Origin of the sequence: Mesorhizobium sp. M0001, assembly GCF_040324255.1 — a bacterium.
In the GTDB taxonomy this organism is placed as follows: domain Bacteria; phylum Pseudomonadota; class Alphaproteobacteria; order Rhizobiales; family Rhizobiaceae; genus Mesorhizobium.
In genome coordinates this window covers 57,672-172,573 of sequence record NZ_JAMYVS010000003.1, presented here as the reverse complement: position 1 = coordinate 172,573, position 114,902 = coordinate 57,672, and the positions used below count along the sequence as shown (strand labels likewise).

The 114,902-nt window shown below is 61.3% G+C and carries 103 protein-coding genes, 1 tRNA gene, 6 pseudogenes and 1 riboswitch (1 of these 111 only partly in view); of the genes and pseudogenes, 49 read left to right on the top strand and 61 right to left on the bottom strand.

Translation table 11 applies throughout. From position 1 onward, the window contains the following. Positions 1-182: 182 nt before the first annotated feature. From NKK50_RS10670 to NKK50_RS10645, 7 genes and pseudogenes are all read left to right on the top strand, one after another. Positions 183-1,991, top strand: a complete 1,809-nt coding sequence (locus NKK50_RS10670) for an acyl-CoA dehydrogenase (protein WP_352543359.1) — start codon at positions 183-185, stop codon at positions 1,989-1,991. 232 nt (positions 1,992-2,223) lie between these two features. Further along, positions 2,224-3,393 carry an acyl-CoA dehydrogenase family protein gene (locus NKK50_RS10665; RefSeq protein ID WP_023681961.1) on the top strand — a complete coding sequence of 390 codons (1,170 nt, stop codon included), beginning with the start codon at positions 2,224-2,226 and terminating at the stop codon, positions 3,391-3,393. Positions 3,394-3,424: 31 nt separating this feature from the next. Then, positions 3,425-4,633 carry an acetyl-CoA C-acetyltransferase gene (locus NKK50_RS10660; protein WP_023669613.1) on the top strand — a complete coding sequence of 403 codons (1,209 nt, stop codon included), beginning with the start codon at positions 3,425-3,427 and terminating at the stop codon, positions 4,631-4,633. Between the two features lie 23 nt (positions 4,634-4,656). Further along, positions 4,657-6,876, top strand: coding sequence for a 3-hydroxyacyl-CoA dehydrogenase NAD-binding domain-containing protein (locus tag NKK50_RS10655; RefSeq protein ID WP_352543358.1), 2,220 nt, complete (start codon positions 4,657-4,659; stop codon positions 6,874-6,876). An 11-nt stretch (positions 6,877-6,887) separates the two neighbouring features. Continuing rightward, positions 6,888-7,042 (top strand): annotated as a pseudogene (locus NKK50_RS31320) (thioesterase family protein); the annotation flags it as partial. Positions 7,043-7,350: 308 nt separating this feature from the next. After that, positions 7,351-8,001, top strand: coding sequence for a S24 family peptidase (locus NKK50_RS10650; protein ID WP_352543357.1), 651 nt, complete (start codon positions 7,351-7,353; stop codon positions 7,999-8,001). A gap of 8 nt (positions 8,002-8,009) precedes the next feature. Beyond that, complete coding sequence (locus NKK50_RS10645) at positions 8,010-8,882, top strand: thermonuclease family protein (protein ID WP_023669617.1); 873 nt, start codon at positions 8,010-8,012, stop codon at positions 8,880-8,882. On the opposite strand, the gene NKK50_RS10640 is transcribed toward NKK50_RS10645, so the two are convergent. After that, positions 8,845-10,494, bottom strand: a complete 1,650-nt coding sequence (locus tag NKK50_RS10640) for a lysine--tRNA ligase (protein WP_352543356.1) — start codon at positions 10,492-10,494, stop codon at positions 8,845-8,847. The two genes, NKK50_RS10645 and NKK50_RS10640, sit on opposite strands and share 38 nt — an antisense overlap. Positions 10,495-10,650: 156 nt before the next feature. On the opposite strand from NKK50_RS10640, the gene NKK50_RS10635 reads away from it, so the two are divergent. Beyond that, positions 10,651-11,064, top strand: coding sequence for a tellurite resistance TerB family protein (locus tag NKK50_RS10635; protein ID WP_023818790.1), 414 nt, complete (start codon positions 10,651-10,653; stop codon positions 11,062-11,064). Between the two features lie 60 nt (positions 11,065-11,124). Here the strand turns inward: NKK50_RS10635 and NKK50_RS10630 are convergent, their stop codons facing one another. Beyond that, entirely contained in the window at positions 11,125-11,940 is an 816-nt protein-coding gene (locus NKK50_RS10630; protein ID WP_050586840.1) for an ABC transporter substrate-binding protein, read from the bottom strand. A 296-nt stretch (positions 11,941-12,236) separates the two neighbouring features. Between NKK50_RS10630 and NKK50_RS10625 the strand changes: the two genes are divergently transcribed. Next, on the top strand, positions 12,237-12,968 hold the full coding sequence (locus NKK50_RS10625) for a helix-turn-helix transcriptional regulator (protein WP_023669621.1): 732 nt from the start codon (positions 12,237-12,239) through the stop codon (positions 12,966-12,968). Positions 12,969-13,243: 275 nt separating this feature from the next. Beyond that, entirely contained in the window at positions 13,244-13,882 is a 639-nt protein-coding gene (locus NKK50_RS10620; protein WP_023681954.1) for an acyl-homoserine-lactone synthase, read from the top strand. A 201-nt stretch (positions 13,883-14,083) separates the two neighbouring features. Here NKK50_RS10620 and ppk2 read toward each other — a convergent pair whose 3' ends face one another. Then, positions 14,084-14,989, bottom strand: a complete 906-nt coding sequence (gene ppk2, locus NKK50_RS10615) for a polyphosphate kinase 2 (protein ID WP_023669623.1) — start codon at positions 14,987-14,989, stop codon at positions 14,084-14,086. 102 nt (positions 14,990-15,091) lie between these two features. Here ppk2 and NKK50_RS10610 point away from each other — a divergent pair, with 102 nt between their 5' ends. The 3 genes from NKK50_RS10610 (at position 15,092) to NKK50_RS10600 (ending at position 18,298) form a co-directional block, all read left to right on the top strand. Beyond that, complete coding sequence (locus NKK50_RS10610) at positions 15,092-16,357, top strand: ATP-binding protein (RefSeq protein ID WP_023688695.1); 1,266 nt, start codon at positions 15,092-15,094, stop codon at positions 16,355-16,357. Between the two features lie 115 nt (positions 16,358-16,472). Beyond that, positions 16,473-17,195 carry a phosphate signaling complex protein PhoU gene (phoU, locus tag NKK50_RS10605; RefSeq protein WP_023669625.1) on the top strand — a complete coding sequence of 241 codons (723 nt, stop codon included), beginning with the start codon at positions 16,473-16,475 and terminating at the stop codon, positions 17,193-17,195. Between the two features lie 95 nt (positions 17,196-17,290). Continuing rightward, a complete protein-coding gene (locus NKK50_RS10600) occupies positions 17,291-18,298 on the top strand; it encodes a magnesium and cobalt transport protein CorA (protein WP_023669626.1) in 1,008 nt (335 codons plus the stop codon). A gap of 118 nt (positions 18,299-18,416) precedes the next feature. Here the strand turns inward: NKK50_RS10600 and NKK50_RS10595 are convergent, their stop codons facing one another. Further along, positions 18,417-18,935: a GcrA family cell cycle regulator gene (locus tag NKK50_RS10595; protein WP_023669627.1), complete on the bottom strand. Its 519-nt coding sequence runs from the start codon at positions 18,933-18,935 to the stop codon at positions 18,417-18,419. Between the two features lie 358 nt (positions 18,936-19,293). Between NKK50_RS10595 and NKK50_RS10590 the strand changes: the two genes are divergently transcribed. The 3 genes from NKK50_RS10590 (at position 19,294) to NKK50_RS10580 (ending at position 22,563) form a co-directional block, all read left to right on the top strand. Next, complete coding sequence (locus NKK50_RS10590; protein WP_023745297.1) at positions 19,294-20,493, top strand: aspartate aminotransferase family protein; 1,200 nt, start codon at positions 19,294-19,296, stop codon at positions 20,491-20,493. 18 nt (positions 20,494-20,511) lie between these two features. Then, positions 20,512-21,423, top strand: a complete 912-nt coding sequence (argF, locus tag NKK50_RS10585) for an ornithine carbamoyltransferase (protein WP_023681949.1) — start codon at positions 20,512-20,514, stop codon at positions 21,421-21,423. A gap of 108 nt (positions 21,424-21,531) precedes the next feature. After that, complete coding sequence (locus NKK50_RS10580) at positions 21,532-22,563, top strand: Hsp33 family molecular chaperone (protein WP_352543355.1); 1,032 nt, start codon at positions 21,532-21,534, stop codon at positions 22,561-22,563. A 186-nt stretch (positions 22,564-22,749) separates the two neighbouring features. Here NKK50_RS10580 and apaG read toward each other — a convergent pair whose 3' ends face one another. Continuing rightward, entirely contained in the window at positions 22,750-23,142 is a 393-nt protein-coding gene (apaG, locus tag NKK50_RS10575; RefSeq protein WP_023681948.1) for a Co2+/Mg2+ efflux facilitator ApaG/CorD, read from the bottom strand. A 221-nt stretch (positions 23,143-23,363) separates the two neighbouring features. Here apaG and NKK50_RS10570 point away from each other — a divergent pair, with 221 nt between their 5' ends. Further along, positions 23,364-24,515 carry a ceramide glucosyltransferase gene (locus tag NKK50_RS10570; RefSeq protein WP_352543354.1) on the top strand — a complete coding sequence of 384 codons (1,152 nt, stop codon included), beginning with the start codon at positions 23,364-23,366 and terminating at the stop codon, positions 24,513-24,515. 11 nt (positions 24,516-24,526) lie between these two features. Here NKK50_RS10570 and NKK50_RS10565 read toward each other — a convergent pair whose 3' ends face one another. Then, a complete protein-coding gene (locus tag NKK50_RS10565; protein ID WP_352543353.1) occupies positions 24,527-25,717 on the bottom strand; it encodes an O-succinylhomoserine sulfhydrylase in 1,191 nt (396 codons plus the stop codon). Positions 25,718-25,774: 57 nt separating this feature from the next. After that, positions 25,775-25,852, bottom strand: a riboswitch (SAM riboswitch). 140 nt (positions 25,853-25,992) lie between these two features. Between NKK50_RS10565 and NKK50_RS10560 the strand changes: the two genes are divergently transcribed. Both NKK50_RS10560 and NKK50_RS10555 read left to right on the top strand, forming a co-directional pair. Then, entirely contained in the window at positions 25,993-27,087 is a 1,095-nt protein-coding gene (locus tag NKK50_RS10560) for a 2'-deoxycytidine 5'-triphosphate deaminase (protein WP_023738218.1), read from the top strand. A gap of 101 nt (positions 27,088-27,188) precedes the next feature. Next, entirely contained in the window at positions 27,189-27,959 is a 771-nt protein-coding gene (locus NKK50_RS10555; RefSeq protein ID WP_023688688.1) for an ABC transporter substrate-binding protein, read from the top strand. 16 nt (positions 27,960-27,975) lie between these two features. Here the strand turns inward: NKK50_RS10555 and NKK50_RS10550 are convergent, their stop codons facing one another. From NKK50_RS10550 to chvE, 5 genes are all read right to left on the bottom strand, one after another. Beyond that, positions 27,976-28,425: a hypothetical protein gene (locus tag NKK50_RS10550; RefSeq protein ID WP_352543352.1), complete on the bottom strand. Its 450-nt coding sequence runs from the start codon at positions 28,423-28,425 to the stop codon at positions 27,976-27,978. Positions 28,426-28,452: 27 nt separating this feature from the next. After that, a complete protein-coding gene (gene araD1, locus NKK50_RS10545; protein WP_023730974.1) occupies positions 28,453-29,448 on the bottom strand; it encodes an AraD1 family protein in 996 nt (331 codons plus the stop codon). Between the two features lie 202 nt (positions 29,449-29,650). After that, positions 29,651-30,937: a multiple monosaccharide ABC transporter permease gene (gene mmsB, locus NKK50_RS10540; protein WP_023669637.1), complete on the bottom strand. Its 1,287-nt coding sequence runs from the start codon at positions 30,935-30,937 to the stop codon at positions 29,651-29,653. After that, on the bottom strand, positions 30,934-32,466 hold the full coding sequence (gene mmsA, locus NKK50_RS10535) for a multiple monosaccharide ABC transporter ATP-binding protein (RefSeq protein WP_027049369.1): 1,533 nt from the start codon (positions 32,464-32,466) through the stop codon (positions 30,934-30,936). Before mmsA ends, mmsB begins: the two co-directional genes overlap by 4 nt. Before the next feature lie 152 nt (positions 32,467-32,618). Next, entirely contained in the window at positions 32,619-33,689 is a 1,071-nt protein-coding gene (chvE, locus tag NKK50_RS10530) for a multiple monosaccharide ABC transporter substrate-binding protein (protein WP_023681943.1), read from the bottom strand. A gap of 289 nt (positions 33,690-33,978) precedes the next feature. Here chvE and NKK50_RS10525 point away from each other — a divergent pair, with 289 nt between their 5' ends. Beyond that, a complete protein-coding gene (locus NKK50_RS10525) occupies positions 33,979-34,986 on the top strand; it encodes a LysR family transcriptional regulator (protein ID WP_023681942.1) in 1,008 nt (335 codons plus the stop codon). Positions 34,987-34,990: 4 nt separating this feature from the next. Here NKK50_RS10525 and NKK50_RS10520 read toward each other — a convergent pair. After that, positions 34,991-35,064, bottom strand: a tRNA-Gly gene (locus NKK50_RS10520). A 180-nt stretch (positions 35,065-35,244) separates the two neighbouring features. On the opposite strand from NKK50_RS10520, the gene NKK50_RS10515 reads away from it, so the two are divergent. Continuing rightward, positions 35,245-35,508 carry a DUF6460 domain-containing protein gene (locus NKK50_RS10515; RefSeq protein ID WP_023696688.1) on the top strand — a complete coding sequence of 88 codons (264 nt, stop codon included), beginning with the start codon at positions 35,245-35,247 and terminating at the stop codon, positions 35,506-35,508. Between the two features lie 67 nt (positions 35,509-35,575). Here the strand turns inward: NKK50_RS10515 and NKK50_RS10510 are convergent, their stop codons facing one another. Next, on the bottom strand, positions 35,576-36,478 hold the full coding sequence (locus NKK50_RS10510; protein WP_352543351.1) for a histone deacetylase family protein: 903 nt from the start codon (positions 36,476-36,478) through the stop codon (positions 35,576-35,578). Between the two features lie 217 nt (positions 36,479-36,695). On the opposite strand from NKK50_RS10510, the gene NKK50_RS10505 reads away from it, so the two are divergent. Then, complete coding sequence (locus NKK50_RS10505) at positions 36,696-38,033, top strand: MATE family efflux transporter (protein WP_352543516.1); 1,338 nt, start codon at positions 36,696-36,698, stop codon at positions 38,031-38,033. Here the strand turns inward: NKK50_RS10505 and NKK50_RS10500 are convergent. Further along, positions 38,030-39,106: a quinone-dependent dihydroorotate dehydrogenase gene (locus NKK50_RS10500; protein WP_352543350.1), complete on the bottom strand. Its 1,077-nt coding sequence runs from the start codon at positions 39,104-39,106 to the stop codon at positions 38,030-38,032. The genes NKK50_RS10505 and NKK50_RS10500 overlap by 4 nt on opposite strands. Next, entirely contained in the window at positions 39,103-39,453 is a 351-nt protein-coding gene (locus NKK50_RS10495; RefSeq protein ID WP_352543349.1) for a DUF952 domain-containing protein, read from the bottom strand. The genes NKK50_RS10500 and NKK50_RS10495 overlap by 4 nt, the downstream gene beginning before the upstream one ends. Positions 39,454-39,654: 201 nt before the next feature. Between NKK50_RS10495 and NKK50_RS10490 the strand changes: the two genes are divergently transcribed. Then, positions 39,655-40,089, top strand: a complete 435-nt coding sequence (locus NKK50_RS10490; RefSeq protein WP_352543348.1) for a hypothetical protein — start codon at positions 39,655-39,657, stop codon at positions 40,087-40,089. Positions 40,090-40,222: 133 nt separating this feature from the next. Beyond that, the gene (locus tag NKK50_RS10485) at positions 40,223-40,882 is read left to right on the top strand and encodes a response regulator transcription factor (protein WP_023715341.1); all 660 of its coding nucleotides are present in this window, start codon (positions 40,223-40,225) and stop codon (positions 40,880-40,882) included. A 66-nt stretch (positions 40,883-40,948) separates the two neighbouring features. Here NKK50_RS10485 and NKK50_RS10480 read toward each other — a convergent pair whose 3' ends face one another. After that, positions 40,949-44,452 (bottom strand): PAS domain-containing hybrid sensor histidine kinase/response regulator, encoded by a 3,504-nt coding sequence (locus tag NKK50_RS10480; protein WP_352543347.1) that lies wholly within the window; start codon positions 44,450-44,452, stop codon positions 40,949-40,951. A gap of 252 nt (positions 44,453-44,704) precedes the next feature. Between NKK50_RS10480 and mscL the strand changes: the two genes are divergently transcribed. After that, positions 44,705-45,124: a large conductance mechanosensitive channel protein MscL gene (gene mscL, locus NKK50_RS10475; RefSeq protein ID WP_023681933.1), complete on the top strand. Its 420-nt coding sequence runs from the start codon at positions 44,705-44,707 to the stop codon at positions 45,122-45,124. A gap of 157 nt (positions 45,125-45,281) precedes the next feature. After that, positions 45,282-46,448 (top strand): pyridoxal phosphate-dependent aminotransferase, encoded by a 1,167-nt coding sequence (locus NKK50_RS10470; protein WP_023715343.1) that lies wholly within the window; start codon positions 45,282-45,284, stop codon positions 46,446-46,448. Between the two features lie 18 nt (positions 46,449-46,466). Here NKK50_RS10470 and hemA read toward each other — a convergent pair whose 3' ends face one another. Further along, positions 46,467-47,744 carry a 5-aminolevulinate synthase gene (hemA, locus tag NKK50_RS10465; RefSeq protein ID WP_023736122.1) on the bottom strand — a complete coding sequence of 426 codons (1,278 nt, stop codon included), beginning with the start codon at positions 47,742-47,744 and terminating at the stop codon, positions 46,467-46,469. Positions 47,745-48,023: 279 nt separating this feature from the next. Between hemA and galE the strand changes: the two genes are divergently transcribed. Then, positions 48,024-49,019 (top strand): UDP-glucose 4-epimerase GalE, encoded by a 996-nt coding sequence (galE, locus tag NKK50_RS10460; RefSeq protein ID WP_352543346.1) that lies wholly within the window; start codon positions 48,024-48,026, stop codon positions 49,017-49,019. Positions 49,020-49,117: 98 nt separating this feature from the next. Then, entirely contained in the window at positions 49,118-50,368 is a 1,251-nt protein-coding gene (locus tag NKK50_RS10455) for a D-amino acid dehydrogenase (protein WP_023688671.1), read from the top strand. 7 nt (positions 50,369-50,375) lie between these two features. Here the strand turns inward: NKK50_RS10455 and NKK50_RS10450 are convergent, their stop codons facing one another. Beyond that, complete coding sequence (locus NKK50_RS10450; RefSeq protein ID WP_023688670.1) at positions 50,376-50,585, bottom strand: hypothetical protein; 210 nt, start codon at positions 50,583-50,585, stop codon at positions 50,376-50,378. 146 nt (positions 50,586-50,731) lie between these two features. Between NKK50_RS10450 and NKK50_RS10445 the strand changes: the two genes are divergently transcribed. Then, complete coding sequence (locus tag NKK50_RS10445; protein WP_023711396.1) at positions 50,732-52,558, top strand: alanine racemase; 1,827 nt, start codon at positions 50,732-50,734, stop codon at positions 52,556-52,558. Here the strand turns inward: NKK50_RS10445 and NKK50_RS10440 are convergent, their stop codons facing one another. The 7 genes from NKK50_RS10440 to NKK50_RS10410 form a co-directional block, all read right to left on the bottom strand. Continuing rightward, the gene (locus tag NKK50_RS10440; protein WP_023834300.1) at positions 52,559-53,935 is read right to left on the bottom strand and encodes an FGGY-family carbohydrate kinase; all 1,377 of its coding nucleotides are present in this window, start codon (positions 53,933-53,935) and stop codon (positions 52,559-52,561) included. Further along, positions 53,932-54,249, bottom strand: coding sequence for an L-rhamnose mutarotase (gene rhaM / locus NKK50_RS10435; protein ID WP_023681927.1), 318 nt, complete (start codon positions 54,247-54,249; stop codon positions 53,932-53,934). Before rhaM ends, NKK50_RS10440 begins: the two co-directional genes overlap by 4 nt. Beyond that, entirely contained in the window at positions 54,249-55,244 is a 996-nt protein-coding gene (locus NKK50_RS10430) for an ABC transporter permease (protein ID WP_023834299.1), read from the bottom strand. Before NKK50_RS10430 ends, rhaM begins: the two co-directional genes overlap by 1 nt. After that, positions 55,241-56,218 (bottom strand): ABC transporter permease, encoded by a 978-nt coding sequence (locus tag NKK50_RS10425; RefSeq protein WP_023834298.1) that lies wholly within the window; start codon positions 56,216-56,218, stop codon positions 55,241-55,243. The genes NKK50_RS10430 and NKK50_RS10425 overlap by 4 nt, the downstream gene beginning before the upstream one ends. After that, positions 56,215-57,756: a sugar ABC transporter ATP-binding protein gene (locus NKK50_RS10420; RefSeq protein ID WP_023834297.1), complete on the bottom strand. Its 1,542-nt coding sequence runs from the start codon at positions 57,754-57,756 to the stop codon at positions 56,215-56,217. The genes NKK50_RS10425 and NKK50_RS10420 overlap by 4 nt, the downstream gene beginning before the upstream one ends. Before the next feature lie 84 nt (positions 57,757-57,840). Beyond that, on the bottom strand, positions 57,841-58,836 hold the full coding sequence (gene rhaS, locus NKK50_RS10415) for a rhamnose ABC transporter substrate-binding protein (protein ID WP_023669661.1): 996 nt from the start codon (positions 58,834-58,836) through the stop codon (positions 57,841-57,843). 48 nt (positions 58,837-58,884) lie between these two features. Continuing rightward, positions 58,885-59,688 (bottom strand): DeoR/GlpR family DNA-binding transcription regulator, encoded by an 804-nt coding sequence (locus NKK50_RS10410; protein ID WP_023669662.1) that lies wholly within the window; start codon positions 59,686-59,688, stop codon positions 58,885-58,887. Positions 59,689-59,871: 183 nt separating this feature from the next. Between NKK50_RS10410 and NKK50_RS10405 the strand changes: the two genes are divergently transcribed. The 3 genes from NKK50_RS10405 to ggt all read left to right on the top strand — a co-directional run bounded on the left by NKK50_RS10405 (position 59,872) and on the right by ggt (position 65,254). Then, on the top strand, positions 59,872-61,974 hold the full coding sequence (locus tag NKK50_RS10405; protein ID WP_023736114.1) for a bifunctional rhamnulose-1-phosphate aldolase/short-chain dehydrogenase: 2,103 nt from the start codon (positions 59,872-59,874) through the stop codon (positions 61,972-61,974). Between the two features lie 107 nt (positions 61,975-62,081). Further along, positions 62,082-63,374, top strand: a complete 1,293-nt coding sequence (rhaI, locus tag NKK50_RS10400; RefSeq protein WP_352543345.1) for an L-rhamnose catabolism isomerase — start codon at positions 62,082-62,084, stop codon at positions 63,372-63,374. Between the two features lie 140 nt (positions 63,375-63,514). Beyond that, positions 63,515-65,254 (top strand): gamma-glutamyltransferase, encoded by a 1,740-nt coding sequence (gene ggt / locus NKK50_RS10395; protein ID WP_352543344.1) that lies wholly within the window; start codon positions 63,515-63,517, stop codon positions 65,252-65,254. 17 nt (positions 65,255-65,271) lie between these two features. Here ggt and NKK50_RS10390 read toward each other — a convergent pair whose 3' ends face one another. The 3 genes from NKK50_RS10390 to NKK50_RS10380 form a co-directional block, all read right to left on the bottom strand. After that, a complete protein-coding gene (locus tag NKK50_RS10390) occupies positions 65,272-65,619 on the bottom strand; it encodes a hypothetical protein (protein ID WP_032885862.1) in 348 nt (115 codons plus the stop codon). A gap of 185 nt (positions 65,620-65,804) precedes the next feature. Further along, positions 65,805-67,154: a sigma-54-dependent transcriptional regulator gene (locus NKK50_RS10385; protein ID WP_023829794.1), complete on the bottom strand. Its 1,350-nt coding sequence runs from the start codon at positions 67,152-67,154 to the stop codon at positions 65,805-65,807. Continuing rightward, the gene (locus tag NKK50_RS10380) at positions 67,151-69,010 is read right to left on the bottom strand and encodes a sensor histidine kinase (protein WP_352543343.1); all 1,860 of its coding nucleotides are present in this window, start codon (positions 69,008-69,010) and stop codon (positions 67,151-67,153) included. Before NKK50_RS10380 ends, NKK50_RS10385 begins: the two co-directional genes overlap by 4 nt. A 232-nt stretch (positions 69,011-69,242) precedes the next feature. On the opposite strand from NKK50_RS10380, the gene NKK50_RS10375 reads away from it, so the two are divergent. Both NKK50_RS10375 and NKK50_RS10370 read left to right on the top strand, forming a co-directional pair. Then, the gene (locus tag NKK50_RS10375; protein WP_023669669.1) at positions 69,243-70,577 is read left to right on the top strand and encodes a dicarboxylate/amino acid:cation symporter; all 1,335 of its coding nucleotides are present in this window, start codon (positions 69,243-69,245) and stop codon (positions 70,575-70,577) included. Between the two features lie 135 nt (positions 70,578-70,712). After that, positions 70,713-71,294 carry a histidine phosphatase family protein gene (locus tag NKK50_RS10370; protein WP_023669670.1) on the top strand — a complete coding sequence of 194 codons (582 nt, stop codon included), beginning with the start codon at positions 70,713-70,715 and terminating at the stop codon, positions 71,292-71,294. Positions 71,295-71,316: 22 nt separating this feature from the next. Here the strand turns inward: NKK50_RS10370 and NKK50_RS10365 are convergent, their stop codons facing one another. Beyond that, positions 71,317-72,069 (bottom strand): pseudouridine synthase, encoded by a 753-nt coding sequence (locus tag NKK50_RS10365; RefSeq protein WP_023669671.1) that lies wholly within the window; start codon positions 72,067-72,069, stop codon positions 71,317-71,319. A gap of 148 nt (positions 72,070-72,217) precedes the next feature. Here NKK50_RS10365 and NKK50_RS10360 point away from each other — a divergent pair, with 148 nt between their 5' ends. Both NKK50_RS10360 and NKK50_RS10355 read left to right on the top strand, forming a co-directional pair. Then, a complete protein-coding gene (locus NKK50_RS10360) occupies positions 72,218-72,379 on the top strand; it encodes a hypothetical protein (protein WP_023669672.1) in 162 nt (53 codons plus the stop codon). A gap of 28 nt (positions 72,380-72,407) precedes the next feature. After that, positions 72,408-72,617, top strand: a complete 210-nt coding sequence (locus NKK50_RS10355; protein ID WP_023669673.1) for a DUF768 domain-containing protein — start codon at positions 72,408-72,410, stop codon at positions 72,615-72,617. Between the two features lie 89 nt (positions 72,618-72,706). Here NKK50_RS10355 and NKK50_RS10350 read toward each other — a convergent pair whose 3' ends face one another. Further along, positions 72,707-73,165: a hypothetical protein gene (locus NKK50_RS10350; RefSeq protein ID WP_023669674.1), complete on the bottom strand. Its 459-nt coding sequence runs from the start codon at positions 73,163-73,165 to the stop codon at positions 72,707-72,709. 190 nt (positions 73,166-73,355) lie between these two features. On the opposite strand from NKK50_RS10350, the gene NKK50_RS10345 reads away from it, so the two are divergent. Together NKK50_RS10345 and NKK50_RS10340 are read left to right on the top strand one after the other, a co-directional pair. Then, entirely contained in the window at positions 73,356-73,619 is a 264-nt protein-coding gene (locus NKK50_RS10345) for a DUF982 domain-containing protein (protein WP_023834292.1), read from the top strand. A gap of 60 nt (positions 73,620-73,679) precedes the next feature. Further along, on the top strand, positions 73,680-74,279 hold the full coding sequence (locus NKK50_RS10340) for an SOS response-associated peptidase (RefSeq protein ID WP_023834291.1): 600 nt from the start codon (positions 73,680-73,682) through the stop codon (positions 74,277-74,279). A 509-nt stretch (positions 74,280-74,788) separates the two neighbouring features. On the opposite strand, the gene NKK50_RS10335 is transcribed toward NKK50_RS10340, so the two are convergent. Beyond that, positions 74,789-75,118: a patatin-like phospholipase domain-containing protein gene (locus tag NKK50_RS10335; RefSeq protein WP_023687386.1), complete on the bottom strand. Its 330-nt coding sequence runs from the start codon at positions 75,116-75,118 to the stop codon at positions 74,789-74,791. Positions 75,119-75,597: 479 nt separating this feature from the next. Between NKK50_RS10335 and NKK50_RS10330 the strand changes: the two genes are divergently transcribed. Continuing rightward, the gene (locus NKK50_RS10330) at positions 75,598-76,344 is read left to right on the top strand and encodes a Crp/Fnr family transcriptional regulator (RefSeq protein ID WP_023687384.1); all 747 of its coding nucleotides are present in this window, start codon (positions 75,598-75,600) and stop codon (positions 76,342-76,344) included. Positions 76,345-76,741: 397 nt separating this feature from the next. Here NKK50_RS10330 and NKK50_RS10325 read toward each other — a convergent pair whose 3' ends face one another. From NKK50_RS10325 to NKK50_RS10310, 4 genes and pseudogenes are all read right to left on the bottom strand, one after another. Continuing rightward, entirely contained in the window at positions 76,742-77,026 is a 285-nt protein-coding gene (locus NKK50_RS10325; RefSeq protein WP_084566741.1) for a PilZ domain-containing protein, read from the bottom strand. A gap of 154 nt (positions 77,027-77,180) precedes the next feature. Beyond that, complete coding sequence (locus tag NKK50_RS10320; RefSeq protein WP_023687383.1) at positions 77,181-77,423, bottom strand: DUF982 domain-containing protein; 243 nt, start codon at positions 77,421-77,423, stop codon at positions 77,181-77,183. Further along, a complete protein-coding gene (locus NKK50_RS10315; RefSeq protein WP_023687382.1) occupies positions 77,423-77,653 on the bottom strand; it encodes a hypothetical protein in 231 nt (76 codons plus the stop codon). Before NKK50_RS10315 ends, NKK50_RS10320 begins: the two co-directional genes overlap by 1 nt. 200 nt (positions 77,654-77,853) lie before the next feature. Then, positions 77,854-78,564 (bottom strand): annotated as a pseudogene (locus tag NKK50_RS10310) (NADP-dependent oxidoreductase); the annotation flags it as partial. On the opposite strand from NKK50_RS10310, the gene NKK50_RS10305 reads away from it, so the two are divergent. Further along, positions 78,487-78,717 (top strand): DUF3072 domain-containing protein, encoded by a 231-nt coding sequence (locus tag NKK50_RS10305; protein ID WP_156935977.1) that lies wholly within the window; start codon positions 78,487-78,489, stop codon positions 78,715-78,717. The pseudogene NKK50_RS10310 and the gene NKK50_RS10305 overlap by 78 nt on opposite strands. A 377-nt stretch (positions 78,718-79,094) precedes the next feature. Here the strand turns inward: NKK50_RS10305 and NKK50_RS10300 are convergent, their stop codons facing one another. Continuing rightward, a complete protein-coding gene (locus NKK50_RS10300; protein ID WP_352496840.1) occupies positions 79,095-79,247 on the bottom strand; it encodes a GNAT family N-acetyltransferase in 153 nt (50 codons plus the stop codon). A 529-nt stretch (positions 79,248-79,776) separates the two neighbouring features. Continuing rightward, positions 79,777-79,962, bottom strand: coding sequence for a Y4oE-related protein (locus tag NKK50_RS10295; protein ID WP_023687381.1), 186 nt, complete (start codon positions 79,960-79,962; stop codon positions 79,777-79,779). Between the two features lie 58 nt (positions 79,963-80,020). Here NKK50_RS10295 and NKK50_RS10290 point away from each other — a divergent pair, with 58 nt between their 5' ends. From NKK50_RS10290 to NKK50_RS10280, 3 genes are all read left to right on the top strand, one after another. After that, complete coding sequence (locus NKK50_RS10290; RefSeq protein WP_023672260.1) at positions 80,021-80,230, top strand: hypothetical protein; 210 nt, start codon at positions 80,021-80,023, stop codon at positions 80,228-80,230. A 135-nt stretch (positions 80,231-80,365) separates the two neighbouring features. Further along, positions 80,366-80,557, top strand: a complete 192-nt coding sequence (locus tag NKK50_RS10285; RefSeq protein ID WP_031202512.1) for a hypothetical protein — start codon at positions 80,366-80,368, stop codon at positions 80,555-80,557. Between the two features lie 1,373 nt (positions 80,558-81,930). After that, positions 81,931-82,167, top strand: coding sequence for a hypothetical protein (locus tag NKK50_RS10280; protein WP_031202511.1), 237 nt, complete (start codon positions 81,931-81,933; stop codon positions 82,165-82,167). Between the two features lie 661 nt (positions 82,168-82,828). On the opposite strand, the gene NKK50_RS10275 is transcribed toward NKK50_RS10280, so the two are convergent. The 4 genes from NKK50_RS10275 to hxsD all read right to left on the bottom strand — a co-directional run bounded on the left by NKK50_RS10275 (position 82,829) and on the right by hxsD (position 86,446). Then, a complete protein-coding gene (locus tag NKK50_RS10275) occupies positions 82,829-83,383 on the bottom strand; it encodes a PH domain-containing protein (RefSeq protein ID WP_023672256.1) in 555 nt (184 codons plus the stop codon). A gap of 112 nt (positions 83,384-83,495) precedes the next feature. Next, positions 83,496-84,662 (bottom strand): His-Xaa-Ser system radical SAM maturase HxsC, encoded by a 1,167-nt coding sequence (hxsC, locus tag NKK50_RS10270; protein WP_352543342.1) that lies wholly within the window; start codon positions 84,660-84,662, stop codon positions 83,496-83,498. Position 84,663: 1 nt separating this feature from the next. After that, positions 84,664-86,082 carry a His-Xaa-Ser system radical SAM maturase HxsB gene (hxsB, locus tag NKK50_RS10265; RefSeq protein ID WP_198025817.1) on the bottom strand — a complete coding sequence of 473 codons (1,419 nt, stop codon included), beginning with the start codon at positions 86,080-86,082 and terminating at the stop codon, positions 84,664-84,666. Between the two features lie 31 nt (positions 86,083-86,113). Continuing rightward, complete coding sequence (gene hxsD, locus NKK50_RS10260; protein WP_023672253.1) at positions 86,114-86,446, bottom strand: His-Xaa-Ser system protein HxsD; 333 nt, start codon at positions 86,444-86,446, stop codon at positions 86,114-86,116. Positions 86,447-87,225: 779 nt separating this feature from the next. Here hxsD and NKK50_RS10255 point away from each other — a divergent pair. Beyond that, positions 87,226-87,594 (top strand): sunset domain-containing protein, encoded by a 369-nt coding sequence (locus NKK50_RS10255; RefSeq protein WP_084566736.1) that lies wholly within the window; start codon positions 87,226-87,228, stop codon positions 87,592-87,594. Between the two features lie 14 nt (positions 87,595-87,608). Here NKK50_RS10255 and NKK50_RS10250 read toward each other — a convergent pair whose 3' ends face one another. From NKK50_RS10250 to NKK50_RS10240, 3 genes and pseudogenes are all read right to left on the bottom strand, one after another. Next, positions 87,609-88,085 carry a PIN-like domain-containing protein gene (locus tag NKK50_RS10250; RefSeq protein ID WP_023687372.1) on the bottom strand — a complete coding sequence of 159 codons (477 nt, stop codon included), beginning with the start codon at positions 88,083-88,085 and terminating at the stop codon, positions 87,609-87,611. Positions 88,086-88,095: 10 nt separating this feature from the next. Beyond that, positions 88,096-88,332 (bottom strand): hypothetical protein, encoded by a 237-nt coding sequence (locus NKK50_RS10245; protein ID WP_023687371.1) that lies wholly within the window; start codon positions 88,330-88,332, stop codon positions 88,096-88,098. A gap of 75 nt (positions 88,333-88,407) precedes the next feature. Next, positions 88,408-88,635, bottom strand: a pseudogene (locus NKK50_RS10240) (helix-turn-helix domain-containing protein); the annotation flags it as partial. Between the two features lie 534 nt (positions 88,636-89,169). Here NKK50_RS10240 and NKK50_RS10235 point away from each other — a divergent pair. Continuing rightward, entirely contained in the window at positions 89,170-89,400 is a 231-nt protein-coding gene (locus tag NKK50_RS10235) for a hypothetical protein (RefSeq protein ID WP_031202508.1), read from the top strand. A gap of 277 nt (positions 89,401-89,677) precedes the next feature. Here NKK50_RS10235 and NKK50_RS10230 read toward each other — a convergent pair whose 3' ends face one another. The 13 genes and pseudogenes from NKK50_RS10230 to NKK50_RS10170 form a co-directional block, all read right to left on the bottom strand. Beyond that, entirely contained in the window at positions 89,678-90,991 is a 1,314-nt protein-coding gene (locus NKK50_RS10230) for an HlyD family type I secretion periplasmic adaptor subunit (protein ID WP_352543341.1), read from the bottom strand. Beyond that, complete coding sequence (locus tag NKK50_RS10225) at positions 90,978-92,513, bottom strand: type I secretion system permease/ATPase (RefSeq protein WP_502902399.1); 1,536 nt, start codon at positions 92,511-92,513, stop codon at positions 90,978-90,980. The genes NKK50_RS10230 and NKK50_RS10225 overlap by 14 nt, the downstream gene beginning before the upstream one ends. 446 nt (positions 92,514-92,959) lie before the next feature. Further along, positions 92,960-93,751, bottom strand: a complete 792-nt coding sequence (locus NKK50_RS10220) for a calcium-binding protein (protein WP_023690711.1) — start codon at positions 93,749-93,751, stop codon at positions 92,960-92,962. Between the two features lie 390 nt (positions 93,752-94,141). After that, positions 94,142-94,389 (bottom strand): annotated as a pseudogene (locus NKK50_RS10215) (HlyD family type I secretion periplasmic adaptor subunit); the annotation flags it as partial. Continuing rightward, the gene (locus NKK50_RS10210) at positions 94,364-96,079 is read right to left on the bottom strand and encodes a type I secretion system permease/ATPase (RefSeq protein ID WP_352543340.1); all 1,716 of its coding nucleotides are present in this window, start codon (positions 96,077-96,079) and stop codon (positions 94,364-94,366) included. The pseudogene NKK50_RS10215 and the gene NKK50_RS10210, both read right to left, overlap by 26 nt. 398 nt (positions 96,080-96,477) lie before the next feature. Next, positions 96,478-97,452 (bottom strand): LysR family transcriptional regulator, encoded by a 975-nt coding sequence (locus NKK50_RS10205; protein ID WP_023687365.1) that lies wholly within the window; start codon positions 97,450-97,452, stop codon positions 96,478-96,480. Positions 97,453-97,516: 64 nt separating this feature from the next. Then, a complete protein-coding gene (locus tag NKK50_RS10200) occupies positions 97,517-98,305 on the bottom strand; it encodes an ABC transporter permease (RefSeq protein ID WP_023687364.1) in 789 nt (262 codons plus the stop codon). 3 nt (positions 98,306-98,308) lie between these two features. Further along, positions 98,309-99,220 (bottom strand): nodulation factor ABC transporter ATP-binding protein NodI, encoded by a 912-nt coding sequence (gene nodI, locus NKK50_RS10195; RefSeq protein ID WP_023685034.1) that lies wholly within the window; start codon positions 99,218-99,220, stop codon positions 98,309-98,311. Between the two features lie 54 nt (positions 99,221-99,274). After that, positions 99,275-99,508: pseudogene (locus NKK50_RS10190) on the bottom strand (carbamoyltransferase N-terminal domain-containing protein); the annotation flags it as partial. A 37-nt stretch (positions 99,509-99,545) separates the two neighbouring features. After that, positions 99,546-100,175 (bottom strand): nodulation methyltransferase NodS, encoded by a 630-nt coding sequence (nodS, locus tag NKK50_RS10185; protein ID WP_023685032.1) that lies wholly within the window; start codon positions 100,173-100,175, stop codon positions 99,546-99,548. A 13-nt stretch (positions 100,176-100,188) separates the two neighbouring features. Next, positions 100,189-101,547, bottom strand: coding sequence for a chitooligosaccharide synthase NodC (gene nodC / locus NKK50_RS10180; protein WP_023687361.1), 1,359 nt, complete (start codon positions 101,545-101,547; stop codon positions 100,189-100,191). 13 nt (positions 101,548-101,560) lie between these two features. Then, the gene (nodB, locus tag NKK50_RS10175; protein WP_023685030.1) at positions 101,561-102,220 is read right to left on the bottom strand and encodes a chitooligosaccharide deacetylase NodB; all 660 of its coding nucleotides are present in this window, start codon (positions 102,218-102,220) and stop codon (positions 101,561-101,563) included. Continuing rightward, on the bottom strand, positions 102,217-102,810 hold the full coding sequence (locus NKK50_RS10170) for a NodA family N-acyltransferase (RefSeq protein ID WP_023685029.1): 594 nt from the start codon (positions 102,808-102,810) through the stop codon (positions 102,217-102,219). The genes nodB and NKK50_RS10170 overlap by 4 nt, the downstream gene beginning before the upstream one ends. A gap of 237 nt (positions 102,811-103,047) precedes the next feature. On the opposite strand from NKK50_RS10170, the gene NKK50_RS10165 reads away from it, so the two are divergent. Next, complete coding sequence (locus NKK50_RS10165) at positions 103,048-104,073, top strand: LysR family transcriptional regulator (protein WP_352543339.1); 1,026 nt, start codon at positions 103,048-103,050, stop codon at positions 104,071-104,073. Positions 104,074-104,153: 80 nt separating this feature from the next. Here NKK50_RS10165 and NKK50_RS31315 read toward each other — a convergent pair. From NKK50_RS31315 to NKK50_RS10155, 3 genes and pseudogenes are all read right to left on the bottom strand, one after another. Next, positions 104,154-104,380 (bottom strand): annotated as a pseudogene (locus tag NKK50_RS31315) (IS1634 family transposase); the annotation flags it as partial. A 291-nt stretch (positions 104,381-104,671) separates the two neighbouring features. Next, a complete protein-coding gene (locus tag NKK50_RS10160) occupies positions 104,672-105,703 on the bottom strand; it encodes a LacI family DNA-binding transcriptional regulator (protein WP_023672231.1) in 1,032 nt (343 codons plus the stop codon). Between the two features lie 304 nt (positions 105,704-106,007). Beyond that, positions 106,008-107,336, bottom strand: a complete 1,329-nt coding sequence (locus NKK50_RS10155; RefSeq protein ID WP_031244916.1) for a dicarboxylate/amino acid:cation symporter — start codon at positions 107,334-107,336, stop codon at positions 106,008-106,010. A gap of 1,158 nt (positions 107,337-108,494) precedes the next feature. On the opposite strand from NKK50_RS10155, the gene nifA reads away from it, so the two are divergent. The 3 genes from nifA (at position 108,495) to NKK50_RS10140 (ending at position 112,762) form a co-directional block, all read left to right on the top strand. After that, the gene (nifA, locus tag NKK50_RS10150; protein WP_352543338.1) at positions 108,495-110,261 is read left to right on the top strand and encodes a nif-specific transcriptional activator NifA; all 1,767 of its coding nucleotides are present in this window, start codon (positions 108,495-108,497) and stop codon (positions 110,259-110,261) included. 232 nt (positions 110,262-110,493) lie between these two features. After that, the gene (gene hisC, locus NKK50_RS10145) at positions 110,494-111,633 is read left to right on the top strand and encodes a histidinol-phosphate transaminase (RefSeq protein WP_352543337.1); all 1,140 of its coding nucleotides are present in this window, start codon (positions 110,494-110,496) and stop codon (positions 111,631-111,633) included. Between the two features lie 88 nt (positions 111,634-111,721). Beyond that, on the top strand, positions 111,722-112,762 hold the full coding sequence (locus tag NKK50_RS10140; RefSeq protein ID WP_352543336.1) for an LLM class flavin-dependent oxidoreductase: 1,041 nt from the start codon (positions 111,722-111,724) through the stop codon (positions 112,760-112,762). A gap of 603 nt (positions 112,763-113,365) precedes the next feature. Here NKK50_RS10140 and NKK50_RS10135 read toward each other — a convergent pair. Next, a protein-coding gene (locus tag NKK50_RS10135) for an ABC transporter ATP-binding protein (RefSeq protein ID WP_352543335.1) crosses the window boundary here: on the bottom strand, positions 113,366-114,902 show its 3' portion. 356 nt of this gene lie beyond the right edge of the window; only the last 1,537 of its 1,893 coding nucleotides appear in the window; its start codon lies beyond the right edge, outside the window; its stop codon occupies positions 113,366-113,368.

Below are 114,902 nucleotides of genomic sequence, written 5' to 3'. Positions count from 1 at the left end.
CAAAGCCCTGCACCGCTCGTGCCGACAGGCTGGCATAAGTAAATTGTCGCGGCGACCAAATTGACGTTTACGCAAACGTCAATTTTTGCTATCCCGCTTTCAACATTGGCCCGCATGCCGCCCCCAACCTCATGTTTCGGGGCCCAATCTCGCGGCCAAGACCCGCATGGTGGAGGAAACACATGCCGATCTACAGGGCGCCGGTCCAGGACACGCTGTTCGTGCTCAACGAGGTGCTGGGTTATCAGCGCTACTCCAACCTTCCCGGATTTACCGACGCGACGCCCGACGTTGTCGAGGCGATCCTCGCCGAAGGCGCCAAGCTCGCCGAAAACGTTATGCATCCTCTGAACCGCGTCGGCGACATGGAAGGCTGCGTGCGCCATGAGGACGGCTCGGTGAGGACGCCGAAGGGCTTCAAGGAAGCCTACGACCAGTATCGCGAAGGCGGCTGGATGGGACTGGCGGCGCCCGTCGAGTTCGGCGGCCAGGGGCTGCCCTATGCCGTGCACACCGCGGTTGCCGAATACATGGTTTCGGCCAACATGGCGCTGATGATGTATCCCGGCCTGACGCAAGGCGCGATCGCGGCGATCATCACACACGGCACCGACGAGCAGAAGGCGACATGGCTTCCGAAGCTGGTCGAGGGGTCCTGGACCGGTACCATGAACCTGACCGAGCCGCATTGCGGCACCGATCTCGGTCTGCTGCGCACCAAGGCGGTGCCGAACGGCAACGGCACCTACAAGATATCCGGCCAGAAGATCTTCATCTCGGCCGGCGAGCACGACATGTCGGAAAACATCGTTCATCTCGTGTTGGCCCGCATCGAAGGCGCGCCGGCAGGCGTGAAGGGCATCTCGCTGTTCATCGTGCCAAAGCTGAAGCTCGATGCCTCGGGCAATCCGGGCGAGAAGAACACGCTCTCCTGCGGGTCGATCGAGGAGAAGATGGGCATCCACGGCAATTCGACTTGCGTCATGAATTATGACGAGGCCGAAGGCACGCTGCTCGGCGAGGCCAATGGCGGCCTGAAGGCGATGTTCACGATGATGAATGAAGCCCGCCTCGGCGTCGGCCTGCAGGGCCTGTCGCTGTCCGAGATCGCTTACCAGAACGCGGTCTCCTACGCCAAGGACCGGCTGCAGGGCCGCTCGCTGTCGGGCGCCAAGGCGCCGGACAGACAAGCCGATCCGATCATCGTCCATCCCGACATCCGCCGCTCGCTGATGACCATGAAGGCCTTCAACGAGGCCGGCCGCGCGCTGGCGCTGTGGACGGCGATCAAGTCCGACATCGCCCACCGCTCCGCCGACGACAAGGATCGCCAGGCGGCCGACGACTATACAGGCCTGCTGACGCCGGTGATCAAGGGCGTGCTCACCGACAAGGGCTTCGACCATGCCGTCATGGCGCAGCAGGTGTTCGGCGGCCACGGCTATATCGAAGAACACGGCATGAGCCAATTCGTGCGCGATGCCCGCATCGCCATGATCTATGAAGGCGCCAACGGCATCCAGGCGCTCGACCTTGTCGGCCGCAAGCTTGGCCTGAATGGCGGCCGCGCAGTGCAGGCTTTCTTCAAGGACGTCGGCGAGTTCTGCGAGGAGAACCGTGCCGACGAGAAGCTGGCGCCGTTCACCAAGGCGTTGAAGAAGGGCCTCAACGATCTGCAGGCGGCGACGATGTGGCTGGTGCAGAACGGCATGGCCAAGCCCGACAATGCCGGCGCCGCATCCACCGACTACATGCATCTCTTTGGCCTTGTGGCGCTCGGCTACATGTGGGCGCAGATGGCCAAGGCCGCGCTCGGCAAGACCGGCGCCAATGGCTCCCAATCTGTCCACGAAAATGGGGCTTTCTACGACAACAAGGTGGTGACGGCGCGCTTCTTCATGGAGCGGATCATGCCCGAGACATCGGCACATCTCGCCCGCATTTCCAGTGGTGCGGACACGCTAATGGCGCTGCCTGCGGAAGCGTTCTAGAAATGGCTGGCGTCCCCCTCCCCCTTGAGGGGAGGGTGGCCCGAAGGGCCGGGAGGGGTCCTTGCGTGCAGTGCGCCGGCTGGTTGGCGCTTTGGTAGGAGATGATCGCAATGCCCCAAACCCGCGTCAATTCCGAAGATAAGGTCGAGCACGTCATCGGCGACCCCACCCGACCGCTTCGCGGCCACCCTCCCCTCGAGGGGGAGGGGGACGTTGGCGCGGGAGAAACGGCATGACAAATCCAGCCGAAGTGCTCTCCTTGCCGAAGCCCGCCTGGGCGGCGGACGAAGTCGGCATGCTCTACGACATGGCGCATCGCTTCATGTCGGAAGAGATCGCGCCGCGCTACGACGAGTTCGAGAAGAACGAGATGGTCGACCGCGAGAGCTGGCGCAAGGCAGGTTCCGCCGGCCTGCTCTGCGCCTCGATGCCGGAGGAATATGGCGGCTCCGGCGGCACCTTCGCCCATGAGAGCGCCATCATCGAGGCGATCGGCCATGTCGGCGTCGACGGTTTCGGCATCGGCCTGCACAATGCGATCGTTGCCCCTTACATCCTTCATTACGGCTCCGAGGAGCAGAAGAAGAAATGGCTGCCGAAGCTGGCAACCGGCGAACTGATCGGCGCCATCGCCATGACCGAGCCGGGCGCCGGCTCCGACCTGCAAGGCGTCAAGACGCGCGCCGAGAAGGACGGCAACCAGTACAAGATCAACGGCTCGAAAACCTTCATCACCAATGGCCAACTGGCCAATTTCATCATCGTCGTCACCAAGACCGATCCGGCCAAAGGCGCCAAGGGCACCTCGCTGATCGTCGTCGAGGCCGACGAGGCCGAAGGCTTCGAACGCGGCCGCAACCTCGACAAGATCGGCCTGAAGGCCAACGACACGTCGGAGCTGTTCTTCAATGATCTGCGCGTGCCGACCTCGAACCTGCTTGGCCACGAAGAGGGACAGGGCTTCATCCAGCTGATGCAGCAATTGCCGCAGGAGCGCCTGCAGATCGGCACCGGCGCGATCGCCATGATCGAGCGCGCGCTTGCTCTGACCATCGACTACGTCAAGGACCGCAAGGCCTTCGGCAAAGCGATCATCGAGTTCCAGAACACCCAGTTCAAGCTCGCCGAACTGAAGACCGAGGCCACCATCGGCCGCGTCTTCTACAATGATTGCGTCACCCGCCACATCAATGGCGGGCTGGATCCGGTGACGGCGTCGATGGCGAAATACTGGCTCTCGGACCTGCAGGGAAAAGTCGTCGACGAATGCCTTCAATTGCATGGCGGCTATGGCTACATGAATGAATATCCGATCGCCCGCATGTTCCGCGACGCCCGCGTCCAGCGCATCTACGGCGGCACCAACGAGATCATGAAATTGCTGATCGGCCGCTCTCTCTGAGAGCGACGTCGGCAAAGCAAGGAGCAAGCAAATGGCTGAAGCTTATGTCTATGACGCCGTGCGCACACCGCGCGGCAAGGGCAAGAAGGATGGCTCGCTGCACGAGGTGCCGGCGGTGCGGCTTGCGGCCAGGACGCTTGAAGCGTTGCGCGACCGCAACGGCCTCGACACTGCAAACGTCGACGACATCATCTTCGGCTGCGTCGATCCGGTCGGCGAAGCCGGCTCCGTCATTCCGCGTGCCGCCGCCTTCGAGGCCGGCTACGATAACAAGGCGCCGGGCATGCAGATCTCGCGCTTCTGCGCCTCAGGCCTCGACGCCATCAATTTCGGCGCCGCCAAGATCGCTCAAGGCGCCGACGAGATCGTCATTGCAGGCGGCGTGGAATCGATGTCGCGCGTCGGCATGGGCGCCTCGGGCGGCGCGTGGTTCATGGACCCGTCCGTCGGCCTGCCCGGCTGGTTCGTGCCGCAAGGCATTTCGGCCGACCTGATCGCCACCAAATACGGTTTTTCGCGCGACGACGTCGATGCCTATGCGGTCGAGAGCCAGAAGCGTGCGGGCAAGGCCTGGGCCGATGGCCGTTTCAAGAACTCCGTCATACCGATCAAGGACCAGAACGGCCTCACCATCCTCGATCATGACGAGCATATGCGGCCGTCGACCGACATGCAGTCGCTGGCCTCGCTCAACCCGTCCTTCGTCATGCCTGGCGAAATGGGCGGCTTCGACGCGGTCGCCGTGCAGAAGCATCCGGAAGTCGAAGAGGTCAACCACGTCCACCATGCCGGCAACTCGTCCGGCATCGTCGATGGTGCGGCCGCCGTACTGCTCGGCTCGAAGAAGGCCGGCAAGACGATGGGCCTGAAGCCACGCGCCCGCATCCGCGCCTTTGCCAACATCGGCTCCGAGCCGGTGCTGATGCTTACCGGTCCGGTCGACGTCACCGAGAAGCTTCTGAAGCGCGCCAAGATGAAGCTGTCGGATATCGACCTGTTCGAGCTCAACGAGGCCTTCGCCTCAGTGGTGCTGCGCTACATGCAGGCATTCGAAATCCCGCACGACAAGATCAACGTCAATGGCGGCGCCATCGCCATGGGCCATCCGCTCGGCGCCACCGGCGCGATGATCCTGGGCACGGTGCTGGACGAGCTCGAGCGCCGCGATTTGAACACCGCTCTGGTGACGCTCTGCATCGGCGCCGGCATGGGCACCGCAACGATTATCGAACGCGTCTGATTTTCGGCCGGAAGGAGAGAGACATGACTTATACAAACTTCACGGTCGACACCGACGCAGACGGCATCGCGCTGGTCACCTGGAACATGCCGGACCGCTCGATGAACGTCTTCACCGAAGAGGTGATGAACGAGCTCGAGAAGATCATCGACCATGTGGTGGCCGACGCCGCCATCAAGGGCGCGGTGATCACCTCGGGAAAGGACAGCTTCTCCGGCGGCGCCGACCTGACCATGCTGCAGAAGATGCTGGCCGTATTTGCCAAGGAGAAGACCAAGGACCCGGAGAAGGCGGCACAGCTTTTGTTCGACAATGCCGGCCGCATGGGTGGCTTGTGGCGCAAGCTCGAAACGTCGGGCAAGCCTTGGGTCTCGGCGATCAACGGCACCTGCATGGGTGGCGCGTTCGAGCTGTCGCTGGCCTGTCATGGCCGCGTTGCCGCTGACTCCGAAAAGGTCAAGATGGCCTTGCCGGAAGTCAAGGTCGGCATCTTCCCCGGCGCCGGTGGCACCCAACGCGTGCCGCGCCTGACCGACCAGCAGCAGGCGTTGCAGATGCTGACCACCGGCCAGACGCTGTCGCCGCAGAAAGCCAAGGCGATGGGGCTGATCCACGAGATCGCCGAACCCGGCAAGCTGATCGAGACCGCCAAGGCGATGATCAGGAACGGCCTGAAAGCCGTCCAGCCCTGGGACGAGAAGGGCTTCAAGCTGCCTGGCGGCCAAATCTATACGCCGGCCGGCTTCAATCTGTGGCCGCCGGCCATCGCCATCCTGCGCCGCGAGACCTACGGCAATTATCCGGCCGCCGCGGCGATCCTGAAATGCGTCTATGAAGGCCTGCTGGTGCCGTTCGACACCGGTCTGCGGATCGAACAGCGCTATTTCACCGAAATCATGCAGTCGAAGGAAGCAGCAGCGATGATCCGCTCGCTGTTCGTCTCGCTGCAGGAGCTCAACAAGGGCGCCCGCCGCCCGGCCGGCGTGCCGGAGACCAAGTTCAAGAAGATCGGTATTCTCGGCGCCGGCTTCATGGGCGCCGGCATCGCCTTTGTCACCGCCAAGGCTGGCATCCCGGTCGTCCTGCTCGACCGCGACATGGCGTCGGCCGAAAAGGGCAAGACGCATTCCGACAGCCTGATCTCCGATCAGGTCAAGAAGGGCCGCGTCAAGCCCGAGGAGAAGGACAGACTTCTGTCGCTGATCACGCCGTCGGCCGACTATGCCGATCTCGCCGGCTGCGATCTGGTGGTCGAGGCGGTGTTCGAGGATTCGGCCGTCAAGAAGGCTGCCACCGAGCAGGCCGAAGCCGTGCTGAAATCGTCGGCGATCTTCGCCTCCAACACCTCGACCATCCCGATCACCGCACTGGCCAAGAATTCGGCGCGGCCGAAGAATTTCGTCGGCATCCACTTCTTCTCGCCGGTCGACAAGATGATGCTGGTCGAGATCATTTTGGGCAAGAAGACCGGCGACAAGGCGCTGGCCACCGCGATCGATTTCGTGCGCGCCATCAAGAAGACGCCGATCGTCGTCAACGACACGCGCGGCTTCTACGTCAACCGCTGCGTGCTGCGCTACATGTCGGAAGCCTACAAGATGCTGATCGAAGGCGTTCCGGCGCCGATGATCGAGAACGCCGCCAAGGCCGCCGGCATGCCGGTCGGCCCCCTGGCGCTGACCGACGAGACGGCGATCGACCTTGCCCAGAAGATCATGAAGCAGACCATCAGGGACCTCGGAGACAAGTCTGTCGACCCCAGGCAGATGGCGTTGATCAACACGCTGGTCGACACCCATCGCCGCTTCGGCCGCAAGAACGGCAAGGGTTTTTACGACTATCCCGCCAAGCCTGCCAAGAAGAAGCTGTGGCCGGGCCTGAAGGATCTCTATCCGCAGCTGGAGGCCGAGAAGGTCGACTATGAGGAACTGCAGCAGCGCCTGCTGGTAACCATTGCGCTGGAAGCGGCCCGGGTGATGGAGGAAGGCATCGTCACCGATCCGCGCGAGGCCGATCTCGGGTCGATACTCGCCTTTGGTTTCGCGCCATTCACCGGCGGCGCGCTGTCCTATATCGACGGCATCGGCGCCGGGGAGTTCGTCAGAATAGCCAAGGGCCTGCAGAAGAAATACGGCGCCGAGTTCAAGGCGCCCAAGCTGCTGCTCGACCTGGCGGAGAAGGGCGAGACCTTCTACCAGCGCTTCGATCCCTATGCGAAAGGCGAAGTGCAGAAGGCCGCTTGAGCTAGCGCCCCATGTACGTCTGGGGGCGCCTTGCGCGCATGGCCACGGCAAGGCGCCGTGGCCCTTACGCGGTCGGCAGCGAAAGTCGGCTGGCTTTTCGCTGCCTGCCGACATCGACTTCAACCTCCATCTCAACAACGCCCGCTACATGATGCTCGCCGACCTCGCGCATGACCCCGAAAATCGGAATCGATTTTCGGAAAGGATCATGCGCCAAATCAAAATGCTACAGCGTCCTTGGCGCGTCCAATAGGACGCTTGCCCGCTCCGTTCAACCGCGACCGCCGACCGAGGCCGAGCGGGTTTGCATGACCTCCCACCAGGGATTGCGCAGCCTGCCCAAGGCAGTTTGAGGCATCCATGACGACTTCGCCGCACGCAGCTTTTTGAGAGATCGGGCCGCGCGCCGGTGGACAATCGGATAACCGCGCGTTAGAAGGAAAAGGTATTTTTTCCTGTTTTGAGGAGAGCAAATTGCTCTCGCATGACCGAGTTTGGGCAGCCATCGACGCTCTCGCCGAGCGCTATTCGTTGTCGGCCTCCGGCCTGGCCCGGCGAGCCGGTCTGGACTCCACCGCTTTCAACAAGTCGAAGCGGCTGTCCTCGGATGGGCGGCCGCGCTGGCCGTCGACCGAATCGCTGGCCAAGATCATCGAGGCGACCGGCGCCTCGCTCGACGAATTCACCGGACTGGTCGAAGGCCGCGCCAAGACAGCTTCGGGCTCGTTAGCCCCGCAGCGTTCGGCGGTGCCGCTGCTCGGCTTCGCCCAGGCCGGCGCCGGCGGCTTCTTCGATGATGCCGGCTATCCCTCCGGCCAGGGTTGGGACCTTGTCGAGCTTCCGGCGCGGGCAACCGAAACCTCCTATGCGTTGAAGGTGCAGGGTGATTCCATGCTGCCGCTGTACCGCAATGGCGATGTGCTGATCGTCGAGCCGGGCGCCGCTACCCGCAAGGGCGACCGCGTCGTCGTCAAGACCAATGCCGGCGAAGTCATGGCCAAGGTGCTGGAGCGCCAGACGACGAAATCGATCGTGCTGATCTCGCTCAACCCCGACCATCCGGACCGCGACATCGCGATGCGCGATGTCGAATGGGTGGCGCGGATCGTCTGGGCAAGCCAGTAGGTCTCGCGGTGCGTCTGCTTCAAATCCTCATAGCCCTCCTGGCGATCCCGGTGATGGTCGCCATTGTCGTCGCCGGCGGTCGCGCGCTGCATCACGAAAGCACCGCCATCACCGTCGACCAGATCGACCCGGACACCGAGGCCGTGCCCGAGGAGCCGGCGACGTCGGCGATCCCCGAGGTCCAGCCCGTCAAGCCTCCGATGCACTCGCCTCCGGTGCATTCGAGGGCGATCGATCCCGAGGCCATCGCTCCGCCGCCGCTGCCGGCAGAAGAACTTGAACGGGTCGAGCCACGCGCGCCGCTGAGCGACCTGGCGCTGGCCGGACCGCCCAAGCCGCGTGGGCGCAGAGCGGTCGACGACTGGGGAGGAACAAAACTGTTCCAGCCGGTCGCGGCCGCCGCCGGCCTGATCGAAGCCAATGGTTATTCCGTGACGGTCTCCGGCATCGACATCGTCAGGCAAGACGAGACCTGCACCGAGGGCGGCAAGTCCTGGGCTTGCGGTATCAGGGCGCGCACCGCGTTCCGGTCTTTCCTGCGCGGTCGGGCCGTTGCCTGCAAGGTGCCGCCGGAGGCCGACCGTGCGTTGATCGCCGCCGAATGCCGCATCGGCAAGCTGGATGTCGGCCAGTGGCTGGTCGAAAACGGCTGGGCGCGCGCCACGGCAGGCGGCCCCTATGTCGAAGCGGGCGACAAGGCGCGCGCCGCCAAGAAGGGCGTCTTCGGCGCTGCGCCCGATCTTGGCGGCCTGCCACCGGCGCCAACGCCTGTTGCGGCACCGACGGCGTCGCAACCGATCCTCGATGCCCCGGCGATAGACACGCCGCCGGCCGGGACGGAAATTACGCCGCCAGCTGACCAGCCAGCGCCCGCTCAATGAGGGCGCGGGTTTCGGCGATGCCGTAGAGGGCTGCGAACGAACCGAAGCGCGGTCCGCGTTCCTGGCCGATCAGCACCTGGTAGATCATCTGGAAGAAAGCGCCCGAGACACCAGGGCCGCCGTCCGGGCTCTTCTTCGAATGGTCCTGATAGCGTTCGATCTTGCGCGCGACGTTGAGCGAAGCGTTCTGGATCTCTTCGCCGTCGGCGCTGGCCGGCAGGCCAGCAAGCGCGTTGCCAAGCGCTTCCAGCGCCACGCGTTCGACATCGTCGGCCGGCCGGAAGGTCTTCGTCGGCTTCACGAAATCGTCGAAGTAGCGGATGGCGAAACCGACCAGCTGGTCGAGTTCGGGATGCGTTGCCGGGGTCACGCCAGACGTATGGCGGGAGATGAAGCCCCACAGCACATCCTTGTTTTGCGCGTTGGAGGCGCTGACCAGGTTGAGCAGCAGCGAGAACGGCACCGGCATGTCGATGGCAGGCGGCTTGCCGTCATGCATGTGCCAGACCGGATTGCCCAGCCGCTCCTTCCAGTCCTGGCGCGGATAGGCGTTGAGGAAGGTGTAGTACTCGTCGACGGCGCGTGGGATGACGTCGAAATAGAGCTTTTTCGCCTGCCTTGGCCGCTGATACATATAGAGGCCGAGGCTTTCGGTCGGCGCGTAGCGCAGCCATTCGTCGATGGTCAGCCCGTTGCCCTTCGACTTCGAGATCTTCTGGCCGTTCTCGTCCAGGAACAGTTCGTAGACGAAATGCTCGGGCGCGCGCCCGCCGAGAATGTTGCAGATGCGGTCGTAGATCACCGCGTTCGTCTGGTGGTCCTTGCCGAACATTTCGAAATCGACGTCGAGCGCTGCCCAGCGCATGCCGAAATCCGGCTTCCACTGCAGCTTGACCTTCCCGCCGGTCACCGAAAGTATGGTCTCGGTGCCCTCATCGTCGAAGGTGATGGTGCCGGCCTTGGCGTCGACATGCTTCATCGGCACGTAGAGCACGCGCCCGCTCTTCGGCGAGATCGGCAGGAACGGGCTGTAGGTTGCCTGCCGCTCCGGCCCCAGCGTCGGCAGCATCACCGCCATGATCTGCTCGTAGCGCTCGGCGGCGCACACCAGCATCGCATCGAAGCGGCCGGCCTTGTAGTACTGCGTGGCGCTGGCGAATTCGTAGTCGAAGCCGAACGTGTCGAGGAAGCGGCACAGCATCGCGTTGTTGTGGTCGGCAAAGCTCGCATAGTCGCCGCCGAACGGATTGGGCACCGACGAAAGCGGCATATGAAGATAAGGCTCGAGGGCTGCGCGATCCGGCACATTGTCGGGGATCTTGCGCATGCCGTCCATGTCGTCGGAGAAGCAGAGCAGCTTGGTCTTGACCTTGTTCCCGGTCAGCACGTGAAAGGCATGGCGCACCATCGAGGTGCGCGCGACCTCGCCGAACGTGCCGATATGCGGCAGACCCGACGGACCGTAGCCGGTCTCGAACAGGACGGTCTCGGGAAAGTCGGCGCCTTTGTAGCGCTCGATGATCTTTTTGGCTTCCTCGAACGGCCAGGCCTTGCTTTCGGCGGCTGCCGCAAGCATTTCGGGGTTGAGATCGGCGATGTTTGATCCCGTCATGTCAAAGTTCCAGTCATGGCCGGCTTTCGCGGCTGGTAAGATTTTTCAACCGGGTCTCTAGGCGCGACAGGGCGGAGCGTCAACGATATCAGGCGTTTTCGTTGCGACGGCGCCGTAGCGTCCCTACCTTCGACCATCACTATCAAGGAGTTTTGAATGCCGTTGCCGTCCACCCATGAAGCCCTGATCTACCTGATGGTCATCACCTCGGCTTCCGATCGCGACATGACCGATATCGAACTGGCGCGCATCGGCGACGTCGTCCGCAGCTGGCCGGTGTTCGAGGATTTCAAGCAGGACAGGCTGATCGCCATTGCGCAGGACTGCCAGAAGATGCTGCATGAAAAGGATGGATTGGAAGGCGTGCTCGAGCGTGTCGCCGAGACTTTGCCCGAACGGCTGCACGACACCGCTTATGCCGTCGCCTTCGAAGTTGCCGCCGTCGATCTCGAAATGCGCATGGAGGAATTGCGGGTGCTGCAGTTGATCCGGCGTGAGCTCGATCTCGACACGCTGACCGCCGCGGCCATCGCGCGCGGGGCGAAGGCCCGCCTGCGCACGCTGACCTGATCCAGCCCGTAGAGGAAGCTGACCGGGGCCGGATCAGAAAAAGCTGGACCGAGAACCGGATCAGAAGAAACTGACCGGGAAATAGCGCAGGTAGAATTCGGCGAAGGTGCCTTTCACCGATATCTCCTGCAGCGCGTAGTCCATGGCTGCGGCCAGCGCTGGGTCGCTGGCCCGGGTGGCAATGGTCATGCCGGACCCCAGATATTCCGGCGCCAGGTAGGGTCCACCGGCGAAGCGGCAGCAACCGGCGGCGTCCGTGCCGCCCAGCCAGAAGGAAAAGCGCATGCCGTCGCCGAAGGCGGCATCGATCTTGGCGCTCTTCAAGTCGCTGTAGAGGTCTTCCGGCCGTTGAAAGCGGATGATCTGCACGGTGCCGAAATAATCGCGCAGCATCTTTTCATGCGCCGAGCCGGCCAGCACGCCGACCCGCTTCGAGCGCAATTTGTCGAGGATCGGCTCGGCGAAGGCCTTGGTCTTCGGCATGATGAAGCGCGCCGGAAACTGTAGATAGGAGCGCGAAAAGCTGTACTTCGCCCGCGTCTCCGGCGTTGCGGCGATGCCGGCGATGATCGCCTCGCCTTCGCCCTTCTGCAACGCGTCGTCGAGTTCGGCCCAGGGCAGCGCCTGGATCTGGCATTTGTCGGCGATGTCGAGTTCGGCGCAAATCGCCCGCGCCAGGTCGATGTGGAAGCCGGACAGTCGGCCCGTGCCGTCGAGAAAATTGAAGGGCGGGAAATCGGTTGTGGTGAGGAACCTGAGCCTCGGCAGCGCCGCAAGGTCCGGCTTCGGCAGCCGCTCCTTGGCATCCCAAAGCACCGGCACCTGCGGTTCCGCTGCCCGCACAGCGCCGGCAAACGGCTGCACTCCGATCAGCATCGACAGCAAGGCGATGGTTATCCAGCGTGATGTCACAAAAAACTCCGCCCGTCTTGGCCGTTGGCTTGTGATACGAAAACGGCGCAGGCACAATTGTTTTTGATTTCAAAGGGCAAATTTCGGGTTATGCTTTGGCGAGGTTGCAAATAGCCGCACAGAGTCGGCCCGGGGTTGGCGGTCGCTGGCGTTAGAAAAGCTAAGGATGTGGCTTTGCAATCCGGGGTTGATGGCTAAGTGCGGGGCAGGCACGTAGCATCGGTCTCAAGAGCGGTAGGCAACATGGGGTAGATGTTGCGATGGGTTATTTTGACCGGACACTTGAATATATTGACCGGGTGCAGCGTGCCGACACGTCGGCTGCGGTGTGCGAGCAGCTACTTAGTGTCACCTCGAATTTCGGATTGACGGCCCTGATAGCCGCAACGGTGCCGCAGCCCGGTACACCAAGCAGCCAGACGAAGGACCATGTGCTGCTCTGCGATTGGCCTAGCGAATGGCTGGAGCGTTACTTATCGCGCAACTACGTCGACCACGATCCGGTCGTCAGCCATTTGAAGCAGTTTCGGGCGCCATTCCAATGGCGCGATGCCGTTCAAAGCATGCCCGCCGACAAGAGCAGCGCCGAGGTAATGCGCGACGCCCGCCAGTTCAAGCTGCGTGACGGCCTCGCCTTCCCGCTGATCACGCTCGAAGGCCAGATCGCGCTGGTCTCGCTGGGCGGTGAGGCGGTCGAACTGTCCGAAGCCGAATTCGCAATGGTCTCGCTGGCCTCCACCTATGCCATCGGCCGCGCCATGCAGCTTCAAACGACGGCCGGCAAATCTATCGATCACATTGAATTGACGCCGCGCGAGCGCGAATGCCTGCAATGGGCGGCGGTCGGAAAATCCGAGTGGGAGATTTCGCAGATCCTCGGCATCTCGGAGCATACCTCTGAGAAACACCTTCTCAACGCCAAGAGCAAACTAGGCGCCGCCAACCGTGTGCAGGCAGTCGCCGAAGCAGTCAGGCACGGCTATATCAGCTAGGCCGGTTCTGGCGGCCCGAAATTTATGGCCGCATTGTCGGCGTCATATCTTCAGAAAAGACCGGCCCCTGTCGTCCTCTTGAGACGGCTAATGCTTTCTTAACGCCAAAAGCAGACTCGGCGTCGCCAACAGGGTGCACGCCATCGCGGAGGCGTTTAGGCGCAGCTATATTAGCCATGTCGGCTGTGGCAGCCTGGAAATCCTTGCCAACACCTTCGCGCAATTTTTTCGGGAAAGCCCGGCCGTATCTTCCTCTTAAGCCCAGGAGACGGCTAATGCTATTTTCCCTTACCACTCAACAACTGATGGAACGTCCCGACCTATGGGAGGCCGTCCATCGCCTGCGTTACAAGGTCTTCGTCGATGAGATGCGGTGGACCGATCTCGATCGCCCGGACGGCCTCGAAATCGATCAATTCGACCATGATGAGGCCGAACACCACCTTGTCATACGCAATGGCGAGCTTGCAGGCTATCATCGGATGCTGCCGACCACACGGCCGCATCTCCTTAGCGATGTGATGCCGGAACTCTGCGAGGGAAAGCGCCCTTCGGGACCGAATGTCTGGGAGCTAACCCGTTACGCGGTGGCGCCAGGCTTTCGCGATGGCAAGCGCGGCGTGTCTACGGTCGGCACCGAACTGATCGCCGGCTTCGTCGAATGGGGCCTTGCTCGCAATGTCGATCAGGTCATTATCGAGGTCGAGCCGGTGTGGGTGCTGCGGACGCTGCAGTTGCACTTCCTGGCGACGCCGCTCGGTTACCAGCGCACCTATGGCAACCAGCAGGTCGTCGCCACACTGCTGACCTTCAACGAGCATACGCTGGATGTCGTGCGTTCGCGCCGCAACCATCACGCCCCGGTGTTGGCCAGGGGCACCCCCCACATGCTCGGCATGCGGCAGGCGTCGTGAGACTGTCTTCACCCGACGCGCTTTAATGCATGTCGCTCAAAGTGGCCCCGGTTTTGAGAGAACGACATGCATGAAACAAAGACCTAAAGCGCGTCGCGTGAATCCGTTCAAATGCGATGCGCTTTAGACAATGGCCACAGAGCCCACCTCCGTGTGGGGGTGGGCTCTGTAATTTCAGCCTCTGCCCATCGAGGCCAGTCTCTACTTCTCGAGAAACGACGGCCCTTCGCCGACGATCTTTTTGTCTTCCTTGCCGATGGCGTCGAGATCGCGCCCATCATAGGGCAGTGACAACAGGATGCGCCGCATGACGGCCAGCCGCGAGCGTCGCTTGTCATTGGCCCGCACGATGATCCAGGGCGCGAACTGTTTGTGCGTGCGCTCGACCATCTGGTCGCGCGCCTTGGTGTAGTCGTCCCATTTGGTGATGCCGGCAATATCGATCGGCGAGAACTTCCAGTTCTTCAGCGGCGACCAGCGGCGGTCGTGAAACCGTTCGAGCTGGGTCTCGCGGCCGATGTTGAGCCAGAATTTGAAGAAATAGATGCCCTCATTGGAGATCATCCGCTCGAAATGCGGCGTCTCGTCGAGGAATTTTGCATGCTGTTCCGGTGTGCAGAAGCCCATCACCGGCTCGACGCCGCCGCGGTTGTACCAGGAACGGTCGAAGGTGACGAATTCGCCCGATGTCGGGAAATGGGCGACGTAGCGCTGGTAGTACCATTGCCCGACTTCGGTTGGGGTCGGCTTGGTCAGCGCCACGTTGCGCGCGGTTCGAGGATTGAGATACTGGCGCAGCACCGAGATGGTGCCGCCCTTGCCGGCGGCATCGCGCCCCTCGAACAGCGACATCACTCTGCTGCCGGTCGCCTGCAGCCAGGCCTGCGCCTTGACCAGTTCGATCTGCAGCCGCTCCAGCGTCTCGTCATACTCCTCGCTCTTCATTTTCTTGTCGTAGGGGTAGTCGCCTGCGGTCAGTTTGTGGTCCTCGATCCAGCTGGGAAGCTCGGGGTTTTCGATGTCGAACTCCCGCTCCTTGCCGTCCACCTTGATCTTCAGCGGCCCCTTTGCCGGCTCTGCGGCGGGACTTTCCTTGGCTTTTTTCATCGAGACGAACCTTTCCAGCTTGCGGACTCATGCTATGGGGGGCCTCAAACCCGGTCCAGCGGAAGTTTCGGCGAGACCGGCACAGAAGCACGGAAAGCACGAATGGCTGACACCGGCGCAGAGCGGACAACCACGGGGCAAGCCGTCGCCGGCCGGCTGTGGAACAGCCGATGGCTGCTTGCCGCCGGTGCGATCGCCATCATGGCCGTTTATGGGTTTGCCGGTATCTCCGCCTATGTGGTCATGGCTGCGTTGACGGTGCTGCTGGCCGCCGCGCTTCTGCCAACCGGTGGCGCCAGCCGGTCCGCTGAGACCATTGCCACGATCGAGGCGAGTGGGCTGCAGCGGCTTTCCGGCGAATATCTTGCGGCTGCCGTTGCCGATCCGCTGATCATCTTCGACCGCACCGCCACCATCGTCCACGCCAATGCCGCCGCCTTTGCCGCCTTTGTCGGTATCGCGCCCGGCCTGTCGCTGTCGCTAAAATTCCGCGCGCCGGAAATGCAGGCCTTGCTGGACGGCGTGCTGTCGGGAACCGTCGCCTCCGATGCCGTCGACTACACCGAGAAGCTGCCGGTGGAACGGGCCTACCGGGTCAGCGCGTCCTCGGTCGGCCACGCCACCGATCTCTATGTGCTGGTATTCAAGGACCAGAGTGAGACGCGCCGCATCGACCGCATGCGCGCTGACTTCATAGCCAATGCCAGCCACGAGTTGCGCACCCCGCTTGCTTCAATCTCGGGCTTCGTCGAGACGTTGCGCGGCCCGGCCCGCAACGATCCGGCGGCGCGCGAGCAGTTCCTGCAGATCATGCAGAACCAGACCGGCCGCATGGCGCGCCTCATCGACGATCTCCTGTCGCTGTCGAGGCTTGAAATGAAGCCTTACCTGAGGCCGGGAACCGAGGTCGATCTGCGCCAGACCATCGACAGCGTCATCGATTCACTAGGCCCGCTCGCCAGCGAGAACGGCGTCGTCATCGAACGCGACTACGCCGAGGGGCCGCTCGACGTGCCCGGAGACCGCGACGAGCTGTTCCAGGTGTTCGAGAATCTCTTGGAAAACGCCTGCAAATACGGCCAGCCTGGCGGACGCGTCACGGTGTCGATCGCGCGGGGCGAGGCCGGCCCGGAACCGGGCATCGATGTAACCATCAGGGACTACGGCCCGGGCATCCCGGAAGAGCACATACCGCGCATTACCGAGCGCTTCTATCGCGTCGACGTGGAGAGCAGCCGCACGCAGAAAGGCACCGGTCTTGGCCTGTCCATCGTCAAGCATATTCTGACGCGCCACAACGCCCGGCTTTCGATCAAGTCGGAGGTTGGCAAGGGCGCGGCGTTCACGGTCCATTTGCCGGCAGGCTGAGGCGGTACTATCTGCTAACTGCCTGTTTCTTCTTTCTGTCATCCGGCTAGCGTATCAGCACAGGGGTCGAGGAAACGACTCAAAAGGCCAAAGATTTAAGGAAGGCATTTCGCCCATGCAGTCCGTACACATTGTCAGCGCCTATGACGAAGAGCTGAAATACCTGGCGAAGCGCATCGCTGCGATGGGCGGCCATGCCGAGCGCATGGTCGAGCAGGCGATCCAGGCGCTGGTCAATGCCGATCCCGGCCTCGCCCAGAAGGTCATCCGCGACGACATCGTGCTTGACGAGGGCCAGCGCGAAATCGACGACAAAGCCATCGTCATCATCGCCAAGCGCCAGCCCATGGCGACCGATCTGCGCGAGATCGTCGGCGCCATCCGCATTTCGGCCGACCTCGAACGGGTCGGTGACCTCGCCAAGAACGTCGCCAAGCGTGTGGTCAGCGTCATTGATGGCCGCCAGCCGACCAGCCTGTTTCGCGGCCTCGAGGCGCTGGCCGAACTCGCTTTGACCCAGCTCAAGGAAGTGCTCGACGTCTATGCCTCGCGCTCGGTCGAGAAAATAGGCTTCGTTCGCGACCGCGACGACCAGATCGATGCCATGTACACCTCGCTGTTTCGCGAGCTTTTGACCTACATGATGGAAGATCCGCGCAACATCACGCCGTGCACGCATCTGCTGTTTTGCGCCAAGAACATCGAGCGCATCGGCGACCACGCCACCAACATTGCCGAGACGATCTACTACATCGTCACCGGCGAGCAGTTGCCGGCCGAGCGTCCAAAGGGCGACAAGACCGACAAGATTGCCCTTCCGGCGCTGCCGGTGAAGTGATCGCGCGCCCCTCGAACGCTTAATCATATTGCGCTAAACTGCCCGGATGTTAGCGTCTCGGTTCCTGGCCAAGGCCAGGCGCTCAGGAGGCTGCGATGGAATATGTCCGAGAGTTCAAGCCGGCGCCGGCATCGTCCGGCATCATCGCGTCGAGCGTCTACACCGCCGGCAAGCGCATCGCCGACATTCCGATCGAGGAAGCCGGTGAATGGGCCAAGAAGTCGGGCCATGTCGTCTGGATCGGGCTGCTCGAACCCGACCGCGAGCTTCTGCTGCGCGTCAAGGCGCAATTCCATTTGCATGAGCTGGCGATTGAAGACGCCGAACATCCGCACCAGCGGCCGAAGATCGAGCAATATGGCGATGCGCTGTTCATCGTTGCCCGCACTGCACAGCTGATCGACGGACGCGTCACCTTCGGCGAGACGCATCTGTTCGTCGGCTCAGGCTATATCGTCAGCGTCAGGCATGGTCCCTCGACCTCATACGCCGCCGTGCGCCAGCACTGGGAAAGCTGTCCGCACTCACTGGCCAAGGGCGAGGATTTCGTCCTCTACGCCATTCTCGACTTCATCGTCGACAACTACATGCCGGTGCTCGAGCAGATCGAGGACGAGGTCGAGGCGATCGAGGACAGGGTGCTGCTGAAGCCGATGACCGGTCCCGACATCGAGCGGCTCTATATGCTGCGCCGCGATCTGTTGCGCCTGCGCAATGCGGCGCTGCCGCTGGTCGAGGTCTGCCGCCGGCTGACCAGCGCCGACCTGCCGCAGATCCATACCGCCATGCATCCGCTGTTTCGCGATGTCACCGATCATATCCGCACCGTGCAGGAAAAGATCGACAGCCTGCGCGAGGTTCTGGCCTTCGCTTTCGAAGCCAGCCTGCTGGTCGGCCAGAGCCAGGAAACCGCGAACACCAAGAAGCTGGCCTCATGGGCCGCGATCCTGGCGGTGCCGACGGCGCTCGCCGGCATTTACGGCATGAATTTCGACGACATGCCGGAGCTGAAGATGCAATACGGCTATCCCGTCGTATTGGTCTCGATCGCGCTGATCTGCTCGTTTTTGTATTGGCGATTTCGGAAGAGTGGGTGGCTGTGATGGTAGGCAGTAGGCAGTAGGCAGTAGGCAGTAGGCAGTAGGCAGTAGGCAGAATAAGGTAGCGCCTCACGAGCGCTACCCCATTCCCTACTGCCCAGTCCCCAATCCCTATTCCTAACTACCGGCTTCTGCGCCGCTCTGAAGCCGGCTGGAACGCCACCCTTGCGTGGTACTTGCAGTAAGGTCCGGTTTCGGCCGCCTCGTTGCCGCAGAAGTTGAAGTCTTCCGACAGCGGGTCGCCATTCGGCCATTTGCAGGTGCGCTCGGTGAGATCGGTGAGCTGCAGATGCCGCGAGATCGGCACGACGACGTTTTCGACCGGGCGGATGTAGTGGCGCGCCACTGGCTCGGCGTCGAACTGCGCCTGCAGCGCGTTCGCCCCGATCGACGTCGTGACATGGCGCTGCGTGGTTGCGGCGCGCGGCACCGATTTCTGGATCGAAGATCCCTGCGTTGTCTTCTTCTGACGCGCCGGCGTCGCGGTCGAGCGTCCGCGGCCCGACAGCTTCAGCCGGTGCACCTTGCCGATGACCGCGTTGCGGCTGACCCCGCCGAGTTGTGCGGCGATCTGGCTTGCGCTCAAGCCCTCCGACCACAGTTTCCTGAGAAGTTCGACCCGCTCGTCAGTCCAGTTCATGAGACCGCGCTCCTGCTAAGTGTGCGGCAGCCGGAATCCGTTCCCGACCCGGCAATCTTTGCCGGGGCAGACACCACATATATTAGGTGATTAGGTCCGCCGCACGAAATCTAGTTATTTCCCGACTACAATTACCTCATGTGTTGACTCGGTGACAAGAGTCCCAGGTGCAACACGAATCGGTTTTTTAGGTTTTCCCCAACTTGCCCGGTCGCTTATGAGCCGGCGTCTCGTCGGGAGCTGGCCACGCGCCTCTGCACGACGTTTTCGTTGACTTCATGGCCGAAAAACACGATAAGCCGCAAAGGCCGCCGCTTTGGCGGCTTTTTTGATTTTTCCGGTACCGGAGACGCATATAATGAGCGGTTCGGCGCTTTACGAGACCTTTGCCCGCGCCCCTTTGGCCTTCGATCATGGCGAAGGCACCTGGCTGGTTACCGACAAGGGCGAGCGATATCTCGATTTCGCTGGCGGCATCGCGGTCAATTCGTTGGGCCACAGCCATCCGCATCTGGTCTCGGCGCTGACCGAACAGGCGGCCAAGCTCTGGCACGTCTCCAATCTCTACGAGATCCCGGGGCAGGCCCGGCTCGGCGAGCGGCTGGCTGACGCCACCTTCGCCGACAAGGTGTTCTTCACCAATTCCGGCGCCGAGGCGCTCGAATGCGCGATCAAGACGGCGCGGCGCTACCAGTTCGTCAAGGGCCATCCCGAGCGCTTCCGGGTCATTACCTTCGAAGGCGCCTTCCACGGCCGCACGCTGGCGACCATCGCCGCCGGCGGCCAGTACAAATATCTCGAAGGCTTCGGCCCCAAGGTCGAAGGCTTCGACCAGGTCGGCTTCGACGACATCGACGCCGCCGAGAAGGCGATCACACCAGAGACCGCCGCGATCCTGATCGAACCGGTACAGGGCGAGGGCGGCATCCGCCCGGTGCCGACGCAATCCTTGAAGCGGCTGCGGCAGCTCTGCGACCAGCATGGCCTGCTGCTGATCTTCGATGAGGTCCAGTGCGGTATCGGTCGCACCGGAAAGCTGTTCGCGCATGAATGGACCGGCGTGACGCCCGACATCATGGCGATTGCCAAGGGCATTGGCGGCGGCTTCCCGATGGGCGCGTGCCTCGCCACCGACGACGCTGTCGTCGGCATGACGGCAGGCGTGCATGGCACCACTTTCGGCGGCAATCCGCTGGCCATGGCGGTCGGCAACGCTGTGCTCGACGTCGTGCTGGAAGACGGCTTCCTCGAAGACGTCCAGCGCAAGGCATTGCTGATGAAGCAGGGCCTGGCGGCGGTCGCCGACGAATTTCCTGATGTCATCGAAGGCATCAGGGGCAGCGGCCTGATGCTTGGCCTGAAATGCGCCATGCCCAACACCAAGGTCAACATGGCGCTGCGCGACCAGCATCTGCTGGCGGTGCCGGCAGGCGACAACGTCATTCGTCTGCTGCCGCCGCTGACCGTCACCGACGCCGAGATCGGCGAAGCGCTCGATCGCATCCGCGCCGGCGCCAAGGGCCTGACCGACGCCATCGCCGCGGCCGCCTCGAAGTAATCCCGAGAGCCATTCCCGATGAGCCTTCGCCATTTCACCGATCTTTCCGCCGTTTCCGAAGGCGATCTGCGCCTGATGCTGGACGATGCGGTGGTGCGCAAGGCGCGCCTCAAGGCCGGCGAACGGACCAAACCGCTCGAAGGCAAGGTGCTGGCCATGATCTTCGACAAGCCGTCGACGCGCACGCGCGTGTCCTTCGACGTCGGCATGCGACAGCTCGGCGGCGAGACCATCATGCTGACCGGGACCGAAATGCAGCTCGGCCGCTCCGAGACCATTGCCGACACCGCCAAGGTGCTGTCGCGCTATGTCGACGCCATCATGATCCGCACCACGTCGCATGAGCGGCTGCTCGAGCTGACCGAGAATGCCACGATTCCGGTCATCAACGGGCTGACCGACGACACCCATCCCTGTCAGCTGATGGCCGACATCATGACCTTCGAGGAGCATCGCGGTCCGGTTGCCGGCAAGACCATCGCCTGGACCGGCGACGGCAACAACGTGCTGCATTCGCTGCTCGAGGCCTCGGCGCGGTTCCGCTTCAACCTGAACGTCGCAGTGCCGGAAGGCAGCGAGCCGGCGCAGAAGCACATCGACTGGTCGAAGACCAATGGCGGCAAGCTGCACTTCACCCGCTCGCCCGAAGAGGCCGTCGACCAGGCCGACTGCATCGTCACCGACTGCTGGGTGTCGATGGGCCAGGAACACCGCGCCCGCGGCCATAATGTCTTCTCGCCCTATCAGGTCAATGCGGCGCTGATGGCCAGGGCCAAGCCCGACGCCCTGTTCATGCACTGCCTGCCGGCGCATCGTGGCGAGGAAGTGACCGACGAGGTCATCGACGGTCCGCATTCGGTGGTCTTCGACGAAGCCGAGAACCGGCTCCACGCCCAGAAGGCGGTTTTGGCCTGGTGTCTGGGCGCTTGATCTCCAGGCGCTTGATCTCCAAGCGCTTGATCCGGGGCGGCGCGATGCCTATTTGCGCCCCATCACGCAAATCAAGCGCGTTTGGACGCATGCACCCCTCCGGGCCGCATGGCCGCGCCCTGGAGCTTTGTCATGTTGGAAACGCATCAAGTGACTGAACATCACCCCAAACTCGGCGAGTTCGGCTATGCCGGCGACGATCATGTCGTACCCTTCGAGGTCGGCCCGCTCGACGTGCGCGGCCGCACCGTGCAACTCGGGCCGATGCTCGACGCCATCCTCAACCGTCACGACTATCCCGAGCCGGTCGCCCGCCTGCTCGCGGAAGCCTGTGTGCTGACGGTGCTGCTCGGCACCTCGCTCAAATTCGAAGGCAAGTTCATCTTGCAGACCCGCACCGACGGCCCGGTCGACATGCTGGTCGCGGATTTCTCCACGCCTTCGGCATTGCGCGCCTATGCGCGTTTCGACGCCGACCGGCTGGAGGCCCTGGTGGCCGCAGGCCAGACCTCGCAGCAGACGCTGCTGGGCAGCGGCGTTTTGGCGCTGACCATCGACCAGGGCGCGCACACGCAGCGCTATCAGGGCATCGTCCAGCTCGACGGCGAGACGCTGGAGGACGCCGCGCGCACCTATTTCCGCCAGTCGGAGCAGATCCCGACCGACCTCAGGCTGTCGGTGGCCAAGCTTCTGACGCCAGGTCCCGGCGGCGCTCGTGAGCAGTGGCGCGCCGGCGGTATCCTGGCGCAGTTCCTGCCGCAGTCACCCGAGCGCATGCGCGTGCCGGACATTTCGGGCGGCGACGGCGATCCGCGTGACGTGACGCAGGAGCCGGCCGACAATTCGTGGCGCGAGCTGGTGGCGCTGCTCGGCACCATCGAGCCGACCGAGCTGATCGACCCGACCATCGGCGCCGAGCGGCTGCTCTACAGGCTGTTCCACGAACATGGCGTGCGCGTCTTCGGCGGCGTGCCGGTCGCCGACCAATGTTCATGCTCAAGGGACAAGATACGCGGCATCCTCGAGGGGTTTTCCGCGCAGGAGATCAAGGACAGCACCGAAGATGGCGGCATCCACGTCGCCTGCGAGTTCTGCTCGAAGCGGTACGACTTCGACCCGGCGGAGTTTGCAGCTCAGTAGCATCTCTTCCTTCTCCCCGTTCACGGGGAGAAGGTGCCCGAAGGGCGGATGAGGGGCAGCGCGAACTTTGGTGAATGGCCGCGCATAGCCTACGTCATGTGCGTGGAAGATAACCTCATGAGTCCGGCGGCGCCCCTCATTGCACTGCCGGGCATTCCTCCCCGTATAGAGATGGGGAGAAAACCCCTAATTCACCGTCCGCCGCGTCCCCGGCAGATCCAGCGAAAACGCGGGAATAGCGACGTCGAACGTCTCGCCCTTTTTGTTGCGCATGGTGTAGTGGCCGACCATGAAGCCGGAGGGCGTCGAGAGCGGGCAGCCTGACGTGTATTGATAGCTGTCGCCCGGATTGAGCTCAGGCTGGTCGCCGACCACGCCGGCGCCGCGCACTTCCTCGATCCGGCCGCTGCCGTCGGTGATGTGCCAGTAACGCGACATAAGCTGCACGAAATCGTCCGACTGGTTGTCGATCGTCACCTGGTAGCCCCAGACATAACGGTTCTCCGCCGGGTCCGAGCGGTCCTCCAGGTAGAACGGTCTGACCTGCACTTCGATGTTGCGCGTGACGGCGCGATACATGGGCTGCTCCGGTTGCGCGGCAAGGAACATTTGTCGCGCTATGCGGTTTGATACGCGCACAACGGCATGTCCTGCCAGCCTCAAAGCGGAGGTGCCGACAAACAATGTCATTTAAGTGACACATGACAGTGTTGGTGTGCGCAAACCTTGCCGGCGACTCAAGGCCCATCTGTCGACTGACAAAGCAGCCGCGAGCGGCCTTTCCGGAGTGACCAGATCTCATGGAACCAGCTCTCACAGCCGCCTTCGCTTCCTCCGCTTTGCTTCTTTCCAATCTCGCCAGCATCCTGCTTGCTTCGTCGAAACTGCAAGCGCGTCGCCTTATCCCTCCGCCGTCCGACGAGCAGCCACCGGTCTCGATCGTCGTGCCGTCGCGCGGCGTGGAGCCGTTCACACAAGAGACGCTGCAGCGAGCCTTCTCGCTCGACTGGCCGCGCTACGAACTGATCTTCTGCGTCGCTCACGCCGACGATCCCGTCGTCAAACTGATAAACAGGGCGATCGTCCTGTTTCCCAACGTGCCGGCCCGGCTGCTGATCGGCGACGACCGCGTCAGCAGCAACCCGAAGCTCAACAACTGCGTCAAGGGCTGGGAAGCGGCGCGCAATCATTGGGTCATTCTGGCGGATTCCAACGTGCTGATGCCTAGGGATTACGTCCAGCACCTGATGGCGGCCTGGGGGACCAATACCGGGCTTATCTGCTCGACGCCGATCGGCTCGCGGCCGGATGGCTTCTGGGCCGAGGTCGAATGCGCGTTCCTCAACACGCTGCAGGCGCGCTGGCAATATGCCGGCGAGGCGCTTGGCCTCGGCTTTGCCCAGGGCAAGAGCATGCTGTGGAACAAGCCGATGCTCGATACCAATGGCGGTATCCGCGCGCTGGCCGCCGAGATCGCCGAGGATGCTGCTGCAACCAAGCTGGTCAACGGACTGGGCCTGCGCGTCAATCTCGTTGCCTCGCCTTTCGAGCAACCACTGGGGCAGCGCCGACTTGCCGACATCTGGTCGCGTCAGGCGCGCTGGGCGCGGTTGCGCCGCGTCACTTTCCCGCTGTTTTTCGCACCCGAGATCCTGACCGGCGTCGCCGTGCCGTTGGCGTTGGCGCTGGTGGCGGCAGCAAGTGCCGGCGTCAGCCTGCCGGCCACGGTGTTGGCCGTGCTGGCGGCGGCCTACATTCCCGAATGCGCGCTGGCCGCGGCCAAGGGCTGGCACCTGTCGCTGCGCATGGTCCCGGCGATGATGGTGCGCGACATGATGCTTCCCGCCATCTGGGCGCGCGGCTGGCTGAGCGGCGCCGTCGACTGGCGCGGCAACATCATGACCATCGGCACCAAGACGGCCGAACTGGAAGAGGTTTCGTCGGGAGCGTGACGCCTCGCGGCCTATCCGGCTGCCTTCAGCGCCTGCGCAACGTCCTCCAGCAGATCGTCCGTATCCTCAAGACCGACCGACAGCCTGAGCGTTCCCGGCCCGATGCCAAGCTCGGCGCGAGCTTCGTCGCTGAGGTTCTTGTGGGTGGTGGTCGCCGGATGGGTGATCAGGCTCTTGGCGTCGCCGAGATTGTTGGAGATCAGCACGATGTCGAGCGCGTTCTGCAAGGCGAAGGCCGCCTGCTTGCCGCCCTTCACGTCGAGGCAGATCAGCGTCGATCCGCCCGTCATCTGCTTCTTGACGATGTCGGCCTGCGGGTGGTCGGCGCGGCCGGGATAGATGACGCGGGCGATTTCCGGCCGTCCTGCCATGAAATCCGCGATCTTGGCCGCGCTTTCCGTCTGCTGGCGCACCCGAACCGGCAGCGTCTCCAGGCCCTTGAGCAGCGTCCAGGCGTTGAACGGCGACAGGCTCGGGCCGGTGTGGCGGAAATAGTCGTGCAAATTCTCGTCGATCCATTTCTTGTCCGACAGGATGATGCCGCCGAGACAGCGTCCCTGGCCGTCAATGTGCTTGGTCGCGGAGTAGACGACGATATGGGCGCCGAGCTGCAAGGGCTTCTGCTGCAAGGGCGTGGCAAAGACATTGTCGACGATCAGCCTGGCGCCGATCGAGGTGGCGAGCGCCGCCACCGCTGCGATGTCGACCACTTCCAGCGTCGGATTGGTCGGGCTTTCCAGGAAGAACAGTTTCGTGTTCGGCCGCACCGCCTTTTCCCAGTTGGCGATGTCGGTCCCGTCGACCAGCGTTGCCTCGATGCCGTATTTCGGCGCCAGCGTCTCCACCACCCAGCGGCAGGAGCCGAACAGCGCGCGCGCCGCAACGATATGGTCGCCGGCCTTGGCGCTGCACAGGAGCGCTGCCGTCACCGCAGCCATGCCGGACGCCGTGGCGCGCGCATCTTCGGCACCCTCCAGCGCGCACATGCGCTTTTCGAACATGTCGACGGTAGGGTTGGCATAGCGCGAATAGATGAAGCCCGGCTCCTCGCCCTTGAAACGGGCCTCGGCAGCCTGCGCCGTCTCGTAGACATAGCCTTGGGTGAGGTACATCGCTTCGGACGTCTCGCCGAACTGGGAACGCAGCGTTCCCCCGTGCACGAGTGCGGTCTGAGGTTTCCAGTTACGCTTCTTGGTGCTCATCGCTTTTGTTCCAGACACAAAAAAACCGGCCGCGAAAGTCGCAACCGGTCCATATGGCCTTGCGGCCCGACGGTCCTTTAGCGACTTGTTTAACGTGGCTGCAAGCCGACCGGCCAAATCACCACGGGATAACGACCCTTTAGACCTCACCTGCGCTTGCGTCAATTGCCGGCTTCATTAAGAGGTTTGTACCAGGCAGGTTCCGCAATAATATCCAGCGGTTTTGCGGCAAGAACCTGCCACAAAGAGACCGACCTTGGAGCGGAGCCAGCCTTTTGCGGCAGACAGGCATTCTTCCCGATCAGGACATTTCCGCGCTGTTTCAGTCCGGCGCGCTGGAGTCGCCGCGCGCGCTCGATGTCGACCAGGTGCAGCCGGCGAGCCTCGATCTGAGGCTCGGCGACAAGGCTTTTCGCGTGCGCGCCTCCTTCCTGCCGGGTCCCGATCATCTGGTGGCCGACAAGCTTCACCGGCTGAAATTGCATGAGTTCAGTCTCGCCGAGGGCGCGGTGCTGGAAACCGGCTGCGTCTACATCGTGCCGCTGCTCGAAAGCCTGGCGCTGCCCGCAAACGTGTCCGCCTCGGCCAACCCGAAGAGCTCGACAGGCCGGCTCGACATCTTCACCCGGGTGATGACCGATCGCGGCCATGAGTTCGACAAGATCGCCGCCGGCTATCACGGGCCGCTTTATCTTGAAGTCAGTCCGCGCACCTTCCCGATCGTCGTGCGCGCCGGATCGCGACTGTCGCAGATCCGCTTTCGCACCGGAAACGCGCTGTTGTCGGAGGCAGAGCTGAACGAATTGCACCGCGCCGAGATGCTGGTGGCGACCGAGCCGCCCAACATTTCCGGCGGCGGCATTGCGCTGTCGATCGATCTTGACGGCGACCAGAACGGCCTGGTCGGCTATCGCGGCAAGCATCACACCGGCTTGGTCGATGTCGACAAGCGCGCCGCCCAGGATGCCGTCGATTTCTGGGAGCCGCTCTACAAGAGCGGCGCCGGCGAACTGGTGCTCGACCCGGACGAGTTCTACATCCTGGTCAGCCGCGAAGCCGTGCACGTGCCGCCGCTCTACGCCGCCGAGATGACGCCCTTCGATCCGCTGGTTGGCGAATTCCGTGTTCACTATGCCGGCTTCTTCGATCCGGGCTTCGGCCATTCGGCCTCAGGCGGCACCGGCAGCCGGGCGGTGCTCGAAGTGCGCAGCCACGAAGTGCCGTTCATCCTCGACCACGGCCAGATCGTCGGCCGGCTGGTCTACGAACACATGCTGAAGCGGCCGCAGGCGCTTTACGGCACCGATCTCGGCTCGAATTACCAGGCGCAAGGCCTCAAGCTCTCCAAGCATTTCCGCCCCGCCGGCTGAACCTTCGATCACCGTCAGGCAAAATACTTGCCTGCGCTGCCTCACCATGCTTGGCTGCCTTTCGGTGGCCGGCAAGAGAACGGCGCGCAAGGGGAACCAAAATGCAGATTTCAAGATGGATCATATCGGCAGCGGGCGCTGCCATGCTGGTGATATCGGCCGGCTCGCTGGCTGAGGCGCAGGAGAAATTGAAGATCGGCACCGAGGGCGCCTATCCGCCCTTCAACACCATCACCGCGGACGGCAAGATCGAGGGCTTCGACATCGACATTGCCAATGCGCTGTGTGCGCAGATGAAGGTCGAGTGCGAGATCGTCACCCAGGACTGGGACGGCATCATCCCGGCGCTGCAGGCGAAAAAGTTCGACGCCATCATCGCCTCGATGAGCATCACCGAGGAGCGCAAGAAACAGGTCGCCTTCACCAACAAATACTACACGACGCCGCTGGCGCTGGTGGCGCCGAAGGACAGCGACCTCACTTCCACCGAACCGGCAGCCCTTGCCGGCAAGACGGTGGGCGCGCAGGCCTCGACCACCCAGGCCGACTATGCGCAGGACGCCTATGGCAAGGCCGGCGCCGAGGCGAAACTCTACCCCACCCAGGAAGAGGCGATCACCGACCTGCAGAACGGCCGTCTCGACGCCGTCATCTCCGACAAATTCGTGCTGATGGACTGGCTGAAGAAGGCGAGCGACGGCTGCTGCAAGCTTGTCGGTGACGTCAAGGGCACCGAGACGCAAGCCGGCATCGCTGTCCGCCTGGAGGACACGGCACTTCGCGACAAGCTCAACGCGGCGATAGACGCCATCGTCGCCGACGGCACTTACAAGAAGATCCAGGCCAAGTATTTCGATTTCGATATCTATTGAGTCCCGTCCGCCGGCGTCAGCCGCGAAATAGATACGATTTCGCGGCGCCAAGGCAGGCATGAAAATGGCCGATAAACAGCAGTTCGCGTGCGGCCAAACGTTTCCTGCCCCAAAAGCCTTCGGTCAGTTTGACCTCGTCGAGCGAAGCGTTTGAGCCGCGCTTCAACGGGAACAACTGCTTGTCGAGGCAACCGAGGACATGGGCCTTGGCGGAGTCGATGCCGCAGACCTGGCCATTGTTGTTCAGCCTGTCGCTGCGAAGCGCTGATGTCATGTGATCCGTGTTGCGCATCAGAAAGCTCACCTGGGCTTTCGAATAGCCGGTTGCTAGAAGACGGCTCGTCATCGCCAAACGGGCTTCACGATAGGACTTCGGGCTGCACTGGCCGGCGCTAAAGGCCACCGACGGTTGGGTCAGAAACAGGGCCACGCCCGTGAACACAATGACAAGCCGCATTCCGTTCATTTGCGGCTCCCAAATTGTGATGCTGCCTCAAAGCGCCTTCACCGCCACCTTAACCGGCTGCTCAATCTCCAGCGGGTTGCGCAGCGGCAGGCCGAAATCCGCGGCCTCGATCTCGAAAACGTCGCCGGCCTGAGTCTTGATGCCGTCGGCAAAGGACAGCGTCGCCGTGCCGAACATGTGCACATGCACGTCGCCCGGCTGGCGGAAGGCCGAATATTTGAAGTGATGATGTTCGAGATTGGCGATTGTGTGCGACATGTTCGCTTCGCCCGACAGGAACGGCTTTTCCCACAGCAAATTGCTGTCGCGATAGATTCGCGATGAGCCCCTGACGTCGGCCGGCAGGTCGCCGATCAGGATTTCCGGCCCGAACGAGGCGTTGCGCAGTTTGGAATGTGCCAGGAACAGATAGTTCACCCGCTCGGTAACATGATCGGAAAACTCGTTCGACAGCGTGAAGCCGACGCGGAACGGCGCGCCGTCGTCGCCGATGACATAGATGCCGGCGATTTCCGGCTCCTCGCCGGCGTCCTGCGCAAAGGCCGGCGACATCAGTGCGGCGCCCGGCGCCACCGCCATGGTGCCGTTGCCCTTGTAGAACCATTCCGGCTGCACGCCGGTCTGGCCCTTGGCCGGCTTGCCGCCTTCGAGCCCCATGCGGAACATCTTCATGGAATCGGTAAGCTGCTCCTCGCCGCCATCGCTGAGCTTCTTGTGCATGGAATCGCGCGTCGCCGCCGAGCCGAGATGGGTCAGGCCGGTGCCGGTCAGATGCAGATGCGCAGGATCGGGATGGTTGATCGGGGACACCAGCCGGCCCTTCTTGTAGACGGCGTCGAGGTCTATCGCTTCACCGAACCCCTTGCGTTCGATCAGCGCGGCGAGGGCCGTTCCGGTGCGCGCGGCTTCCATGGCCAGCGAATAGACGCTGCGGGCGCCGTTGATGATCCTGGTCTTGCCGCCGCCATTGCGGGCGACGACGCGGATGGTCTCGGCGTCGTCGAGGATCTGGGAGATCAGCATGATTAAATCCTCTCTCATGTGCTTGGCCTTGGATGCCTCTTGGCAAACCTTGACCTGCGCGGCTCGGACCTCGCCGCGCCACGGGTTGAACTCTTCGTCCGGATTGCGCTCGCGAACTTGATCCCTCGGGGGACTTCTTATGCCGACAATTTGCCGGCTGCGCCGCGATCATATGCCTCCTGCTTGCCTCGCCTGAAGCTTGTCAGGCCTTGTTCTTGTTGTAGACGTCGAAGATCACGGCGCCGAGCAGCACCAGGCCTTTGACCACCTGCTGCCAGTCGACATTGACGCCCATGATCGACATGCCGTTGTTCATCACGCCCATGATGAAGCCGCCGACGACCGCCCCGATGACCTGGCCGACGCCGCCCATCGCCGAGGCGCCGCCGATGAACACTGCGGCGATGACGTCGAGCTCCGAGCCGAGACCCGCCGCCGGCACCGCCTGGCCGAGACGAGCCGCGATGATCAGGCCGCCAAGCGCCGACAGCACGCCCATATTGATGAACACCATCAGCGTCAGCCGCTCGGTGTTGATGCCCGACAGCTGCGCCGCCTTGGGATTGCCGCCCATGGCGTAGATGCGCCTCCCGATGGTCATGCGCTTGGTGACGAAGACGAACAGCGTGATCAGCACGCCCATGACCAGCAGCACCACGGGCAGGCCGCGGTAGCTGGCAAACTCATAGACCAGGAACAGCGCCAGCGCGCTGGCGACCAGCGTCTTGACAACGAACAGGGTGAAGGGCTCGGCCTCATAACCATGGCGTTCTCGTTTGCGCCGGGTGCGGACCCCGAAATAGGCATAGGCGAGCACGGCGATCAGCCCCAGCACGACCGTCGTCATGTGCAGGGTCACGCCGCTGCCCATGATGGTCTTGCCGGCTGCGTTCACGACCGGCGGGACGAGCGTCAGTGGGCCGATCACATCCGGGATGAAGCCGGAGCTGAGCATCTTGAAGTCGTCGGGAAGCGGACCCACCGACGAGCCGCCGCCAAGCAACGCCTGGCAAATGCCGCGGAAGATCAGCATGCCGGCCAGCGTGACAATGAAGCTCGGTATCCGGTGATAGGCGATCCAATACCCTTGCGCGGCGCCGATCAGGCCACCCGCGACAAGGCAGACGATCGAAACCACCAGCGGATTGCTCAGCGGTCCGAGCTGCCAGATAACCATCATGTTTGCCGCCAGCGCGCCGATGAAACCGGCGACCGATCCGACGCTGAGGTCGATATAGCCCGATACGATCACCAGCAGCATGCCCAGCGCCATCACGATGATGAAGGAGTTCTGCTGCACCAGATTGCTGAGATTGACCGGCTTGAACAACGTCCCCGACGTGGTGAACTGGAAGAACAGCATGATGACGATCAGCGCTATGATCAGCCCGTATTCGCGCAAATTCGTCGCCAGCGCCGAGACGGCGATGCGCGGGCGCTGTTCGTCGGCGACGTTGCCCTGCGGGGCGGGGGCGCTTTCGGTGCTCATGCTGCTTTTCCTTCTCCCCGGACGATGGCGCGCATTATCTTTTCCTGGCTTGCTTCCGCCGCCGGCATTTCGCCCACCATGCGCCCTTCGTTCATGACGTAGATGCGGTCGGTAATCCCTAGCAATTCCGGCATTTCCGACGAGATGACCACGATCGCCTTACCCTCCGAGGCAAGGCGCGCGATGATCGTGTAGATTTCATACTTGGCGCCGACATCGATGCCGCGTGTCGGCTCGTCGAGGATCAGCACGTCAGGGTCGGCAAACAACCATTTCGACAGCACCACCTTCTGCTGGTTGCCGCCGGAAAGATTGCCGGTCATCTGATAGACGCTTGACGCACGGATATTGGTCTTCTTGCGATAGTCGTTGGCGACCGCAAGTTCGCGCATGTCGTCGATCACGCTGTGGCGCGACACGCCGTCGAGATTGGCCAGCGTAATGTTATGCTTGATATGGTCGATGAGGTTGAGGCCGTAGGTTTTGCGGTCCTCGGTGACATAGGCGATGCCGTGTTGGACCGCCTTGCTTACCGAGGAGACATCGACCGGCTTGCCCTTGAGCAGCACTTCGCCGGTGATGCGGCGGCCATAGGAGCGGCCGAACAGGCTCATGGCGAATTCGGTGCGGCCGGCGCCCATCAGCCCGGCGATGCCGACCACCTCGCCCTTGCGCACATTGATGTCGATGCCCTTGATCACCTGCCGCTCGGCATGGAGCGGGTGATAGACCGACCAGTTCTTCACCTCGAACACGACTTCGCCGATCTTGGGCTCGCGCGGCGGATAGCGGTCGTCTAGCGAACGGCCGACCATCGAGGTGATGATGCGGTCTTCGGAGATATCCTTCTTGGCCAGCGTCTCGATGGTGCGCCCGTCACGGATGACGGTTACCTTGTCGGCGACCCGGTTGATCTCGTTGAGCTTGTGCGAGATCAGGATCGAGGTCATGCCTTGCCGCTTGAATTCGAGCAGAAGATCGAGCAGCGCCTGGCTGTCTTTCTCGCTGAGCGACGCGGTCGGCTCATCGAGGATCAAAAGCTTGACGTCCTTGCTCAGCGCCTTGGCGATCTCGACCAGCTGCTGCTTGCCGACGCCGATATTGGTGATCAGTGTCTTGGGGTCCTCCTTGAGGCCCACCTTCTTCAACAGGGCAGCGGTGCGCGCCTCGTTGGCATCCCAGTCGATGACGCCGTATCGGGCATTTTCGTTGCCGAGGAAGATATTTTCGGTGATCGACAGCATCGGCACCAGCGCTAGCTCCTGGTGGATGATGACGATGCCCTTGTGTTCGCTGTCATGGATACCTTTGAACTGGCATTCCTGACCCTGAAAAATGATCTGGCCGTCATATGTGCCGGCGGGATAGACGCCCGACAGGACCTTCATCAGCGTCGACTTGCCGGCGCCGTTCTCGCCAACCACGGCGTGGATCTCGCCTTCCTCGACGCTGAGGTTGACGTTCGACAGCGCCTTCACGCCGGGGAACGTCTTGGTGATGTCGCGCATCTCCAAAATCGTCGTCATCAGGGCAAGCTCCTCCTGTTGCATGTCGCTCCAAAGTGCTTGCGGTTTGAGACAACGACATGCACGCAAACTAAGTCCGGTAGAAACAATACCGGGGTCGCTTGTGAACGGAAAGGGGTCCTGCGTCGCGCAGGACCCCTGTCTTTCTAAACGGATTACTTCAGTTCGTCGGCCTTGATGTAGCCGGAGTCGACGACCAGTGCCTGGTAGTTCGACTTGTCGACCTCATGCGGCGTCAAAAGGATCGAGGGAACGACCTTGACGTCGTTATTGTAGGTCTTTTCGTCGAGGCCGTCCGGCTTGCCGCCCGAGAGCACCTTGTCGACGAGTTCGACGGTGGCCTTGGCCAGTTCGCGGGTGTCCTTGAACACGGTCGAGTATTGCTCGCCCGTGATGATCAGCTTGACCGAAGCGGTTTCGGCGTCCTGGCCGGTCACGATCGGCCACGGCTGGGCGTCGGTACCGTAACCGACGGCGCGCAGCGAAGCGGTGATGCCGCGCGACAGGCCGTCATAAGGCGAAAGAACGCCATCGACGCGGCTGCCGTCCGAGTAGTTGGCCGACAGAAGGTTGTCCATGCGCGCCTGGGCGGTCGCGGCGAGCCAGCGCAGCGTGCCGACCTTGTCCATGCCGGTCTGGCCGGACTTGATCTTGATCGAGCCGTCATCGATCAGCGGCTGCAGCACCGAGATTGCGCCGTTGTAGAAGAAGAAGGCGTTGTTGTCGTCCGGCGAGCCGCCGAACAGTTCGACGTTCCACGGCTTGGTGTTCGGGAAGCGCTCCTTGAGACCCTTGACCAGCGAGTTCGCCTGGATCACGCCGACGCCGAAATTGTCGAAGGTGGTGTAGTAATCGACATTGGCGGTCTTCTTGATCAGGCGGTCATAGGCGACGACGACGACGCCGGCGTCGGCGGCCTTCTGCAGCGCGTCCGAAAGGGTGGTGCCGTCGATCGAAGCGATGATCAGCGCCTTCGGGCCCTTGGTGATTTCGTTTTCCAGCTGGCTGAGCTGGTTGGGGATGTCGTCCTGCGCGTACTGCAGGTCGACCGTGTAGCCGAGAGCTTCGAGCTGGGACTTGACGGCATCGCCGTCATTGATCCAGCGCTGCGAGGTCTTGGTCGGCATCAGCACGCCGACAAGACCCTTGTCGGCTGCATGCGCCGAGTAGGTCATGGCAGCGATGCCAAGGGCCGCGACGGCGGCCAGTGTCTTGATGATTTTCACGTAAAACTCTCCCTGGTTGATGGACGCGACACCTCGGGGCTTCGCGGGCCGCGCAGTCGGGCGGATGCGCCAAAGCGCTGCCGCCGTCATAATCGATCTCCGGTATCCTCCCAATCGGCCCTCAGATTTAAATCGATACGATTTTGCTCGTCATCGACCGTCAAGTCTTGAGGACGCGCGAAAGTGTGACCCTTTGCCATAACTGTCAAATGCGATCTTCGGTGGTTGCTATACCAAAACCGGTATATGACTAAACCGGACTGGAACAGTGGCGGAAGCGGGAAAAGGCATGGCGGCTTTACGAGGTCCTCAGGGAATTTCAAGCGGTTACGATGAATTGCCGGGCGATGGCGAGACACTTCTGCGTAGCGGCTTGAGCCTGCGTCACATGCGCATGATCGCAGCACTCGACGATCACGGTCGGGTGAGTGCTGCCGCCCAGGTGATGAACATCTCGCAGCCGGCGGCCTCGCGCATGATTTCCGAGATGGAAGCGGTGCTCGAGGTGAAGCTCTGCGAAAGGCTGCCGCGCGGCATCACACTCACCCCTTACGGCAAGGCGCTGGCCCGGCGCGCGCGCTCGATCCTGCTCGAAATGCGCGAGGCCGACCGCGAAATATCGGAGCTCAAGGCCGGCAAGGGCGGCTCGGTGTTCCTTGGCGCGGTGACGGCGCCGGCGATCGAACTGGCGGTCCCGGCGATCCGCGAGATACGCCGCCTCTATCCGCGCATCGAGATTACCATGCAGGTCGAGACGTCGAATGTGCTGGCGCGCGAACTGATCGCCACGCGCCATGATTTCATCATCGCCCGTGTCCCCGAAGACCTCAATCCGCGCCTGTTCGAATCGCGCGTCATCGGCGTCGAGAAGGCCTGCCTGATCGTGCGCCGAGGCCACCCGCTGAGCAACGGCCATCCTCTAAACAATGGGAAGGCGGTGAGGCTGGAGGACACCGCCGCCTTCGACTGGGTGTTCCAGTCGGGCGGGTCGCCGCTGCGCCAGGCGATGGAGAGCAATTTCCTGAACCGCAACATCGCCCTGCCGGACCGCATCCTCAACACCTCGTCGCTGCTGCTCACACTGGTCATGGTGGCGCAGTCCGACGCCATCGCCCCGGTGTCGATCCAGGTGGCAAAATTCATCCAGAACCCCGACGGTCTCGCCGGCGCCATCGATGTCGTCCAGACCGAGTTCGACATCGAGGTCCGCCCCTACAGCCTGATCACGGTGAAGAACCGCGTGCTGTCGCCGGCAGCCAAGATGCTGCACGATTTTATATTGCGGGAAGTGGGATAGGAACTGGAGCGGGTAGAGGGAATCGAACCCTCGCGTTCAGCTTGGGAAGCTGACAAGCTACCATTACATCATACCCGCGTCGGCCTCTCGATATCATGATGGGCGTGCTTCGGGCAATCGCCCTTGGACAGCTGTTCGGAAACGGCTGTTGGAAACCCGACCGATTGCGCCGTCCGCCCGCCTTGATGCGGGCGCAGCAAGTGCGTATTCGTGGGTTTGTACCCCGAATCCGGGCACACCAATCTGGAGGCAGGCCCCTTGTCCACAGTGACGCGCTTTCTCGGTGACTCGCCCGTCAGGGTGATCGTCAAGCTGCTGGTCGTGTCGTTCCTGGTCGGCCTGGTCATGAATGCGTTCGGCTGGACGCCGATGGACGTCTTCTACCGCATCCAGGGTTTCTTCATCGATCTTTGGAACCTCGGCTTCAACGCGGTCTATCGCTTCTTGGGCTATATCCTGCTCGGCGCCGCGATCGTCGTGCCGGTGTTCATCCTGCTCAGGCTCGCGAACTACCGGAAGTGAAGCGGACCACGATCCCGAAAAGTGGAAACCGGTTTTCGGAAAAGATTGTGCTCAAACCAAAGGCCACTCAGGCAAAGTCCGACGCCACCTCGAACAGGATGGCGTGGCGCGCCGCGAGCGCTGCGACATCGGTCGAATAGCCGCCGCCGATGACACCGCAGACCGGGATGCCCAGCGCGCGGAAATGACCGATCACCATGGCGTCGCGGGCACGCACGCCGTCATCGCTGAGCGATAGCCGGCCGAGCCGGTCCTCGGCATGCACGTCGACACCGGCATTGTAGAAGACGATGTCCCAGTGCGCCTTGGCCGAGAGCTCCGGCAGGAGGACACCCAGCCGTTCGAGATAGGCGCCATCGCCGGTGCCGTCCGGCAGGGCAACGTCGAGATCGGAGGCAATCTTGCGCACCGGATAATTGCGCTCGCCATGCATGGAAAAGGTGAACGCGCGTGGCTCGTCTTTCAGGATGTCCACGGTGCCGTCGCCCTGATGCACATCGAGATCGACGATCAGGATGTTTTTCACCGCGTCTTGGGCTAGCAGCACCAGCGAAGCGACGGCAACATCGTTGAAGGTGCAGAAGCCCGCGCCTTGCGCGCGCCGCGCATGGTGGCTGCCGCCGGCGCTGTTGCAGGCAATGCCATTGATAAGCGCCAGTCGCGCCGCCAGCACCGTGCCGCCGGCGGCGAGTTGCGCCCTGAGCGAAACGCGCAGTCCCACGGGAAAGCCGATCTCGCGCTCGATCTTTTCAGGCACTGAACACGTGATGACCTGGTCGACATAATCAGCCGCATGGGCGAGCTTCAGCCAGGAGGCCGGCGCCGGCTCGGGCATCCACAGCGTCCCGGCATGGATCAGGCCCCTGATATGCAAGGCCTGCATCAGCAGCGGATATTTGCTCATCGGAAAGCGATGATTGACGGCGAAGCCGGCATCGTAGTCGGGATGATGGACGATCTGCAGGGGCATGGCTAAAGCAATTCCAGGAAAAGTGTGCAGCGGTTTTCCCGGGAGAAGCGCGTAGCGCTTCCCTTTGGGAATTGCTTAAAACCAGTACTGGGATCCGGCGGGCTCGCGCCAGAAGAACATTTCGGTTGGCCGTCACGGCAAGAGTGATTGCGCGGTGGCGGGAAAATGGGGCACATCGGCTGTTCGATCAAGCCGCAACCAGCAAGGCAGCAATCCCCTGGACACGGGTGCAACCCCAGCCGACGCGAGACCCTTCGCCGTCACCAACCGTTCGGTGCTCGCCATCGCCGTGCCGATGACGCTCGCCTATCTGACGACGCCGCTGCTCGGCATCGTCGACACGGCGGTGGTCGGGCAGTTCGGCGATGCCGCCCTGCTCGGCGGCCTGGCGGCCGGGGCCCTGGTCTTCGACGTCGTCTTCAGCACCTTCAATTTCCTGCGCTCCGGCACCACCGGCCTCGTCGCCCAGGCGTTTGGGCGCGGCGACGAAACCGAGGAGCAGGCGGTGTTCTGGCGCGCCGTGCTGATCGCGGTCGCCGCCGGCATCGTGCTTGTCGGCCTTGCGCCGCTGATCGCCATCGCCGGCCAGAAATTCATCGGCGGCGAAGCGCGCGTCGGCGAGGCGATGGGCGTCTATGTCCACATCAGAATGCTCGCCGCCCCCTTCACGCTGATCAACTACGCCATCCTCGGCTATGTCCTTGGACGCGGCGAGGGCGGGCTTGGGCTGATGCTGCAGGCGGTGCTCAACGGCATCAACATCGTGCTCTGCATCCTGCTCGGCCTGAAGCTCGGCTGGGGCGTCGCCGGCGTGGCCTGGGCGACCGTCACCGGCGAATGTCTGGCCATGCTGCTGGGTCTCGCCATCGTTGTCTGGCGCTTCCGGGCCGCACCCCGCCTGCCGCGGCATCGCCTGCTCGACATGCCCGCTTTCCTGCGCATGCTGTCGCTCAACCGCGATATCATGATCCGCTCGTTCTCGCTGCTCGCCGCTTTCGCGCTGTTCACCCGCCAGGGCGCGCAGTTCGGCACGCTGACGCTGGCCGCCAATGCCGTGCTGATGAACTTCTTCCTCGTCGCCGGCTATTTTCTCGACGGTTTCGCCACCGCGGCCGAACAGTTGGCGGGACGCGCGATCGGCGCACGTGCCGAGACGGCGTTCCGCCGGGCGGTACGTCTGACCTTGTTCTGGGGGTTCGGCCTCGCCGGAACCGCGACGCTGATCTTTTGGCTCGGCGGCGCCGGCCTGATTTCGTTGATCACCACGTCGCCGGATGTTCGTGCTGTTGCCGACATCTATCTGCCGTGGGCGGCACTGACACCGCTGAGCGGCGTGCTGGCCTTCCAGATGGACGGCGTCTTCATCGGCGCCACCTGGTCGCGCGACATGCGCAACATGATGCTGGTGTCGTTCCTGGCCTTCAGCGCCGCATTGTTCAGCTTGGCGCCGTCTCTTGGCAATCACGGCCTGTGGGCGGCGCTGCACGTTTTCCTGCTGGTGCGCGGCTTCAGCCTGCTGGCCATCCTGCGGCTCCGGTTGCGCACGGCGTTTTAGAGCGGCCTGGCAGCCCACTGATCGAGCCGGCTGTCGCGCAGTTCGCGCAATGATTTCAGCCGCTCCTTGTCGGCAAATCGCACCATCCCGGCAAGGATGCGCCCCGGCAGCGCCGGCCCGGCATAGATCATGCCGGTGTAGAGCTGGACGAGATCGGCGCCGGCGCGGATCTTTTCCAGCGCGGCATCAGTGGAATCGACGCCGCCGACCCCGATGATGGCGCGATCCGGCCCGAGCAGCCGACGCATCTTGGCCAGCACGATGGTCGAGCGCTCGAACAGCGGTTTCCCTGAGAGACCACCGGCCTCGCCGGCGCCGCTTGTGCTACGCAATCCGGTCCGCGCCAGCGTCGTGTTGGAGACGATGACGCCGTCGATCTGCTTTTCGCTGACCTCGGCGGCGATGTCCTCCAGCTCGGCCTCGACCAGATCGGGCGCGATCTTGAGGAAGAGGAGCGGCTGCGCCGAAGCTGCTGCACGCACCGCCATGACCCGAGACAACAGTTCGCCGAGCTGTTCGCGCGCCTGCATGGTGCGCAGGCCGGGCGTGTTGGGCGACGAGATGTTGACGGCGAGATAACTGGCGTATTTCGCAAAGCGGGAGACGCCGAGCTCATAGTCACGGATACGATCGGCGCTGTCCTTGTTGGCGCCGATGTTGACGCCGACGATGCCGCCGCGTCCCTGGCGCGCGGCAAGGCGTTTTTCCGCCGCTTCGTGGCCCCCATTGTTAAAACCCAGCCGGTTGATCACCGCGTCATCCTCCGTCAGCCGGAAAATGCGCGGCTTCGGATTGCCCGCCTGCGGCAGCGGCGTCACGGTGCCGACTTCGGCAAAGCCGAAGCCGAGGCCAAGCAGCGCGTCGGGCACTTCGGCGTTCTTGTCGTAGCCGGCGGCCATGCCGAGCGGATTGGGGAAGGCGATGCCACAGAGGCTGACCTTCAACCTGTCGTCGCGCACCGTTCGCGCGCCGACCGGCAGACCGCATCGCAGCGCCGCGATCGACATGCCATGCGCCGTTTCCGGGTCGAAGGTGAACAGCAGTTTCTGGCCGATGCGGTCGAACACGCTCATTCGGCCTCCAGCGCCGGAAACTGGTGCGCGCCGTCGGCGCCGAGCGGCAGTGGCCGCACCCACAGCACGGCGCTCATATCGAGCACGCCATAGAGATGCGGAAACAGCGCGCCGCCGCGCGAGACCTCGTATTTCAGCGCGTCACCGAGCAGCGCCCCGTCGACAGTGACCAGCAGCAAATCCGTCTGGCCGGCGAAATGCTTCGCCGCCGTCTCCCTGACCTGATCAGCGGTGGAGAAATGGATGAAGCCGTCGGCGATGTCGATCGGAGCGCCGGTGAAGCGGCCGTTTTTCTCGGCCGCGCGCCAAAGCGCTTCGGGCGCGATCTTGTAGATAATCTGAGACATTGTTGCGCTATAAAGCAATTCCAGGAAAAGTGTGAAGCGGTTTTCCGCCCGGAATTGCGTCAAAACAAGGAGATAGAGCGGAGCGCCGTGGAACGGCGACCCGCTCTGGTCCGGATGGCTCATGCGGGGAAGGGCAACTCGTCCGCATTTACGGCGCAAAGCTGTGATAGGTTGCGCACACTGGCTCGTGGAGGATGGAACATGCGTCTGCAGCACATACTGATCCCCGCCGCACTGGTCTCGCTGGTCGCGGCATCGGCCTGGTCGGAGGAGGCCGACCACTACCGGCTGGAAAAATCGGCCAACGGCTATGTCCGCATGGACACCCGGACCGGCGCCATGTCGATCTGCGAGGAGCGCTCCGGCCAGCTCGTCTGCAAGATGGCGGCCGACGAACGCGCCGCGTTCCAGGATGAGATCGATCGTTTGCAGGCCTCGATGAAGGCCATGGACGAACGCGTCGCCAAGCTCGAGAACTCGCTGTCCGCCCGCCTCGAGTCGAAGCTGCCGAGCGAGGAGGATTTCGACAAGACGATGAGCTATATGGAGCGCATGCTGCGCGGCTTCATGGGCATCGTCAAGGAGATGGACAAGGACAATGGCGACGGCGCCAAGCTCAACTCGCAAAAGACCTGAGCTGCCCGGCGCAAAGTGCCGTCCGGCCATTGCCGCTTGAAAACAAAGCGCTTCGCCGCATAATCGTCCGATCCCGTAAAAGCCGTCAATCGATAACGAAGTTTGGGCAACAACGGGATTTGGGGAGGAACATTTGCCGTCGGGCTACACCTTCGTCATTGCCGACGACCATCCGCTGTTCCGCGGCGCCTTGAAAGAGGCGCTTGCAGGCGTTGGTGATGTCGCCGCCATTCACGAGGCCGGCGATTTCGAAAGCGCCAAGGCCCTGGTCGTGGCCAATGAGGATGTCGACCTGGTGCTGCTCGATCTGTCGATGCCGGGCGCCAGCGGCCTGTCCGGTCTGATCGCGCTGCGCGGCATCCACCCGGCGGTGCCGCTGGTGGTGGTGTCGGCCCACGACGACCCGGTGACCATCCGGCGCGCGCTCGATCTCGGCGCATCCGGCTTCATCTCCAAATCCGCCAGCATGGAGGAAATCCGCAGCGCTGTGCAATCGGTGCTGGCAGGCGATATCGCAGCCCCCGTCGGCATCGACCTCGGCGTCGAGCGCGACCCGGAAATATCCGACCTGATCAAGCGGCTGCAGGCGCTGACACCGCAGCAGACGCGTGTCCTCGGCATGCTGGCCGAAGGCCTGCTCAACAAGCAGATCGCCTACGAGCTCAGCGTCTCCGAAGCGACGGTCAAGGCGCATGTTTCGGCCATCCTGCAGAAACTCGGCGTCGACAGCCGCACCCAGGCGGTGATCCAGCTGTCCAAGATCGGCAGCGATCCGCTGCAGCCGGCGGGCTAAAGCTATTCCAGGAAAAGTGCGTAGCGCTTTCCCTTGGGAATTGCGTAAAACAAAAAGATAGAAACTCTACTCGGCCGCCGACGCCAGCGGCCTGACCCTTGCCATCATCGAACGCAGCACCGCCGGCTTCAGCGGCTTGTTGATCACCGGCACGTCGAGCGCGGCGGCAGCGGCACGGACCTCGGTGGAGCGGTCGGCGGTGACCAGCACGGCCGGCAGATCGGAACCATGGATGTCACGCAGGCGGGCGATGATGTCGAGGCCGCTTCTGCCATCGAGATGATAGTCGGCAAGCACGATGTCGGGACGATCGGCCCTGCCAAAATCCTCCGAACCCGAAAACGTGCCGATGCTGCAGCCCCAGCCCTCGAGCAGAAGCCGCATGCCGTCGAGGATGCGGGCGTCGTTGTCGATGCACATGACGCGCAGGCCGGCCAGCGAATTCGCGGTGCGGGCAGGCGCCTTCGGCTCGACCTCGCGCCGCGGCGCCTCAACCGCCGCAACCGGCAGGACAACGGAAAAGCGCGTACCCTTGCCCGGGTTGGAAAAGATCTGGATCTCGAGCCGCAGCACCCGCGCGATGCGGTCGACGATGGACAGGCCAAGGCCGAGACCTTCGGCCTCGCGCACGCCTTCGTCCAGCCGGGTGAACTCGTTGAAGACCGTGTTCAGCTTGTCGCCGGCAATGCCGATGCCAGTGTCGATCACCTGGATTTCGGCGAGTTCGCCGCGCCGTCGCACGCCGACCAGGATGCGGCCATGGGGGGTGTATTTGATGGCATTGGAGACCAGATTCTGGATCAGCCGGCGCAGCAGGTTGCGGTCCGTCAACACGCTGAGCGACGAGGCTATGATCGTCAGATTGAGTTTCTTTTCGGCGGCGAGCGGCTGAAAATCATTGCCGATCTGGCGCAGCAGCCCGTCCAGGCGGAAGGCGCTGTCATCGGGTTTCATCGCGCCGGCGTCGAGGCGGGAAATGTCGAGCACGGCGCCCAGGATCGTCTCGACCGATTCCAGCGAGGATTCGATGTTGATAGCAGCCTTCCCGGCCGGGCCCTTGCCGGCCTTTTCGATCAGCGACGAGCAGTAGAGACGGGCGGCGTTCAGCGGCTGCAGGATGTCGTGGCCAGCGGCGGCGAGGAAGCGCGTCTTGCCCAGATTGGCCTCCTCGGCCAGCATCTGCGCCTGCGCCAGCTCCTCATTGACCCGGGTCAACTCCTCGTTAACCCTAGTCAGTTCGATGGTACGCGTCTTGACCCGCTGCTCCAGCGATTCATTGGCCCGCTTCAGCGCCAAATCCTGTTCGACGCGTCCTGATATGTCGGCATAGGTGGCAACGATGCCACCGTCCGGCATCGGGTTGGAACGCAGTTCGAGGATTCGGCCACTGGTCGTCAACTCCATCTGCCATGGGCTGACGAAGCTGGTCAGCCGGTTGAGCATCGCCACGCGCTGGTCGGCCGGGATATCGCCGCGCTCGGCGAGGTGGCGCAGGATGCGGTCGAGCGAGACGCCGACCTGGCCCATCTCGTCGGGCAGGTCGAACAGCGCGCGATATTGTCTGTTCCAGCAGATCAGGCGGAAATCGCGGTCGAATACGGTGATGCCCTGCTCCATCTGGTCGAGCGCGATCTGCAGCAGGTCGCGATTGTGCTGCAGCGCTTCGGTGGCGTCGTCGAGCAGGCGAAAGGCGTCCTTGGACTCGCGGTCGTTGCGGCGAAACAGCAGCGACAGGATCAGCCGCGCCGAAGACGAGCCGACCGCGCTCGCCAGCAGCTGCTCGGAAAAGCGGATGACATCCATGCTGGCCTGCTCATTGCCGTGCAGCGAGACGCCATTGCTTTTCTCGAAGGATTGGAAGGAGCGCTCGGTGCGCTCGACGCCGAGGTAGCGCGAGATGGTGTCCTTCAGCACGTTGACGGTGATGGCGGTGCGGAAGCGGCGCAGGCTGGGCATCGGGCCGGATTCGCGCGGCACGAAGATCGACGCCTGGATCCGCTCCAGCGGCACTGACGCGCGCGACAGCGAGCCGAGCACGAAGAACAGCGTGTTGACCGACAGGCTCCAGAGCACGCCGTGGTTCAACGGTTCGGCGACGGTGCCGAACAGAGCCTGCGGCCGCAGCGCCTCGAAACCGAACAACCCCTGCACGACGATGTCCGCGTCGGCTGCCGAGAGCGACGGCAAAAGCAGCGTATAGCCCCAGACGAGGATGCCGGCGACCATGCCAAGGGCCGCGCCGCGGCCATTGGCGCCGCGCCAGATCAGCCCGCCGATCAGCGCCGGCGCGAATTGGGCGATTGCCGCGAACGACATCAGGCCGATCGACGACAGCCGCGCCGAGTTGGTGCTTTCGCGGTAGTAGAGGAAGGCGATGAACAACAGGATGAAGATGGCGCCGCGCCGCACGTTGAGGATCAGCGTCGACCAATCCTCATTCTCAGAGGTCGTGGTCTTGAGCAGGCGGCGCACGAACAGCGGGATGACGAGGTCGTTGGAGATCATGATCGACAGCGCCACGCTTTCGACGATCACCATGGCGGTCGCCGCCGACAGCCCACCGATGAAGGCGGCCATGGCGAGGAAGTCATGGCCGCCGAACAAGGGCAGCGCCAGCACATAGAGGTCACTGGTGGTTTCGGCGCCGACCAGCGCCAGGCCGGCGAAGGCGATCGGCAGCACGAACAGGTTTATCGCCACGAGATAGAGCGGAAACACCCAGGTCGCGGTGCGCAGTTCGGCCTCGCCGCGGTTCTCGACGATGGTGACGTAGAACTGGCGCGGCAGCATGATGATGGCAAAGCCGCTCAGGCAAGTCAGCACCAGCCAGGTGGCGAGCGAGGTGTTGTAGCCCATAGCTTGCCGCACCTGGCTGTTTTCGGCCAGCTTGTCGATCATGTCGCCCGGGCCACCGAAGATCAGGAAGGTGACCATCAGGCCGATCGCCAGGAAGGCGGCGAGCTTGACCACGGTTTCGACCGCCACCGCCAGCACCAGCCCGTCCTGGTGCTCGGTGGCGTCGGCATGGCGGGTGCCGAACAGCACCGCAAACAGCGCCAAGAGCATGGCCACCACCAGCGAGATGTCGCTGACGAAGGGATCGAAGGAGGGCGGCGATCCCGTATAATGCTCGACCATCAGGCCGACCGAACCGGAGATCGCCTTCAATTGCAGTGCGATATAGGGCACCGCGCCGATGGTGGCGATCAGCGTGGCGATCGCCGAGACGGCAAAGCTCTTGCCGTAGCGCGCGCCGAGGAAGTCGGCGATCGAGGTGATCTTCTCGCTCTTGGCCAGCCGCACGATGCGATTGAGCAGCGGAAAGCCGAACACGAACACCAGCACCGGCCCGGTGTAGATGCCCAAAAATTCGAGGCCGCGCTCGGACGACAGGCCGACCGAGCCGAAGAAGGTCCAGGAGGTGCAGTAGATGGCGAGGCTGAGCGCATAGATGAAGGGCCGGGCGCGGCCGGGTCCCAGCGCCGTTGAACGCCGGTCGCCGAGGCTGGCGATGACGAACAGCAGCGTTACATAGGCGACCGCAATGATGACGATGAACCAGCCCTGCACGGCCCGAAAATCCTCCTCGGCCAGCTTTCACCCCGGCCTGCCCAGAGGCAATCACAGCTCTAAGGTCAAGTCCATCGCGGCTTTCCGGCGCATGGCCGCGACGCCGCCCTGTCGAACCGTGACCCAAGGTAAGGAGAAAGCGGTGTTTTCCAGCTTTTGCTTCTGTTGCAACCGCAGGTTTTTGTTATGGTGCGCACGGGCCGACGCCGGAGGGACGGCGGCAGCGCGGTCCGTCATGACAAGGAGGGTCGAATGCTGAAAGAATTCCAGGAATTCATTTCCAAAGGAAATGTGATGGACCTTGCGGTCGGCGTCATCATCGGCGCGGCCTTCAGCAAGATCGTCGATTCTCTTGTCAATGACATCATCATGCCTTTCATCGGCGCACTTGGTGGCGTCGACTTTTCCAACTACTTCATAGGCCTCTCATCAACAGTGCATTCGACCAATCTTGCCGACGCGCGTAAGGAAGGCGCGGTGTTCGCCTACGGCAATTTTATCACCGTGGCGCTGAATTTCGTCATCCTGGCTTTCATCATCTTCCTTATGGTCAAGGCCGTGAACAACATGCGCAAGCGGCTCGAGCGCGAGAAGCCGGCCGCACCTGCGGCTCCGCCGCCGGCTGACGTCGCACTGCTCACCGAAATTCGCGATCTCCTCGCCAGAAAATAGACAAGGCCAGATTTCTGGACCAAAACCCCGGTCGTTCGCGGCCGGGGTTTTCTGTTGCCGCATCTGCTAAGAGCATCCGCCAATGCATGTCGCCCATAAGTGCGCAGCGGTTCTGGATAATGACATGCATCAAAGCAGACATCAAAACGGACCTGTCATGACCCTGATCGATAGCTTGCGCGCCGAAGCGGTGGCCGCCCCCGAAAGCGGCATTGTCGCCGTCGTCAATTACGGCCGTACGCGCGAGGGCATGATCCCGCTCTGGGCCGGTGAAGGCGATTTGCCGACGCCTGCCTTCATTTCGGAAGCCGCCGCCAAGGGGCTCGCCAATGGCGAGACCTTCTATACCTGGCAGAAAGGCATTCCGGAGCTGAGGCAAGCGCTTTCTCGCTACTATGCCAGGCATTTCGGCAAGAGCTTCGCCGAAGAGGAATTCATCGCCACCGGTTCCGGCATGCATGCCATTCAGTTGGCATTAGCAGCGGTCGCCGGCAGCGGCGACGAGGTGGTCTATCTCTCCCCGGCCTGGCCGAATTTCGCCGCCGCCGCCGGTATTTCCGGCGCTACCCCGGTTGCGGTCACGCTCGACCAGTCCGGCAATGGCTGGTCCTGCGATGTCGACAAGATTGCAGCTGCGGTGACGCCGCGCACCAAGGCGCTGTTCGTCAACACGCCATCGAACCCGACCGGCTGGACGGCCGATAAGGAAACGCTGCAGGCGATCCTGAATCTCGCCCGCGAAAAGGGCCTGTGGATCATCGCCGACGAGATCTATTCGCTGTTCCACTACGGCCACGGCCGTGCGCCGTCCTTCCTCGACATTTCGACCGCGGAAGACCGCATCCTGTTCGTCAACTCCTTTTCCAAGAACTGGGCGATGACCGGCTGGCGCGTCGGCTGGATCAAGACCCATCCCGAGCTGCAGCAGGTGTTCGAGAACCTGATCCAGTATTCGACCTCAGGCGTCGCCCAGTTCATGCAGCGCGGCGCCGTCGCGGCGCTGGACCACGGTGATGCCTTCATCGTCGAGCAGGTGGAGCGCGCCAGGAAAGCGCGCGACCTGGTCTGCGATATTCTCGGCGCAACCGGCAAAGCGCGCTTCACCGTGCCGCAAGGCGCGTTCTATTTGTTTTTCACGGTCGACGGCATCACCGATCCGCGCCGGGCTGCTTTCGACATCGTCGACAAGGCCAATGTCGGCCTGGCGCCGGGCACCGCCTTCGGCCCTGGCGGAGAGGCGTTTTTGCGCCTGTGCTTCCACCGCCGCCTCGACCAACTCGAGGAAGCGGCACACCGGCTGGCGGGATGGATGAGGACGGTTTGAGGTGAATGGCCGGCGGCTTCAGCCGCCCGACTTCGGCACCAGCAGCGGCACAATCCGGTCGCTCTTGGCGACACTGGGCCGTCCGGCGGAGCCGTAGGGAATGCCCAGCGCATCCCATGTCTCGACCAGCGCGTCCTGCAGTCCCGCAATCAGGGTATCGGTATGGAACGGCGTCGGCGTGATGCGCAGCCGCTCGGTGCCGCGCGGCACGGTCGGATAGTTGATCGGCTGGATGTAGATGCCGTGCACGCCGAGCAGACGGTCGCTGGCCATCTTGCAGAGTTCGGGGTCACCGACCAGCACCGGCACGATGTGTGTCGGCGATTCCATCACCGGCAGGCCAGCTGCAGACAGAACCTCCTTGGTCCGCGACGCCTGGCGCTGTTGCGCATCGCGCTCGGCTTGCGACCGCTTGAGGTGGCGGATGGACGTGGTGGCGGCGGCGGCGACGGCCGGCGGCAGCGCCGTGGTGAAGATGAAGCCCGGCGCATAGGAGCGCACCGCGTCGATGACGGCGCTGTTGCCGGCGATATAGCCGCCCAGCGTGCCGAACGCCTTGGCCAGCGTGCCTTCGATGATGTCGATGCGGTCGGCCAGCCCCTCGCGCTCGGTGATGCCGCCGCCGCGCGGTCCGTACATGCCGACGGCATGGACCTCGTCAATATAGGTCATGGCGTTGTAGCGTTCGGCCAGTTCGACGATCTGCTTGATCGGCGCGATGTCGCCATCCATCGAATAGACGCTCTCGAACACGATCAGCTTGGCGCGTTCGCGGCCCGCCACCTGCAACAGGCTTTCGAGATGCGCGACGTCGTTGTGGCGGAAAATCTTCTTTTCGGCGCCCGAGCGCCGTACGCCTTCGATCATCGAGGCATGGTTGAGCTCGTCCGAAATGATCAGGCAATTGGGCAAAAGCCGCGCAATGGTCGAGATCGAGGCCTCGTTGGAGACGAAGCCGGAGGTGAAGACGAGCGCGGCTTCCTTGTCGTGCAGGTCGGCCAGTTCCAGCTCGAGTTCGACCAACGGGTTCGAGGTGCCGGAAATGTTGCGGGTGCCGCCGGCGCCCGAACCCATCTTGCCGGCCGCGTTCTGGAAAGCGGCGATGACATCGGGGTTCTGGCCCATGCCGAGATAGTCGTTGGAGCACCAGACGGTGATTTCCTCGGCGCGGCCGTTGGAACGCCAGATGGCGCGCGGAAACTTGCCGACAATGCGCTCGAGATCGGCGAAAACCCGGTAGCGCCGCTCGGCGTGGAGCTGGTCGATCGCTTCCTCGAAGAACCGCTGATAGTTCATGTCGCCTTCCCAGTTTTGCGCGGGATCATAATCGTTGGCCCATTCGTCGTCCACCGGGCCGTTTTGGTCAAAATGCCACGCCCCAAGCCTGTTCCTAACGATGCCAGATCGTGGCCTATTCCCTTGATGTGGATCAATTTTGTGTCCGTACGATGCCACAGGCCGGTGAGACTGTTACGGATTTAACATTCAGGCGTTTCTAATGGCCTTGCCGCAGGCTTTCCAGTAAGGCGGTGATTGAGACAGTTTCCGACAAATTATGAGTAAAAGAGGACGCGGATGACGGTTTTGGTAACGGGCGGCGCCGGCTATATCGGCAGCCACATGGTCTGGGAACTGCTGGATGCCGGCGAGAGCGTCGTCGTTCTCGACCGCCTTTCCACCGGCTTCGAGTGGGCGGTAGCGCCGGAAGCCAAGCTTGTCGTCGGCGATGTCGCCGATAGGGAATTGGTCGGCCAGATCATCCGCGAGAACAAAGTCGACGCGATCATCCATTTCGCTGGGTCGATCGTGGTCCCGGAATCGGTTGTCGACCCGCTCGCCTATTACGAGAACAACACCTCGAAGACGCGCACGCTGATCGAAACCGCGGTACGAGAGGGCGTGCCGCATTTCATCTTCTCCTCGACCGCCGCCGTCTATGGCGGCGCCGGCCTGGAGCCGGTGCGCGAGGATGCCCGCCTGGCGCCGGAATCGCCCTACGGCCTGTCCAAGCTGATGAGCGAATGGATGCTGCGCGACGCAGCGCTTGCGCATCCCTTGCGCTACACGGCCCTGCGCTACTTCAACGTCGCCGGCGCCGACCCCAGGGGCCGGACGGGTCAGTCGACGCCTGGCGCCACGCATCTGATCAAGGTCGCCTGCGAGACCGCGCTCGGCAAACGCCCCTTCATGCAGGTGTTCGGCACCGATTATCCGACGCCGGACGGCACCTGCATGCGCGATTATATCCATGTCAGCGACCTGGCCGCGGCCCACCGGCTGGCGCTGCAGCGCCTGCGCGCCGGCGGCGGCAGCCTCGTCGCCAATTGCGGCTACAGCCACGGCTATTCGGTGCTCGAGGTCATCGACAGCGTGCGGCGCGCCTTCCGCCGGGATTTCGAGGTCAAGACGGGCGACCGGCGCCCCGGCGACGCCGCCGCCGTGGTTGCCAATTCGGACCTTGCACGCGCCGAACTCGGCTGGACCCCGCAACGCGACGACCTTGACCAGATCGTCGCCGATGCGCTCGCCTGGGAGCGCATCCTCACCGGCAAGAACTCCGCGCGAGGCTGAGCCGGGCACTTCCGAGGGCTCGCAAGGCGCGCGGCGAAGCGCTATTGAAGGCATTGGCGATGCGGCGTGGAGGCGCTGCGCCGCGAAGAGGGGGTGGCATGAAGATAACGGTGCTTGGAGCCGGTGTTGTCGGTACCGCGGCCGCGTATTATCTGGCCGCCGACGGCCATGAGGTCACCGTTATCGAGCGCCATCCGGCGCCGGCGCGCGGCACCAGCCAGTCCAATGCCGGTCTGGTGTCGCCGGGCGACGCCACCGCCTGGGCCTCCCCGGCGGCGCTGAAGACCTTCCTGCGCGCGCTCTGGAACCATGATCTCGGCATCAAGGTCAGGCTGCGCTTCGATCCCTATTTCCTCGCCTGGAGCCTGCGCTTCCTGCGCCAGTGCACGGTGGCGCGCCTGCGCGCCAACAGCCAGGTCAAACTGCGCCTGGCGCTCTATTCGCGCGACTGCATCAACGCGCTCTCCGACGCCACCGGCATCCACTATGACGAGCGCAAGAAGGGCATTCTTTATTTCTTCCGCTCGCAGCACAGTCTCGACACCGGCACCGACAACTACCAGTTTCTGGCGAAGCATGGCCTGCAGATCGAGATCGTCGGCCGCGACCGGCTGGTCGAACTTGAGCCCGGGCTCGCCGGAGTGAAGGAAAAGATCGCCGGCGGCGTTTATTCGCCAATCGACCAGACCGGCGATTCCAGGATATTCGTCGATGGGCTGGCCGCCTATGCCGCCGAAAAGCTCGGCGTCAGATTCCTGTTCGACACCACGGTCGAGGGGCTCGACATAGAAGGCGATCGGGTGCGTGCGGTCATGACATCGGCCGGCCCGGTGACGGGCGACGCCGTCGTCATCGCCATGGGCCCCGAGAGCGGCCTGATCGGCCGCCGCTACGGTATCGACCTGCCCGTCTATCCGGTTAAAGGCTATAGCGCGACCATCCCGCTGGAGGACGAGAGCAAGGGACCGACCATGGGCGGCGCCGACGAGGACCGGCTGGTTGGTTACTCCAGGCTCGGAAACCGCCTGCGCATGTCCTCGACAGCCGAGTTCACCGGCTTCGACCGCAGCTTCAAGCTCAGCGACTTCAAGTCCATGCTGAGCACCGGCAAAGACCTTTTCCCCGGCGCTTTCGACGAGAAGAAGGCGCTGTTGTGGGCAGGTCTGCGACCGATGATGCCCAACTCGGTGCCGGTCATCGGCAAGGCGAAATACAAGAACCTTTACCTCGACACCGGCCACGGCCATGTCGGCTGGACCATGGCCTGCGGCTCGGGCAAGTTCCTGGCCGACCTCGTCGCCGGCCGCAAGCCGGAGATCGACCCGCAAGGGCTGGTCTACGGGAACTGAGGGAGCTCTAGTCGTCGTGTTGGCATCGAGTCCATTCGTCGTGCACCCATTCGGCAAGCCATCCGCGCTCAAGCTGGCCAATCTGTGCCAAGTTTTCCTGCCTGGCGGTCAAATGGCCGAGACCGATAACTTCGAAACCTCCGCAGTCCGCGGGGTGATCATGTTCGCCGCAGGTCAGTTGCCACTCACCATCGAAATGATGAACGACCAGCGTCACCGGCCTCTCCGATCGAAAGACGTGCCCACATACAATTGCTCTGGTTTCCAACATTGAGACCGTCACTGCGCAAAGTTTGACAAATATCGTACGACGATCTGGAAGATGCATCCGACTGACAGATTCTACAAACCCTGAGTGACGAAATGTCGGGACCGCAAGTCGCTATCGACCTTGGCCGCATCGAGCGCAACGCCCGCACCATCGTCGAACGCTGCGCATTGTCTGATATCAAGGTATTCGGTGTCACCAAGGGCACATGCGGCATGCCGCAGGTGGCGCGGGCCATGCTGCGCGGCGGTGTTGCCGGCATCGCGGAATCGCGTTTTGAGAACATTCGGCGGCTGCGCGACAGCGGCATCAATGCGCCGGTCATGCTGCTGCGCAGCCCGCCCATGGCGCGCGTCGAGGAGGTCGTGCGCACCGTCGACATCAGCCTGCAGTCGGAACTGACCACCATCCGCGAGATATCGCGCATTGCCGAGCGCATGGGCCGCGTCCACGACATCATGCTGATGATCGATCTCGGCGATCTCCGCGAAGGCATCTGGCCAAGCGACCTGATCCCCACCGTCGAGCAGATCCTGGAATTCAAGGGCGTGCGCATCGCCGGCATCGGCACCAATCTCGGCTGCTTCGGCGCCATAATGCCGACCCCGGAGAACCTTGGCCAACTCGTCGCCCATGCCTACAAGACTGAGCGCCTGTCCGGCAAAAGCCTCGACTTCATTTCCGGCGGCGCCTCGTCATCGCTGACGCTGCTGCTCGAAGGCAAGCTGCCGCCCGGCATCAACAATCTGCGCGTGGGCGAGGCGATCCTGCAAGGCGGTGTCGAAACCTTTCGCGACGTGCCGTGGCCCGAACTCGAACCCGATGCCTGCCGGCTGACCAGCGACATCATCGAGGTCAAACTCAAGCCTTCGCGGCCGATCGGCACATCCGGCTACGACGCCTTCGGCAACCAGCCGGTCTTTGCCGACGAGGGCGACCGGCTGCGCGCCATCGCCAATATAGGCCGCGAGGACGTGCTGGTGGAAGGGCTGACGCCGATCGCCAAAGGGGTGAGGGTGCTCGGCGCTTCCAGCGACCATCTGCTGCTCGATGTGCAGGATGCCGATCCGCGACCCACCGTCGGCGACCGCGTCGCCTTCCGCATGAATTATGGCGCCATGCTTCTGGCGATGACCTCGGAATATGTCGAGAAGGCGCCGATGCACGACGTCGCGGATTTCTCCGGCCGCAAGATGGTGTCGATCTCGGCCGAACCGGAAGCCGGCGGGATTATCGCCCGCGAGGGAACCGGCGCGCGGCTGGAGGCGATGAATTTCGACGTGGTCGAACTCGCCGACGTCGAGCGGCCGCCCTCGGGCCTCGTCCGTCTCGCCGCCGGCGCAGATCGCCGTATCGCCCACAAGGCGCTGACCGCAACGGCGCGGGCGACGCATTCCTTTGGCCTGATCTGGATCGATTCCCTCGCCGCCCTGATGCCCGAGGACGAGGAGGCCGAAGACATGCCTGAAGTCTCGGTGCTGGCCCGCGCGCTCGGTCTCGATCACAAGCCCGGCGCGCTGCAGCCGCAGCTGTCGCCGGAAAATGTCGTCATCGTGGGCCTGCGCCATGCCGATCCGGCGGAGGCAAGGGTGCTCAAGGATTCGCGTGTCTCGGCCTTCACCATGACCGACATCGACGCCATGGGCATGCGCGACCTCATGCATGAGGCGATCCGCATCGCGACGTCGGGCACGCAGGGCTTTCACGTCAGCTATTCGCCGACGGCGACCGAATTTACCGGCTGGGCTGCGGGCTCGGGCGGGCTGACGGTGCGCGAGACGCATCAGGCAATGGAGGCGATCTCGCTGTCCGGCGGTCTGCTGTCGATGGATGTTTCCGGGCTGACCGCCGGTCTGGAGCCGCGGATCGGCGCCGACGCCGTCAACTTCGTCATGTCGGCCTTTGGGAAGCGGATTTTGTGATCAGCCTTGCGCGTCGACTGCCGCGCGCCACGCGGTGACATAGGCCGCCCAGACCGGGTCGGTCTGCGGCTCAATTCTTTCGCCCTTGCCGTGCGTCACTGGCTGATCGGATGCGAGCAGTGCCGCGCCGATGCTGGTGCCGGTGGCCGCCTCGGAGGCGATGACGATGCGCGCGGTCGCTGCCGCCAGCATGCCGACAAAGAGCCGGTTGCGAGCAAACGGTCCTTCCACGGTGGTCGGGCCGTCGGCGCCGATCAGCTCGAGGCAGGTCGCCGTCATCAGTGCCAGATAGAAGGAAATGGCGGCGAACCGCTCGCCTTTGCTGATGCCGTCGGCATCAAGCCATTCCGCGGCATGGTGCGGGAACGGTCCCGATCCCTGCTGCGTAGAAGGTAAAAGCAGCATTTTTCCGGTCAGAACGGCCAGCACCTCGCTGCCGCTGCAGTCCTGCGGCTTGTCCTTGGTCAGCTGGGAAAACTCGCGGCCACCCATGAACCGCGCCGAGGGCACGGGAGCGCCAAGCGCGCTGACATTGACCAGCGTGTCGCGCGCAGCATCGAGCGCAATCTCTCTGCCGCCGACCGCCATCGATACCACCCAGGTGCCGGTCGAGACGACCGAGAAGGGCGGCTCGTCGGACAGAAGATGCGGCAATAGGGAGGCGTTGGAATCGTGCAGGCCACAGAATACCGGGGTCTGCGGATCGAGCCCGGTGCGCGCGGCAAGCGCCGGCAGGATCGGGCCGAGCTGGTCCCTGGCCGGCCGCACCGGCGCCATCAGCCTGCGCCAATCCAGCCTGTCGACCATCGAGGAAAAGTCCGCCTCCCAAGGGCTCCACAGATCGGTGTGGCAGCCGAGCGAGGTCACCTCGTTGGCGGCAACGCCGGTCAGGCGCAGCGCCCAGTATTGCGGATACATCAGCATCGCGGCGGCCTTGGCGAATTCGGTGGGGAAACGCTTCTCAAGCCAGAAGAATTGCGCGCCGAGATTGAGACCGACCGGCAGGCGCGGTGTACCGGTTTCGGCGAAGGGCGGATGAACAGCATCATACTCCGCCGCCAACCTGTCGGGGCCATCGAACTCATAGTCTAGGACAGGCAGCACCAGCTCGCCCGAGGCGTCGACCAGCACGCCGGTCGCACCATGCGTGGTGATCGAAATCGCGTCGATACGCTGTTCGCGGTCGAGGCTGGCAAGGCTGTTGAGGATAAACGTCCACAGCGCCTCGACATCGTGATGCGGATAGGGCGCTTGTCGCAGCGGCGCGTTCGCCATGCGGCGCAACCCCACCTCGCTCAGCGTGACGAGATCGACCAGCGCCACCTTGGCGTTGGTCTTGCCGATGTCGATGACGGCGATGTGGCGCAGCGCACTCATGCCATATGGAACATTGTTTCCAGGGGGATGGCCACCGGTTGGTTGTCCGGCCTGGTCTCCATGATGTCGGCCATGTGCGCCCACCAGCGCTGCATCACCGGATGCTTCGGCAGGTCGGCCATGCCATGGTCGTCGCGCCGCCACAGCACGCCGAACAGGATGTTGGTGTCTTCATCGAGATGGATCGAATAATCGGCGACGCCGGCCTCTCTCAGCAGCGCCACCAGCGACGGCCAGATCTCATCGTGGCGCTTTTTGTACTCGGCTTTCATGCCGGGTTTGAGCTGCATCTTGAAGGCGTATTTCTCAGGCATCAGCTGTTACCACGCAGCTGTCGCCAGACGATCGGCAGCGCGATGACGAAGATCAAGAGCAGGCCGATGAAGATCGACATGACGATGCCGGGCACGTTGAGCAGGCCGAGGCCGAAGGTCACCAGCCCCATGATAAAGGCGGCGAGCACGACGCCAACAATGCTGCCGGAGCCACCCAGAATGCTGACGCCGCCCAGCACCACCATGGTGATGACCTCAAGCTCGTAACCCTGCGCGATGGACGGTCGCGTCGAGCCGAGCCGCGAGGTGATCAGCACCGAGGCGATGCCGGCCATCAGCCCTGTCAGGCAAAACAGGATGAATTTGATGCGGCCGACGCGAACGCCGGAAAACTGTGCCGCGACCGGATTGTTGCCGATGGCAAAGACACGGCGGCCGAAGCTGGTGCGATGCAGCAGGAACCAGTAGGCGACGGCCGCGATGAGGAAGAGCACCAGTTCGAACGACACCACCCACCAGACATAGCCCTGGCCGAAGAAAGCAAAACTCTCGGGATAGCCCTTGTAGGCCTGGTCACCGAGGATGATGAAGGCAATGCCGCGAAACAGGCTCATCGTGCCGATGGTAACGACGATGGACGGCAGGCCGAGCCTCGTCACCAACAGGCCGTTGAAGGCGCCGCAACCGAGCCCGACGACGATGCCGATAGCCACCAGCACCGGCGTGTCGGCGCCGGCCTGTACCGCCATGCCCATCATGGTCGAGGCGAGCGCGATGATGGCGGCGACCGACAGGTCGATCTCGCCCGAAATAATCAGCAGCGCCATGGCGAAGGCGATCAGGCCTTTCTCGGTGAAATTGAAGGTCAGGTCCGACAGCGAATAGGCATCGAGGAAATAGGGCGATGCGAAGCTGTTGATGGCGAAGATGGCGACCGCCACGACGACCAGCAGCGCTTCCCAGGAAAAGATCGCTGAAGAGAGCGGCTTGTCGAGCCGGTCGGGAATGTGGCGCGGGGCGGGGGTGTCGGTCATGCCGCCTCCGCCTTCCTCAGAATGATCCGCCCCTGCTGGCGTTCGCCGCGCGCGTTGAGCACGACGGCCAGGATGATGGCGCTGCCTGAAATCGCCATCTGCCAGAAGGGCGAGATGTTGATCACCGGCAGTGCGTTGGAGATGATGCCGAGGAACAGCGCCCCTAACACCGCGCCCCCGACCGAGCCGATGCCGCCGGCAATCGAAATGCCGCCGATGACGCAGGCGGCGATGATATTGAGTTCATAGCCATTGGCGACCTCGACCGAGGCGATGACATAACGAGAAATCCAGAGATAACCGGCGAGCCCGCCGATCATGCCGGAAATGCAGAAGACGATGAATTTGGTTCGGCCGACATCGATGCCGGCATAGACCGACGCCGTCGGGTTGACGCCGATGGCATAGATCGAACGGCCAAGCGCGGTTCGCGTCATCACCACGAAGAACAGCGCGATGACCAGTATGGCGATCCAGGACAGAACCGGAATGCCCAGGAAAGCTCCGCGCTGGAAGCCGATGAAGTCCGGGCTCATCTTGTCGGCATTGACCCAGGCGCCGCCGGAGAGGACGAAGGTGGCGCCGCGATAGATGGTGAGCGTGCCCAATGTCACCACGATCGAAGGGATGTTCAGCCGCCACACCAGCAGGCCGTTGATGGCCCCGAGCACCAGTCCGACGGCCAGCGCAATGACGATCAGCAGCGGGATCGGGATCGCCGGATGCGCGGCGTTCAGCATCGCCACCACCATGCCGGTGAAGCACAGGTTGGAGGCCATCGACAGGTCGATCGAGCGGGTCAGGATGACGACCATCTGTCCCAGCGCCAGGATCATCAGGATCGAGGTGTCGTTGAACACCTGTGCGAGATTGCCGGGGTCGGCAAAGGCCGGGAAGCGCGTCGAGATCAGAGCAATCAAAACGACGATCGCCGCTGCCAGCCAGATCTCGCGGAATTTCAGGAGAGCCTTCATGCCGCGATACCCGCTGCCGTCCGGACCAGCGTTTCGGCGTCCAGCCCTTTATTATCGTAGACCGCCGCAACCAGCCCTTCGCGCATGACGACGACGCGGTCGGACATGCCCAGAATCTCCGGCAGTTCCGACGACACCATGATCACCGACAGGCCCTGCGCGACGAGCTCCGCCATGAAGCCGTGCACGGCGGCCTTGGAGCCGATGTCGATGCCCTTGGTCGGCTCGTCCAGGATGATCACCTTGGGCGCTGTCGCCAGCCATTTGGCGATGACGATCTTCTGCTGGTTGCCGCCCGACAGCGTGCCGACATCCTGGCTCAGCGACGAGGCGCGCAGGTCTAGCCGCTCGGTGTAGGAGCGGGCGAGCGCGAATTCGTCCGACAATCGCAGCAGGCCGGATTTGGAGGTGCGCTTGAGCGAGGGAAGCGAGACGTTTTGGAAGATCGGCAGGCCGATCACCACGCCCTGCTTGCCGCGTTCCTCCGGCACGTAGACGATGCCGGCTTCGATGGAATCCGCCGCCGATTTCGGCGTGATCACCTTACCTTCCAGCGTTATCGTGCCGCCCGATATGCGGGTGATGCCTGAAATCGCCTGCATCACCTCTGACCGCCCGGCGCCGACCAGGCCATAGAAACCGAGGATCTCGCCCTTGTGCAGTTCGAAGCCGATGTCGTTGAATTCGGTCGGGTGCGACAGGCCGGATACAGACAGCACCGGCGCGCCGATCTCGGCCTTGCGCTGAGGAAAAATGTGGTCGACCGAGCGGCCGACCATCATGCGCACGATCTGGCTCTGGCCGGCGTCCTTGATAAGGCCCTCGCCAACCATCTCGCCGTCGCGGAACACGGTGTAGCGATCGGCGATCCGATAGATCTCGTCGAACTTGTGGCTGATGAACAGGATCGCCTTGCCTTCCTCCTTGAGGAATTCGATCAGCAGGAAAAGCTCCTCGATCTCCTTCATTGAAAGGGCTGCGGTCGGCTCATCCATGATGACGATCTGCGCATCGATCGACATCGCGCGAGCAACCGCTACCAGATGCTTGTTGGCGATGCCGAGGTCTTTCAGCCGCGCATCGGCGTCGATATGGCCGGCATGCATGGTGTCGAGCACTTCGCGCGCGTGTTTTCGCATGGTGCGCCAGTCGATGGTGCCTAGCCGCGTGCGCGGCGCATGGCCGAGAAAAATGTTTTCGGCGACGCTCAGATCGTCGAACAGCACGGTTTCCTGATGAATGGCAGTGACGCCGTGGCCGAAGGCGGCATGCGCGCTGGGCAGGGTGACGGCCTGGCCGTCAATGCTGATCGTGCCGGCGTCCGGCTGGTAGATGCCGGTCATGATCTTGACCAGCGTCGACTTGCCGGCGCCGTTTTCACCGATCAGCGCCGTAACCTGGCCGGGGTAAAGCGACAGGCTGACATTGTGCAGCGCGCGCACGCCGGGAAAGCTTTTGGAGACGCCGGACAGCGTCAGGCGCGGGGCAGGACCCGTGGGCTCCTCCTTCGCAATGCCGTGCTGGGCTGTCGTGTCCATATCCGTATCAAGCCCTGAAACAAGGTCCGTTTAAAGTCGCGGCGGGATTTTGGTCCCGCCGCGCTTGGTCCGAGACGTCCGAGATCAATAGATCTTGGAGAACTTTTCGATGTTGGACTTGTCGAACTGGAAGGGCGGAGCCATCGCAGCCGAGTTGCTGTCATCGAGCGTGACCTTGCCGACGCGGCCGATCGACAGCGTTGCGCCCGGCTTTGCCTCTTCCTTCTTCACCGCCAGATCATGAGCGAGGTAGACGGCGGAGTAGCCGAGGTCGATCGGATTCCAGAGGGCAACCGCCTGGCTGGAACCGTTGTCGATGAACTTCTTGAACTCCGACGGCAGCGCCAGACCCGTGACATTGACCTTGCCGATCAGGTTCGCGTCGGTGACGACCTGGGCAGCGGCAACGACGCCGACGGTGGTCGGCGCGATGATCGCCTTGAGGTTCGGATAGGATTTCAGCAGGCCCTTGGCTTCGTCGGTGCTCTTGGCCGAATCGTCATCGCCGTAGACGGTGGCGACGAGTTTGATCTTGGGGAATTTCTCCGGCAGGATCTTCTTGGCCGCGTCGATCCAGGCGTTCTGGTTGGTCGCGGTCGACGAAGCCGACAGAATGGCGACTTCGCCGCCTTCCGGCAGATAGTCGGCGGCCAGCTTGATGATGGTCTCGCCGATCAGGCCGGTGTCGGACGGGTTGAGATGCAGCTGGCGGCCTTCCTTGGCGACGCCCGAATCCCACGAGATGACGGTGATGCCGCGCTCCATGGCCTTCTTCAGCACCGGCACCAGCGCGTCGGCGTCATTGGCCGAAATCGCAATGGCGTTGACCTTCTGCGCGATCAGCGAATTGACCACTTCGATCTGCGCTTCGGCGGTCGCCTTGGTCGGGCCGGTGTAGATGATGTCGACATCGCCGAGTTCCTTGGCCGCCTCTTCGGCGCCCTTGTTGGCGGCGTCGAAGAAGCCGTTGCCGAGCGACTTCACCACCAGCGCGATCTTGACGTTCTCGGCATAGGCGGCATTCACGAACATGGCGGCCGAGAACGCGGCCGTCACCATCAATTTCTTCAGAAAGCTCATCGTATTTCCTCCCTTGAGCGTTGCATTCCATCGTCGCTGCGGTTGGCCTCAGGCCTGCAGCGAGGATTCTTCCTTTGCCGACTTGCGGGCGACGATCAGCGTCACACCCGCGGCCTCCAGCATGTTGGCTTCGCGATCCTCGATGCCGTCATCGGTGATGACGGTGGCGATGCGCTTCAGCCCGCACAGGATCAGGCTCGAGCGCTGGCGGAATTTCGATGAGTCGACCAGCACCACCAGTTCGTCGGCCTGGTCGATCAGTTTCTGCTCCGCCTGGATCAGCAGCGGGTCGCCTTCCATCAGGCCAAGCGGCCCGAGCCCTTGAGCGCCCATGAACATGCGGCGCGCGTAGAAATTACGCGTCACGTCATTGTCGAAGGGCGAGAGGATGATGTTCTGCTCGCGGTAGATGGTGCCGCCCGACAGCATGACGGTGTTCTTCGAATGCTTGAGCAGGTGCTCGGCGATGGGGAACGAATTGGTGAAGATCGGCATGCGGCGTCCGGTCAGGAAATGCACCATCTGGAAGGTGGTGGTGCCGCCATTGATGATGATCGGTTCGCCGTCCTTGCACAGCTCCACCGCTTCGCGCGCAATCGCGCGCTTCTGCGAAGCGTTAAGCGTTTCGTTGACGGAAAAGGGCCGGCCGGCGAGGCCGATGAACTGCGGTGGCGAGATCGCCTCGGCGCCGCCACGCACGCGACGCAGGCGCTTTTGCACATGAAGAGCCGCGATATCGCGCCGGATCGTCGCCTCGGAGGAGTCCGTCAGGTCGACCATCTCCTGCACCGTCACCACAGGCTTTTCCTGGACGGCGGACAGAATGATCCTGTGGCGCTCTTTTTCGTGCATGGTTCCTCCCTGCATGGTCATGAGGCACTAGAAAACCACCAGTGTCAATCATTTCCGCTCATATAATTTCATTGTGCAGTGCAATATGATCGATCTTGATCGTTTATGATTGACAACCGAGATGCTTGCGTAGACATTTCCGGCAAAATGGACCGCGCCTTTTGCGTCCCAGGGAGGATAATCATGCTCGACAAGCGCTCCGGCTCGCGCCTTGCCAACCTTTGGGACGATGCTAAAGCCAAGGGGCTGAGCGAGCCTGAGCTTCTGGTCTATCGCTCCAACACGCTCGGCTCCGACAAGCGTGTCACCAATTATGGCGGCGGCAACACCTCGTCCAAGATCCGGCAGAAGGACCCGCTCTCTGGCGCCGAAGTCGAAGTGCTATGGGTCAAGGGCTCGGGCGGCGACAGCGCCTCGATCAAGCTGGACGGTTTCGCCACGCTTTACATGGACAAACTGCAGGCGCTGAAAGGCCTTTATCGCGGCGTCGCGCATGAGGACGACATGGTGGGCTATCTTCCCCACTGCACCTTCAATCTCAACCCGCGCGCGGCCTCGATCGACACGCCGCTGCACGCCTATGTGCCGAAGCCGTTCGTCGATCACATGCATCCCGATGCCATTATCGCGATTGCCGCGGCCAAGGATTCCAAGGCGTTGACCAAGGAGATATTCGGTGACGCCATCGGCTGGCTGCCGTGGAAGCGGCCGGGCTTCGAACTTGGCCTCTGGCTGGAGAAATTCTGCGTCGAACACCCCGAGGCCAAGGGCGTCATCCTCGAAAGCCACGGCTTGTTCACCTGGGGCGACACACCCAAGGAGTGCTATGAGACGACGATCTCGGTCATCAACCAGGCGATCGAATGGTTCGAGCGCCGCTCCGAGGGTCTCGCCATCTTCGGCGGCGAAGTCGTCAAATCGCTAGACGCCGCTGAGCGCCGCGCCATCGCGGCGAGACTGATGCCGAGGATCCGCGGCCTGATTTCGGAGAAGAGCCACAAGCTCGGCCATTTCGACGATTCCGCCGCTGTGCTCGAATTCGTCAACTCCAGGGATTTGCGCCCGCTGGCGGCACTCGGTACCTCATGCCCGGATCATTTCCTGCGCACAAAAATCCGCCCGCTGGTTATCGAGTTCGACCCAGCGAAGCCCGACGTCGAAGCCGTGATTGCGCGCCTCGCCGACGATATTGCTGAGTACCGTGTCGGCTACCAGGCCTATTACGACAGCTGCAAGCATCCGGACTCGCCCCCGATCCGTGACCCCAACGCCGTGGTCTACCTGATGCCCGGCGTCGGCATGTTCACCTTCGCCGGCGACAAGGCCACCGCCCGCATCTCTGGCGAATTCTACGTCAACGCCATCAATGTCATGCGCGGGGCCTCGACCGTTTCGTCCTATGTCGGCCTGCTGGCGCAGGAGGCCTTCGACATCGAATACTGGCTGCTCGAGGATTTGAAGCTGCAGCGCATGCCGAAGCCGAAGTCGCTCGCCGGCCAAATCGCGCTGGTCACCGGCGGCGCCGGCGGCATCGGCCGCGCCACCGCCAATCGCCTGCTGCGCGAAGGCGCCTGCGTCGTGCTGGCCGATATCGACGAGACCGCACTTGCCAACGCCAACGACGAACTGGCGAAAGCCTATGGCAAGGACTTCGTCCGGCCGGTGCTGATCAACGTCACCGCGGAGGAGCAGGTGATTTCCGGCTTCGCCCAGACAGCCGTCGAGTTCGGCGGCATTGATATTCTCGTCTCCAACGCAGGCCTCGCCTCCTCGGCGCCGATCGAGGAGACGACGCTGGCGCTGTGGAACAAGAACATGGACATATTGTCGACCGGCTATTTCCTGGTCTCGCGCGAAGCCTTCCGGCTGTTCCGGGCCCAGAAGATCGGCGGCAATGTCGTCTTCGTCGCCTCCAAGAACGGTCTTGCCGCGTCACCCAATGCCGCCGCCTATTGCACCGCCAAGGCGGCCGAAATCCATCTCGCCCGCTGCCTGGCGCTGGAAGGCGCGGAAGCCCAGATCCGGGTCAACGTCGTCAATCCGGACGCCGTGCTGCGCGGTTCGAAGATCTGGACCGGCGAGTGGAAGGAACAGCGCGCCGCCGCCTACAAGATGTCGACCGACGATCTGGAAGAACACTACCGCTCGCGCTCGATGCTGAAGCGCTCGGTGTTTCCCGAAGACATCGCCGAAGCGATCTATTTCCTGGCGTCCGACATGTCGGCCAAATCCACCGGCAACATCATCAACGTCGACGCCGGCAACGCGCAGAGCTTTACGCGCTGAGTTAAGGGCGGAGCGCTTCTCTTCTCCCCGTCACTATACGGGGAGAAGGTGGCCCGAAGGGCCGGATGAAGGGCAGCGCTGACTGAACGCATTGGGAGGAATAGCACTTGTCCGAAACCATCATCGCCGCCGATCTCGTCTCCAGCCACAACGCCCAGCGCAAACCCGACCTCGAGCGCGACTACGCGTCGCTCGGCGAACGCCTCGACCGCCGCGGCATCGCCATCGATGCCATCCGCGACAAGGTCGAGAAATTCGCCGTCGCCATTCCGTCCTGGGGCGTCGGCACAGGCGGCACGCGGTTTGCCCGCTTTCCCGGCGCCGGCGAGCCGCGCGACATTTTCGACAAGATCGAGGACTGCGCCGTCATCAGCCAACTGACACAGGCGACGCCGACCGTCTCGCTGCATATACCGTGGGACAAGGCCGATCCGAACCGGCTGAAGCAGGCGGCCTCGCGCTTCGGCCTCGGCTTCGACGCCATGAATTCCAACACCTTCTCGGATGCCAGGGACCAAAAACTGTCCTACAAGTTCGGGTCGCTTTCGCATGCCGATGCCGGCACGCGCCGCCAGGCCGTCGAGCATAATCTCGAATGCATCGAGATCGGCAAGACGCTGGGGTCCAGGGCGCTGACAGTGTGGATCGGCGACGGCTCGAATTTCCCCGGCCAGGTCAATTTCGCCAAAGCCTTCGAGCGCTATCTCGACGCCATGAAGGAGATCTATGCCGGACTGCCCGCCGACTGGAAACTGTTCACCGAACACAAAATGTACGAGCCGGCTTTCTACTCCACGGTCGTGCAGGACTGGGGAACCAATTACATGATCGCCAAGGAGCTGGGCGACAAGGCGTTCTGCCTGGTCGACCTGGGCCACCATGCGCCCAATGTCAACATCGAGATGATCGTGTCGCGGCTGATCCAGTTCAAAAAACTGGGCGGCTTCCATTTCAACGATTCGAAGTATGGCGACGACGATCTCGATGCCGGCTCGATCGATCCCTATCGGCTGTTCCTGGTCTTCAACGAACTGGTTGATGCAGAGCTTTCCGGCGCCGAGGGTTTCGATCCCGCCCACATGCTCGACCAGAGCCACAACGTCACCGACCCGATCGAAAGCCTGATGCTGTCGGCAGTCGAGGTGCAGCGCGCCTATGCGCAGGCGCTGCTGGTCGACCGCAAGGCGCTCGAGGGTTTCCAAGACGGCAATGATGCGCTGATGGCGACGCAGACTCTGAAAGCTGCCTACCGCACCGATGTCGAGCCGATCCTTGCCATGGCGCGGCTGAACACAGGCGGCGCCATCGATCCAGTCGCCGCATATCGCGCGGCGGGCTACCGGGCGAAGGTCGCGGCGGAACGGCCGGCGGTTGTGGGCGGTTCAGGCGGGATTGTTTGAGATTGGCTAATCTCCACCACAGGGGGGAGATCAGCTTGCCTCTGCCGGCAGGCGAACACCAATATGTGTTCGCTCATATTGATGATGGACTCGGCCGCTCCATGTAGCTCTTCTAGGCACACCGCACTTGGAGCACCGCCATGCCCTTGACCCGCCGGACGCTGATTGGCGTCACCCTTTCGCTCGCAATTGCGCTCGCGCCATCCGGCGCGCTCCATGCCGCCTCGCCTCAACCGGCGAAGGGCGAGCACGGCATGGTCGTCACTGCCCAGCATCTGGCGTCGGAAGCCGGCGTCGAGGTGCTGAAGAAGGGCGGCAATGCCGTCGATGCGGCGGTCGCCGTCGGCTATGCGCTCGCCGTCGTCTACCCTAATGCCGGCAATATCGGCGGTGGCGGGTTCATGACCATCCGCTTCAAGGACGGCAAATCGACCTTCCTCGATTTCCGCGAGCGCGCGCCGCTGGCGGCAACCAAGATCATGTATCTCGACAAGGACGGCAATCCGGTGAAGGGCGCCAGCCTTGATGGCTACCTTGCGGTCGGCGTACCGGGTTCCGTGGCAGGGTTCGAGATGGCTCGTGAAAAATATGGCACGCTGCCACGCCAGGATTTGATGGCGCCGGCAATTGCCTATGCCAAGGATGGCTTCATCCTCGACCAGGGCGACGCTGCTTCATTCGCAAGCAATGCCGCACGGCTGGCGAAGGACCCTGCCGCCGCCGCCATCTTCCTGAAGCCGGACGGCAAACCCTATGGCGCCGGCGAGCGTCTCCTCCAGCCCGATCTTGCAGCCTCGCTCGCCGCCATCTCCGAAAAAGGCGCCGACGCCTTCTACAAAGGCGCCATCGCCGGCGCCATCGTCAAGGCGAGCGGCGCCAGGGGCGGCATTCTGGCCAAGGCAGACTTCGAGCAATATAAGGTACGCGAGCTGCAACCGGTGAGCTGCACCTATCGCGGCTATGAGATCACGTCCTCGCCGCCGCCAAGCTCCGGCGGCGTTATCATCTGCGAAATCCTCAACGTGCTGGAGGGCTACCCGCTGTCCTATCTCGGCGCCGGCTCGGCCGAGACGGTGCATGTCATGGTCGAGGCGATGCGTTACGCCTATGTGGACCGCAACTCGGCGCTCGGCGATCCAGATTTCGTCGACAATCCGGTCTCGAAACTGCTCGACAAGGGTTACGCCAAGGAGATCCGCGACAAGATCGACCCGTTCCGCGCCGGCGTCTCGCAGGATTTGATGCCGAAGGGCTTCGGCGAGTCGAAGGAAACGACGCACTATTCGATCATCGACGATGACGGCAATGCGGTCGCGGTCACCTATACGCTGAACGGTTCGTTCGGCGCCGGCGTGGTCGCCGACGGCACCGGCATCCTGCTCAACAACGAGATGGATGATTTCACCCAGAAGCCCGGCGTGCCCAACCTCTACGGTCTCGTCCAGGGAGAGGCCAATGCCATCCAGCCGAAGAAGACGCCGCTGTCTTCGATGAGCCCGACCATCGTCGCCAAGGACGGCAAGCCGTTCATGGTTATCGGCAGCCCCGGCGGCTCGCGCATCATCACCATCACGCTGGAAGCCATCGTCAACGTCATCGACCACGGCATGAACATCCAGGAGGCGATCGACGCATCGCGCATCCACCATCAATGGCTGCCCGACACGATCTATTTCGAACCGTTCGGCCTGTCGCCCGACACTGAAAAACTGCTGGCCGGCATGGGCTACCACCTCGATCTCGCGGATTCTACCTGGGGTCAGGCGGCCGGCATTCTTGTCGGCGGCAAGAGCCTGGCGGAAATCGAGAAGGGCGGCGGCGCCCGCTACAACGGCGCCATCGACAGCCGCGCCGCATCCGGCGAGGCGATTGGCTACTGATCAAAACAAGAGATTGATCAGAGGACGAGCGTAAGCGTCGACCCGACGAGCATCAGCGCCGCGATCACGACGAACGCCGCGTAGATGCGGGGACGGTCGAGGAGCAGCGCATTGCCCGATATCCAGGCCGCGGTTGCGCCGCCAAGCGCAAACAGGAAGCCGTTCCGGTGACCAAAGGTCATGGAAGCGGCCATCAGCCCGCCAATGATCAGCGCGCCGAAGACGATGATCACGGCAACGGCGTATTTCTCGAAGTCATTGCCGCCGCCCATGGCCGGGCCGATCGCGTTCAAATTCGTCAGATCGTCCGGATCGAACGGATTGGTCGATCCATATTCATCTTGACCGACAGGTTCTCGCATCATTCATTCTCCGCTGACCGGCAACAAATCATCAACATCTGCCGAGCGCAACCGGATCGCGCCGTGCCGAAGGCCGCCGATGCGGTCTTCAACACTTTCTGATGCCGACTTGCCACGGTTTTTTTGCGCCGGTTCACAAAATCTACCCTGCTTTCGGGTCCACACGCCTGAATTACCTGGAAAATGAATTACCTGGAAAAATCGCTGCGCACGATGCCGTGCCGCTGCAGCTTGTCGTAGAAGGTCTTGCGCGGAATGCCGAGCGCTTCAATCGTGCGCCGGACATCGCCGTCATTGCGGCCAAGCGCCTCGCGGATGACATTGGCTTCATAGCGTTCCAGCCGTTCCGGCAGTGAGCTGGCGTCATCCGGCTCCGCCGGGGCGGAAGGTGGCGCTTGCGCCGCTTCCTCCAGTCCAAGCACGAAACGCTCGGCGAAATGCGCGAGTTCACGCACATTGCCCGGCCAGTCGTGCTGGCTCAGATGGCGGTGCACTGAGGCAGGCACGGCTGGCATTTGCCGGCGGAAGCGGGCGGCTGCACGCTCGGCGAAGTAGAAGAACAGCAGGGCGACGTCGTCGCGGCGTTCGCGCAGCGGCGGGATCGAGATCGTCACCACATTGAGCCGGTAGTAGAGATCCTCGCGGAAGGCGCCGCGCCGGCTGGCATCGCCGAGATCGACCTTGGCGGCGGCGACGACGCGCAGGTCGACCGGCCGGATTTCATTGGTACCGAGCGGCGTCACCTCGCGCATTTCCAGCACCCGCAGCATCTGCACCTGGGTCGAGGCCGGCATGCTTTCGATCTCGTCGAGAAACAGCGTGCCGCCGCTCGAATGCTCGATGCGGCCGATGCGCTTCTTCTGTGCGCCGGTGAAGGCGCCGGCCTCATGGCCGAACAGTTCGCTTTCGATCACCGTATCCGGCAGCGTGCCGCAATTCAGCGCCACGAAATTGCCCTTGGCGCGGCGGCTCCAGCGATGCAGCAGGCCCGCCACCACCTCCTTGCCTGAGCCGGTCTCGCCGGTCACCAGAACGTCGACATCGGTGTCTGCGATTTGCCGCAGCGTGCGGCGCAGCCGCTCCATCGCCGGCGTCTGCCCGATCAGCGGCAGGCCGTCCTGCGCCTGTTCGGCGCTTTCGCGCAAGGCGCGGTTCTCCATCACCAGCCGGCGCTTTTCCGCCGCCCGTGCCACACTTTGCGCCAGCCGGTCGGCGGCGAAAGGCTTGGTGATGAAGTCGTAGGCGCCATCCTTGATCGCCTTGACCGCAACCGCGATGTCGCCATGCCCGGTGACCAGGATTACCGGAATGTCGGCATCAAGCTGGAAGACGCGGTCGAAGAGCTGCAGGCCGTCAATGCCGGGCATGCGGATGTCGGACACCACCACGCCGGGAAAATTGGCGTCGAGCCCGGCCAGCGCCTCGTTCGCCACCGCAAAGGCCGAGACGGAAAAACCAGCGAGTTCCAGCGTCTGCCGCGTGGCCCTCAGCAATTCGCTGTCGTCGTCGATCAATACGACCGGTGCGGTGTCCATCATGCTGCCCTGGCGAGGTGAATGGTAAAGCGCGTGCCGGCCTGGTCGCTCGCCACCTCGATGCGTCCGCCATAGTCGGCGACGATGTCCTGCGAGATGACGAGGCCGAGCCCGAGGCCTTTTTCCTTCGAGGTGTTGAACGGCGTGAACAATGACTTGAGGATGGCAGGCGAAATGCCCGGCCCATTGTCGGCGACGGCAAGCGCCACGCCTTCGGCCGTCTCCTGGGCCGAAACCTGCACCCTGGCGCCGTCGCGCCCGTCCAGCGCTTCCAGCGCATTCTGGAACAGGTTGATCAGCACCTGTTCGAGCCGCAGCCGGTTGCCCATCACCTTGAGCGTTACCGGCGGCAGCGTGATATCGAGTGCGTCCAGCCGACCGGCAAAGCGGCTTCTGAGCAGCACCACGGCGCCCTCGATGACGCCGCGCAGTTCGACCGGTTCGGCTGCCGTGCGCCCCTTGCGGGCAAAGACCTTCAACTCTTCGGTGATGCCGCCGATGCGCTCGGTCAGCGCGGCAATCGCGCCAAGGTTCTCCTCGGCCGAGGCGGTCTGCTTGCGCTCCAGGAACACACGCGCATTGTCGGCATAGGCGCGGATGGTTGCCACCGGCTGGTTGATCTCATGCGCGACGCCGGCGGCAACCTGGCCGAGGGTAGCAAGACGGTTGGCCTGCACCAGTTCCTGCTGCATGACCTGCAGCTTGGCTTCGGTGCTGCGGTGATCGGTGATCTCGGCCTGCAGCCGGTCGCGAGCCAGGCTGAGGTCATGCGTACGCTCGACGACGCGGCGCTCGAGCTCGATGCGCGCTGCCTGTTCGGCTGCGATGCGCATCTGCGCCGACTGACGGCGCCACAGGAGATAGCCGGCCAGCGCCAGCAACGGCACCACGACGCCCAGCGCCAGCAGCCGCATCTCACGCACCGCAGCCGCGATCGGCGCTTCGACCGGCACGAGATAATCGAGCCGCCATGGCGTCGATTGGACCAGTGTCGAAAGCCTGAGATATTCGGCATCGCTGCCGCCCGGTGTTATCGCATGCACCATCGACACGTCAGGGCTCAATGCCTCGGGGCGTGTGATCGGCAAGGGGATCAGCGGCGCGTTGCCGAATTGCTGGCTGCTCCGGATGGCGGCAGCCACCGGGCCGGCCAGCGGCGCGGTGGTCATGAAGCGCCAGGACGGCACGCTGGTGATCAGCACGACGCCGTGGTCGTCGCTGACATAGGCCGGCCGGTTGGCCTCATGCCAGTCGGCTTCAAGCTGGTCGAATTCCATCTTGACGACGACGACGCCGAGCGGCGCCGCCGCATTGCCGACGCGACGCGAAATATAGAGGCCCGGGCGCTTGCTGATGTTGCCCAGCGCAAAATATTCGGCCGTTCCGGATTGCATGGCGCCGGAGAAATAGGCGCGGAAACCATAGTCGTTGCCGACGAAGCTGGTTGTTTCGCGCCAGTTGCTGGAGGCGATCGCAAACCCGTCGACGCCGGTGACGTAAAGCACCGAAGCCTTGGTGCCGGAGACCAGCCCTTCGAGCTTGCGGTTGAGCACGTCGATCGTGACAGCGCCCTTGTTCTGCAGGGCGTCATGCACCTGCTGGTCCTCGGACAAGAGCAGCGGCAGCCCCCGCGGGCTTTCCAGCACGGCGCGCAGCAACGCAACCTTCAGATTGGCATCGGTGCGGCCTTGCGCCGCCAGTGCCGCGACCTCGGCGCGGCGCGCGTAGAGGCCGGCGCCGGTGAGCGCCGTGGCAACGATCACCAGCGCGATCGCCGCAAACAGCAGCCAGGCGCGACGCGCGCGTTTGCCGAGTTGCTCGGGCGTCGGCGACAGGACCGCGGCAGGGCGTTGCAGCATTCCCTATTTGTGCATGATTTCGCACAAAGCACAATTCAGTCATGCGGATGTCCGCACTTGCGGTTGCGGCGCACCAGCTCGGTCGACAAAGATCTCCAACAAAATCAATGGATACGGTAATGCCGCTCAGTCTGGCACGGCAGTTGCAGTGACCAGTACAGCAGTCGCGAGGCTGCGGAAACAACTTGCCCCGGGAGGTCGAGCTTTCGATCGGGGCGCCATGGAGGACGTCATGCAGCCAGCATTCGCTGCCGCCGAACCGCGCGGCAAGCTACCCTTTTACCGTCATCTCTACGTGCAGGTCCTGACGGCGATCGCGGCCGGCATCCTGCTCGGTCATTTCTATCCCGAACTGGGTGCTTCGCTGAAGCCGCTCGGCGATGCCTTCATCAAGCTGGTCAAGATGGTGATCGCGCCGGTCATCTTCCTGACGGTGACCACAGGCATTGCCGGCGTCTCCGACCTGAAAAAGGTTGGCCGCGTCGCCGGCAAGGCGATGATCTATTTCCTGGTCTTTTCGACCCTGGCGCTGGTCGTCGGCATGGTCGTCTCCAACGTCGTCCAACCGGGCGCCGGCATGCACATCAATGCGGCGACGCTCGACCCCTCGAAGGTCGCCACCTTCACCGAGAAGGCGCATGACACGACCATCGTCGGCTTCCTGCTCAACATCATCCCCGACACCATCACCGGCGCCTTCGCGCAAGGCGACATCCTGCAGGTGCTGTTCTTCTCGGTGCTGTTCGGCATCTCTCTCGCTCTGGTCGGCGAGCGCGGCCGCCCGGTCGTCGATTTCCTGCAGGCGCTGACCTCGCCTATCTTCCGCCTGGTCGCCATCCTGATGAAGGCCGCCCCCATCGGCGCCTTCGGCGCCATGGCCTTCACCGTCGGCAAATACGGCATCGGCGCGATTGCCAACCTCGCCTTTCTGATCGGCACCTTTTACCTGACGTCGCTGCTCTTCGTGCTGGTCGTGCTCGGCGCTGTCGCTTGGTACAACGGCTTCTCGATCCTCGCCTTGATCCGCTACATCAAGGAAGAGCTGCTGCTGGTGCTCGGCACCTCGTCCTCGGAAGCCGCTCTTCCCGGCCTGATGGCCAAGATGGAGCGCGCCGGCTGCAACCGCTCGGTGGTCGGCCTGGTCATCCCGACCGGCTATTCCTTCAACCTCGACGGCACCAACATCTACATGACGCTGGCGGCGCTGTTCATCGCCCAGGCGACCGATACGCCGCTCACCTATGGCGACCAGATTCTGCTGCTGCTGGTTGCCATGCTGAGCTCCAAGGGTGCCGCCGGCATCACCGGCGCCGGCTTTATCACGCTGGCCGCCACGCTCTCTGTCGTGCCTACGGTACCCGTTGCCGGCATGGCGCTGATCCTAGGGGTCGACCGCTTCATGTCGGAATGCCGGGCGCTGACCAACTTCGTCGGCAATGCAGTGGCGACGATCGTTGTGGCGCGCTGGGAAGGCGAACTCGACCAGACCAAGTTCGCCGCCGCCATGGCCGGCACATTGTCCGAGGAAGCCGACCTGGCGCTGTCGGGCGATCTGCAGCCCGCTTGACCGCTCCGGGCACTGACGTTTGAGCACAAGGCCGCAGCCGATTCGGTTGCGGCCTTTCCTTTTCCGCCTGCACGTGGCTGGCGCTGGCCGGGCCCTCCCGGGTAGGGTGCGGACGTAAAACCGAAAGGCCGGCGCATGAGCAATCCGTACCCCGAAATCTACCTCGTCCGTCACGGCGAGACGGAGTGGAGCGCTTCGGGAAAACACACCGGCCGCACCGACATACCGTTGACGGCAAAGGGCGAGGCGGCAGCTCGCGGCGTGGCAGACCGGCTCAAGGATCTGTCCTTCCAGGCGGTGTGGTCGAGCCCGTCGCAGCGCGCCTTCAGCACCTGCACGCTTGCCGGCTTCGGCGCTGCTGCCGTCAAGAAGGACGACCTGCAGGAATGGGACTATGGCGCCTATGAGGGCGTTAAGACCAAGGAGATTGTTGTGCAGCGCCCCGGCTGGCAATTGTTCCGTGACGGCTGTCCCGACGGCGAGTCGGTAGCGGATGTTGGCGCCAGGGCCGACAGGATCATCGCCGGGCTGCGGGCAATCGAGGGCAATGTGCTGGTGTTTTCAAGCTCGCATTTCCTGCGCGTGCTGGCCGCGCGCTGGCTCGGTCTGCCACCCGAAGGCGGTGCGCACTTCGTACTTGATACCGCGAGCCTCAGCATCCTCGGCTATGAGCACGATCTGAGCGAGCCGGTGATACGCAGGTGGAACCAGAAGTAGGGTTTCGCGGCAAGCCTGCCTCTTAACGCGCGAGCACCGCCAATTCCTCCGATGTCAGATGCCGCGCCTTGCCCTTGGCGAGTTCGCCGAGCTGCAAACCGCCGATCGCCACCCGAACCAGCCTCAGCACCTCGATATCGAATGCCCCGAGCAGGCGGCGGATCTGGCGGTTGCGGCCCTCGTCGAGCACGATTTCCAGCCAGGCAGTGCGGCCGCCGCTGCGCAGCAGTTCGATCGAACTTGCGGTCAGCAGTTCGCCGTCGACGATCGCTCCGTCGCGAAAGCGCGCCAGCATCGCTTCGTCGGGCGCGGTGCCGATCTGGACATGATAGGTCTTGGCGACATGCGAGGCCGGATCGAGCAGGCGGTTGGCCCAGCGCGTGTCGTTGGTCATCAGCAACAGGCCTTCGCTGGCCTTGTCGAGGCGGCCGACCGGCGACACGAAAGGCAACTCCAGTTCCACCAGGCAGTCATAGACGGTGCCACGATCCTGCGGGTCATCGCGCGTGGTGACCTGTCCGCGCGGCTTATTGATCATCAGGTAGACTTTTGCCTCGCCGACGATCTGCTCGCCGTCGACAGCGATGCGGTCGCGGCCGAGATCGACACGCAGCGACGGATCGCGCACCACCTTGCCGCCAACCCGCACGCGCCCTTCGGCTATCAGCAGCTCGGCCTGCTTGCGCGAACACAGGCCGAGTTTGGAAAGCGCCCGGTTCAGGCTAACGCCTGCCTTGGCGGCCTGGTGTCGGGCGATGTCTGGTGGCCGTGCCATGTCCTGCTTGCCATCCCAATGATCGGCATCGACAAATGCCACGCCCCGCATTGGCTTCGCAACCTGCCGCGGCATCAACATCACGGGTCGCGGGAGCGGGGCTGTTCTCAAATACGATGTGTCAGGGGGTCGGGCTCAACAGCCCGCCATGGAACGCTGCCCCGCGACGGACGTTGTTGCCGACGAGCGATTTGTCGCGAAAGGCACCGCCATGAAGAAAATCTACCAAAAGCCGACGCTCGTGAAGCGAGGCAGGCTCACCAGCCTGACGGCTCAGATCGTCGCTTCTGGGGTCATTCTGGGGGAATGATCCCCCAGATAAGGGAAGGGATAAATCGATGAGCGAGCGCGGCGTTGATTTCCTGCAGGGCTGGATCCACGAGCACCTGCCGGGCGAACTGCCTGCCGACAAGGCAACGGCTCGAACCCTAACCACGCGAGCTGCCCTGGATGCTCGGCATTTAGGCCTTGAGGTCAGCGAGATCGAAGAGGATCTCGGTCCGCTGGAACGGGTGATTTTCGAGGCGCTGGATCAGCCCGATATCTGAGCCCCCGATATGAGCCCATTGCAGGCGATATTGGCCCATCGCCATCCTGGCGGGGGCTTTTCCGTGATGGCATCCGTGGGTGCGCAGCCCTAGGCAGCCCGCGCAGCTGACGCTCCCCGTGCCGGCGGCAATTCGAACACAGTGGCGCCGTTCTCTCGGCCGCGTTCGACATAACCGATGACACGGAACCATTTGCCGACGTCGGCCCGCTGCAGCCAGCTGCGCGAGTGGATGGGAAGGTTGCCGGCCAGCGCCTGAATGTGGCGGATGTGGCGCCTGCAGAAGCGGACCGTCGCGGCGCTGAAGAAACCCTCCTGCGCGGCAAACAGCGTGTCGGCGGCGTCGCTGTTCTCGTGCCAGGCGACGATCGCCACCGTCTTGTCGCCCTCGACCAGCGCGTGCGCTCGGCCTTCCTTCAAATTCATCATCAGATTGTCGTAGGCGACCTTGCTGTCCTTGCCGGCGGCCACATACTCGTCCGACATCCGCGTGGACAGATCACGGAAGACACTTTCGAGATCGCCGATCGTAGCTGCGCGTGCTCGCATTTCTCCTCCTGCAGCCCCGGCAGGCAGTTTGCCCTAGGTGGAGGGGATCACCAAGCAAAGCGAATCCGCCATTTGGCCGATGGGCGCAAAGTGATTTCATTGGGCGGGTTTATTGCGTTGGCAAATCGCTCCCGTGGAACCGAACTTGCCTCCCCCGAATTGACTCGCGATCGCGTTCGGGAGGGGAAGCATGCAAGATCAGCATTTCGATGAGCCGGTTCGCGTGGCGCTTGGCAGGTCCAGAAACACGATCTACAAGGTGGAGCGTGTCGCGCAGGCCGCTGACATCCTCATGAACCGATGGCCCGTGAAGACAGGCGGCTATCACGTCGCCGCCCGTAAAGCCTGCCTTGGCGTTCTGGAAGGCCTTCAAGAGGCGCGCTATGCCCGCGCCGCCTTCGTCAACGCGGCGATCGAGCCCGATATACTGCTCGAGCGCGACCGCGAGGGTTGAGCGGTCCATCGCCTCTTTGTTTGGCGTGAGGTAAACTGGCAGACCGGTCGGGAGCCTTCCATGTGCAACGACTATGAGCAGCATATTCTCTGGGCTGAATATTGCCGGATGCTGGAGTCGCTGGCACTCGAGATCCCGACCCATCAGACCGAACTTGAACTGCCGCGGGTTGATGACATCCATATCAACGATCCAGCCCCGATCATGCGCGCCGCCGGCGACACTGGCGTTGTTGAACTGACGTCGATGACGTTTGGATTTCCGCCGGCCGGCCCGAAAGGCGGACCAGTGTTCAACTTCCGCTCCGAAGGCCGGCAATTCGCCGGCAGCAAACGCTGCCTCGTGCCGGCATCCGCCTTCTTCGAGTTCACGGGCACGAAGTATCCGAAGGCAAAGCATCGCTTCACGCTCAACGGCTCGCCGTTCATGGCCATCGCAGGGCTTTGGCGTGAAGCTGCCGGCAACAAGCCGCCAACCTTCACCATGCTGACAACCGAGCCTGGACCGGATATTGCGCCCTATCACAGTCGGCAGGTCGTGGTGCTTCGGCCCGGCGATTGGGCGGCTTGGCTCAGTCTGACCAAGCCGGAAGCCGAACTGCTGCAGCCGCTTCCAGCCGGCTCGCTGCGCGTGGAGACCGTGCGCCCCGAAAGTTCATAACTCGGTTGCGCAGGCTTGCCGGCACAGCCGGCAGGCCGAAATCAGGAATCCGTCGGTGCGGCGCCAGGAAGTCAAGCCCTTGATGTTCAGAGAAAACTGGTGCCCAGAGGCGGAATTCAAGTGAAGAAAATCCCGTTTTGCTTTCAGATACTTAGGGGAATGTTTCCGCATCTGCTACCAACATAAATACCAACAAAATATTCCTGTGGATTGGTTCGGTTCCTGCTATTTCTCTCAATGCCTTGCACCTGCACCTTGTCTCTTCCGGTTGAGTATACATCCTTCTTGGTCATACCTCATCATGTGGGGTCGAGTGAAGACCACGGCTGGCCAAGACGACTTAATCAGAACGGATGGCCATTGCGCCCAATATCGGGATCGCTTTAGGCGGTTTCTGAAAGCCGACATCGTGCGAAGAACAGGTGGCTATTTACGGGTCCTGAGACCTTGGCCCATACACCGCTTTGTAGGGTGGACGCGGCGCAGCGAAAAGCGCCGCCAGCCGTTCCTCATGTTGCTTGACCAGTGAGGCAGCAATAAACAGGTAACTCTGCGGCGGACCGGGTGTAGTCGTCGAGGTCGATCGGATTAGACTTCATAGGTGCTCCGTCGACGCGTAGTAGACGGTCTCGTCCTACCAGCAGCCCAGCTTGGCCCAGTGCATTCTGGCTTTGCAGGCGCATGGCGGCAGAAATGATCTCGCGCCAGTGCCTGATACCGCCCTTGGCGATTTGGCCCTTGGTGAAGGCGAACTCCAATTCAACGCAGCCGAGAGACAGGATGTCGATTTGATGTCGGTCAATTGCGTAGCAGGCCATGGCATCGACCAACGCTGTCATATAACTGGCATAGTAGGATCGGCGCCTCGGGGGTGCCGGGCCACATCCCACCCGCTTGGGCCGTCCCCAAGTCTGATATCTGTCAGGAGAGCCACAACTCGCTCCGGCTCACGACCGAAAGTCCCAATCGCTTCAAGGCCCCTTAAGCCGGCGACCACCTCGAACCCGGCCTCCCGGAGAGTTCTCGACGTCTCCACGAACAGCACGGAACCCGATGACATTGAAAGCCTGCTTCGTGCGCCCCAACAGTTGAACGGCTGCGAACTCTTAAGGTTCCTGGCGCGCAATAGCACTCGTTAATCCGGTGGAAAGCAGGTTGTGATCCAGCCGTTTCGAACAGGGTGCGGCAGGCGAAAAGGATTGAGGGCAGCTGAACTTTGCCCGCATCATCGACGCACTGACCATTGGCCTTCGTCTCCCTAGGCAGCGGGAACATTAGCGCCAACTAAAAGTTGAGAGCAAACACGAACAGGTTCTTGATGGCACATGATCCTTCTTTCAAAATGTTGATCCGCAAGCTCCAAGCCATCTCGGAACTCGCAGAATCAGACATTGCGACCTTGGGGAACATCTCGATTCAGGAGAAGAGATATCAGGCCAACGAAGACATTCTGCGCGAGGGCGATAAGCCGAGCCTTTCCTTCGTCGTTCTTGACGGCTTGATAGGGTCGACCAAACTAACCGGGGAGGGCAAGCGTCAGATATCCTCCTTTTTTGTTCCGGGCGACATTCCCGACCTGCATGGTTTGCATTTGTCGGTCATGGATTGCACGTTCACCCCTCTGATGCCCTCTCGAGTGGGCTTCATGCGGCACGACGATCTTCGCGCCATTTGCGACCAGCACTCTTCGATAACGAGAGTGTTTTGGCGCTCCACTGTGATCGATGCGGCGATCTATCGAGAGTGGGTCACCAACGTCGGAAGGCGCGACGCCTACTCGCGTATGGCTCACATTCTTTGCGAACTTATTGTCCGCCTTCGCTCGGTCGGTCGCATTGAAGATCATGTGGCCTATCTCCCGATAACGCAGGCTGCACTTGGCGACGCACTAGGCCTCTCCTCCGTGCACGTGAACCGAGTGCTTCAGGACCTTCGACGCGACGGTCTGATATCTACCCTTGGCTCGCGTTTTCATGCGCCCGACTGGGCAGGGCTCGTTCGCGCCGCAGATTTTGACTCTACCTATCTGCACGATAAGGCTGCGCAGACGGGTGCCGGTTTCTGAGAATGCTGGGTCGCTCATGATGCATTGAGCCAACCCCTCGCGATCCTTGAAACCGAATCTGCTGTAGAACCCGCATTCCAACAGGAATGTCGATCACTGCTTGAGAACTGGACCGCAGACTTACCTAGTGACGGCATGGCTTCCCAAAGCTACGACCTGAGGAAGGAACCCGCCGAAAGCGGGACGGTGTTTGATGTCTTCACTGGGTACCCCCGCAGCGCGTGGGCGTCTGGCTAACTATCTGGACGAGGAATATTCCCGTGATCTTCAGCCTTCTGACCATGTCGACCTGAAGCGAAGGTTCGCCGGGGGGTAACCTCTAAAGTATGACTGCCATGGAACACGTGTGGAGCGCCGGAGTCCAAATTCCCGAGTCTGTGCATCCCGGGCATCCGCTTTAGCCATAGTGGAGACGCGGCTTTGGCAACGTTCCTGTAAATTGAACCCCAATTCGGTCGTTCCTGCGCCACCGCAGGACTGCTTGGTAGGCAACGCCGTCGGTCGGCACGTAAAGCACGAACCGCTCAGGGACACGCGATTCCACCGGGACTTTGAGCTCAGCTCCGCCACTGTTTTGGTTCCGAATGGTGCAACTGATCTCGGAGTTTGTAATTCCGCTGATGATTGAGGCGCCTTTAAGCACCCGCTGCCTCCGTTCGCGGCGATGCTCTTCATCAACCATGTGACCTCCATCGGTCACCCCCCGGCCCTATGGTACGCCCACCGGCGAACAACTGTCCATCTGGGGCGTCGCTCGGTAGCCGGACGGCATAGATGCCCGTTGCCGGTGAATTCGCAACGCGAACAGACCCGAATGGTCTCGTCGTATAGCGTTGTTAATCCGGCAGCAGCATCTCCTCTTCATCAGCCGCGGCTTCGAACAGCAGCCGGAAGTCATTACCCGGCATTTTGCCATCCATCGCAGATAGGCAAGCCTCGGCCGCCAGCCGCCACTTGGGGCCACGATTGGACCACTTTAGGAGCTCCTCGGCGGCGGCATCAACCCGGTTGACACCAAGGAGAAGCCCCGGGCGCTCAGTCTTCACATAAACTGGAGGGTTGAACCAACGGTGGGGCATCACGCCTCTCGAACGTCAAAGGCGATGAACAGTCCGCAAACGGAGGCTGATTTGACGATCATTTCGACTAACTGGCAGTCAGTTTCGAGAAGATCGCCGCCGCGCTCACGGACCGCTACAATGGTCGCTTTGACGGAAATAATGTCGCCGGGTTGAGAGCCCAACAGGACCTCGCGGACCAGCTCCTTGGCCGTTTGCTGCGTAGGCCGAACAGGTGCTTGAATGTCCATCCCATCCTCCCAGAGAGATAGAACCTCATCAGCTATTCTGTGGGTCACTTTCCGAAAAAGGCAAGAGTCGGAAACGTACAAAGCAGGTTCCCGCAAACACCGCCCTACGATGGCTAAATCCCTCGAAGGCGCTGATTTGCACCTCACCGTGTCAGCTGCCGACGCGGCCATAAGGAGAGAGGACCCGCCTCCCCAAATTCTCACGGACGAACGCGGATAACCGTCTTTCCTGCACGTCGGTCCGTTGAGTTGAAGGTGCCGATGGCATCATCCAAGCTCGAAACCTTGCCAATGTTCGTCCGCAGTCGTCCATCGCGGATCCGCTGCACTATCTCAGAAAGCTGGGGGCGATCAGCCTCGACGACGAAGTCAACGGTCAGGCCATCGGCAGGTCGAATGTCCGTTGGTCCAACGACTGTGACAAGGATACCTCCGGCCCGGACGAGCGTTGCGGATCGCTTCTGGAAATCGCCGCCGATGACATCGAACACCAGATCGACGCCGCCTACATCTTCAAGCGTGTCTTTTGCGAGGTCGAGGAATTCATTTGCACCGAAGTCGAGCGCTTTCTGGCGGTCGGCGGCCCGCCCGGTGCCGATCACATAGGCTCCAGCCTCCCTGGCAAGCTGCGCCACCATCGAACCGACGGCACCGGCAGCGCCATGCGCGAGAACGCTCTGCCCGGCCTTGATGCGGCCATGCTGGAACAGCCCCTGCCATGCAGTTAGGCCGGAGATCGGCAGGCTAGCGCCCACCGTAAAGTCGACATCGCCGGGCAGCGGCGCGAGGTTACGGGCCTCCATGGCAACATACTCGGCGAGGGTGCCGTCGCGATGCCAGTCCGCGAGGCCGAACACCCGCTGACCTATAGAAAGCCCCGTGGTGCCGTAGCCGAGCGCAGTGACCACACCAGATGTGAGCAGGCGGGCGACGACAGAAGCTACGCCGAAGATCTAAGCAAAGCCGAGGCCTCGAAGCGAATCGACGCGCTAAGAAGCCCGCCCAGACTCTCTCTGCAATCAAAAAAAGAGTTGTCCTCGCTCCCTGTTCTGTCATCGCAATGAAGGACGACATCTTCGAGCACCCGCAGCACACCTGTCGCATGGAAAAAGCTGTAGGCGTTTATAGGTGCTTGGGGAATCCGCCGTTTGTTTGCGTTGTGGAGCGGGACAAAGCAAGTTACTCACTCAGGCTGGCTACCGTGAAGCGGGGCACCAGCCCGACTTCCACGCGTTGCCGTGGGAAGCTGAACACAGGGCCGTCAAAGAAAGGCAAGGTGGACGCGACGGCGCTCGCTGAACGCATTCGGGCGCCGGCTGCGTTCGCGTTCACACCCGGCGCTATGTCGCTTCTAGGCCCGCTCTGTCGCTACTTTGTGCGCAGCATATTGTGGGAACTCTGCCTCGGCCCACGCACTCAGTGGCTGACCAGAACGAGCGCATCATCGGCCTAACCGTTTAGGCTGTAGAATTTGTGTGTGCGCTCGTATCGAGATGCGGGTGATGTCGCAGCCGAAACGCGCTGCTTCCTTCTCGATCCGCCCCATCAGTTTGGCGCCGATACCAGCACTGCGCATCTCGGCGTCGACAACCACATGGTCGGCCTACGCCCACTTTCCGCCCATACCCGGTTTGCTGATAGAACGGGTAGATAGCCGCGATCTCTTCGAGCTCCATGGCTGAGTGTCGATGCCTATGTCGGCGAGGTGATGAGTGCGGCCTTGCCGCCGAACACCAGCCCCAACTGGGCAGTCGCATCGCTCGACATTACGGGCGATGCAGCCACTGCGAAGGTCGAGGACGAATTTGGAACCACAAGGTTCACCGGCCGGCGGCAAAGGGTCCGGCCTTTCCTTCCTAGTGTGACGTGGCCCTGAAGGCTGCCAAGTTGTTCCTGCCTCACTGATCCAGTTCAAGCGGATCGTGATCTGGTTGCTCGTGCCACATCACCTGGCGGAAATCGCGTTTGTCGACCTGCTGACCGCAGATCGGGCATGCGTGAAATCGATAGTCACCGTCCTGCGGTTGGTGTGGCTTGCCGGGGATAGGCGGTCCAAGGTCGGCTATTCTAGCCATGCGCGACCGAACAAGATGCTGCGGCAAAGTTCCGTCAGTTTGGTTTTCTCAGTTGGGAAAGACATCGCACCAAAAGCGGTAGTCATCTGGTCGACCGTCGAAATGCGCCTCCAAAGCGCAGTGCGCCACGGCGGTCGGTGCTTCCATCCCATAAAGTTCGATCGCAGATTGAGCGGCCTGATCTCTGTCGACGAGATTGGCAATCTTCAAAGCGGCGAACTCAGCGCTCCGCATCGCGAGCCTCCGTGGACCAAATATTCCCAACACCTAAGGGTGACTATATGATCCCCTCATGGCAACTCTGCGGTACGACGAAAGGCAGGAACCGGATGGGACGTGGACGGTATTCGACGTGTTCACCGGGCTGCCGGCTATTGTAGCGGGCCACCCATCTGTCGACCTTCCCGACATGGAGTATGCCGAAGAGCTGGCCGCCATCCTGAATGCCAACGACCTGAAGCAGAGGCTATCTCACGGGAGGTTCCCCGGAGGGTTCGCCTGACCGAAGTGGCATTAGCCCCCGGTCGTATTGCCCATCCAGGTTGGTTCGTCCGATCCGAACAAGCAATTTGTTATAGATCTACCGGCTACGACGGTTTTAAGTCGACTCGCCATTGCTTTTCGTAGGGAGGACGTGATGGGCAACGTGGTGCCAATCTGCAAGGCCGCGCCTTGCGTGGAAGTGGTCGGAGCCAGTGGCGAATGGGTCGTCCGCGTCATTGAAACTGACCAGGAAATTTCACGCTCATTCGCCCTGGAATCGTTCGCACTGGCCTTCGCGGAAGGCCAGCGGATACGCCTGCATCTCGACAAGGTTGTGCGGCTTTAGGACCCTCCTGCGGCTGGGTACCCTCAGGGCCGCGACGGTGATGGCCGATTGTTCCATTGCTGGTGAGGCTTGCGGTGTGACGTCTCTGTCGTCCGCCCGCGCGGCCGGAAGGGCGGCAGGCTTTTTATTGGTTGAGATCGAGCGGCTCGTGATCGGGCTGCTCGTGTCACATCACCTGCCGGAAGTCGTGGCGGTCGACCTGCTGGCCGCAGATGGGGCACGCATGGAAATGCTCCGGCCAGTCAGCGTCATGTGGCTTGCCGGGCTTAGGCGGTCCAAGGTCAACAATTTTCGTCATCACCAACGAACACGGCGACCCGGCAAAAGTTCCGGGGGGGTGTGTGCATGCGTTCGAAGGGCTGACAACAAGACCCCCACGTCGGAAGGTGAATGATGATCGCGACGCTAGCCTAGCCATTCCCCAACGGCTCGGACAAATCCGGTTCCCGGCGGCGTTCCCGTCGTTCTTCAAGGAACAGCTTGGTGTGCTCGTCCCACTCAAGGGGCGTTGTCCCGCGCTCTTGACGAAACTTTCCAAACTCCTTGCGCAGGTCGGCAAGGTCCGAAGCCCAAAGATGCTCACTGCTTCCGGGGTTCGACAAAGCGCTCACCAGTTCCGTCCGCTCTCTCGGAATTAAGTTGGCTTCGCGGTTGAGCCTTCAAGGTGGCATTGCGAGATAATTTGCTCGTTTGCTAATATGCCTATATCTTAGGCAGAGTGGGGCCTCACAAGCACCCCCCAACTGCACCGGCCATGTCCCACGGCGGGGTATGGTCTTTGCGCCCGGCAATCTTTTCAAGAGCTTCCGTGAAGCCTGATGCAAATTTGTTGCTGCTGCGAGCCGCACCCCCCGTTTGGCGGAGCTTCGTATATCTCTCGCTTTACGACGATCTTATCCGAAGTGATTAGGCGAGCTAGGCGCTTCAGCGAGCTGCCACTACCTCGTAGGCGTCCAAAGCTTCTTGGTGTGCCGATGCCGAAAAGCAACCCAGCGGCCGGTCCATAAACGGCCAGCAAGTCGAAGTCCTGGCCTCCATCCGTAGGATGGGTCGACGAGCGGGTCGAACAGTGGCGCGCGCGCCCCCGAGAGGAAGAGGGAATGTCTTATAACGGAGCGTCCGCAAGTGTCGGACGCTGACCGGGCTGCCCAGCGCAACCCTGCTGAACCCGACGCTTTGGTGTCACTTCCAGGTATACCCTGATGTGCAACAACAACATATGCGCAAATCGAAAGCCGTCCGGCTTACCGGTCAAGAACGGGAGCGCCGCTAAGACGAAAAAGCATCTCGCTGTAGGGTAGCCGAGCAAGGATCTTGCCGTGGTTGGCAATTGCCGCAGCTGTCATTCCTCTACATAGGAGACTGACGCCCCCTTGGGTTCGTTGGCAGATGGCATCCGGACTGTCAACGAGATGCAGATCTGGAACCCCATATACTATGGCAGTTACACCCTCAGGAATGGCTCCGATCGGTTGAACTACCAATATGCGCACACCGAGCAGCCACGCTATGATAATGGCGGCTACGCAACCAGTGCAGCCAAAGACGCCGAACTTCTTCATCGCATCGCACCTATTCCCCGCATCCAATCATCGTACCTGATGGCGTGATGGTGCATTCGTTGCCTTCAGTGTCCACGGAATGAGTTCCGGTTCTGTCTGTCCAGGAGCGAATGGAGTAGGAGTTTCCTTCGCTATCGCTACTGGTGACCTCTTGGCCTCCGTTCGGTAAGCGAAGAGTTTCGGTGTCAATCGAATAGTTATTCCCTTCGGTATCGTACGATCTCACATGTTGATCCCCATTCGTACCGGAATAGGAATCTGTGCAGACCCTGTAGTCGCTTTCACCCAAGCAATCAGCGTATGCGGAAGCGGTGCAGCCGAGTAGAAATGCTGCCGTCAATCCGATGACGTTTACTTTCATTGAATTTCCTCGACAAAAAAACTAAAGCCCCGCCAACAGTCATAACGGCTCTGGGCGCAAGGAACCGCAGCGGCTAGGTATCCTTGAAATTAAACCGCCTATCAAGCCAATCTGCGCCTCTGAAATATACCGCACTCGAGTGCCATGAGTTATTCAAGGTAAGCGTCCAGGCCCAAAGGCTTATGGATACAAGTGCACCAATCCACCCGTACAGCAGAGCTGCCGCAAAAAGCGATGGGGTCGACATAACGAGTATCCACCACTCCCAAATGAAGCGCAGGGTAATGCCGACGCAAAAATAAATAGAGACGAAGAGTATAATCCCGACAACGACCCCTATAAATTCCATTATCCCGCCAGTATTTTTCTTTTTTGCTGTTCGAATTCTTGATCTGTGATGATTCCGTTCGCCTTCAAAGCGCCGAGACGCTCAAGCATTGACACCACGTCGGTACCCTGCGGTTGATTGTAGACTGGAGCTGGCTGCCTTCTCTGCTCCAGTGCATCCCTAACCTTATTGACGAATTTGACAACAGTCTTCTTCCAAACGTTGCTGATGTGCCGCTGCGAAGCTCCGTCTTCGATGGTGATCGAACCAAAGATGAGCCCCGTTTTGCCGCTAACAGCATTTACCTTGTCAAGGCCTATGCTGGCCTGCTTCAGGCCGTAGATCATTCCTTTGTCGAGAAAGATGATACGTCGGTCTGTCAGGGTGATGAGCCACGTGTCGCCGTCCATGAGCCCAGAAGTGAATGCCAATACCTGCTCACCGTCTGAAAGAATCTCCGGAAGGTGATTTAGCTCTTTCTTTGTAAAAAATTGATCGTCGCCGATTTCATCGGCGATACGTTTATACTCAATTCGAAGCTCCGCCTTGGACGCATTTTTAAAATCGAAGGTCATATTCTCTCCAATCGCTATCCGAGTCAGCAGCGCACAGATTGTATTTCTAAGATTTAGGCTAGGTTATCCCACCGGGCGAACGGCTTTGGTAATTGTCAACCAATCTGATGTTCTATTTTGTTTGAAACGCCGAGATATGGGAGCTTCGTGCAAGGTGGCTAGATGAAAAGAAGCCACCACATTCGGCGCGCTTGGAGCAGCTTGTGCACTCGTTCATGTACGCATTTTTCCAGTCACTAATCGATCGCTTTGCATACTTGTGGATAGAGCCATCAAGAAGACAGAGCTGGTGATTGTAGACTGAAACATTGATCCTAGCCGCAGCCAGATATTGCACAGCCGCCCGCAACTCACTTCGATAGTCGTACGGGTCCATCCAGAGCTTATCCATATTTGCCCTTGTGAAGCCAGTGATCTCCAGTCCCATAAACGTCACGTGGTCTACGAAGGTGAGGTTTCTAAAAATGAAATCTGACAGGTCGACGAGACCTTCATAGGTCTGCTTGTGAACGACAACTCGTATCTCAACCTCAGCCCCGACGGCCTTCAGGTTCATGATCCCGCGGACGGTCTCATCGAAGGCGCCTTTGGACTGAACCACGTAGTCGTGAACTTCCGGGTCGGCGGAATAGATCGGTATGCCGACCGAAAGACTAGGATGTCCAATCCCTTGATAGCGCTCTGCGAATTGCCGATCCTTGAATGTCCGGCCATTGGAAAGAATATGAACCGGCGTAGACGGAAGGTGGTCACGAGCTGATGACAAAATGTCAAAAAAGTCCTCACCCACCAGCGTTGGCTCACCGCCAGTGATCCCGAGAAACGGGGTCGTTACGGGCAGCAGGGGCAGCACATCCAAAATCTCCCTCGCCAACCAGCGATCATCAACGTCTTTGGGTGGCTGGGAGCACATCAAACACAGGTGGTTGCACCGCTCCGTTACGAGGAAATAGTTCGCGTTGGCATCCTTTCTGAACAGGACACGCACTGCCTTCCGATCCGGCACAAAGCGGATGACGTCTCCTTCGCTAAGGTAGTCGAACTCGTGGGGCAGAACGACTAGTCGTCGGTCTGAAAACAGTCGCTCAGCTTCCGGCCGATGCTCCTCAAAGGTGACAACCCACTGGCATTCAGGATGAAACGTCTGCCCCTTGAAAAGATACGCATCATGTTCTCGGTTAGGCGCTTGGTCAGCTTGGCCCGTCACGAGCCTAAGTGCCACTCGCTGTGAGAAATCACCGACGCTTGCTGACGCAGCGAAGCCACTCAGTCGCAACATCCTAATTCGCCCAACTTAGAAAGAGTTCTCGGGCGGTAACGTCCCTCTCCATAAGGTCGATCAGCCTCTTGAAGATCGACATATTGCGATTGCAGAATCCCGACCGCGTTTTGAGGCCAACAAAGTCGCCCTGCGTTGCGGTATGGAATACTGGATCGGAGCCACAGAACGGCTCGTAAGCGCAGTCGGCGCACATCGGTACGGAGCCTGCAAAAGATTGCTCGATAGGATCGAGGAGAGCGTCGGACCCGAAAATCTCGCCATAGGTGTTTTCGTGGACATTCCCGAGCAGAAATGTCTTGTCGCCCATTTCGGCCAACATTCGTGCTTCGTCGGACGCGTAGACGCTGGCGTCATAGTTATAGACAACGGCGGAGATACCGATGCCTGCCGGGCTCATAAGATCCACATATCCTGGCTCGAAAGGCGTGAGCATCTTTGTAAGGATGGTGGCCGCGTAAAACTCCTTGAAAGGAATGCCGTTACGGTTCAGTTCCAGGATGTAATTCAGCCCGTCGAAGTAGAAATCGAGCCAGCGGTCCACGTCATAGGCTGCGTAGGATTTCGTCTTGACCGCGAAGCCGTAAGGGGAAAGCGGCCGAAGGAATATTCCGGGGAAATCTAGCCGCACGTATTCGTCAATGATCTCGCGCGCCAGTGGAAGACTGGCTTTGGTCGTTGTCATAAGTGCGCTGACGCGTTCATGGCCGAGAGCCAGTCTGGCCTTGTGGATACCTGCCACAGCCAATTCGTAGCTGTTCTTTCCCGGGCGCGGTCGATTCGCATTGTGAAGAGTGGCCTGTCCGTCGAGCGACGTTGAAATTAGAATCCTGTGCTCGCGACAGAATTCCAAGATTTCGTCGGTGATGACGGCGAGATTCGTCGTGATGACGAATTGCAGCGACCGCCCGGCGACCTTGTTGATCGCTTCAGCCCGATGCACGACGTGTTGGATCAACGGGAAATTCAGAAGCGGCTCGCCGCCTTGGAACTCGATCTTGATAGCCGGACTTGGAGACTGGAAAATGAGCGCCAACGCCTTCTCGGCAGTCTCCTCTGACATATCGAAGGCTGAACGATCTTCGCTTTGGCGAGATACCTGACAGTAGGGGCAGGAGTGCTCGCACCGCAAAGACACGACCATGATGTGAAGGGAGGTGAAGTTCTCAAGCCTTCTTGCCTTGGTCCGAACCTTCAGCGCCAGCAGCTCCTTGCCGATATTGGAGGATGCATCAAAGAGGAACTGCCTGCTGCGCAGGCGGGAGTAGGCGGGGTGTGTGCTGGGAAGCTCGTGCCTGATGAACGAAGCCAGCACGGCGCGCGGCAATACCAGATATTCGCCCGCTTGGTTGGTCAGCACATACCGCTCGTCGTCCAACTGGGAAAAACGGAAGTACGCGAGCTGATAAGTGTCGTCCAACGGTCGTTGGAACTCAGTTGCCGGAGCAAACTTAGTCATCGGACTGCAGGCCCGATCTGGAAAACGCAAGCGCCAGTATCGCGTTTCTAACAGTGGCGGTTTCGGCGGCGATGCTGCTACGCAGGTCCTGATCCAAGACCTCTAGCCGCAGTCTTTCTACCGCTGCGTCGGCCGAAGTTCGCGCGGCCGCCTTGCTGAAGTTGATCGTGCATACTGCGAAGCCGCCCTCGATCGTGATCTCAACCGCAGCGTTGCCGGTTACCCGATACGCTGCGCGCTTTACACAGTCGAGGCTGAAGACTGACAGATCAAACTTGACTTGGGCAGTCTGGACGAGCTCGCTCTCGCGAGGGGTGTCCGCCATCAACAATAGCTGTAGCCAGAGCAGTGAGACCCGTGACTAGCATGGCTCGAATGGCTGGTGTGGTACGCCATGATAACGTCCGTACCATTTGAGCGGTCTAGCACCTCACCGTAGCCGAGGTCCGCCGGGACAGTGCCAGCTTCAGCGAGCTTGGTCGAAGGCTGATTTGCCGATTCGACAAGGACTGCAGCCTGAACTTGGCCGCCGAGAATCATCGTGGCCGACAAGGCCATTGGTGACAGGAAATTGCGTTTCGACATTATCCAAACCCCCGTTTGTACGGACTCATTAGCAAAACGCGCCAAGCCGGACAAGTACCGATTGTGGAGAAGTGCTTAAGGGACCACTAATGTTCCGGGCCAAATACTTGTATTGTGGAGTTGACGGGTTTCCGTCTTCTGAGCGCAATCGATCGCAGAAGCGGCCCGACGATGCTCTTTTGCAGCCGCTTCGGCTGCCGCCAGAAAGCGCTCGGATTTCAGCCCGAGAAAGCTGTTCGGAAGGTTTGGTTCTGGGCCATTGGCGATCTCCGCTTGGTGGGGTTCGCCGCAACGCGGACCATAGTCCTACATGCCACGCTTCCTGACCTCCTGGCCTACTCTCACGGGAGCGATAGGGCCAGGCGCCAAGCGCCACCATCAGGAGGGAAGCGGTCATGCCGACCATGTCTCGCGCCTGTAGCGTCTCGGGCGCCGCATCAAGGAAGCGGGCTACAGCGCTGCGGCCTGATACTGGACTCCGGGCTTCAGACGATGCATTCTCGCCTCGGGGAAGGGATCATGGGCAATTCTGTTCATGCCAGGAGGTTGGAGAGGCGACGGCCTTGGTGGCGCTCGCTTTTCCGCTATCGTCTCGCCGCCGTTCTGGTGATGCTCGGGGCGACTTCCGCGGGCTATCTTGCAGTCGGCGACGATCGGCACGAGCTGCCGCGCGTTCACCATGGCGGCGATTCGTCGGCCAGCAACGCGGCTGTCCGCGAGGCGGGCTGCGATATCAAGGGCAACATTAACGAGCGCGGCGAGCATATCTACCATATGCCGGGGCAGGAATATTACTCTGCTACGCGCGTCAACCCAGCTCGAGGAGAGCGCTGGTTCTGCTCACAATGGGAAGCGTGGTGGGCGGGCTGGCGGAAAGCGAAAGTGTAGCGATTGCCTTTAGACTACACCTTCAGTTGCTCGATGCGCGTGCTCTTTATTGGAAGTTCGAACATCGCGCCGCCCGCGACAATTTCCGATTGCTTTTCGATCGGGCACCAAAGGGCGAGTAGCCGCTCCATTTGCTTGACGACCGGAGCCTTGTAGAGGCCCTTCGAAAGAAAAAACCCGACGAGCCGAGAGCTTCGAAATGCAGCATATTCGACCTTGTTCCGGGTAATGCGTCGATCGCCAGAGATGACGATCCAACGCCCCTCCGTGCTCAGCTGGCCGATCCAGGCCACATCCGCGCCGATCCATTCTCGGGCGCAAATGGCGCCGCCTTGGCCATCTCGGCAGATCGTCGAGTAGTCGGGCCAATGCCTTCCAAGCAGGAATGCAGCCAGAGCGACGCGGCAAAGCCCATCGGGACGCGCCAGCCTAGGTCTTCCTCCCCCCGCTGCATGCCAGACGTATTGTCCTTGGGCATCGCGCCGATCCATCGGCGAGGCGTCAGTTCGTCTCGCCGACGATACTGTCATAGTCGCGGCCGATCAGTAGCAGCACGAAGCCGCAGGGCACTGTCACGCTGGTGAGGGCAATAAGGCCGAGCCATCCATAGTCCGGCTTCGCAAAATAGTAGTACCAGCTAATCGCCTGCACCAGCGGAGACACGATCAACATCCAAGCACCCCATATGCCATCCGTGTTGAGCCGGATCGTTGTCGTCGCCCGATAGCTGATTGCCATACGTATGCCCTCCCGTTCCTCAAAAGGCAGCTTCGCGCCGGTTGAGCGCGAACGCAAGCGCCGGCCCGGCTACGGCTTTGCGAGCCTCACGCCGGCGCCTCCTCCATTCTGCGGAATGAGCTCAACCCCGGCAGCCTCCAGAGCGGCCTGCAGGTCGACCAACGTGCGGTCGTATGGCGTCCGCTTGCCAGCTTCGAAATTGGCAATGGTCGTCTTGGCCACCTGGGAGGCCGCTGCCAGCTGATCCTGCGACCATCCAACAAGCGCCCGGGCTGCCCGGCATTGAGATGGCGAAATTGTCATTTTAGTTAAACCTTACATTAAAGTGCGACTGTACGATACGTGCAGCCTTATACCATTAGTGCAACGTTATCGCAAATGCAGACCCAAATGCCTAACACCCCTCTTCTGGAGGCCGGCGAAGCTATGGCCGCTGCCTTCCCTTAGAAGATTTTCCCGCGCCCTGCTCGGTGCCATCGCCTCTATTCCGGGCATAAGAGGCGCGGCCGCGGCGCATGTCTCGCCGCAACCGGCGCCTCTGCCCTCCCAGGAGGAACTGCTGCAAGCCTACAGTGAGTGGCTGTTCTTCGAACGTCTGCTGCTTATGCGCGATATCTACCCTGGCGAGCGCAACCCCTACCGCCAAACAGCCCTCGTGCCCTGCAACACTCTTGCGGCGCATTACCATTTCCCGCTACGATGACCGAGAGTTATAGCCCGACATGGGAAACGGTGCCCTCGCCAGCCACGCGTGCGCTGCTCGTCTTGCAGACTGTCGGCGTTGACTTCAGGCCGCTGAGTGAACGGCAATGATCTTTCGTTCAGAAGGAAACTGCCATGCGAACGACCGAACGTGATCGACCGCCTTCCGGCTGGTTTGTGGTCGACGTGATGCGCCGCGAAGCCCGGAAGTGGGACTGGGCGGCGCTTGTCACCGATACGCATCCTGACGACGATCTAGAAGCTCGGATCTTTGCGAAGCAGTGCTGGGTCCCCATTCCCGGCAAGCACCGAAACCGAGATGCGGCTTGGGATATGTTCGAGGCGATGTCAGCCACGCGGCACTGACTGACTTTCATTCCGCAGAAGAGAAACGAACAGCCCGCTGCTGCTGGTGGCGGGTTTTTCATGTCGCGTTTCATGTCGCGTCCATCAGCCGCGCATCAGTAAAAACCGTCGGAAACCAAGGATACTCAGTTGCTACATGGTGTAACATGAGCTGAATATTACAGAAACAAGTGGTGCCCAGGGGCAAGTAGGAAATGTCTGTGCTTTCAGATCTTACCACGCACATGGCCTGCGGACAACCAACAGAAATACCAACAATATATTCTGGTGGGTTACTTCATTCCTCCCGGAATGTCCGACTGATTTGGTCCGACAGCGGCTTCACGAAATAGGAAAGCGCCGTACGCTCGCCCGTCTGGACCATCGCTTCGGCCGGCATACCGGGCACGAGCGTCAGGCCCTTGAGCTTCGTCAGTTCCGCCTGCGGAACCGACAGGCGCACCAGGTAGTACGAAATGCCGTTTTTTTCATCCGTCGCCAGATCGGCTGCGATCCGGCTGACATATCCGTTCAATATCGGCGTGGTTCTCAGATTGAAGGCTGACATCCGCAGCACGGCCTTGTGACCAAGCTGGATTTGGTCGATGTCCTTCGGGGTGATTCGTACTTCAAGCGCAAGATCGTCGCCTTCCGGCACGATTAGCATGATCGGATCGGCGGGCGTAATCACTCCGCCGACCGTATGAACTGCGAGTTGTTGAATGGTGCCTGACTGCGGCGCGACGACATCGATCCGCCGCAGTTCCTGTTCAACCGCCACCTTGCGCTCAACATACTCCCCGACCTGCGCCTGAACCTCTCTGAGCTCCTGGCCGACTTCCGTCTTGAAATCCTGATCGATCTGCGGGATCTGCAGGCGCGTTTCGGCTATGCGGGCTGCCGTCTGTGCCTGATCTGCGATCTTCTCACCGCGTTCGCCACCGAAAGTGGCAACCTGGATCTTCAGGCTGTTCAACCGTTGGACCGAGACAATGCCTTGCTCGCGCAGCCCACTTAGAACAGCAATTTCCTTTTGGAGAACCTCGATCATTTTTTCACAGGCAATTTCCTGCGCCTTGAGTCCTTCGATCTCGTGGTGATATTGAGTAATGCGTTCCGCCAATTGCGCCTGCTTCCCGTCGCGGGATTGCCTGCGGAATTCGAACAGCAACGTCTCGCTATCTATTGCCGAAGCTACGTCTGGAACATCTCTTCGGGCGAGTAGCCAGTCCGGGAAGGCGATTTCCGCGAGATCGTCACGCTCAGCATCGAGTCGTGCCAGGTAGGCGCCCAGCTCATCGAGCCGCTTGGTGACTATGGCGAGATTAGCGCGCGTCTGGGTGGCATCGAGCCGCATAAGGATGTCGCCGGCTTTTACTTTATCGCCTTCGCGCACCAGGATTTCTCCCACCACCCCGCCAGTCGGGTGCTGCACCTTCTTGACATACGAAACGACGACAAAGTGTCCGGTCGCTACAACCGCACCGGAGAGATTCGTGAAGGTCGCCCAGGCTCCGGCTCCTCCCACAAAGATCACGCTCGCCAGAAGGCCCGCCACCAGGTGGCGGCGAATGGAGCTTGAAACGTCATTGTTCTGATCAATGCCGGACACCGGTATCCTCCATGTCAGCGCGCTCTGCCACGTTATCCTGCGTAGACTCGATGGCCTTCAGGACTTTGGAAGGCGCACCGAATGATCGCTGCCGTCCACCTTCCATCACCAACACCAAATCCACGGCGCGGATGACGCTCGGCTGATGGCAGACAACAACCGCAATGCCCTTGCGCTCGCGCACGGAGGCGATCGCCTTAGCGACTGCAGCTTCGCCTTCCGCGTCGAGATGGATATTGGGTTCATCCAGCACAACAAGGAAAGGGTCTCGATAAAGGGCACGGGCAAGACCGATAAGCTGGCGCTGCCCGGCGGAAAGTGCCGATCCGACCTCACCAATCGGAGTTTCGTATCCGTGCTCAAATCGGAGGATCAGTTCGTGCGTGCCCGCTGCTTTCGCCGCGGCGACCATAGCCTCAGGGTCAGGATCATGTTCAAAACGAGCAATGTTTTCGGCAATGGTGCCGTCGAACAGTTCAACACCTTGTGGTAGATAGCCGATATGACGGCCTAGTGCTTCCCGGTCCCATTGTTCGAGGCTTGCGCTGTCAATGCGAACCTTCCCGGCGACCGGCGTCCATGCGCCGACGATGGCGCGCGAGAGTGTCGACTTGCCCGAACCCGATGGACCGATGACCCCGAGTGCGCTTCCCGCCTGAATGGCAAACGCAATGCCGGTCACGGTCGGCTTGCTTTCGCCGGGCGGAACGATTGTCACGCCTTCCAAGCGCAGTTCGCGTTCAGGTGCAGGCATAGGCACAACAGGAGCGGTTTCAGGAACCCTTTCCAAGAGGTCCTCCAGCCGCGCCCAACTCTGGCGCGCAATGAGGAAGGGTTTCCAGCTTGAAATGGCCAGATCGACCGGAGCCAGCGCACGCCCCATCATGATCGAACTGACAATCATGACCCCGGCCGTAGCCTCCTGCCTGACGACAAGGTACGCACCGACGGTAAGAATGGCCGATTGCACCTGCAGGCGCAAGTCGGCATTACATCGCGCTGCTTGCAGCAGGCCATTGCGTGCCATGTTGTGGGCAACGGTATCGCTTATCGGCCCTTGCGAGAGAGTGTTGGCAAGGAGTGTCAGAGATGTGAGACCGACCGCCCCGATAAGTGCCGTCATGCCGATCCAGAAATGAAGGAGGAAGCAAATGCCAAGATAAAACAGCATCCATGGCAGATCAAAGAACGCTGTCGGACCGTTTCCACCTAAGAAGCCGCGAACATTGTCGAGATCGCGAAGCGGCTGCAAGCCGTCGCCCGGCATGCGCGTTGAAAGCGGAAGGCGAACGATCGCATCGTGAACGCGTCCGGAAAACTGTCCATCGAAACGCTCGCCAATCCGCAGCAGCACGCGGGCGCGCAAAATGTCGAGCAGGCATTGGAACGCATAAAGCCCCGCAGCAAGCACGACGAGCCCCACTAGCGTGGATACGCTGCCACTTGCCAGAACGCGGTCATAGACCTGAAGCATGAACAGCGGCGAGATGAGCGCAAGCACGTTGACCACGCCGCTGATCAACACAATGCCCCAAATCGCGGAAGTCAGAGGGAAGGGTCTCAAAGCTGAATCCTTTAAGGAATGGTTGTCACGTAAGTCTCCGGAGGCTGGCGACCCAGCTCCCTATATTGCCCCCCGACCGGCAACCGACTGCATCCGCTACCTGGTTCAGGATCAGTGCTCCCGCCGAATATGTTTGGTCCCGGCATTTAATGGAGCGGGTCAACAACACCGTCCGGCTGAAAGTTTGGAAGGGATTCATCGTGGTCGGCCGCGAGGGCCCGAACAGGCGAATCCGCCTCCACACCTTCAGGGAGATTTCGGTGCACGACCAGCGCGACGCGCAGGGCTTCGTCACTGTACACGCTGACTGCTCCCGGGCGCCCCGGCCCATGGCAAGTAGCGGAAACGGGAAAGCGCCCGCCCAGGGGGGCGGGGCGGGCGCGGTTCCGTATGGGTTTTCTGGATCAAACGAAGGTGAAGTCGGACGCGGTCAGGCCCAGGTCTGCCACGGTGACCACACCGCCCAGGTGGGCGAACTCGTGCGCGCTGCCGTCGGCGGTGACATAGGCCAGAGTTGCGAGTCTGTCGGTGTAGCTGCTTTGGTAGACAATGATGTCGCCGGCGTGCTCGCCGGAGATCGCACTCGCCGCCTCATTAGCAGAGTTGAAAGATTCGCCAGTGATCACCACGACGTGTTCGCCGTTCGCACCCGAGGCCGCACCGCTGTAGAAGCTGCTCACCGGGTAGCCGGACTGTATGCTGGCGTTGTTGACGAAGTTCGCGCCAAAACCATCGTTGTAGAGGCCCACCGCATCGAAGGCGAACTTGTCCTCCGCCGGGTTGAAATCGGTGATAGTGGTAATGTCCGACGTCGACCCGACAACCCCAGGCACCGGATTGTGGAACTGGAACACGAACGTGTCACTGTCGCTGCCCCCGGTCAACGTGTCCTGGCCGTCACCCACGTAGAGGACATCCTGGCCGGGTCCGCCGCTGAGCCTGTCATTGTCCTCACCGGAGACGCGCGCGTTGAAGCGGCCGTTGTCGCCGGAGAGATCGTCCCAGCCATCTCCGCCGAAGATGCGGTCGTTACCCTTGCCGCCGATGGCTCGGTCACTGCCCGCGCCACCCGAGATCTCGTCGTTGCCGCCACGACCGTCAAGCCAGTCACCGCCCTGGTAACCCTCGATCCAGTCAACACCCTCGGTGCCGAGGAGTGTTTCGGAACTCGGGCCACCTTCGATAATCTTTGCCATTGAAAATACTCCTAGTGATGCCCCTGCCTGACGCGTTCATATTCGTCATCGGACAATTTGAGAAATCGATTGCTTGGATAGGCATACATTTACGAAATGGATGCATTCTCGTTCACTTCGCGCTTCTGCTGAGCAGTTGCGGGCTCGCAGGCGGCGGGGACGCGCCCAGGCAATCGGCCCGAACATTCACACTCAAAGAACGGTCCAGGAAACTTTGTAACCGGTCGTTCTGGTTGGGCCGCCCTCGGGAGAACGGGCATGGGGCTGTGTTGCCGAGTCGCGCCGGCACTGCCCATTGCGAGCAATGGAACGTTAGGGAGCGCGTTCGCGCGAGCCGAGATCGGAACCGACAGGCGCACCAGGTAGTACGAAATGCCGGGTTTTTCATCCGTCGCCAGATCGGCTGCGATCCGGCTTTCGCGCACCAGGATTTCTCCCACCACCCCGCCAGTCGGGTGCTGTATCTTCTCACTAGGAAACGACGACAAAGTGTCCGGACGCTACAACCGCACCGGAGAGATTCGTGAAGGTCGCCCAGGCTCCGGCTCCTCCCACAAAGATCACGCTCGCCAGAAGGCCCGCCACCAGGTGCCGGCGAATGGACTCGAAACGTCATTGTTCTGATGAATGCCGGACACCGGGATCCTCCATGTCAGCGCGCTCTGCCACGTGATCCTGCGTAGACTCGATGGCCTTCAGGACTTTGGAACGCGCACCGAATGATCGCTGCCGTCCACCTTCCATCACCAACACCAAATCCACGGCGCGGATGGCGCTCGGCCGATGGGCGACGACAACCGCAATGCCCTTGCGCTCGCGCACGGAGGCGATCGCATTAACGACTGCAGCCTCGCCTTCCGCGTCGAGATGGGCATTGGGTTCATCCAGCACGACAAGGAAAGGGTCTCGATAAAGGGCCCGGGCAAGACCGATAAGCTGACGCTGCCCGGCGGAAAGTGCCGATCCGGCCTCACCAATCGGAGTTTCGTATCCGTGCTCAAATCGGAGGATCAGTTCGTGCGTGCCCGCTGCTTTCGCCGCGGCGACAATAGCCTCAGGGTCAGGATCATGTTCAAAACGAGCGATGTTTTCGGCAATGGTGCCATCGAACAATTCAACACCTTGTGGCAGATAGCCGATGTGACGGCCTAGTGCTTCCCGGTCCCATTGATCGAGGCTTGCGCTGTCGATGCGAACCTTCCCGGCGACCGGCGTCCATGCGCCGACGATGGCGCGCGAGAGTGTCGACTTGCCCGAGCCCGACGGGCCGATGACCCCGAGTGCGCTTCCCGCCTGAATGGCAAACGCAATGCCGGTCACGGTCGGCTTGCTTTCACCGGGCGGAACGATTGTCACGCTTTCGAGGCGCAGTTCGCGTTCAGGTGCAGGCATTAGCATAACAGGAGCGGTTTCAGGAACCTTTTCCAAGAGGTCCTCCAGCCGCGCCCAACCCTGGCGCGCCATGAGGAAGGGTTTCCAGCTTGAAATGGCGAGGTCGACCGGAGCCAGCGCACGCCCCATCATGATCGAACTGGCAATCATGACCCCGGCCGTAGCCTCTTCCCTGACGACAAGGTACGCACCGACGGCAAGAATGGCCGATTGCAGCAGCACGCGCAGCGACTTTGAAATGGCACCCAGCCCACCTGCCACATCCCCAGCTTTCCGGTTGGCGGCCAGACACTTGGCATTGGCCTTTTGCCATCGGGCAGCGATCCGCTTTCCAAGACCGAGAGCTTGCACGACCTCGGCATTGCAACGCGCTGCTTGCAGCAGACCATTGCGTGCCATGTTGTGGGCAACGGTATCGCTTATCGGCCCTTGCGAGAGAGTGTTGGCAAGGAGTGTCAGAGATGTGAGACCGACCGCCCCGATAAGTGCCGTCATGCCGATCCAGAAATGAAGGAGGAAGCAAATGCCAAGATAAAACAGCATCCATGGCAGATCGAAGAACGCTGTCGGACCGTTTCCACCTAAGAAGCCGCGAACATTGTCGAGATCGCGAAGCGGCTGCAAGCCGTCGCCCGGCATGCGCGTTGAAAGCGGAAGGCGAACGATCGCATCGTGAACGCGTCCGGAAAACTGTCCATCGAAACGCTCGCCAATCCGCAGCAGCACGCGGGCGCGCAAAATGTCGAGCAGGCATTGGAACGCATAAAGCCCCGCAGCAAGCACGACGAGCCCCACTAGCGTGGATACGCTGCCACTTGCCAGAACGCGGTCATAGACCTGAAGCATGAACAGCGGCGAGATGAGCGCAAGCACGTTGACCACGCCGCTGATCAACACAATGCCCCAAATCGCGGAAGTCAGAGGGAAGGGTTTCAAAGCTGAATCCTTTAAGGAATGGTTGTCACGTAAGTCTCCGGAGGCTGGCGACCCAGCTCCCTATATTGCTCCCCGACCGGCAACCGACTGCATCCGCTCGCTGGTTCAGGATCAGTGCTCCCGCCGAATATGTTTGGTCCCGGCATTTAATGGAGCGGGTCAACAACACCGTCCGGCTGACAGTTTGGAAGGGATTCATCGTGGTCGGCCGCAAGGGCCCGAACAGGCTTCCGCCTCCACACCTTCAGGCGCGTTCATATTCGTCATCGGACAGTTGCAGAAATCGATTGCTTGGATAGGCACACATTTACGAAATGGATGCACTCTCGTGCGCTTCGCCCTTCTGCTGAGCAGTTGCGGGGTCGCAGGCGGCGGGGGATCGCCATCCATGCCTCCTCTCATAGTCGAGGGGGGGGCAGTTTCTCAATTTGGGGACAACTCAGACGTCCGGTGCTATTAGGCAGAGGAATCATACGAGATCCCTCCTGCAACATCATTTCCCGCATCCACAGGCTTGCCGGATCACTATTGTGGAGCGCAGGCCATTGAACGGCCTCCGTGAATGCGGGAGGAAGTGGCGGCGGAAGTTTGACAATCCGCAGGGGTGTTGTTTTTGCGAAATGCTGCGCCAGCCGTAAGGGCATGGTCCCGATGCGGCTGGTGCCTGATACAACGGGCGGGATCAGGCTAAAGCCGTGTACGACAACTTCGATGCGTCTCTCGAAACCGTGCTCGAGCAAATACCATTCCTCCATGGAGAGCTGCCGGGTGTCCCCGAATTTGAACACAACCTGCCCCATCGATAAGTATCGCTCCAATGTAAGTGGCTCTGACAGCTGCTTGTTCGTGCCGCAGCCTACGCACACGAGCATATCTTCGAACAGGGCTGCGCGAGGATGTTTCGACATGAATACTTCCGGCATAATTAGAAAATCAACGTCGCCGCGCCGGAGAAGCTCCTCGGGGTCGTCGGAAATAGGGAGACATTCAAAGCGAACGGCGGGAGCTTCCCGCGCAGCACGTTCTACGATCTTCTTAAAAAATACGAGCGTGATGTAATCGGAAAGGATAATCCGGAAGCGACGATCCGATTGGGCTGGGTTGAAGGCGTCCCAGGAAATAATCGATAGCTGGATGTGCAGCAATGCCTCCCTGACTGCTGGGGCGAGCCCCTCAGCGCGAGGTGTCAAAATGAGCTCGCGGCCGCTCATCGTAAATAGCTCATCGCTGAAATAGGCGCGTAACCGAGCAACGGCGGCGCTCATTGCCGGCTGGCTCAGGTTAATACTGCGGGCCGCCGCGGTGACTTTACGTTCCCTGACCAGAGCGTCCAACACAACGAGGAGATTCAGATCGAGTCCCTTAAAACGCATGTCTTGATCTAGGCGGCGTGTGAATGGGTTGCGACCAAACATTCAATTCGAATGGTGAGTAGCGTCAACGCATCAGCCTTCGACGAAAAAGAGCAATCGAAAAGAAGAAGGGCAAAACTGTGTATATGCAAAGCGCGCCGATATGCAGGCCCATTTTGTCAATCGGACGGCCAAGCATCGCTGGACGAATGAGGTCGATTGCATGTGCGAGCGGTAATAAGGAGGCAGCATACTGAAAAGCGCCGGGCAATTGGTTGACCGGAAACATCGCGCCGCAAAGGAACAGCATGGGTGTAATAACAAGCGTATTATAAAATATGAAATATTCATAACTGGGCGCAAGCGCCGTGACGACCATCGCTAGACTCGCGAAGGCGAGGCCATTGAGAGCGATGACTGGCAGCAAGCAGAGGATGGATGGCCACGATGCGTAGCCGAGCGTGGTGGCAACAATAGTGATTGCTGTGCCCGCCATGAGGGCCTTCGTGGCTGCCCACGCCAATTCGCCGAGTAAGATATCGCCGAGCGTCAGCTGAGTGCATAGCATTCCTTCCCAGGTGCGCTGGTCGCCCATGCGGCCGAAACTCCCGTAGACCGTTTCAGCGGTCGCCGATGCCATCACGCTCGTGGCAACCATGCCAGCCGCGAGAAACGCAATGTACGAAGTGCCCTCAACAGGACCTATCATTGTTCCGATGCCAAAGCCGAGACCGAACAGATAGATCATCGGATCGGCGAGGTTGCCGAGAACCGATGCAAGCCCGATTTTCTTCCATCCAAGATAGTTGCGGCGCCAAACCGCGACCCAATTCCACGCATTGGCGGGCATGCCCGCCGCATAACGTTCGCCCATTGTTCAGTCCTCCATCTCGCGCCCGGTTAACCGCAAAAACACATCCTCGAGGTTGGGGGGACGCTGCAGAAGGCGTAGACCCGTGCGCCCGCGTAGCTGCGCCAGCACCTGCTCCGGATCGGGTGCATAGCAAAAAAGCGTCTCACCGCTCACCTCGATGCGCTGTGCGTACGGCCGGATCAGCGCACCCAGTTCATGCGGATTGCCGCCGTAGACCTCCACCACGTCACAGCCGATCTGCTCGTCAATGAGTTCGGACGGGCGACCTTCGGCGATCTTGCGCCCCTCCTCCATAACGCACAGCCGATCGCACAGCCGCTCGGCCTCTTCCATGAAATGGGTAGTCAAAAGAATAGTCTTGCCCCGCGCCAGCAGCGACCGCAGCCGATCCCAGATCAGGTGGCGGGCCTGCGGATCGAGGCCGGTGGTCGGCTCGTCCATCACCAGCAAGTGCGGGTCATTGATGAGCGCACGCGCAAGCGTCAGGCGCCGCTTCATGCCGCCGGACAGTTCGGCGACGCGCGCATCCGCTTTGTTCTCGAGGCGGGCGAACTCAAGCAGCGATGGTATGACCGCATCGATCTGGCGTCTGCTCATCCGGAAGTAGCGCCCGAACACCAACAGGTTCTCGCGTACAGTGAACGCGGCATCAAGATTGTCGAACTGCGGGACCACGCCGATGCGCATACGTGCCAAACGCGCGCGCGCCGGCACTGGAGCGCCGAGCACAGTAATCTTCCCCGCATCAGGCGATGTCATGCCGAGGACCATACGCGCAATCGTGCTTTTGCCCGCGCCGTTCGGTCCCAAGAGCCCGAAGCATTCCCCCGCCGCAACGCGGAACGACAGCCTGTCGACAACGAGCTTGTCATAAGTTTTGCTTACGTCAGTAAGGTCGATCGCTATCATGGACATGGGTTCATTTTACCGAGAGGGACGACAAAACTGGCGGTTGCTTGGTTCCCTGCCGACCTGAAACTGTGACTCGTCTTCGTCATCCCCGCCGTCGATAACGAACTGATCGACATCACAAGGATCTAGCCGCTGCTCCGCTAAAGCGGCGACAATTGCGTCGAGATTATCGATGGGTTGGTATCGCGGATCGTTGTGCCGCTTTTCCTGGTCATCGCAGAAGACGAGCCGTCCATCCTGGACCAGGGCGATCGCCCCATCATGGGTCAGCTTGGTACCACAGATGCGCATAGTGTCTCCACGTTAACGGCGATAGATTCGAGATTCATCAGGAAGCGGAAATCGGATTCCGGAAACGGACGAGCAAGCAGTCTTCGTTGACCGACTCGCCCCGACACTCAAGCCGCTCTACCTCGATCAACGTTTCGTTCAGCATGGCGATGACCGGCTCAGCACCAGCGGCGTGACCCCAGCGACGGCAATTAGCATCCCTTGCCGATCCGAAGATCAGATGCCCGCCTGGCGCAAGCACCCGCACCAGGTTTTTGACGGCCGCGCGCATCTCGGCTATGTCTCCGAGGTAGTAGAGGACCTCCGCCACAACGATCACGTCAAACAACTCGTCGGTCGAAAACTGTTGAACATCGCAGACTATCCAGTTGATGCGCGACGGCTCCTTTATCCGTTGACGTGCTCGAGCAATCGCTTGCGCCACGACATCGATGACGGTGAGCCCTTGGCAGTAGGGGGCTAGTTTTTCCGTGAATGCGCCGGCAGCGCACCCGACTTCGAGGGCATTTGTAATGGAGCCTTGGGCAAGCGCCAGCTGGAGCATTTGCGTGTGGCGCTTCCGCTCGAATGGATTGCCGTCGAGGCCCCACGGATCGTCGGCGGCCAATTCCCGATCAAGCAACTGATGATTCACGTTCTGGGTCAAACTCGTGCACCTCTCGTCCATTAGGTATTTGCGATCAATCGTCGCCGCAAATGTTGTCCGACAGGACTAATTCCGAAGAATCCCGCGCAAGACTGAGCCTGCGAAGCGGAGCCGAATGGGGCGAGAGTTCTGCCCTGCTGGAACCAGTGATCGGAGCTTGGGTGGGGGCCTGTTTTCCCCCAGTGTTCGATGTAGCGACAGCAGAGCTTCGCGACAGCCAATCGCTATTGCTCAAGGTACACAGCGCGTAGGCCTTCAACGGAAGCAAGAGAAAGACGTTGATGAACGTGTGCAGCGAAAAGCCAAGAAATCGAAATTGTCGAGCACGAAATGCTACCACGCTGCATCGGAGCATGGTCATGGACACAATCATCAGTCCTGTCCACCAAGGCACAGTGCCTGTCAGTGCGAAATGTGCGAGGCCCGTTAATACCGATAGGGCGAGGAGTAGCGCGCCGAGATTCTGTCCGACCACGTCCAACGTGAGATAGCTATTTAGGCTAGGCAGCAAGCGCAGCCCAAGCAGTGTGTCCCGGAATGTGCTTCGTGCCCAACGGAGTTGTTGGCGCAGATACGGTCCGAGTCTGTTCGGAACGACTGTGGCCGCGATGGCGCTCGGAACGTATTCGGTTCGAAAGCCTGCTTTCAGCATCAGGATAGTGAGATGGCGATCCTCACCGAAGTCGCTTGGCTTGCCCCGAAAAAATTGCGACTCGTACTGGTCCAGTAACAAAAGGAGCGCAGACCGGCGGTACATGGCACATGGGCCGCAACAGCACATAACGGCACCGAAGCGAGCCTGTGCCGCGCGCTCCTCGTTGCAAGCCAGCCAGTACTCCATGTCTATCAGCCTGGTCAGCCAGCTCTCGGTTCGGTTACTGGCCGTCAACTGACCCATGACTGCGCCGACCGCTGAATCTCGCATCTTCGGTACAAGCTTGGAAATGACGTCGGGCGCGAGTACCGTGTCTGAATCAACGTTAAGCACCAGATCCCCTGATGAGCGTCGTATCGCGGCGATCTGCGCCTTGCGCTTTCCAACATTCTCGGGAAGCAAAATGATGTCGAACCTGGGGTCGCGCGCGTAGTCTTCGTGGACAGTTCCTAAGGCTTCGCGATTTCCAGAACCGTCATCAACCAAATAGACCCGAAGTCTTCCGGCGTATTCTTGGTCTGCAATGGAAGCCAGGCACTCTGAAAGCGTGCGCGGATCCTCGTTGAAGCAGGGGACGATGACATCCACGCTGGGCAGTTTGTCGGAGCCGGCGAGAACCTCCAACGCCGACGAATCCTTTGTCGGCATAGCATAAAGCCCTTGCATGCTCTTATAGGCAGTCGAGAGCAGTGCATAAAGCGAAATGGCCACAGTGCTGGTTGTACCAAGAAGAGTCATGGGATCTCGTTGTTCAGTGATGTTGAGGAAGTGAGCGGATTACAAATCCGCGCTCACGCAGTGCTGGAATCAGCCGGGACAGCGCCGTGACCGTCTGGTCGCGCATGCCGGCGTGAGCGCCCTGGCTCAACTCGCCGGGAGGGCATCCGTCGTGCAAGAGTACAATTGCGCCCGGCCGGACGGAGGCGAGCACTTTATCGATAATCGCCTCGACTCCAGGGCGAGACCAATCTCGAGGGTCGACGGACCAATGAAGGGCCGCCAGCCCGGCGATCTGTGATGCTGTGCAGACTTCTTCGCTCCAGGCGCCGTAGGGCGCGCGAACAAAGCGGACCGAGGCCTGCGGGCACGCTCTCATGATCGCGTCGTTCGCTTCAAAGACCTCACGTTGCACTTCGCCGAAACCGCATTGGTACGGATCCGGATGAGACATCGTGTGGTTGCCTACCTCGTGCCCTTCTGCGATCATCCGTTGGATTAGATATGGGTGCTCTAAGGCGTAGGCGCCGATGACGAAGAAAGTCGCCGGCACCCGCTGCTCTGCCAGCACGTCGAGAATCTCCGGTGTGAAAAGTGGATTGGGACCGTCGTCAAACGTCAGATAAACGCTTCGACGGCCGGTGCCGTCAGAGCACTCACGGCGCACTTCGTACAAGCAATCGGACCGGCTCATAGCTCTGGTCCGTTCCGATCTATCATCGTGCCCGTGGGCCATTCGCTGATCGGCCGTCCAACTGGCAGAACAATTGTGAGTGCGTCATCGATGCGTGTGGGCGGCAGGTCGAGGCGGGCCTCTGGTCGGGTGGAGCGCACGCGAATTCCCGACAAAACGGCCATAGGGCTGTATCGCCGTCCGAACCTCTCAACATGATTCCGCATCGCGTCCCTGACCGTTCCGAAAGCGAATGGAACGCCAAGCTCCTGCAGTATTGGAAGCATGACATGGATTGAATGGGCGATTCCCAGACCCTCAAGGTCCGGACGTACCCCGTACAGGCCCAGTTCAGCCACCAACAGGTCGACCGCGTCGACCTTGATGAAACGGCGCAGTATGCCCATGTGAGCCGCTACACCGCTTGAATCATAGGCGATTACGCGGAGTTCAGGCCTGGCTCCGGCCCAGCTTCGACTACCTTCGAACGGTTCTGCGTTGGACGCCCCAGTCGGCCCGTACGTATCACGAAAGAACTCGGCGAGCTTAACGTGATCGGAGAGCTGCAACTCGTTTTCCCAGCACAACTTCCACTGCACCTGATGGCGCATTCAGGACCTCTCTTCATATTGGTTTTTGCGGCCGCATTACTCGACCAAAGCGGCGTTGGTGGCTGCACTCAGCCGTTGTCGTTGGCGAAGGTGAGCCAGACGCTCTCTCGAGTTCCGGCCCGTGTCGTCGATTTGAGCTTGACGTCGCTCACTTTCCGTTCCTCTAATGCATGGCTCGTAAATTCGTAAAATTGATTGTTTGAATGATACGCATCCACACGTTGGATAGAACATGACATGCGTTTTAAAGGGCTGGATCTAAATCTCCTCGTTGTGCTGGACGCTCTGATGAGGGAGCGTAAAGTCACTGCCGCGGCTCGCAGTATCAACCTGAGCCAGCCGGCCATGAGCGCCGCCGTTGCTCGGCTACGCGCCTATTTCAACGATGAGCTATTTACGATGAACGGCCGCGAGCTCATTTTGACGCCGCGCGCCGACGGGCTCGCCCCAGCAGTCCGGGACGCATTGCTGCACATCCAGCTATCGATTATTTCCCCCGACGCCTTCAACCCGGCCCAATCGGATCGTCTCTTCCGAATCATGCTTTCCGATTACATCACGCTCGTATTTTTTAGGAAGATAGTAGAGCGCGCTGCGCGGGAAGCTCCCGCCGTTCGCTTTGAATGTCTGCCTATTTGCGACGACCCCGAGGAGCTTCTCCGGCGCGGCGACGTTGATTTTCTGATCATGCCGGAAGTGTTCATGTCGAAACATCCTCGCGCAGCCCTGTTCGAAGATAAGCTCGTAGGCGTAGGCTGCGGCACGAACAAGCAGCTGTCGGAGCCACTTACATTCGAGCGATACTTGTGTATGGGACATGTTGTGCTCAGATTCAGGCACACCCGGCAGCCCACCATGGAGGAATGGTATTTGCTCGAGCACGGTTTCGAGAGACGTATCGAAGTTGTCGTACAGGGCTTTAGCCTGATCCCGCCCGTCCTGTCAGGCACCAACCGCATCGGGACCATGCCCTTACGGCTGGCGCAGCATTTCGCAAAAACAACACCCCTGCGGATTGTCCAACTTCCGCCGCCACTTCCTCCTCCTGCATTCACGGAAGCCGTCCAATGGCCTGAGCTTCACAATAGTGATCCGGCAAGCGTGTGGATGCGGGAAATGATGTTGCAGGAGGCATCTCGCCTGGCGCCTTTGCCTGAAATCATTGAGCGTCTCGGGCACGCCGATCCGACCTTTCGTTTCTTGGTACCGACTGCCACCTCGAAATCGCGTGCGAAGTCCCGGAAGATGTTGAGCCCCACCTAATCACCGCCTGTAAGACAGGCTGATCAGCATGTTCGACAAGCGCCGGCGCGGCGCGTGTTACCTACGTTCTGGGGCTGATCTCAGGCGAGTTGCTCGTCGAGGATGTGTGGCAGAGTGATGCCAGCTGCCTTGATTGCCCGCTTTGGCCGTAGGTGGTGACGACGCGAGCATTCTTTTCGATGGCGGCTTCTGGAGGCGGACGCGATCGCGTAGGAGCGGTTGCCCTTCGGGGTCGGGCCTTTGGCCCGGCAGAGCGGCGCAGTTCCTTGCTAAGTGCGAGGGGCCGGAACGAGCAGAACACACGCCCGGGCTGCTACTGAATTGACTGCCGCCTCGATGTGCGTGCGAAGTCCCAGAAGATGGTTAGCCCGGTTAAATTCCTACCTTGCCGGCTGTGCCGCGGCTTTTCACGTGCAGCCAGGCGAGGAGATGGCGGTCGACGAGGTCGACCCCAAATGGACTGTGCTGGCCTCGCTCGGCTCTTGCCGTGCGGGATCATTGACCACACCCCCTGCACGAGAACGTGGGGCATGTTGGCAAGTGAAGCCGGTGGAGGTTGACGCTGCGGATCTAGGCAATCTACCTCGCGCTTCCGCCTTCATATATTTTCCGGCAGATGGATGTCGAACGGCAGAAATGTCTGTCCGGGTGTTTCAGCGGTGCCGGTCTCGATAGCCCGTGTCATCAGCGTTATCAGCTCCTGGCAAAGCCGGCGCATTGGCGTGGCGACCGCCATCGTGACGATGTTATCTGCAAGCGCTGCCCGAGACTCAGGTGTGATTTCATTCACGATCGCGACGAGATCCCGACTTTTGCCCTCTTCTCGGAGCGCGGAGATGGCGCCCTCCATGCCGCCGCCGGCGACATAGAAGCCGACGAGCTCGGGCTCCCGCTGCATGAGATCAAGCGTTGCCTCGTAGGTGATCTGCCGTTTCTCGAGGTTCATGACCGGATCCAGCACCTCGAACGTGGGCGCGTTCTCACGGCAATAGGAGCGAAAGCCGACGTCACGGAGCTCGTGCCCCTGGAAACGATGGCTGCCGACAAACACCGCCACTTTGCCGGGCCGTTTTGCGACCTTGGACACCATCCAAGCGGCCGTGCGCCCCACCTTGCGGTTGTTGAGGCCGATATACCCCTGTCGCACGCCGGCGGCGAAGTCGGAAAGCAGCGAGAAAACCGGAATGCCCTTGGCCTTGAGGTCCTCAACCGCTGCTGTGATTTTCGGGTGGTCCGGTGCCACCATCGCGATTGCATGGCAGCGTGCGCCCAACTCCTTGAGCGGCGCGATCAGGTCGCTCGGCATATGTGACGGGGCGAATTCGACGAGCGGAATGCCGTGGAAGGACTGGGCCAAATTGACCGATGCTTCGACCTCGCGCGCAAAATCTTGGTAGAAATGCTGGGCCGGTTTTCTCAAGATGAAGCCCAGACGGTAGTGCGGTAGGTCTCGCCGCAACCGCTGCTTGATTAGCCCGGCAGCATGATAGCCGATCGCCTGGGCGGCGTCGTGGACCCGCCGCGCGGTCTCCTCGCGCACCGGATGGCGGGCGTTCAGAACCCGATCGATCGTTGCTACGCTGACTCGGGCTTCGCGGGCGAGATCGGCAATTGTGGGGCGCTTGGTCATAGGTCCTATTCTGATTGGTTTTTGACGCGGGCCGGCTCTCTGTCCGCCTAACGCGTTTCGGTTTCGGGTGGCAAAGTGAAGACGTCCCCATACGAATGGGCACAGCGTGTTGGACGAACATCATTGCAGACGTAAACCGGCCGGGTATACTGAAAGGCTCATTCGCTTAAAGGGCGGTGACGATTTGCACTCACACATTTAGCGCTTCTGATACATGGTCCGTGAGGAGCCGTTTAGAGGCTGCGGGTCGGTCGTTCAGTTATGTGACCAGCTAAGCGACTTCACAGGTCGTGGGCCGCCCATCTTACTTGCAGGAGGGTAGCCGGTTTGATGCCTCGGTAAGCTGATGACCGCTGAAGGCAGCTTTCATCTGTGCTCGGTCCAACTCTCCTTCCCAGCGTGCGACGACGAGGGATGCCACTGCGTTGCCGACGCAATTCGTCAGCGCCCGGCATTCGGACATGAATCGGTCGATGCCGAGTATCAGTGCCATCCCAGCAACGGGAACACTCGGAACTACCGCGAGCGTAGCCGCCAGGGTGATGAAGCCCGCACCTGTCACACCTGCAGCGCCCTTGGAGGAAAGCATTGCTACGAGCAGCAGCAGCACCTGATCGCCGATGGACAGATCCGTGTTCGTCGCCTGTGCGATGAAGAGAGCCGCTAGCGTCATGTAGATATTCGTGCCGTCCAGATTGAACGAATATCCGGCCGGGATGACGAGACCCACAACCGAACGCCTGGCGCCCGCCTTCTCCATTTTCTCCATCAGCGACGGGAGCGCCGCCTCCGAGGAGGACGTTGCGAGGACAAGCAGCAGCTCTTCCTTGATGTAACGAATGAGAGAACAAATCGAAAAGCCGTTGTAACGGCAGACTGCGCCGAGAACCCCGAACACGAAGAGGAAGGCGGTGAAATAGAACGTCGCGACCAGCATCGCGAGGTTGACTACCGAACCGATGCCATATCTGCCGATGGTGAAGGCCATCGCGCCAAAAGCGCCGATCGGCGCGGCCTTCATCAGAATTCCGACGAGCTTGAAGACAGGCACAATGAGCGCCTGGAGGAAGGAAACGACAGGCTTGCCCGTCTCTCCGGCCATCGCAAGCGCCATGCCGAACAGAACCGAGAAGAACAGCACCTGCAGGATGTCGCCTTCCGCGAAGGCACCGACGATCGTTGGCGGGATAATGTTCATCAGGAAGCCGGTGACCGACTGCGCTTTGGCTTTTGCGGCATAGGTATTCACGGCCTGGACATCGAGCGAGGCCGGATCGATGTTCAGGCCGTCGCCAGGCTGGACGACATTGGCGACGATGAGGCCGACGATCAGCGCGAGCGTTGAGAAGGTGAGGAAATAAACCATTGCCTTGCCGGCGACCCGGCCGACCTTATGAAGATCGTTCATGCCGGCAATGCCGGTCGCAATTGTCAGGAAGATGACAGGCGCGATGATCATCTTGACCAGCTTGATGAAGGCATCACCCAGCGGCTTCAGGCTCTCGCCGGTCTCCGGATAAAAATAGCCAATTGCGACGCCGAGCGCGATGGCGGCAAGCACCTGGGCGTAGAGCTTGGTGTAGAAGGGTTTGCGGGGCGCGGGACTCGCGCCGCGGACTTGTGCACCTGACACTGTTTCTCTCTCCCTGACCGGATCGAGGTGGCGTGACTTCTCCCGGGCTTCTCCCTATCGCGGCGCTCCGGTCGAACGCTGCACCAACGCCGCCGCAATACCCATGCCAGATGAATCCGCATCACCTGAACTGACGTGGGCTCGCCAATGATGGAGGAATGCGGTGTCAGACCAGCGGGCAAGGTCGCGGTCCGAACGCCCTTGATGGTCTCTGGCAGAGTGCTGCCGGTCGATCCCTCTGGCTAGCGGTTTGCTGCACAGAGCGTGGTGGGGTCCTCGTTAGCCGGCTTTGGACCGGGCCCCATCGTTGGCGCCAGCGCGTACCAATAGGTCGCCTGTTCAAGGCCGTCCAGATGTCAGGCTAACTTACCCCTGTTCGGAAGCGCTCGTTTCTGGACAGCCTACGACCATGCAGCCACTGCAATGCACAGAATAAATTCGGACGGTCCTTTGGACGACCCATTTTGCAAATCAACGCCCGCAGCAGGGGCAGCCGTTTTCAAGCGGTCGCATCGTAATCTGTTCAGACTTTTCGATACGCTCATTGAGTGCGCCGATTTCGGCCCCAGGCCGGTGATGGTGCTGACCACGACGATGCGATTCAGAAGTTGCGAGCACCGCCTAGGAAGTCGTACTCAACGCCAGCTTCGCGCCTTCACACCCGACATCGCCGCCGCCTGATCAACTCGAGAATAATGGCGGTTGCCGCAACCGACCAGTGCCGTTGGCGGTTACTATCGCTCCCGCCCCTCCTTCGCGGGCGCTGGTGAATGGCACGGCCCCGCATTTACACTCCGCGCGGTCAGCCGCTCGGGCAACGCATGGCCGGCCCAGGTATTTCTGCTTCAACGCAAAGATAGAACTGATGAATCCTATCATAGGCCGCGAGGTTTCCTTTCACAGATGAAAGAAAGCTCGATTGACTATGCCGCCTCGCTCCAGTCTTTTGAAAACAACGTGTGTTTGCCCGGGGCAAGCCAATAACATGGCCAAGCCTCGTGAGGGAGTAGCCAAGCGATGCGTCAGGGCTAGACCCGCTTTGCACTCGACCACACGGCGGCGGCACGAGTTCACGTCGGAGCATTTTCGCGCGTGCCCGCGACGTCGCGGGCGCACATGCCGCCAGCCTAGATTTGATGGCGCGAGATCGAGGATCACATGCACCACAACATTAGCAAGTCAGAACAGAATGCCCGCGACTGCGGCATCTCGCTGCCGAATGCGATAAAGGGTTGTCCAAAGCCCGACACGAATCCTGCGAATGTGGCATTGCACGAGCGCGCGCTAACCGGCATCTTCGAAATATCGAAAGTACTCGCCGATGCCGCCCGGCTCGAACTCAAGTTGGCCAAGGTAGTCGATCTCCTGCACTCGTTTGTGCAGATGCGGCACGGCATCATCGCTCTCTGCGATGCCGAGGGCGGACTGGACATCACAGTGGCCAGCGGCTGCGGCACGAACGGCAATGAGCCCTCCCGGTCGCGCCTGCCGCGCAACGCCATCGATCAGATTGTCACGACCGACACGCCGCTCGTCGCCGACGACATAGCGATGCATCCGACCTTCACTGCCACTGATATCGAAGTGCTTGGGGCCTCCGACGCCGTGTCGTTCATCGGCGTTCCCATTCGTGTTGATGGGAACGCCATAGGCGCGCTGACTTTGGACCGGGTTTTGGAAAGCAGGTCAAGCTATCGGCTCGACGATGATGTCCGGCTGCTCACCATGATTGCCAACATGGTGGGACAGACAGTCAAGTTGCATCGCTTCTCCGCGGCCGACAGCGAGCGAGCGCCGGAGCTGGAACATCGGCTGCAAACGAAATTTTCTGATGTTAAGCACCCTGCACCCCGGCGCAAAAAGGTTCACGTCGAGGGGATGATTGGTGACAGTCCGGCGATAAGCGCCCTGCTGGAGAAGATCGCGGTCGTAGCGAAGGCAAAAACCACAGTTCTGTTGCGAGGTGAGTCCGGTACCGGGAAGGAGCTGGCTGCCAAGGCAATTCACGAGTTGTCGCCGCGCGCCAAGCGGCCCTTCGTTAAACTCAATTGTGCAGCGCTCCCAGAGACAGTCCTGGAATCCGAATTGTTCGGTCATGAGAAGGGTGCCTTCACAAGCGCATTCAATTCCCGCAAGGGGCGCTTTGAGCTCGCTGACAAGGGGACGTTGTTTCTGGATGAGATTGGCGAGATCTCGGCCTCGTTCCAGGCAAAGCTACTGCGCGTGCTGCAGGAGCAGGAGTTTGAGCGCGTCGGCAGCAATCAGACCATCAAGGTCGACGTTCGCGTGATTGCCGCCACGAACAGGAACCTGGAAGAGGCGGTTGCAAGGAATGAGTTCCGCGCCGACCTATACTACCGCATCAACGTGGTTCCCTTGCTGGTACCAGCATTGCGCCAAAGGCGCAGCGATATTCCGCTCCTCGCAGCTGAGTTTCTCAAGAAGTTCAACAACGAGAACGGCTGTACGCTCACCTTCGATCCGCGTGCGATTGAAGTGCTGATGAAATGTGAGTTTCCCGGCAACATTCGCGAGCTTGAAAATTGCGTGCACCGGACAGCGATCCTGGCCGAGGGACTGTCAATCGGGAGAAACGACTTTGCCTGCTCCCAAGGCCAATGCTTTGCCGAGGCGCTGTGGAAGTGCAGATCGGGCAAGGCCGCGCTGCAACCACCGCCGATCCTGCCGGAGTCAGCGAATTTGGCCACGCCCCCGGACGAGGCCGCCAGTTCGGCCGCGACTACAGGCCCGCTTGCTGGCGCAACCCACCCAATTGGCGCGAGGACGCCCGATATAGAGCGCGTCATTGCTGCCATGGAAAGATGTGGCTGGGTGCAGGCAAAGGCAGCGCGCTTGCTTGGGCTGACCCCGCGCCAGATTGGCTACGTGCTGAGGAAATACGGCGTCGAGATCAAGCGTCTTTGAAAGCATGACCCTGGGCATGAGCTGAGCCGCTTAGCGCCTTGGCGCCGCGCAGCGATGCAGATCCGCGTGCGCGTCAACTCGATTCGACCGAGGACAGCCTGGCTGAATTCCCATCTCAGCCGGCGCTGCGACCATTGTGTGAAAGGCAACCCTGCCATCGTCAATCCCGTCCGCCATGTTGCTCTCGTTGCGAGCTCATACGCATGCCCCCTGTACTGAAACGGAGTCAAATATGTCCGACGCAAAACTGCAAACTGTGCTTTCGGCTCTTTCGCAAGTGACACGACAGTTGGATGCTCTGCCGTCCAACGGACCAGCGCCGGACGCAAATCTTATCAAGCTGAATACGAATGAGAACCCGTTTCCGTTGCCGCCAATCATAATGCAAAGTGCAGTGGCGGCCCTCAAGCGCCAGTATCTATATCCGGATGACGATAACTTAAGATTGAGGGAAGCTGCGTCCAGCACCTATGGCGTTTCCAGGGATCAGGTCATCGCTGGCAACGGGTCGTCTGAACTGCTCGGACTGATCTACAGAGCTTTCCTCGCACCCGGCGACAAGGTTGCGATGATGTCGCCAGGGTTTTCGTTCAACCGCAAACTTGCCATGCTTCAGGGCGCTGAGTTCCTCGAAATCGGATGTCAAGCTCATTCCCTGCCAATGGAGCAATTGCTTTCCGGTGCGGCAAAAGACGCCAAGTTTATTATGTTGGCCAATCCAAACAATCCGACCGGAACATTCCTCCCGATAAGCGATATCGAATGCCTCGTAGCACAATCGGACCGCTTGATTGTCCTTGATGAGGCCTACGTCGACTTTGCACCCGATCACGGACTGCGCCTCATCAACCGGTATTCGAATCTTCTGATCTTGAGGTCATTCTCGAAAAGCTATGCCGCCGCCGGCATTCGCGTCGGCTTCGGTTTCGGTCACCCTGAAATTATTGGAAGGCTGCGAAACATCCAGAACGTCTTCAACATGAACGTGATCGGGCATGCCGTTGGTATCAGCGTGCTTGCGCATCGCGGCGCCTACGCAGACAACCACAAGCACATCAAGGATGAACGAGAGCGAGTGACAGTTGCACTATCGCAACTCGGATTTTCCGTAACACCCTCCCGCGCAAATTTCTTGCTGGCCCGTGTGCCCGCGGGACAGGACGGCTCATGGTGGCAAGCAGCATTGGAGAGGCAAAAGATACTTGTCGCGTTTTTTCCGGACAAAGGCTTGGAACACTGTATCCGCGTCAGCATCGGCACAAAAGAGCAGATGGATGAATTTCTTGCTGCCGCTGGCGACATTGCTGGAAGCTTAACGGTGCCAAGCTCCAGAGGCAGGGAAGCGTCAGGCTCTGCTTCTTCGTTACGCTGACGCTAATCGGCGATCACACACATCTCTTCCGACTTGCTGGTAATCCCAGCAAGAAAACAGCCTGCTTTTAAAATCGGGGACTTAAAGAGTGACAAACGTCTTTCCTTCAAACCTGGCTTTCGGCATCTTCGATCATTTGGATGAGGATGGCCGCGATATAGGCCGGCAGTACGAAGATCGCCTGATATTAGCAGAGGCGTGCGATCAGCTAGGGTTCTATGCCTATCATCTCGCAGAACACCACTGTACTCCCCATGGGAGAGGTCCATCGCCGAATCTGTTCTTATCGAGCGTCGCCCAGCGCACCCGGCGCTTGCGTCTCGGACCCTTGGTGATGCTGCTTGCGCTTTATCATCCGCTGCGTGCGTTCGAAGAGATCTGTATGCTGGACCAGTTGAGCGGTGGCAGGCTCGAACTGGGCATAGGGCGCGGTGCTCTCCCGACCGAATTGGGCTACTTCGGGATTGGTGCGGACGCGGTGCCGGGCCGTTATGCCGAAGCCAGCGAAATTCTTATGCAAATACTTGTTAATTCGAGGGAGGTCGGCACGCTATGCTATCAAGGCCGCCATTTTGATCTCAATGACGTTCCTTTGACGCTAAGACCTCATCAGCGTCCACATCCGCCCACATGGGTCGCTGCCAATCGACCCGAGTCCACAGCTTGGGCCGCTGCGAATGGAACAAATATCGCGTGTGTAGGACCTTCCTCTTCTGTTCGCAAAACTACTGATGCGTTCCGCGCCTATCGAGAGGACAACGCAGGCGGGGGGGATCAAGGGAGATTTGTCGGATTGCTCCGCATGGTCGTGATTGGGCGTTGTGACACACATGCCTATTCGCTCGCGGCACCTGCTTACGCACGCTGGCTCAAGAGCTTCCAATTCCTTTACGAGCTTAACGCTATCCCCACTCCACCAAACTTGCCGCTGACCTTCGATGCGGCAGTCGAGAGTGAATTGTGCGTGGTAGGATCAGCAGAGTCTGTGCGAAAAGCTCTGCTAGATCAGTTGGAAGAGGCAGGTGCCAACTACCTGCTTTGTCAAATGGCATTTGGAAATCTGCCGCTAGATGCTTCCCTTTACACCGTGAGGACGATTCAGTCCGAAATCATGGCTCGACTTGGCTGACCATGAAATTCGCGGTCTGAGGTTAAATCGTTGTGCAGCGCTCTCACACTCACGTGATCGAGCGTGCACGTGGTGGGGCGGGCAATCGAGAGGAGGCCAAACTGACGACGAGCAGACGGCACAGGATACCAGCTTGTGCGTTGGCTGGCGTCTGGGCCATCGTGTGAACATCCACGATCCTAAGGAGAGGGTAGCCGAGCGCGTCACGATGCCGGCACGCGTCTGCTCGTCGCGCTGGCGCTAGTCGTTGCCCATAGCCAGCCGCAGGAGGTTCTTCTCGCCCGGGGCGGCGTCGGTGCGGCGCCCACTAATCCAGCTTCATCAGCGGCCCGTCGGTGGCAAAGCCGTCACTCGCTACAGCGCTATTGAGGGCGCGCTCGCGAGCGGCTTTGCGACGTCCAGCCAACACCTCCAACGAGCTCGCCCGATGATGGTGGTGCACCGCGGTCGGATACGATGCTGGAGGAAATCGTTCGCAGCCGGTCTTCACGAATTGCGAGGAGTGCTCGTTCTTGAATGCTGGCTGCTGGCCGGATGCGGTGGCCTGAGTGGTCTGCCGACACGCCCGAAAGTCAACGCCACTACCACAAGGCCGCCAAGATGTCAGGTCTGAGAGCCAGCTTGGACGGTGGTATCGTGTTCGGGAAGGTCGTCGAAGGAGGCGTAGTTGAGATAGTAGAGTTTGGAATACAGGCCGCCCATGGCTATTAGCTCATCGTGGTTGCCAGTCGCAATAACTTGGCCATTCTGAAGCACGATGATGCGGTCGGCCCCCCGGACCGTGGCGAGACGGTGGGCGATGACGAGGCCAGTCCGCCCTTCAAGCAGCTTGATCAGAGCCTTCTGAATCTGCAATTCCGTGTAGCTGTCGATGTTGGCGGTAGCTTCGTCGAGCACGAGGATCTTGGCGTCAGCGACGAGGGCGCGGGCGAAACTGATAAGCTGGCGCTGGCCGAGAGATAAGTTGTCGCCGCGTTCGCCAAGTTGGGTCTCATACCCGTCGGCGAGGCTCATGACGAAGTCATGCGCGCCGACAGCCTTGGCCGCCTCGATCACCTTGTCGCGCGTGGCTTCCGTCTTCTGGTATCGAATGTTCTCGAAGACCGTCCCGGTGAACAGGAATGGCTCCTGCAGCACCATGGCGACCTGGCGGCCGAGCGATTCCTGGGTGAGGTCGCGTACATCATGTCCGCCGACCAGCACCTGACCCTGCTGAACATCATAGAAGCGGTGGACCAGGGCCATCGCACTCGATTTGCCAGAACCGCTCGGTCCGACTAGTGCGACCGTCTCGCCCGGATTGACCTTGAACGAGACATTTTTCAGAACCGAACGGTTCGGATCGTAGCCGAAGGTGACGTCCCTAAACTCGACCGAGCCGTCCATTTCGGGCGAAAGCACCTCGGCATTGGGTTTGTCCTTAACATCGATCTTGACGTCGAGCACATCGGTCAGGCGCTTGCCTGAGGCCATGGCGCGCTGCATGACCGAATATTGCAGGGTGAGTGAGCGGATCGGGTCAAAGAAGCGCTGGATGTAAAATAGGTAGGCTACCAACACGCCCACATCTATACGGCTATTCATGACCATCGAGCCGCCGACCACAATAACGGCGGCCAAGGCGAGGCCGGAGATGCCATCGACGATGGGCACCATGACCAGTGCATATCTGGCAGCGATCAGGTGGGTCCTGAGGTTGGCATGGGCCCGATCGTCAAAAAGACTGAAATTCACCTGCTGGCGGTCCATTGACTGTATGGTCCGCACGCCGTGAATGGCTTCGGCCAGCGCGCCATTGACGACGGAATTGGTTTCGTGTGCAGCCATGAAGGCGTCGCGGGCACGCGGCAACCAGACAATGCGGACGATCACCAGGATCGGCAGAACCGATAGCGTCAGGAGGCCGAGGCGAAAGTCGAGCCACAGCATTACGAAAACGATGCCGAAGAGAAGCGCAACATCGCCTAGGGAATATACCGAGGTTTCCAGGAACTCCTGTATGGAGTTAACGTCGCCTTGCAGGCGCGACATCAGGCGTCCGACCTCGGTCTTGTCCATGAAAGAGAGCGAAACCTTTTGCAGATGGCCAAACATGGCGCGGCGGATGTCGAACAGGACAGTTTCGGCCATTTTCCCATCC

Coding starts and splice junctions, on each gene's coding strand:
- NKK50_RS10670 (WP_352543359.1), top strand. CDS start 183: ATGCCGATCTACAGGGCGCCGGTCCAGGACACGCTGTTCGTGCTCAAC.
- NKK50_RS10665 (WP_023681961.1), top strand. CDS start 2,224: ATGACAAATCCAGCCGAAGTGCTCTCCTTGCCGAAGCCCGCCTGGGCG.
- NKK50_RS10660 (WP_023669613.1), top strand. CDS start 3,425: ATGGCTGAAGCTTATGTCTATGACGCCGTGCGCACACCGCGCGGCAAG.
- NKK50_RS10655 (WP_352543358.1), top strand. CDS start 4,657: ATGACTTATACAAACTTCACGGTCGACACCGACGCAGACGGCATCGCG.
- NKK50_RS10640 (WP_352543356.1), bottom strand. CDS start 10,494: ATGACGGGATCAAACATCGCCGATCTCAACCCCGAAATGCTTGCGGCA.
- NKK50_RS10635 (WP_023818790.1), top strand. CDS start 10,651: ATGCCGTTGCCGTCCACCCATGAAGCCCTGATCTACCTGATGGTCATC.
- NKK50_RS10630 (WP_050586840.1), bottom strand. CDS start 11,940: ATGCTGATCGGAGTGCAGCCGTTTGCCGGCGCTGTGCGGGCAGCGGAA.
- NKK50_RS10625 (WP_023669621.1), top strand. CDS start 12,237: ATGGGTTATTTTGACCGGACACTTGAATATATTGACCGGGTGCAGCGT.
- NKK50_RS10620 (WP_023681954.1), top strand. CDS start 13,244: ATGCTATTTTCCCTTACCACTCAACAACTGATGGAACGTCCCGACCTA.
- ppk2 (WP_023669623.1), bottom strand. CDS start 14,989: ATGAAAAAAGCCAAGGAAAGTCCCGCCGCAGAGCCGGCAAAGGGGCCG.
- NKK50_RS10610 (WP_023688695.1), top strand. CDS start 15,092: ATGGCTGACACCGGCGCAGAGCGGACAACCACGGGGCAAGCCGTCGCC.
- phoU (WP_023669625.1), top strand. CDS start 16,473: ATGCAGTCCGTACACATTGTCAGCGCCTATGACGAAGAGCTGAAATAC.
- NKK50_RS10600 (WP_023669626.1), top strand. CDS start 17,291: ATGGAATATGTCCGAGAGTTCAAGCCGGCGCCGGCATCGTCCGGCATC.
- NKK50_RS10595 (WP_023669627.1), bottom strand. CDS start 18,935: ATGAACTGGACTGACGAGCGGGTCGAACTTCTCAGGAAACTGTGGTCG.
- NKK50_RS10590 (WP_023745297.1), top strand. CDS start 19,294: ATGAGCGGTTCGGCGCTTTACGAGACCTTTGCCCGCGCCCCTTTGGCC.
- argF (WP_023681949.1), top strand. CDS start 20,512: ATGAGCCTTCGCCATTTCACCGATCTTTCCGCCGTTTCCGAAGGCGAT.
- NKK50_RS10580 (WP_352543355.1), top strand. CDS start 21,532: ATGGCCGCGCCCTGGAGCTTTGTCATGTTGGAAACGCATCAAGTGACT.
- apaG (WP_023681948.1), bottom strand. CDS start 23,142: ATGTATCGCGCCGTCACGCGCAACATCGAAGTGCAGGTCAGACCGTTC.
- NKK50_RS10570 (WP_352543354.1), top strand. CDS start 23,364: ATGGAACCAGCTCTCACAGCCGCCTTCGCTTCCTCCGCTTTGCTTCTT.
- NKK50_RS10565 (WP_352543353.1), bottom strand. CDS start 25,717: ATGAGCACCAAGAAGCGTAACTGGAAACCTCAGACCGCACTCGTGCAC.
- NKK50_RS10555 (WP_023688688.1), top strand. CDS start 27,189: ATGCAGATTTCAAGATGGATCATATCGGCAGCGGGCGCTGCCATGCTG.
- NKK50_RS10550 (WP_352543352.1), bottom strand. CDS start 28,425: ATGAACGGAATGCGGCTTGTCATTGTGTTCACGGGCGTGGCCCTGTTT.
- araD1 (WP_023730974.1), bottom strand. CDS start 29,448: ATGCTGATCTCCCAGATCCTCGACGACGCCGAGACCATCCGCGTCGTC.
- mmsB (WP_023669637.1), bottom strand. CDS start 30,937: ATGAGCACCGAAAGCGCCCCCGCCCCGCAGGGCAACGTCGCCGACGAA.
- NKK50_RS10525 (WP_023681942.1), top strand. CDS start 33,979: ATGGCGGCTTTACGAGGTCCTCAGGGAATTTCAAGCGGTTACGATGAA.
- NKK50_RS10510 (WP_352543351.1), bottom strand. CDS start 36,478: ATGCCCCTGCAGATCGTCCATCATCCCGACTACGATGCCGGCTTCGCC.
- NKK50_RS10500 (WP_352543350.1), bottom strand. CDS start 39,106: ATGAGCGTGTTCGACCGCATCGGCCAGAAACTGCTGTTCACCTTCGAC.
- NKK50_RS10495 (WP_352543349.1), bottom strand. CDS start 39,453: ATGTCTCAGATTATCTACAAGATCGCGCCCGAAGCGCTTTGGCGCGCG.
- NKK50_RS10490 (WP_352543348.1), top strand. CDS start 39,655: ATGCGTCTGCAGCACATACTGATCCCCGCCGCACTGGTCTCGCTGGTC.
- mscL (WP_023681933.1), top strand. CDS start 44,705: ATGCTGAAAGAATTCCAGGAATTCATTTCCAAAGGAAATGTGATGGAC.
- NKK50_RS10470 (WP_023715343.1), top strand. CDS start 45,282: ATGACCCTGATCGATAGCTTGCGCGCCGAAGCGGTGGCCGCCCCCGAA.
- hemA (WP_023736122.1), bottom strand. CDS start 47,744: ATGAACTATCAGCGGTTCTTCGAGGAAGCGATCGACCAGCTCCACGCC.
- galE (WP_352543346.1), top strand. CDS start 48,024: ATGACGGTTTTGGTAACGGGCGGCGCCGGCTATATCGGCAGCCACATG.
- NKK50_RS10455 (WP_023688671.1), top strand. CDS start 49,118: ATGAAGATAACGGTGCTTGGAGCCGGTGTTGTCGGTACCGCGGCCGCG.
- NKK50_RS10445 (WP_023711396.1), top strand. CDS start 50,732: ATGTCGGGACCGCAAGTCGCTATCGACCTTGGCCGCATCGAGCGCAAC.
- NKK50_RS10440 (WP_023834300.1), bottom strand. CDS start 53,935: ATGAGTGCGCTGCGCCACATCGCCGTCATCGACATCGGCAAGACCAAC.
- rhaM (WP_023681927.1), bottom strand. CDS start 54,249: ATGCCTGAGAAATACGCCTTCAAGATGCAGCTCAAACCCGGCATGAAA.
- NKK50_RS10430 (WP_023834299.1), bottom strand. CDS start 55,244: ATGACCGACACCCCCGCCCCGCGCCACATTCCCGACCGGCTCGACAAG.
- NKK50_RS10425 (WP_023834298.1), bottom strand. CDS start 56,218: ATGAAGGCTCTCCTGAAATTCCGCGAGATCTGGCTGGCAGCGGCGATC.
- NKK50_RS10420 (WP_023834297.1), bottom strand. CDS start 57,756: ATGGACACGACAGCCCAGCACGGCATTGCGAAGGAGGAGCCCACGGGT.
- rhaS (WP_023669661.1), bottom strand. CDS start 58,836: ATGAGCTTTCTGAAGAAATTGATGGTGACGGCCGCGTTCTCGGCCGCC.
- NKK50_RS10410 (WP_023669662.1), bottom strand. CDS start 59,688: ATGCACGAAAAAGAGCGCCACAGGATCATTCTGTCCGCCGTCCAGGAA.
- NKK50_RS10405 (WP_023736114.1), top strand. CDS start 59,872: ATGCTCGACAAGCGCTCCGGCTCGCGCCTTGCCAACCTTTGGGACGAT.
- ggt (WP_352543344.1), top strand. CDS start 63,515: ATGCCCTTGACCCGCCGGACGCTGATTGGCGTCACCCTTTCGCTCGCA.
- NKK50_RS10390 (WP_032885862.1), bottom strand. CDS start 65,619: ATGATGCGAGAACCTGTCGGTCAAGATGAATATGGATCGACCAATCCG.
- NKK50_RS10385 (WP_023829794.1), bottom strand. CDS start 67,154: ATGATGGACACCGCACCGGTCGTATTGATCGACGACGACAGCGAATTG.
- NKK50_RS10380 (WP_352543343.1), bottom strand. CDS start 69,010: ATGCTGCAACGCCCTGCCGCGGTCCTGTCGCCGACGCCCGAGCAACTC.
- NKK50_RS10375 (WP_023669669.1), top strand. CDS start 69,243: ATGCAGCCAGCATTCGCTGCCGCCGAACCGCGCGGCAAGCTACCCTTT.
- NKK50_RS10370 (WP_023669670.1), top strand. CDS start 70,713: ATGAGCAATCCGTACCCCGAAATCTACCTCGTCCGTCACGGCGAGACG.
- NKK50_RS10365 (WP_023669671.1), bottom strand. CDS start 72,069: ATGGCACGGCCACCAGACATCGCCCGACACCAGGCCGCCAAGGCAGGC.
- NKK50_RS10360 (WP_023669672.1), top strand. CDS start 72,218: ATGGAACGCTGCCCCGCGACGGACGTTGTTGCCGACGAGCGATTTGTC.
- NKK50_RS10355 (WP_023669673.1), top strand. CDS start 72,408: ATGAGCGAGCGCGGCGTTGATTTCCTGCAGGGCTGGATCCACGAGCAC.
- NKK50_RS10350 (WP_023669674.1), bottom strand. CDS start 73,165: ATGCGAGCACGCGCAGCTACGATCGGCGATCTCGAAAGTGTCTTCCGT.
- NKK50_RS10345 (WP_023834292.1), top strand. CDS start 73,356: ATGCAAGATCAGCATTTCGATGAGCCGGTTCGCGTGGCGCTTGGCAGG.
- NKK50_RS10340 (WP_023834291.1), top strand. CDS start 73,680: ATGTGCAACGACTATGAGCAGCATATTCTCTGGGCTGAATATTGCCGG.
- NKK50_RS10335 (WP_023687386.1), bottom strand. CDS start 75,118: ATGACAGCGTTGGTCGATGCCATGGCCTGCTACGCAATTGACCGACAT.
- NKK50_RS10330 (WP_023687384.1), top strand. CDS start 75,598: ATGGCACATGATCCTTCTTTCAAAATGTTGATCCGCAAGCTCCAAGCC.
- NKK50_RS10325 (WP_084566741.1), bottom strand. CDS start 77,026: ATGGTTGATGAAGAGCATCGCCGCGAACGGAGGCAGCGGGTGCTTAAA.
- NKK50_RS10320 (WP_023687383.1), bottom strand. CDS start 77,423: ATGCCCCACCGTTGGTTCAACCCTCCAGTTTATGTGAAGACTGAGCGC.
- NKK50_RS10315 (WP_023687382.1), bottom strand. CDS start 77,653: ATGGACATTCAAGCACCTGTTCGGCCTACGCAGCAAACGGCCAAGGAG.
- NKK50_RS10305 (WP_156935977.1), top strand. CDS start 78,487: ATGCCAGTCCGCGAGGCCGAACACCCGCTGACCTATAGAAAGCCCCGT.
- NKK50_RS10295 (WP_023687381.1), bottom strand. CDS start 79,962: ATGCGGAGCGCTGAGTTCGCCGCTTTGAAGATTGCCAATCTCGTCGAC.
- NKK50_RS10290 (WP_023672260.1), top strand. CDS start 80,021: ATGGCAACTCTGCGGTACGACGAAAGGCAGGAACCGGATGGGACGTGG.
- NKK50_RS10285 (WP_031202512.1), top strand. CDS start 80,366: ATGGGCAACGTGGTGCCAATCTGCAAGGCCGCGCCTTGCGTGGAAGTG.
- NKK50_RS10275 (WP_023672256.1), bottom strand. CDS start 83,383: ATGACCTTCGATTTTAAAAATGCGTCCAAGGCGGAGCTTCGAATTGAG.
- hxsC (WP_352543342.1), bottom strand. CDS start 84,662: ATGTTGCGACTGAGTGGCTTCGCTGCGTCAGCAAGCGTCGGTGATTTC.
- hxsD (WP_023672253.1), bottom strand. CDS start 86,446: ATGGCGGACACCCCTCGCGAGAGCGAGCTCGTCCAGACTGCCCAAGTC.
- NKK50_RS10255 (WP_084566736.1), top strand. CDS start 87,226: ATGGGCAATTCTGTTCATGCCAGGAGGTTGGAGAGGCGACGGCCTTGG.
- NKK50_RS10250 (WP_023687372.1), bottom strand. CDS start 88,085: ATGGATCGGCGCGATGCCCAAGGACAATACGTCTGGCATGCAGCGGGG.
- NKK50_RS10245 (WP_023687371.1), bottom strand. CDS start 88,332: ATGGCAATCAGCTATCGGGCGACGACAACGATCCGGCTCAACACGGAT.
- NKK50_RS10235 (WP_031202508.1), top strand. CDS start 89,170: ATGCGAACGACCGAACGTGATCGACCGCCTTCCGGCTGGTTTGTGGTC.
- NKK50_RS10220 (WP_023690711.1), bottom strand. CDS start 93,751: ATGGCAAAGATTATCGAAGGTGGCCCGAGTTCCGAAACACTCCTCGGC.
- NKK50_RS10205 (WP_023687365.1), bottom strand. CDS start 97,452: ATGCGTTTTAAGGGACTCGATCTGAATCTCCTCGTTGTGTTGGACGCT.
- NKK50_RS10200 (WP_023687364.1), bottom strand. CDS start 98,305: ATGGGCGAACGTTATGCGGCGGGCATGCCCGCCAATGCGTGGAATTGG.
- nodI (WP_023685034.1), bottom strand. CDS start 99,220: ATGTCCATGATAGCGATCGACCTTACTGACGTAAGCAAAACTTATGAC.
- nodS (WP_023685032.1), bottom strand. CDS start 100,175: ATGGACGAGAGGTGCACGAGTTTGACCCAGAACGTGAATCATCAGTTG.
- nodC (WP_023687361.1), bottom strand. CDS start 101,547: ATGACTCTTCTTGGTACAACCAGCACTGTGGCCATTTCGCTTTATGCA.
- nodB (WP_023685030.1), bottom strand. CDS start 102,220: ATGAGCCGGTCCGATTGCTTGTACGAAGTGCGCCGTGAGTGCTCTGAC.
- NKK50_RS10170 (WP_023685029.1), bottom strand. CDS start 102,810: ATGCGCCATCAGGTGCAGTGGAAGTTGTGCTGGGAAAACGAGTTGCAG.
- NKK50_RS10165 (WP_352543339.1), top strand. CDS start 103,048: ATGCGTTTTAAAGGGCTGGATCTAAATCTCCTCGTTGTGCTGGACGCT.
- NKK50_RS10160 (WP_023672231.1), bottom strand. CDS start 105,703: ATGACCAAGCGCCCCACAATTGCCGATCTCGCCCGCGAAGCCCGAGTC.
- nifA (WP_352543338.1), top strand. CDS start 108,495: ATGCACCACAACATTAGCAAGTCAGAACAGAATGCCCGCGACTGCGGC.
- hisC (WP_352543337.1), top strand. CDS start 110,494: ATGTCCGACGCAAAACTGCAAACTGTGCTTTCGGCTCTTTCGCAAGTG.